The organism is Zoogloea dura (assembly GCF_012927165.1).
GTDB lineage: Bacteria > Pseudomonadota > Gammaproteobacteria > Burkholderiales > Rhodocyclaceae > Zoogloea > Zoogloea dura.
The window spans coordinates 1-103,437 of the sequence record NZ_JABBGA010000020.1 but is presented as its reverse complement, the minus strand read 5'-3'; the positions used below and the strand labels follow the sequence as shown (position 1 = coordinate 103,437).

86 protein-coding genes and 1 pseudogene are annotated in these 103,437 nt (G+C 67.5%); 35 read left to right on the top strand and 52 right to left on the bottom strand.

Annotated features, from left to right (window positions below; translation table 11 throughout):
* Nucleotides 1–293 precede the first annotated feature (293 nt).
* Nucleotides 294–656 (top strand): annotated as a pseudogene (locus tag HHL15_RS19790) (transposase); the annotation flags it as partial.
* A 388-nt stretch (nt 657–1,044) separates the two neighbouring features.
* Here the strand turns inward: HHL15_RS19790 and HHL15_RS19785 are convergent.
* From HHL15_RS19785 to HHL15_RS19775, 3 genes are all read right to left on the bottom strand, one after another.
* Nucleotides 1,045–1,458, bottom strand: a complete 414-nt coding sequence (locus HHL15_RS19785; RefSeq protein WP_169147535.1) for a hypothetical protein — start codon at nt 1,456–1,458, stop codon at nt 1,045–1,047.
* Between the two features lie 131 nt (nt 1,459–1,589).
* A complete protein-coding gene (locus HHL15_RS19780; RefSeq protein WP_169147534.1) occupies nt 1,590–2,039 on the bottom strand; it encodes a hypothetical protein in 450 nt (149 codons plus the stop codon).
* A 54-nt stretch (nt 2,040–2,093) separates the two neighbouring features.
* A complete protein-coding gene (locus HHL15_RS19775; RefSeq protein ID WP_169147533.1) occupies nt 2,094–2,405 on the bottom strand; it encodes a hypothetical protein in 312 nt (103 codons plus the stop codon).
* A 123-nt stretch (nt 2,406–2,528) separates the two neighbouring features.
* On the opposite strand from HHL15_RS19775, the gene HHL15_RS19770 reads away from it, so the two are divergent.
* Complete coding sequence (locus HHL15_RS19770) at nt 2,529–3,146, top strand: phage integrase N-terminal SAM-like domain-containing protein (RefSeq protein WP_169147532.1); 618 nt, start codon at nt 2,529–2,531, stop codon at nt 3,144–3,146.
* A 56-nt stretch (nt 3,147–3,202) separates the two neighbouring features.
* Here the strand turns inward: HHL15_RS19770 and HHL15_RS19765 are convergent, their stop codons facing one another.
* On the bottom strand, nt 3,203–4,123 hold the full coding sequence (locus HHL15_RS19765) for a sensor domain-containing diguanylate cyclase (protein WP_169147531.1): 921 nt from the start codon (nt 4,121–4,123) through the stop codon (nt 3,203–3,205).
* A gap of 331 nt (nt 4,124–4,454) precedes the next feature.
* Between HHL15_RS19765 and HHL15_RS19760 the strand changes: the two genes are divergently transcribed.
* Genes HHL15_RS19760 through HHL15_RS19745 form a run of 4 tightly spaced genes read left to right on the top strand, consistent with a single transcriptional unit; the run spans nt 4,455 to nt 7,664 of the window.
* Nucleotides 4,455–4,841, top strand: a complete 387-nt coding sequence (locus HHL15_RS19760) for a hypothetical protein (RefSeq protein ID WP_169147530.1) — start codon at nt 4,455–4,457, stop codon at nt 4,839–4,841.
* A gap of 4 nt (nt 4,842–4,845) precedes the next feature.
* Nucleotides 4,846–5,886, top strand: coding sequence for a hypothetical protein (locus HHL15_RS19755; protein ID WP_169147529.1), 1,041 nt, complete (start codon nt 4,846–4,848; stop codon nt 5,884–5,886).
* Nucleotides 5,887–5,913: 27 nt separating this feature from the next.
* On the top strand, nt 5,914–6,897 hold the full coding sequence (locus HHL15_RS19750) for an N-acetylmuramidase domain-containing protein (RefSeq protein ID WP_235943535.1): 984 nt from the start codon (nt 5,914–5,916) through the stop codon (nt 6,895–6,897).
* 26 nt (nt 6,898–6,923) lie between these two features.
* The gene (locus HHL15_RS19745) at nt 6,924–7,664 is read left to right on the top strand and encodes a hypothetical protein (protein ID WP_169147528.1); all 741 of its coding nucleotides are present in this window, start codon (nt 6,924–6,926) and stop codon (nt 7,662–7,664) included.
* A gap of 19 nt (nt 7,665–7,683) precedes the next feature.
* On the opposite strand, the gene HHL15_RS19740 is transcribed toward HHL15_RS19745, so the two are convergent.
* The 7 genes from HHL15_RS19740 to nifE all read right to left on the bottom strand — a co-directional run bounded on the left by HHL15_RS19740 (nt 7,684) and on the right by nifE (nt 12,647).
* Nucleotides 7,684–8,199, bottom strand: coding sequence for a nitrogen fixation protein NifQ (locus HHL15_RS19740; RefSeq protein ID WP_235943533.1), 516 nt, complete (start codon nt 8,197–8,199; stop codon nt 7,684–7,686).
* Between the two features lie 57 nt (nt 8,200–8,256).
* On the bottom strand, nt 8,257–8,562 hold the full coding sequence (gene fdxB / locus HHL15_RS19735; protein ID WP_169147527.1) for a ferredoxin III, nif-specific: 306 nt from the start codon (nt 8,560–8,562) through the stop codon (nt 8,257–8,259).
* 40 nt (nt 8,563–8,602) lie between these two features.
* Nucleotides 8,603–8,800 (bottom strand): CCE_0567 family metalloprotein, encoded by a 198-nt coding sequence (locus HHL15_RS19730; RefSeq protein WP_169147526.1) that lies wholly within the window; start codon nt 8,798–8,800, stop codon nt 8,603–8,605.
* Between the two features lie 13 nt (nt 8,801–8,813).
* Nucleotides 8,814–9,281: a NifX-associated nitrogen fixation protein gene (locus HHL15_RS19725; protein WP_169147525.1), complete on the bottom strand. Its 468-nt coding sequence runs from the start codon at nt 9,279–9,281 to the stop codon at nt 8,814–8,816.
* A gap of 3 nt (nt 9,282–9,284) precedes the next feature.
* Nucleotides 9,285–9,686, bottom strand: coding sequence for a nitrogen fixation protein NifX (nifX, locus tag HHL15_RS19720; protein WP_169147524.1), 402 nt, complete (start codon nt 9,684–9,686; stop codon nt 9,285–9,287).
* 10 nt (nt 9,687–9,696) lie between these two features.
* Nucleotides 9,697–11,136 (bottom strand): nitrogenase iron-molybdenum cofactor biosynthesis protein NifN, encoded by a 1,440-nt coding sequence (nifN, locus tag HHL15_RS19715; protein ID WP_169147523.1) that lies wholly within the window; start codon nt 11,134–11,136, stop codon nt 9,697–9,699.
* Nucleotides 11,137–11,219: 83 nt separating this feature from the next.
* On the bottom strand, nt 11,220–12,647 hold the full coding sequence (gene nifE / locus HHL15_RS19710) for a nitrogenase iron-molybdenum cofactor biosynthesis protein NifE (RefSeq protein ID WP_169147522.1): 1,428 nt from the start codon (nt 12,645–12,647) through the stop codon (nt 11,220–11,222).
* A gap of 299 nt (nt 12,648–12,946) precedes the next feature.
* Between nifE and HHL15_RS19705 the strand changes: the two genes are divergently transcribed.
* Nucleotides 12,947–15,700: a response regulator gene (locus tag HHL15_RS19705; protein WP_169147521.1), complete on the top strand. Its 2,754-nt coding sequence runs from the start codon at nt 12,947–12,949 to the stop codon at nt 15,698–15,700.
* Between the two features lie 24 nt (nt 15,701–15,724).
* Here HHL15_RS19705 and arsA read toward each other — a convergent pair whose 3' ends face one another.
* From arsA to HHL15_RS19665, 8 genes are all read right to left on the bottom strand, one after another.
* Nucleotides 15,725–17,473, bottom strand: a complete 1,749-nt coding sequence (gene arsA, locus HHL15_RS19700) for an arsenical pump-driving ATPase (RefSeq protein ID WP_169147520.1) — start codon at nt 17,471–17,473, stop codon at nt 15,725–15,727.
* A 16-nt stretch (nt 17,474–17,489) separates the two neighbouring features.
* Nucleotides 17,490–18,338: an arsenite efflux transporter metallochaperone ArsD gene (gene arsD / locus HHL15_RS19695; protein ID WP_206198872.1), complete on the bottom strand. Its 849-nt coding sequence runs from the start codon at nt 18,336–18,338 to the stop codon at nt 17,490–17,492.
* Nucleotides 18,331–19,401, bottom strand: coding sequence for an ACR3 family arsenite efflux transporter (gene arsB / locus HHL15_RS19690; RefSeq protein ID WP_169147518.1), 1,071 nt, complete (start codon nt 19,399–19,401; stop codon nt 18,331–18,333). The genes arsD and arsB overlap by 8 nt, the downstream gene beginning before the upstream one ends.
* Before the next feature lie 12 nt (nt 19,402–19,413).
* Nucleotides 19,414–19,827 carry an arsenate reductase ArsC gene (locus tag HHL15_RS19685; RefSeq protein WP_169147517.1) on the bottom strand — a complete coding sequence of 138 codons (414 nt, stop codon included), beginning with the start codon at nt 19,825–19,827 and terminating at the stop codon, nt 19,414–19,416.
* Between the two features lie 64 nt (nt 19,828–19,891).
* The gene (locus tag HHL15_RS19680; RefSeq protein WP_169147516.1) at nt 19,892–20,281 is read right to left on the bottom strand and encodes an ArsR/SmtB family transcription factor; all 390 of its coding nucleotides are present in this window, start codon (nt 20,279–20,281) and stop codon (nt 19,892–19,894) included.
* Nucleotides 20,282–20,434: 153 nt separating this feature from the next.
* A complete protein-coding gene (locus tag HHL15_RS19675) occupies nt 20,435–21,448 on the bottom strand; it encodes a dihydroorotate dehydrogenase-like protein (RefSeq protein WP_169147515.1) in 1,014 nt (337 codons plus the stop codon).
* Nucleotides 21,449–21,454: 6 nt separating this feature from the next.
* Nucleotides 21,455–25,024 carry a pyruvate:ferredoxin (flavodoxin) oxidoreductase gene (gene nifJ / locus HHL15_RS19670; protein ID WP_169147514.1) on the bottom strand — a complete coding sequence of 1,190 codons (3,570 nt, stop codon included), beginning with the start codon at nt 25,022–25,024 and terminating at the stop codon, nt 21,455–21,457.
* A gap of 158 nt (nt 25,025–25,182) precedes the next feature.
* On the bottom strand, nt 25,183–25,881 hold the full coding sequence (locus HHL15_RS19665; RefSeq protein WP_169147513.1) for a hypothetical protein: 699 nt from the start codon (nt 25,879–25,881) through the stop codon (nt 25,183–25,185).
* 128 nt (nt 25,882–26,009) lie between these two features.
* Here HHL15_RS19665 and HHL15_RS19660 point away from each other — a divergent pair, with 128 nt between their 5' ends.
* The 6 genes from HHL15_RS19660 to HHL15_RS19635 all read left to right on the top strand — a co-directional run bounded on the left by HHL15_RS19660 (nt 26,010) and on the right by HHL15_RS19635 (nt 33,730).
* Entirely contained in the window at nt 26,010–26,516 is a 507-nt protein-coding gene (locus HHL15_RS19660) for an NAD(P)H-dependent oxidoreductase (RefSeq protein ID WP_169147512.1), read from the top strand.
* A 133-nt stretch (nt 26,517–26,649) separates the two neighbouring features.
* A complete protein-coding gene (gene ybaL, locus HHL15_RS19655; protein WP_169147511.1) occupies nt 26,650–28,353 on the top strand; it encodes a YbaL family putative K(+) efflux transporter in 1,704 nt (567 codons plus the stop codon).
* Nucleotides 28,354–28,544: 191 nt separating this feature from the next.
* On the top strand, nt 28,545–30,179 hold the full coding sequence (locus tag HHL15_RS19650) for an MbnP family copper-binding protein (RefSeq protein ID WP_169147510.1): 1,635 nt from the start codon (nt 28,545–28,547) through the stop codon (nt 30,177–30,179).
* Between the two features lie 26 nt (nt 30,180–30,205).
* On the top strand, nt 30,206–31,381 hold the full coding sequence (locus tag HHL15_RS19645) for a methanobactin export MATE transporter MbnM (RefSeq protein WP_169147509.1): 1,176 nt from the start codon (nt 30,206–30,208) through the stop codon (nt 31,379–31,381).
* Nucleotides 31,382–31,395: 14 nt separating this feature from the next.
* Nucleotides 31,396–32,538: a methanobactin export MATE transporter MbnM gene (locus tag HHL15_RS19640; protein WP_169147508.1), complete on the top strand. Its 1,143-nt coding sequence runs from the start codon at nt 31,396–31,398 to the stop codon at nt 32,536–32,538.
* Nucleotides 32,519–33,730, top strand: a complete 1,212-nt coding sequence (locus HHL15_RS19635) for a hypothetical protein (protein ID WP_169147507.1) — start codon at nt 32,519–32,521, stop codon at nt 33,728–33,730. Before HHL15_RS19640 ends, HHL15_RS19635 begins: the two co-directional genes overlap by 20 nt.
* A gap of 12 nt (nt 33,731–33,742) precedes the next feature.
* Here HHL15_RS19635 and HHL15_RS19630 read toward each other — a convergent pair whose 3' ends face one another.
* The 10 genes from HHL15_RS19630 to HHL15_RS19585 all read right to left on the bottom strand — a co-directional run bounded on the left by HHL15_RS19630 (nt 33,743) and on the right by HHL15_RS19585 (nt 46,742).
* Nucleotides 33,743–34,186 (bottom strand): GlcG/HbpS family heme-binding protein, encoded by a 444-nt coding sequence (locus HHL15_RS19630; protein ID WP_328825069.1) that lies wholly within the window; start codon nt 34,184–34,186, stop codon nt 33,743–33,745.
* Nucleotides 34,183–35,700 carry a malonate--CoA ligase gene (locus tag HHL15_RS19625; RefSeq protein ID WP_169147506.1) on the bottom strand — a complete coding sequence of 506 codons (1,518 nt, stop codon included), beginning with the start codon at nt 35,698–35,700 and terminating at the stop codon, nt 34,183–34,185. The genes HHL15_RS19630 and HHL15_RS19625 overlap by 4 nt, the downstream gene beginning before the upstream one ends.
* 17 nt (nt 35,701–35,717) lie before the next feature.
* Nucleotides 35,718–36,695, bottom strand: a complete 978-nt coding sequence (locus HHL15_RS19620) for an NADP-dependent oxidoreductase (RefSeq protein ID WP_169147505.1) — start codon at nt 36,693–36,695, stop codon at nt 35,718–35,720.
* A 70-nt stretch (nt 36,696–36,765) separates the two neighbouring features.
* The gene (locus HHL15_RS19615; RefSeq protein WP_169147504.1) at nt 36,766–38,043 is read right to left on the bottom strand and encodes a DUF1329 domain-containing protein; all 1,278 of its coding nucleotides are present in this window, start codon (nt 38,041–38,043) and stop codon (nt 36,766–36,768) included.
* A gap of 25 nt (nt 38,044–38,068) precedes the next feature.
* A complete protein-coding gene (locus HHL15_RS19610) occupies nt 38,069–39,667 on the bottom strand; it encodes a DUF1302 family protein (RefSeq protein ID WP_169147503.1) in 1,599 nt (532 codons plus the stop codon).
* A gap of 122 nt (nt 39,668–39,789) precedes the next feature.
* Nucleotides 39,790–42,162: an efflux RND transporter permease subunit gene (locus tag HHL15_RS19605; RefSeq protein WP_169147502.1), complete on the bottom strand. Its 2,373-nt coding sequence runs from the start codon at nt 42,160–42,162 to the stop codon at nt 39,790–39,792.
* Between the two features lie 40 nt (nt 42,163–42,202).
* Nucleotides 42,203–43,270 carry a WD40/YVTN/BNR-like repeat-containing protein gene (locus tag HHL15_RS19600; protein WP_169147501.1) on the bottom strand — a complete coding sequence of 356 codons (1,068 nt, stop codon included), beginning with the start codon at nt 43,268–43,270 and terminating at the stop codon, nt 42,203–42,205.
* Between the two features lie 151 nt (nt 43,271–43,421).
* Nucleotides 43,422–44,288 carry a VOC family protein gene (locus HHL15_RS19595; RefSeq protein ID WP_169147500.1) on the bottom strand — a complete coding sequence of 289 codons (867 nt, stop codon included), beginning with the start codon at nt 44,286–44,288 and terminating at the stop codon, nt 43,422–43,424.
* A 45-nt stretch (nt 44,289–44,333) separates the two neighbouring features.
* A complete protein-coding gene (locus HHL15_RS19590) occupies nt 44,334–45,395 on the bottom strand; it encodes an FAD-binding oxidoreductase (protein ID WP_169147499.1) in 1,062 nt (353 codons plus the stop codon).
* 51 nt (nt 45,396–45,446) lie between these two features.
* Nucleotides 45,447–46,742 (bottom strand): Rieske 2Fe-2S domain-containing protein, encoded by a 1,296-nt coding sequence (locus HHL15_RS19585; protein ID WP_169147498.1) that lies wholly within the window; start codon nt 46,740–46,742, stop codon nt 45,447–45,449.
* A gap of 463 nt (nt 46,743–47,205) precedes the next feature.
* Here HHL15_RS19585 and HHL15_RS19580 point away from each other — a divergent pair, with 463 nt between their 5' ends.
* The 4 genes from HHL15_RS19580 (at nt 47,206) to HHL15_RS19565 (ending at nt 51,311) form a co-directional block, all read left to right on the top strand.
* Nucleotides 47,206–48,192, top strand: a complete 987-nt coding sequence (locus HHL15_RS19580) for an AraC family transcriptional regulator (RefSeq protein ID WP_328825068.1) — start codon at nt 47,206–47,208, stop codon at nt 48,190–48,192.
* 161 nt (nt 48,193–48,353) lie between these two features.
* On the top strand, nt 48,354–49,583 hold the full coding sequence (locus HHL15_RS19575; protein WP_169147497.1) for a styrene monooxygenase/indole monooxygenase family protein: 1,230 nt from the start codon (nt 48,354–48,356) through the stop codon (nt 49,581–49,583).
* An 11-nt stretch (nt 49,584–49,594) separates the two neighbouring features.
* On the top strand, nt 49,595–50,800 hold the full coding sequence (locus HHL15_RS19570; RefSeq protein ID WP_169147496.1) for an OmpP1/FadL family transporter: 1,206 nt from the start codon (nt 49,595–49,597) through the stop codon (nt 50,798–50,800).
* A gap of 16 nt (nt 50,801–50,816) precedes the next feature.
* A complete protein-coding gene (locus HHL15_RS19565; protein ID WP_169147495.1) occupies nt 50,817–51,311 on the top strand; it encodes a flavin reductase family protein in 495 nt (164 codons plus the stop codon).
* A gap of 66 nt (nt 51,312–51,377) precedes the next feature.
* Here the strand turns inward: HHL15_RS19565 and HHL15_RS19560 are convergent, their stop codons facing one another.
* The 3 genes from HHL15_RS19560 to aroC form a co-directional block, all read right to left on the bottom strand.
* Nucleotides 51,378–51,980 carry a winged helix DNA-binding protein gene (locus tag HHL15_RS19560; protein ID WP_169147494.1) on the bottom strand — a complete coding sequence of 201 codons (603 nt, stop codon included), beginning with the start codon at nt 51,978–51,980 and terminating at the stop codon, nt 51,378–51,380.
* A 50-nt stretch (nt 51,981–52,030) separates the two neighbouring features.
* Nucleotides 52,031–52,612: a winged helix DNA-binding protein gene (locus tag HHL15_RS19555; RefSeq protein WP_169147493.1), complete on the bottom strand. Its 582-nt coding sequence runs from the start codon at nt 52,610–52,612 to the stop codon at nt 52,031–52,033.
* A gap of 108 nt (nt 52,613–52,720) precedes the next feature.
* Nucleotides 52,721–53,674 carry a chorismate synthase gene (aroC, locus tag HHL15_RS19550; RefSeq protein ID WP_169147492.1) on the bottom strand — a complete coding sequence of 318 codons (954 nt, stop codon included), beginning with the start codon at nt 53,672–53,674 and terminating at the stop codon, nt 52,721–52,723.
* 179 nt (nt 53,675–53,853) lie between these two features.
* On the opposite strand from aroC, the gene HHL15_RS19545 reads away from it, so the two are divergent.
* The 3 genes from HHL15_RS19545 to HHL15_RS19535 are packed head-to-tail and all read left to right on the top strand — an operon-like array spanning nt 53,854 to nt 56,174.
* Nucleotides 53,854–54,684 (top strand): alpha/beta fold hydrolase, encoded by an 831-nt coding sequence (locus tag HHL15_RS19545; RefSeq protein ID WP_169147491.1) that lies wholly within the window; start codon nt 53,854–53,856, stop codon nt 54,682–54,684.
* A gap of 19 nt (nt 54,685–54,703) precedes the next feature.
* Nucleotides 54,704–55,285 (top strand): NifU family protein, encoded by a 582-nt coding sequence (locus HHL15_RS19540; RefSeq protein ID WP_235943530.1) that lies wholly within the window; start codon nt 54,704–54,706, stop codon nt 55,283–55,285.
* Entirely contained in the window at nt 55,278–56,174 is an 897-nt protein-coding gene (locus HHL15_RS19535; RefSeq protein ID WP_169147490.1) for an ATP-binding protein, read from the top strand. Before HHL15_RS19540 ends, HHL15_RS19535 begins: the two co-directional genes overlap by 8 nt.
* Here HHL15_RS19535 and HHL15_RS19530 read toward each other — a convergent pair.
* Nucleotides 56,159–57,169, bottom strand: a complete 1,011-nt coding sequence (locus HHL15_RS19530) for a bile acid:sodium symporter family protein (RefSeq protein WP_169147489.1) — start codon at nt 57,167–57,169, stop codon at nt 56,159–56,161. The two genes, HHL15_RS19535 and HHL15_RS19530, sit on opposite strands and share 16 nt — an antisense overlap.
* Nucleotides 57,170–57,268: 99 nt before the next feature.
* On the opposite strand from HHL15_RS19530, the gene HHL15_RS19525 reads away from it, so the two are divergent.
* Nucleotides 57,269–58,054: an AraC family transcriptional regulator gene (locus tag HHL15_RS19525; RefSeq protein WP_169147488.1), complete on the top strand. Its 786-nt coding sequence runs from the start codon at nt 57,269–57,271 to the stop codon at nt 58,052–58,054.
* Between the two features lie 75 nt (nt 58,055–58,129).
* On the opposite strand, the gene HHL15_RS19520 is transcribed toward HHL15_RS19525, so the two are convergent.
* The 8 genes from HHL15_RS19520 to HHL15_RS19485 all read right to left on the bottom strand — a co-directional run bounded on the left by HHL15_RS19520 (nt 58,130) and on the right by HHL15_RS19485 (nt 64,496).
* Nucleotides 58,130–60,103, bottom strand: coding sequence for a family 2A encapsulin nanocompartment cargo protein cysteine desulfurase (locus HHL15_RS19520; protein ID WP_206198871.1), 1,974 nt, complete (start codon nt 60,101–60,103; stop codon nt 58,130–58,132).
* Nucleotides 60,078–61,007 carry a family 2A encapsulin nanocompartment shell protein gene (locus HHL15_RS19515; RefSeq protein ID WP_169147486.1) on the bottom strand — a complete coding sequence of 310 codons (930 nt, stop codon included), beginning with the start codon at nt 61,005–61,007 and terminating at the stop codon, nt 60,078–60,080. The genes HHL15_RS19520 and HHL15_RS19515 overlap by 26 nt, the downstream gene beginning before the upstream one ends.
* Before the next feature lie 116 nt (nt 61,008–61,123).
* Nucleotides 61,124–61,375 carry a helix-turn-helix domain-containing protein gene (locus HHL15_RS19510; RefSeq protein WP_169147485.1) on the bottom strand — a complete coding sequence of 84 codons (252 nt, stop codon included), beginning with the start codon at nt 61,373–61,375 and terminating at the stop codon, nt 61,124–61,126.
* Between the two features lie 8 nt (nt 61,376–61,383).
* Nucleotides 61,384–61,896, bottom strand: coding sequence for a rhodanese-like domain-containing protein (locus tag HHL15_RS19505; protein ID WP_169147484.1), 513 nt, complete (start codon nt 61,894–61,896; stop codon nt 61,384–61,386).
* Nucleotides 61,897–62,093: 197 nt separating this feature from the next.
* A complete protein-coding gene (locus HHL15_RS19500; RefSeq protein ID WP_169147483.1) occupies nt 62,094–62,741 on the bottom strand; it encodes an energy transducer TonB in 648 nt (215 codons plus the stop codon).
* The gene (locus HHL15_RS19495; protein ID WP_169147482.1) at nt 62,738–63,169 is read right to left on the bottom strand and encodes an ExbD/TolR family protein; all 432 of its coding nucleotides are present in this window, start codon (nt 63,167–63,169) and stop codon (nt 62,738–62,740) included. Before HHL15_RS19495 ends, HHL15_RS19500 begins: the two co-directional genes overlap by 4 nt.
* Nucleotides 63,170–63,182: 13 nt before the next feature.
* Nucleotides 63,183–63,611 (bottom strand): ExbD/TolR family protein, encoded by a 429-nt coding sequence (locus HHL15_RS19490; RefSeq protein WP_169147481.1) that lies wholly within the window; start codon nt 63,609–63,611, stop codon nt 63,183–63,185.
* An 18-nt stretch (nt 63,612–63,629) separates the two neighbouring features.
* On the bottom strand, nt 63,630–64,496 hold the full coding sequence (locus tag HHL15_RS19485; protein WP_169147480.1) for a MotA/TolQ/ExbB proton channel family protein: 867 nt from the start codon (nt 64,494–64,496) through the stop codon (nt 63,630–63,632).
* Between the two features lie 291 nt (nt 64,497–64,787).
* Between HHL15_RS19485 and HHL15_RS19480 the strand changes: the two genes are divergently transcribed.
* The gene (locus tag HHL15_RS19480) at nt 64,788–65,843 is read left to right on the top strand and encodes a sigma-54 interaction domain-containing protein (protein ID WP_169147479.1); all 1,056 of its coding nucleotides are present in this window, start codon (nt 64,788–64,790) and stop codon (nt 65,841–65,843) included.
* A gap of 735 nt (nt 65,844–66,578) precedes the next feature.
* On the top strand, nt 66,579–67,133 hold the full coding sequence (locus HHL15_RS19475) for a hypothetical protein (protein ID WP_169147478.1): 555 nt from the start codon (nt 66,579–66,581) through the stop codon (nt 67,131–67,133).
* A gap of 19 nt (nt 67,134–67,152) precedes the next feature.
* Here HHL15_RS19475 and aqpZ read toward each other — a convergent pair whose 3' ends face one another.
* Nucleotides 67,153–67,839: an aquaporin Z gene (gene aqpZ, locus HHL15_RS19470; RefSeq protein ID WP_169147477.1), complete on the bottom strand. Its 687-nt coding sequence runs from the start codon at nt 67,837–67,839 to the stop codon at nt 67,153–67,155.
* 436 nt (nt 67,840–68,275) lie between these two features.
* Here aqpZ and HHL15_RS19465 point away from each other — a divergent pair, with 436 nt between their 5' ends.
* The 6 genes from HHL15_RS19465 to HHL15_RS19440 all read left to right on the top strand — a co-directional run bounded on the left by HHL15_RS19465 (nt 68,276) and on the right by HHL15_RS19440 (nt 80,108).
* Nucleotides 68,276–69,529, top strand: a complete 1,254-nt coding sequence (locus HHL15_RS19465) for an MdtA/MuxA family multidrug efflux RND transporter periplasmic adaptor subunit (RefSeq protein WP_169147476.1) — start codon at nt 68,276–68,278, stop codon at nt 69,527–69,529.
* Complete coding sequence (locus tag HHL15_RS19460; RefSeq protein ID WP_169147475.1) at nt 69,526–72,636, top strand: MdtB/MuxB family multidrug efflux RND transporter permease subunit; 3,111 nt, start codon at nt 69,526–69,528, stop codon at nt 72,634–72,636. The genes HHL15_RS19465 and HHL15_RS19460 overlap by 4 nt, the downstream gene beginning before the upstream one ends.
* Nucleotides 72,633–75,746 carry a multidrug efflux RND transporter permease subunit gene (locus HHL15_RS19455; RefSeq protein WP_169147474.1) on the top strand — a complete coding sequence of 1,038 codons (3,114 nt, stop codon included), beginning with the start codon at nt 72,633–72,635 and terminating at the stop codon, nt 75,744–75,746. Before HHL15_RS19460 ends, HHL15_RS19455 begins: the two co-directional genes overlap by 4 nt.
* Entirely contained in the window at nt 75,743–77,173 is a 1,431-nt protein-coding gene (locus HHL15_RS19450) for an efflux transporter outer membrane subunit (RefSeq protein ID WP_169147473.1), read from the top strand. Before HHL15_RS19455 ends, HHL15_RS19450 begins: the two co-directional genes overlap by 4 nt.
* Before the next feature lie 50 nt (nt 77,174–77,223).
* Nucleotides 77,224–77,931: a cytochrome b/b6 domain-containing protein gene (locus HHL15_RS19445; RefSeq protein ID WP_169147472.1), complete on the top strand. Its 708-nt coding sequence runs from the start codon at nt 77,224–77,226 to the stop codon at nt 77,929–77,931.
* An 80-nt stretch (nt 77,932–78,011) separates the two neighbouring features.
* Entirely contained in the window at nt 78,012–80,108 is a 2,097-nt protein-coding gene (locus tag HHL15_RS19440; RefSeq protein WP_169147471.1) for a carboxy terminal-processing peptidase, read from the top strand.
* A 155-nt stretch (nt 80,109–80,263) separates the two neighbouring features.
* Here the strand turns inward: HHL15_RS19440 and HHL15_RS19435 are convergent, their stop codons facing one another.
* Entirely contained in the window at nt 80,264–80,881 is a 618-nt protein-coding gene (locus tag HHL15_RS19435) for an IPTL-CTERM sorting domain-containing protein (RefSeq protein WP_169147470.1), read from the bottom strand.
* A 471-nt stretch (nt 80,882–81,352) separates the two neighbouring features.
* Here HHL15_RS19435 and HHL15_RS19430 point away from each other — a divergent pair, with 471 nt between their 5' ends.
* From HHL15_RS19430 to HHL15_RS19420, 3 genes are all read left to right on the top strand, one after another.
* Complete coding sequence (locus HHL15_RS19430; protein ID WP_169147469.1) at nt 81,353–81,823, top strand: rhodanese-like domain-containing protein; 471 nt, start codon at nt 81,353–81,355, stop codon at nt 81,821–81,823.
* 91 nt (nt 81,824–81,914) lie between these two features.
* Entirely contained in the window at nt 81,915–82,919 is a 1,005-nt protein-coding gene (locus tag HHL15_RS19425) for an AI-2E family transporter (RefSeq protein WP_169147468.1), read from the top strand.
* Nucleotides 82,920–83,047: 128 nt separating this feature from the next.
* Complete coding sequence (locus HHL15_RS19420; RefSeq protein ID WP_169147467.1) at nt 83,048–83,686, top strand: hypothetical protein; 639 nt, start codon at nt 83,048–83,050, stop codon at nt 83,684–83,686.
* A 69-nt stretch (nt 83,687–83,755) separates the two neighbouring features.
* On the opposite strand, the gene HHL15_RS19415 is transcribed toward HHL15_RS19420, so the two are convergent.
* The 4 genes from HHL15_RS19415 to HHL15_RS19400 form a co-directional block, all read right to left on the bottom strand.
* Complete coding sequence (locus tag HHL15_RS19415) at nt 83,756–84,226, bottom strand: c-type cytochrome (RefSeq protein WP_206198870.1); 471 nt, start codon at nt 84,224–84,226, stop codon at nt 83,756–83,758.
* A gap of 46 nt (nt 84,227–84,272) precedes the next feature.
* Complete coding sequence (locus tag HHL15_RS19410) at nt 84,273–85,163, bottom strand: dienelactone hydrolase family protein (protein WP_169147466.1); 891 nt, start codon at nt 85,161–85,163, stop codon at nt 84,273–84,275.
* 44 nt (nt 85,164–85,207) lie between these two features.
* The gene (locus tag HHL15_RS19405; protein WP_169147465.1) at nt 85,208–86,188 is read right to left on the bottom strand and encodes an SMP-30/gluconolactonase/LRE family protein; all 981 of its coding nucleotides are present in this window, start codon (nt 86,186–86,188) and stop codon (nt 85,208–85,210) included.
* A gap of 289 nt (nt 86,189–86,477) precedes the next feature.
* The gene (locus HHL15_RS19400; protein WP_169147464.1) at nt 86,478–88,829 is read right to left on the bottom strand and encodes an arylsulfatase; all 2,352 of its coding nucleotides are present in this window, start codon (nt 88,827–88,829) and stop codon (nt 86,478–86,480) included.
* Between the two features lie 975 nt (nt 88,830–89,804).
* Between HHL15_RS19400 and HHL15_RS19395 the strand changes: the two genes are divergently transcribed.
* The 3 genes from HHL15_RS19395 to HHL15_RS19385 are packed head-to-tail and all read left to right on the top strand — an operon-like array spanning nt 89,805 to nt 94,631.
* Nucleotides 89,805–92,978 (top strand): efflux RND transporter permease subunit, encoded by a 3,174-nt coding sequence (locus HHL15_RS19395; RefSeq protein WP_169147463.1) that lies wholly within the window; start codon nt 89,805–89,807, stop codon nt 92,976–92,978.
* A gap of 18 nt (nt 92,979–92,996) precedes the next feature.
* A complete protein-coding gene (locus HHL15_RS19390) occupies nt 92,997–94,259 on the top strand; it encodes an efflux RND transporter periplasmic adaptor subunit (protein WP_169147462.1) in 1,263 nt (420 codons plus the stop codon).
* A gap of 18 nt (nt 94,260–94,277) precedes the next feature.
* On the top strand, nt 94,278–94,631 hold the full coding sequence (locus tag HHL15_RS19385) for a hypothetical protein (protein ID WP_169147461.1): 354 nt from the start codon (nt 94,278–94,280) through the stop codon (nt 94,629–94,631).
* 12 nt (nt 94,632–94,643) lie between these two features.
* Here HHL15_RS19385 and HHL15_RS19380 read toward each other — a convergent pair whose 3' ends face one another.
* The 5 genes from HHL15_RS19380 to HHL15_RS19360 all read right to left on the bottom strand — a co-directional run.
* Nucleotides 94,644–95,465, bottom strand: coding sequence for a class II glutamine amidotransferase (locus HHL15_RS19380; protein ID WP_169147460.1), 822 nt, complete (start codon nt 95,463–95,465; stop codon nt 94,644–94,646).
* A 1,212-nt stretch (nt 95,466–96,677) separates the two neighbouring features.
* Entirely contained in the window at nt 96,678–97,007 is a 330-nt protein-coding gene (locus HHL15_RS19375; protein WP_169147459.1) for an SMR family transporter, read from the bottom strand.
* 83 nt (nt 97,008–97,090) lie between these two features.
* Nucleotides 97,091–99,196, bottom strand: a complete 2,106-nt coding sequence (locus HHL15_RS19370; protein WP_206198869.1) for an HlyD family efflux transporter periplasmic adaptor subunit — start codon at nt 99,194–99,196, stop codon at nt 97,091–97,093.
* The gene (locus HHL15_RS19365) at nt 99,196–100,584 is read right to left on the bottom strand and encodes an efflux RND transporter periplasmic adaptor subunit (protein WP_169147458.1); all 1,389 of its coding nucleotides are present in this window, start codon (nt 100,582–100,584) and stop codon (nt 99,196–99,198) included. The genes HHL15_RS19370 and HHL15_RS19365 overlap by 1 nt, the downstream gene beginning before the upstream one ends.
* A partial coding sequence (locus HHL15_RS19360) for a VCBS domain-containing protein (RefSeq protein WP_206198868.1) occupies nt 100,581–103,437 on the bottom strand: 2,857 nt, incomplete at its 5' end. The genes HHL15_RS19365 and HHL15_RS19360, both read right to left, overlap by 4 nt.

Genomic DNA, 103,437 nt, shown 5'->3' with positions numbered 1-103,437 from the left:
GCTCCGAGTCGCCCTGACGCAAACGCATCAGGGCCTGGCGGTACTCGTGCATCTCGATACTCCTGCGGGCCACCGGCTTTCTCCTGCCAAACCCGGCAGGGTAGCGATGGACCGCTCAAGGTCGAGACGTCCGTCAGAGTGAGACTGGCTCCATTACGCCGATCCGGCGCTGGCGCCTATGTGCCGATCCGTGGGTGGCTCCATTACGCCGATCACGGAGTGGCTCCAATGTGCCGGTCACAAGGTGGCTCCATTGTGCCGATCATCAACTGGCTCCAATGTGCCGGTCGGTGACAGTGGGTGACGCATCCATGTTCAGGAACGGACGCCAGTTTGCTGCGTGGCTCGGTCTCACGCCCAGTCAGTCGGGCAGCGGGGGAAAGATGAAGCTTGGTCGGATCACGCGGCGAGGGGACGACTACTCGCGCACTCTGCTTGTGCAAGGTGCGCGTAGCGTCTTGGCGGCGACGCTCCGAAAGCAGCGGCGGGAATCTCCTGAAAAGCTGACTCGTCTGCAGCAGTGGATCGTCGTGCTCAACGGGCGGATCGGCTACCACAAGACCTTGGTCGCCATCGCCAACAAGCACGCCCGGCAACTGTGGGCGGTGCTGGCCAAGGGCGAGCCCTACAATCCACAGGCCTGGCAACGGGGCTGAGCACAACCGAGCAATGGCAACTGCACATCAGCGATAGACGAACAGGTCAGACCGACCAGCAGAGAGCCTGGCTAACCTGATGGCGGATCAAAAAGAGAAACGACTGATCCCTGTTTCCCTGATCCCGCCGACGAATGATTGAGGCCTGCTAGTGCGGTTAGTCGCATGGCCCCGGGCGAGACCCGATCAAGGACGATTAGAGAGAGGCAGTCTGTCTGTCCGATCCGCCGCGTGTGTGCAGGCGTCAGGAAACAAAAGCAGGTAGGCAGGAAAGGAAAACCGGCCTGGCGGCCGGTCATTGGAAAATGGTGCTTGACGGGGAAGTCCTTAGAAAGTGTTAGGCGCAGTATGAATGGTTTAATGTATTACTGGCACGTGGCTCGAGAATCTAACCACATTGCAAATCGGCCCAAAGTTTATACCAACGACGGGGAAGAGTTCCGCCACATATTTGTTTGATGGACCTCATCAAAGCGCACTGCATTGACCTGTAAGTGTCTGTTGCTGCCGCATAGTCTGCGGAATCGCTATTAGGGTCAGAAATTCTTTTGACCCATTCCTTTCTTGCACATTCCACTTTATCTTGAAGCGCTTTTTCCATTTCTGGATCAAGCCCTTCTATTTCATTTCCCGCATCTGCGGCAGCCAACCCTTTAGACTTGGACTCTTGATCGGCTTGTGACGCAATTTCTAGCACCTCTTCTCGTGAGAGTTTTCTTATGTCTAGTGCCGATTTAACAGCATTGACAATTGCAGCCCCTGCTGAAATTCCTTGAAATATCACAGCCATTTCAGATGACATGCTTTACTCCCTTCTTGATGAGATTCAGACAAGGTGCTGGCGCCTAACGTGGAAGTGAGGGGCAGCTGGAGTGCGAAGCACGGAGGGAACCAACAAGCCCAGCTTGTTGGCTGTCCCTCTCGACTGCAGTGTTAGACCGAGTACTTCGCGAGAAACGCATCAAACTCACCTTTGATTTTTGCTTCAAGCTCGGGCGCAAATTCCTTGACATCAATGAGCGCCAAATTTTCAGCGAACCAAGACATTTGATGCTCTGCTTCTTCATTCGGAGTGAAGCCGAGGTTTGCCATACGGCTTAAGAGCCCTGCAGCGCCACGCAGCGAAACTGAACCTGCAAGCCATGCGCGCCGAAGATGGCGAAGCGCCAAAGTTGTGGAAGTCCTTATGTCGCGGTGTTCGGACAATTCGTGCAACAAGGAAAGGGCACTTGCTGCATTTGCCTCTGTGCAAAGTTGCAAGATTCTTCCATCCGGTTGTGGCTCTGAAATCACATATTGATCAGCCCACGATCGAACGTCAGCGACAGACACGGCGCCTGCTTCAAGAACGAGTGCGAGAGCTTCTGCTTCGACGGAACGCATAAGGCCTAACGTTTGCGTTCAGCGGCGCCGTCAGGCGTCCGCTGCAACAGCGGGTTAGACAGCGCCATGGGGACGAACGGGGCCAGTTCGGTCGGTTTGAACAATGCAGCCTCCATAGAGTGCAACCTCGTCTTGTTCAAGTTGTGCCGTCAAATGCCACGTCCACAAACCTTGCCTGCCACCTGCCACATGAACGATCTTGTGTCCTTCCGCTCCGACTGCTAAAGCCCGCAACTTCGGATCGAAAGCGCCGAGCGACTCGGCATTCAAGATGAATGCGTCAAGTGCCTCTGCTGGCGAAGCGACCTCGTACTGCTCGTAGGCTGTCGTGAAGTCAGAGAACGTGGCCGTGACAGTGAAGAGCATCGTGCTGTCTAACGTGATGTAGACGACATCTGACGCGCCTGGCGCCTTACACGACTGTCGCCTAAGCTGCTGGGACATGCTAAATTGATGTATATAAATACAGTTTTAGCGGAGTATCGCGTCATGATGTCGTCTACCCTTCTGGCAGTGCCGCCCTCGTCGCCCCGCTTGCTGGATCAGGTTCGGGAGCGTATCCGGGTCAAGCACTACAGCTTGAGAACCGAGCAGGCTTATGTGGGATGGATTAAACGCTACATCCTCTTCCATGACAAGCGGCACCCGCGGGACATGGGCAAGGTGGAGGTGGAAGCGTTTCTGAGCGCGTTGGCAGTGGAACGAAGCGTGAGTGCAGCCACGCAAACCCAGGCACTGTCGGCTTTACTCTTCCTGTACCGGGAGGTGCTCGGCGTCGAATTGCCGTGGCTGGATGACCTGGTGCGTGCAAAGAAGCCCAGGCGCTTGCCCTCGGTCTTGACCCGGGCCGAGGTCTCTACTTTGCTAGGGGCGATTGATGACCCGGATGTCACTCTTCCCTCACGCTTGCTGTATGGCGCTGGGCTCCGGCTTCTTGAGTGCTTGCGTCTGCGCGTGAAGGATGTGGATACATCACGAAGGGAGATCCTGGTCCGCGATGGCAAGGGGCAGAAGGACAGGGTCACGATGCTGCCGGAAACGCTGGTGCCGCTGATGCTGGCGCAGATGGAGTTACCCGATTCCAGGAAGACAACGCTCTCCCGGTGAGCAGGCGGCTGGACGACGCCAGCCTGCTGCCCCTGAGCCGCAGCCTGCAGAGCACCTCAGGTCAACATGACGCAGCGGTCGCGGCCCGATCCCTTGGCTTCGTAAAGGGCGTGGTCCACCCGGCGGATGTTGGTGAGGGCGTCTTCCCCGCCTTCCAGCATCCCTGCCCCAGCGGAGAAGCTGTAGTGGAAGCCCGGATAGTCGGGCAGGGGCGTGGAGCGGCGGACGGCTTCGTGGAGGCGGTTCACCACCGCGGCCAGTTCGGCCCGGTCCACACCGGGCAGCACGGCCAGGAACTCCTCCCCGCCGAGGCGCCCGAAGCCGTCGACCCGGCGCAGGGTGGAAGCCGCGACATGGGCGAAATCGCGCAGTACCAGGTCGCCCCCGTAGTGGCCGTAGCGGTCATTGACCGACTTGAAGTGGTCCAGATCGATCAGCGCAATGCCGCAGGGCTGGCCGCCGCTGCGCAGCTGCGCGATCTGTTCGTCGAGCAGCTGCAGGATGTGCATGCGGTTGCTCACCCCGGTCAGGGCGTCGGTGCGGGCGGCCTTCCAGGCGCCGTCACGGTCGGCCCGCAGGCTGCGCTCGTCGGCGCGCACATCGGTGATGTCCACCGCTACGCAGAGCATCCAGCCATCCGGCGCCAGGCTCTCGGTCATGAAATGCCAGCGCCCGTCGGTGCGGTCCACCTCGAAGCCCCGGTAAGGCAGCTTGCCGCGCCGGGAGCGGGCCGAGGCCAGCCAGGCCTCGAAGTCGGGGGAGTCGATGCGGGTGCCCACCTTCTGCTTATGATTGAGGCGCATCAGATCCTGCCAGGTCATGAAGGCGTCGGGCCGCAGGCCGAGCGCCCGACGAAAGGCGGGATTGGCGTAGCGCAGCATGTCGTGCTCGTCGAACACCCCGATCAACAGGGGCGAGGCGTCGTGGAGGCGCTGGATGCGCTCGGACAGGGGGATTTCTGTGAAGGTGTCGTACATGGTCCGGCTCCGTTTCGGGGTGGCCCCGCCGACGGCGACAACCACGGCGCCAGTTTAGAGAGCCCCAAAACGAGCGCTGCGACATAGTCCACGGACAGCGCCGGAAGCCTGCGCCGCGTCTAGGTACTTCCCCCCCAACGACCTCAACGACCGCCACGGATGCGAGGTGCAGGGCGGCAGCTCCCACTGCGGGGGCGGGCATCCCCCTGAGCCCTGCCCTTGCGCCTGCCCATCGGTGATCTATACCTGAGACATCACGCGACGGCATATGCCGGATAGAAGCTCCTCGACCACAAGTGGGGCGCGCAGCGCGCACAGGGAGACCGACTCGATGCACAACCGGCATGGCGTGCCATCTGCGCGCGCCCTCCTCCGTCACGTCGTCCGCGCCCTCCAGCCTATCCGGGCCGTGCTGCCCTGCCTCCTGCTGCTGCCATCCGCCTGCGCCCACACCTATGTGGATGCGGCCGGCACCCGTCATGTGATCGGCCTCGTCCACCTGTCGATTCCCCCCGCCTCGCCGCCCCCCTGGGGCGGTGAAGCTCTGCGGGTGCGCTCGGTGGGAATCACCCTCAACCACGGCGCGGAGAGCCACGCCCTGGTGATCGGCTACAGCGATGCGACCCACGCCCTGGTGCGCAACAACGCCCTGGTCGCGGTGGAGGCGCTGCTGCCAGATGGCCTGGGCACGGCCGCCGCGCCCCCCAACCAGGAGTGAAACCATGCTCCCCCGCCATGCCTCCACCGTCGCCACCATCACCCTGGCCGTCCTGGCCCTGGGCGGCTGCGCCTCTCCCCGCGACAACGCCATCTTCGCCACCCGCACGTCGCTGAGCGTCATCGACGCGGAGAGCACACCGGCCAGCGTCAGCATCGCCTATGACAGGGCGGAGGGCTATCTGGGGCCGCGCCTTCCCGATGGCAGCGTGTATCCGGTGTTCGGCCTCCTCGAGACCGACGGCGGCATCCTTTTCCGCTACGTGCGCCAGACCTACGCCGGCGGCTGCGCGGCGCAGCTGGTCACCCTGCCCAAGGGCAGCCCTGTATTGAGTTGCCCGCCGCCCCTCACGCCCGCGCCGGGAGCGAGTGACGACAGGCCGATACTGTTCTTCGCCACCAGCACCACCCTCGGCCTGAAGATGGCCTTCCAGGCCGCCGCCAGCGCGTCCGTGCCCATCCCCGAGTCCTTCACGTTCGGCTACAAGCGCAAGGAGGCTTCCATCATCCCGGTGGATGCACAGCGCCAGCCTTCCGTGCTGGCGAGCGTGGACACACGGGGCGGAGCAGCGGCCGACAGCGGCGGCACGGCTGGCGCCACCCCCTCACTGACCGGCCCCGGCCCCCTGCAATTGACCCAGTTCTTCGCCACCGGGCTTGCCGCAGAGAACCTCGCGCGGGACCCGGAGGTCGTCCGCATCCTGCGTGAGAGGGCCACCAGCGCCCTGACCGATGTCCAGACCTACCGCCTCAACGAAGCCGCCCAGGGGCGCATCGCCCTCGACACCGTGGCCTGCCTTGCCCAAGTCCCCGACCCCCAGCTCGGCCAGGTGTGGAACAACGCGGAGGCCTTGGGCATCTTCACCGACCGGGGGCCGGCGGTGTGGCCCCGGCTGCGCGCCACAGGCACCTCCCCGGCGGCACAGCGCAAGGCTTACACCGACCACATGGCGGTCCTGGTCGCCGACTCGAAGGACTACACCAAACTGCTCGACCTGCACCGCAACGCGGTGTGCAGGCTGGCTAACGCGGCCAGCGGCGGCTGAGTTCCGATCCACCCAAGGAGACACACCATGAAACTCGTCATTCCCTGCGAGGACTGCGACCGCGAGGGCGCACGCCTGACAGCCCTCGGCTTCCGCATCGACGGCTGTACTCCGCTCGCAGCCCGCCCCGGCATGTGCGAGCTGGTCTATGACTTCGCTCCGGCCGCTGCGGCACCCGCCCGCAGCCGGGCGCCGGCCCGTTCTGCAACCAAGGCTGCCGCCGCCCCCGCCCCGGCCACCCTGCCCTTCAGCGGCCGCGGCAACCCCCTCAGCCAGGAAGGCCTGGAGCAGGCGGCCAGCGGCCTGGGGGTGGCGCTGCCGGCCCTGTGGGCGGTGATGACGGTGGAGACCAAAGGCTGCGGCTTCCTGGCCGACCGGCGGCCGCTGATCCTGTTCGAGCGCCACATCTTTCACCGCAGGACCGGCGGGCGCTTCGACGCAAGCGAACCGGACATCAGCAGCAGGACGGCCGGCGGCTACGGCAAGGGCGGAGCCAACCAGTACGACCGGCTCATGCGTGCCATCGCCCTCGACCGCACTGCCGCGCTGGAGAGCACCTCCTGGGGCCTCGGCCAGGTGATGGGCTTCAATGCGGTAGCGGCGGGCTACCCGGATGCCGAATCCATGGTCACCGCCATGTGCCAGTCGGAAGACGCTCAGCTGCTCGGCATGGTCGGCTTCATCCGTGACGCCAGGCTCGCCCGGCATCTGAAGAGCGGGGACTGGGCAGCCTTCGCCCAGGGCTACAACGGCCCGGAATTCCAGAAGAACAAGTACGACGAAAAGCTCCGCACCGCCGCCACCCGCTTCGGCATGGGGCCCCTGCCCAGCCTGGAGGTGCGCACCGCCCAGCTTTTCCTGATGTACCGGGGCTACAACGCGGGCGGGGTGGACGGCTGGTTCGGCGAAAACACCCAGAAGGCCTTGATTCAGTTCCAGAAGGACAACGCCCTCCCGGTGAGCGGGCGGCTGGACGACGCCAGCCTGGTGGCCCTGAGCCGCAGCGTGTAAGCCCCTCAAAGCAACTGGAGAGCCCCATGCCTGCCAATGCCGAAAGCAGCCGGTTCGAGCGAGCGGTCGCCCTGCTGAAGGATCTCGTCTCCGCCCTGCGCGACGGAACCCTGTTTCTCCTCTTCCTGCTGCTCCTGTTCACCCCAGTCACCATGAAGGAGAAACTGGTCGCCGCCGGCTTCACCAAGGGAAACATCGCCGGCATGGAATGGGAAGGGCAACTCAAGAAGTCCGCCGAGCAGACCAAGGAGGTGGGCGAAGCCGTATCGAAGGCCGGCGATGACTACAAGCTGCTGATCGAACGCCTGACAGAACTGGAAAGCCGGGTTCGGGAACCTGAGATCAAGGCATCCCTGGCCAGTCTCGGTAGCGACGCTCGTTCGTCCCAGAACGAGCTGGCCGCGGCCGACAAGGTGGTCAAGCGCAGCCTGCTGACCCAGCAATCCATCGTCGAGGCGGTGGCCCCCTCCTCCGTGTCGGACCGGGGCTGGCTCTTTCTTGGCAAGGTCAGCGAGCAGAAGGACCAGTGGGCGCCCGGCTCACCCGCCACCATCGCTCCTGCGGAGCCTGCGCTGGGCAAGGGAAGTACGCTGACCATCCGCGACGACACCTACTGGCGGGCAGACAGCCAGCCCGGCCAGCACGCCAACGCCCCCATCCTCTCGGTGGCGCGGGTGGGAACCCGCGTCATCGTTGAAGAGGTGGATTACTCCCACGCCCGGGGCGGCGGCTGGTACGTCTGGGTGAAGGCGCGAAGCGGCGGCTGAGGGCGTCCGGGCCTTCCTCTCAGGCACTCCCTTCAAAGCAGCCGGCGTATTCCGAGCACACCGTGCAGCTGGGCGCCCGGCAGGCCTTGACCTCGGCGCGGTCGCAGAGCTGCTTGTAGAAGAACTTCTTCCAGCGCAGGTTGTGCACGTTCCTGGCGTGCAGGGCCGGGAAGCGGCGGGCCAGCAGGGCACCGAGGGCCGGGCGCTCGGGCAGGCCGAGGTCTTCCCACAGGTGGTCCTGGCCGCAGCACGACAGGGCGATCCAGCGGGCGATCGAGATGCTGTGGATGTCGCCGGCCGGCGCGTGCTCGAGGAGCAGCTCGAAGATGTCGGCGTATTCCTCGTGGCGGGCGTCGACGCCGGTGGAGCCATCCTCCCGCAGCACGTGGGGGTGGCGGGCGCTCCACAGGGCGGCGATGGTGCCGGACTGGGGCCCGAACTCCGTTTCCAGGGCGGTGGCCAGCCAGGCCGGCAGCAGGCGCGAGGGCGGCATGGCGGCGCGGGCCGCCAGCCAGGCATGGGACAGGTCGTTCATCGCACTCTCCGGATCATGCCGCCTGCCGGCCCGGGATCCGGGCCGGAGCGGGAACACTCAGACGTCAGCGGTCTCGTGGGTGTAGCACTTCTTGGGGCACACCTTGGAACAGGCCTCGCAGCCCACGCAGTTCTCCTTGTGGGCGATGGTCATGACCTTCTTTTCGTACTCTTCGTCTTCGTCCTCATCCGGATCGATGGCCAGCAGCTCGCCATCCTCGGTGACGCCGACCAGGGCCAGCACGTCACGGGCACACACCCGCACGCAGCGGGCGCAGCCGATGCACTTTTCCTGGTTGAGGTCGGCGACGAACTTGGGCGTCCAGATCTCGCCGCTCGGCAGGGTCACGGAAAAAGAAGCCATTTCAGCTCTCCAGGGGTAAAGGGGTAAGGGGCGGCGCCGTTCAAGCGCTCGCGGCGGCCAGTTCCTTGCGGGCGGCCATCAGGTTCTTGTGGGCATCGTAGGCACGCTGGGCGACTTCCAGGATCTGTTCCCAGTTGGTCGGCAGCTCTTCGGACAAGTCGTGCAGGTCCATCTTGGCCTGGGTGGCCTGGGCGTTGAGTTTCTTCGCACGGGCCTTGAGGGCGTCGAGGTCTTCCATGGTCGGGCTCCGGTCAGGAATAGTTGGCGACTTCAGGGAACTTGCGGATCATCTCGACGGCTTCGGTCACCGCCTTGGTGCCGGCGGCGGACAGCTTTTCGAGGCTGTTGAAGCCGAAGCGGTGGGCGTCGCGGACCTGCTTGTTGAAGACGATCAAGCGGCCGGCGATGAGCACCTGGCGGCCGAAGCCCTCGTGGTGCATCTTGAGCATGGGGCTGACCATCACCTTGGTCTCGCGCTCGATGGAGAGGGCGATGGCGTTGTAGAACAGCTCCATGCGCCACAGGGTCTCGGGGTCCGGGTCCGCCATCATGGGCAGCTCCTTGCGCTTCTCGGCGTCGAGCACGTAGGGGTCGAGGAGCATCGCGTCGGTCTTGCCTTCCCAGGCGCCGTGGGTGTCCTGGGCGCGCCATTGCTTGACCAGTTCGCGGATGAACGGGTCCTGCATCACGTCGTTGGGGGCTTCAGCTACATCAGTCATTTTTCAGGCCTCTTCTTCAAAGTCGTAAGTCCGTTCCTCGCCCTTGGCGAGGGCCTTGCGCAGCCACGGCGGCGGGGTGCCCTTGAGCACGTCCTGCAGCTTGTCGAGGATGTCGAGGATGGGTTCCGGCCCGGCCACCTTGACCGGATGGATCTTGCAGGCGACCACGCGGGCAGCCGCGGAACCGCCGATGGCCGCCACATAGACGATGGCGCAGTCCATGATGACCTCCAGCTTGGGCGCCAGCTTGTCCTCGTTGCCGTCCTCGGCCAGCTCGCCGCCGAAGTCGTGGGTCTCGAGATAGCGGTAGCCCTCGGCATTGATCTCGTAGATGGCGATGTACTTGGCCCAGCCGAAGTGCGCGTCCACGCGCTCCTTGTCCTGGGTGGCGAATGCGATTTTCATGGTGGGCTCCTCAGCGCGCGGGAATGATGGGAACGACGATGTCTTCGGTCACGCCGCTGCAACTGCAGCTGCCACCGGAATTGCAGGCCCCTGCCGTGCCACCGCGGGCGGCGGCAATGGCCTCGGCGGGCAGCGGCCAGTCTTCGGGGCCATGGGCATGCATGTTGGCGATGAAGGTGTTGGCCAGCTGGAAAATCAGGTCGCGGGTGCCGCGATAGCCGATGCTCAGCTGGTGGGCCGCGCCGATCCGGTCGAACTGCGGAATGCCGACCCGGAACAGGGGGATTCCGAGGCGTGTGGCGGACTGGCGGCCGTGGGCGTGGGTCAGCAGCAGGTCGCAGCCCACCGCCCCCAGCTCCAGGTCTTCCAGGTCGCCGATCAGCACCTCGACGGCGGGCACCTTCTCCAGCACCGGCGAGTGGGTGGTGGTCACCGCGGCGACCACATCGGCGCCCATCTCACTGGTCACCGAGGCCAGGGCGAACAGCAGGTCGGGCTCGGCGCCGATCGCCACGCGCTTGCCGCCCAGGTGGAAGTGGCCGTCCAGCATGGCGTCCTGCAGCTGGCCGCGCTGGCGCTTGAGGCGGGCCGGCGCGGGCTTGCCGGACAGGCGCATCAGCAGCGCCACCAGGGCATCCACGGCGGTGAGGCCGCTGAGCCGCTCGAACAGGGTCACCGGCACGCCGCTGCGGGCGGCCAGGCTGTCCAGCGCCGGGCGCATCTGCTCGCCCACCGCGATCACGTGCTGGCAGGCGGCCAGGCTGCGGATGTCGTCCAGCGTCGCCCCACCCAGGGTGGTGGGGGTGAAGTCCTCGGGGATGTGGCCGTCGAGGGAGCGGGAGATGTCCGGCACCATCACCGCCTGCAGCCCGAAGGCTTCGATCAGCTCGCGCAGCTCTTCCAGGTCGGCCGGGGTCAGGTGGGCGCCGGGCAGCACGCCGACGCGGCCGGCCACCCGTTGCGTCACCGGCTCGGAGAAGGCATCGACGACAGCCTTCACCGCCGCCGCCCAGCCATCCTGGAAGGCGCCGACGTAGTCCGGGGTGGACACGTACACCACCTCGGTGCCGGCCAGGGTTTCTCCATGCTTGGCGCGGATCAGGCGCAGGTAGCCATCCACGTCGTCACCCTTGGTCTCGGTGAGGCCGGTGGAGGCGATGGCGATGAGGGCCGGGTTGGCGCGCTTCTTGATGTTGAGCAGGGCCTGTTCGATGTTGTCCATGCCGCCGAGGATGGTGCTGACCTCGTTCATGGCGGTGGTCTGCATCGGGATGGCTTCCTTGAAGTGGCGCACCAGCAGCACCAGGCCGAAGGAGGTGCAGCCCTGGGAGCCATGCATCATCGGCATGGTGTTGTGCAGGCCGAGGAAGGCGTAGCAGGCCCCGAGGGGCTGGCTCATCTTGAGCGGATTGACCGCACAGGCCTTCTTGCTTTCGCGGACGCTTGCCATGTCAGTACGCTCCGAACCGCTTCGAGCGTACTGACGCCCCCCTGGGGGGCAGCGAACGCAGTGAGCGTGGGGGTTGTTTCATTTCAGGCCACCTCCGCCACGGCATCGCTCAGGTCGAGCACGGCCACGTCGTCCCACGGGGCCGGCGCACGCACCTGTTCCCATACGGGGTTGAAGAGGGTCTTGGAGATCTCGCGGACCAGGTCGACCATGCCTTCGTAGCCGGCATAGGCGTAGTGGCGCTCCTGGTTGATGTCGAGCCACGGCATCTTGGCCTTGAGGGCCACGAACTGGCTGCGGCCGCCCGACAGCATGATGTCGGCGCGGGCCTCGCGGAGCATCTTGAACATCTCGCGGGGCGTCATGTCGTCGATCATGTGGGCGTCCTCGCCCATGATCTCCTTGATCTTCTCCTTGTCTTCCTTGGTGGACTTCTTGACGCTGGTGCCCACCACTTCGAGGCCGGCCTCCTGCAGGGCCGCCACCACCGACCAGCTCTTCACGCCGCCGGTGATGAGCAGCACCTTCTTGCCCTCGAGGCGCGGCCGGTAGGCGGCGATGCGGTCCCAGGCGCGCTTCTCCTCCACGGCGATGAGGGCCTCGGTGCGGTCCATCAGCTCGGCCGGGGCACCGCGCTGGATCAGCAGGCCGGCCAGCTGGCGCAGGGTGTCGCTCATGTCCTCGATGCCGTAGAACGAGCCCTCGAAGAAGGGGATGCCATAGCGATCCTCCATCTTGCGGGCCACGTTGATCATCGACTTGGAGCACACCATCATGGCTGCGCGGGCCCGGTGGCTCTGGGCCACCTCGTTGTAGCGTCCATCGCCGGAGATGCACGACAGGATGCGGATGCCCAGGGCGTCGAGCAGCGGACGCACCTGCCACAGCTCGCCGGCCAGGTTGTACTCGCCGATGATGTTGATGTCGTAGGCGGTGGAGACTTCCGGCTCCTGGGTGCCGACCACGTAGTCGAGCAGCGCCTCGGCGCCCAGCTTGTTGCCCAGGTTCTTGGGGCCCACGAAGCCCGGCGCATTCACGGGCACCACCGGCTTGCCGAACTTCTCGGCGGCGCGCTTGCACACCGCCTCGATGTCGTCGCCGATCAGCGCGGTGACGCAGGTCTGGTACACAAAGACCGCCGGCGGGTCGTACTTCTCGATGATTTCCCGGATCGACTTGAAGAGGCGCTTCTCGCCCCCGTAGATCACATCCAGCTCGCCGATGTCGGTGGTGAAGCCGGTGCGGTAGAGCTGCGGGCCGCTGGTGGAAGAATTGCGGTTGTCCCAGGAATTGCCCTCGCAGGCGATCGGGCCGTGCACCAGGTGGGCCACATCGGCGATGGGCTGCAGGGCGATCTTGGCCCCGTCGAAGGCACAGCCCCCGGCGGCGGCACCGGGCGAGAGTTGTTTGGTACAGCCCTTCTTGCGGGCTTTCTCGTCCTTGTTCTGGTTGTGCTCACAGGCCGGCTCTTCAAAGACGGACTGGATCTTTGCCGATACGCGGGCATCCATCGGAATCTCCAGACAAAGGGTTGGGTAAGCTCCCCATGCAGATTCCGGACCAGCTTCTGCCACTAAGCAGAAACTTATTCAACAACAAGCACTTGAATCATTCTTCGGGCCTGCCGGCGGGGCCTCTGTCGGAAACCCTCCAGCGGCTTTGTCGGCTTTGTAGGCCAAGCCCCCCGCGCCGCGAACAGCCACCGCCAGGCGGCGCCACAAGGGGAAGGCTCAAGCCACCGCCGGCGCGGACGTAATAAGCCAATCCTGCGACCCGGGCACTCTTTGCCGCCATTCCGATCAGAACCAGCATGTCCTCCTCCAACCGCCCCCATGGCGTCAGCCACAAGGACGTCCTAGCCATCCTGGCGGTAGCCAGCCTGGCCCTCGTCATCGCAGGGCTGGCGGGCTATCACTACCTGGCCCGCAACGGCGCGGCCGCCATCGCCCCCCAGCTCATCGGCGGGCTGCTCGGCGGCCTGGTGGTGATCGGCGCGCTGGCCAGCCTGGCGATCTTCCGGCTCAGCGCACGCCACAGAAGCTCGATGGCCCACATGGAGACCCTCCGCGTCATCGTGGACAAGCTGCTGTGCGGCATCCTGCTGGTGGACAAGGACGGACGCATCCTGCAGGTCAATCAGGCGGCGGCGGAGCTGTTCGGCTACGAATCGGGCGGACTGGTCGGCGAACCCGTCGAGATCCTGATCCCCCAATCCATGGCTGCCGAGCATCGGATGTGGCGGATGAACTTCACCCAGGAATCCACCATCCTCGGCCAGGAGCGTCCCATCTGGGCCCGCCACCGGGACGGCGGCACGGTGCCCGTGCAGCTGGGCCTGGTCCGCATCGAGATTCCCGGCAATACCTTCTTCCTAGCCTCGGTGGTGGACCTCAAGACCCACCTCCACTTCGAGCAGTCGATCACCCGCAGCAATGCGGAACTCGAATCCAAGGTGGCCGAGCTGCAGCAGGCCACCCGCATCATCCAGGACCGCAGCAGCGACCTGCTGGCCATCCAGAAGAAGCTGGAGGCCATCCTCAACGGCAATCCGGCACCCATCATGGTGGTCGACACGGAGGGCATCTGCACCCACTGGAATGCAGCCTGCGAGAAATTCTTCGGCCTCTCCGCGGCCCGGATCGTTGGCACCCGCGATCAATGGCGGGCCTTTTATGACCAGCAGCGGCCGACCATGGCCGACCTCATCGTGCAGGGCGTACCGGACATCCAGGCCTGGTACCCCAATCCGGTGACCGCCTCGGAGATCGCCGAAGGCGGCTTCCAGTACGAGGGCTACTACGACTCCCTCGGCAAGTGGCTGCACATCACCGCCGCGCCGCTGCTCGACGAGCACGGCATGGTCATCGGTGCGGTGGAGACCCTGCTCGACGTGACCGCCCAGAAGGAAGCCCAGGCCCAGGCCGTGGCCGCCAAGGAGCAGGCCGAGGACGCGACCCGCGCCAAGAGCATCTTCCTGGCCAACATGAGCCACGAGATCCGCACCCCGATGAACGCCATCATGGGGCTGACCCACATCCTGCGCCGCGAAGCGAACACCCGCTCGCACACCGAGAAGCTGGGCCTCATCGCCCACGCGGCCGACCACCTGCTGGCGGTCATCAACGACATCCTGGACATCTCCAAGATCGAGGCGGGCAAGGTCGAACTGGAGCAGATCGACTTCGACCTGGACAACCTGCTCAACCGCATCTCGTCGATCATCGCCCCGCGCGCCCGGGAAAAGAACATCGAGTTCATCGTCGACGCGGCCGGCCTGCCCAGCCGCCTCAACGGCGACCCGACCCGCCTGGGCCAGGCCCTGATCAACTACCTGAGCAATGCCATCAAGTTCACCGAGCACGGCACCATCATCCTGCGCGGGCGGCTGATCGAGGACGACCAGCAGCAGATCATGCTGCGCTTCGAGGTGGAAGACAGCGGCATCGGCATTCCGCCGGAGCAGCTGGCCCTGCTGTTCCAGGCCTTCACCCAGGCGGATTCATCCACCACCCGCCAGTACGGCGGGACAGGGCTCGGCCTGGCGATCAACAAACACCTGGCCGAGCTGATGGGCGGCGCGGTCGGCGTCAGCAGTCAGCCCGGCCAGGGCAGCACCTTCTGGCTCACCGCCCGCCTGGGCCGGGTGGGCCGGGCCCATCCGGCCCGGAGCGACACCTTCAGCCATCTGCGCGCGCTGGTGGTGGATGACGTGCCGATGACCCAGATGGTCCACTCCCAGGTGCTGCGGCAGCTCGGCCTGCGCCCCTCCATCGCCAGCTCCGGCGAGGCCGCGCTTGCCGCCGTGGAGGCCGCCGAAGCCATCGGCGAACCCTTCGACATCATCTTCATCGACCTGAACATGCCGGACATGGACGGCACCGCCACCCTCAGGGCGATCCGGCAGCGGGCGCTGGCGCAACAGCCCGTCTGCATCCTGGTGACCGCCACCGACGACTCCGACATCTCGGCCAGCGCCCTCGACGCCGGTTACGCAGCCGTGCTGCTCAAGCCGGCCAGCCGGAAAATGTTCGAGAACGTCCTGCAGCGCCACTTCCAGACCACCCAGGGCGCGCTCGAGAGGGCTCAGGAAACGCCCCGGGCCAGCCTCACCCGCTGCTTCCCGGGCGCACGCATCCTGGTCATGGAAGACGAAGAGATCAACCAGATGGTGGCCCAGGAGTTCCTCGAGGAAGCAGGTTTTGCCGTGACCCTCGCCGACAACGGCCAGCAGGGGCTGGAGCGGGCCCGCGAGCAGACCTTCGACCTGATCCTCACCGACATGCAGATGCCGGTGATGGACGGGCTGAGCGCCACCCGGGCGATCCGCCAGCTGCCGGGCTACGCCACGCTGCCCATCATCGCCATGACCGCCAACGCCTTCGCCGAAGACCGTCACAACTGCCTGGAGGCGGGCATGAACGACTTCATCACCAAGCCGGTGGACCCGGAGGTGCTGTTCTCGGTGATGCTGCACTGGCTGTCCACCGGGCCGCACACGCCGGACGCACCGGAAACCGAGGCGATGCAGCCCATTACGGATACTCCTGAGCCCCCGGCCGGTTAGGGTGCGACAGGCGCGTTGAACGCTTCAACGCACCATCGGGACGAGCCCTGCCACGCCGACCGGTGCCTCGGCCAGCCAGGGAAGCAGGGCGCAGCGGCGCGCCAGGTCATCGGCCACCCGCCGGATGAAAGGCACTTCGTAGCTGCCGCGCTGGCATAGCAGCGGGTCGGTGGTGCCGCTGGCGAGCAGGGACTGGTTGATGACCCAGGCGTAGGGTGTGATGCCAGCCCGGGCCAGGTCGCCCTGCAGGCGTTCGGCCTCATGCACGGGGGTGGCTTCGGGCAGGGTCACGATCAGCACGTGGGTGAAGGCCGGATCACGCAGGCGCGGCAGCAGCTGGCGCACGGACTCCGGCATGTCGCCCTGGGTACGCATGACCTCCCGGTGGTAGGCCTCGGCGGCATCGAGCAGCAGGATGGTGTGGCCGGTCGGTGCGGTATCGAGTACGACGAAACCGTCCCTGCCCTCCTCCACGGTGCGGGCGAAGGCGCGGAACACGGCGATCTCCTCGGTGCAGGGCGAGCGCAGGTCTTCCTCCAGCATCGCCAGGCCACCCGCGTCGAGACTCTTGCCGGCCTTGGCGAGGACTTCCGCGGTGTAGTCGGCAACCTCCTTGCGCGGGTCGATGCGTGTCACGCTCAGGCCCGGGACGGCACCATCCAGCGTGGCCGCCACATGGGCGGCCGGGTCGGTGGTGGACAGCACGACCTTGCCGCCGCGCCGCGCGAGGGCCACGGCAATCGCCGCGGCCACCGAGGTCTTGCCCACACCGCCCTTGCCCATCGTCATCACGACACCATGGCCGGCACCGGCGATCTCATCCACCAGGCCGGCCAGACCGGGCGGCAGCGGGGTGGATGGCATGCTGTTCGACAGGGTAGGACTGGCCGTTTCCGGATGGATCATCAGGCGCAGCGCCTCCAATCCGACGGTCCCCCTGGGCAGGAAAGGGATGGTGCAGGCCGGCAGTTCGGCCAGCTTGGAGGGCATGCCGGCCAGGGCATCCCGCGCACGCTGCGACATGGCAGTGGCGATACGGTCCTTGCTCTGGGCCACGGCAAACAGGCCGTTGATGGCCAGCATCTGGTTGCAAATGCCCAGCTCCGCCAGTTCTCCCCGGGTACGTTCGGCTTCCCGCAGGGCCGAGGTTTCCGGCCGGCTGACCAGGATCACCGTGGTCTCGGCGGAATTGGACAGGCGCGCCACGCTCGCCGCGTACAAGGCCTTCTGCTTCTCGAGACCAGCCAGCGGGCCGAGGCAGGAGGCTCCGCCGGTCGAGGACGAAATGAATTCGTCCCAGGCCGAGGGCAGGGTCAGCAGGCGCAGGGTATGGCCGGTGGGGGCCGTGTCGAAGATGACATGGTCGAAGGCTGCGGTGGCGGCCGGGTCACCCAGCAGTTTGGAGAACTCGTCGAAGGCAGCGATCTCCACGGTGCAAGCGCCGGAGAACTGCTCTTCCATGCTCTGGATGGCCGCCGCCGGCAGGATGCCGCGGTAGGGAGCCACCATCCGCTCCCGGTAGGCGTGGGCCGCCGCTTCCGGGTCGATATTGAGGGCCGACAGCCCCGGCGCGCCCGGCACCGCGGTGGGCGCCTGGCCCAGCGTCACACCCAGCACCTCATCCAGGTTGGAGGCCGGATCGGTGCTCACGATCAGCACCTGCCTGCCGGCCTCGGCCAGCGCCAGACCGGTGGCGCAGGACAGGGAGGTCTTGCCGACCCCGCCCTTGCCGGTGAAGAACAGGTAACGCGTGTTGGTGTTCGGGAGGGCCATGGTCTGTCTCCCTGGGTCAGCAGCAACCCGACTTCGGGTCGCAGCAGCCACCGGCCGCACCGATCTTGATACGCGGCTTCTCCTCGGTCGTCAGCACGATGCCGAGCTTCTGCACCAACTGTTGGCGCGACGGGTACATGCCGGTGGATACGATGTGTCCGTCCACCGCCAGGATGGGCAGCCGGTCCATGCCGGCCTCCATCTCCTTCACCACCGCGGGATTGGCGGCGAAGGCCTGGGGCTCCTGCCCGAGGTTGTGGCGGCTCACCGTCACGCCGTGCGCCTCCACCCACTTCAGATCGGCCGCAAACTGGGCCAGCACCGGGTCCACGTCCACACCGCACACGCCGGTCGAGCAGCACATGGCCGGGTCGAACACTTCAAGCTTTTTCATGAGAGTCTCCTCGGAAAATCCAGGATCAAGCACCCGATGCATGCAGGGGTGCGTTTGTGGGCAGAGGTGGGTGAACTCCGCGAGTCCGCAGATCGCGGCAGGAACGGCCTCACGTCTGACCGGAGAGAAGCCGAGATTGGCAAAAAAAACGCCGGCTTCTTCATCGTTTGGAATCAGGTAGAGGGCCTTCAAATGCAGGTGATGGGCGTGAGAAAGACAGGTGCCCACCAACTCCTCGCCGAGACCCGTTCGGCGCAGCTTGGGCTGCACGGTGACCGAGCGCAGCAGTGCAAAGTCACCCGCCACCTCCAATCCCGCCACACCGACAATGCGCCCCTCGTCGGTTGTGACATAGAAGCTCTCGAGGCTTTGGGGCGTCAGGTCGCCGGCTGGCAGGGCACTATCGGTCAGCAGGCGACATACCGCCTCGAAGTCTTCCGAAGAGGCTCGCCTGATGCGGGATTCACGCATGTTCATACCAGTCCTTTGATGCATTGACGACCTTTACCACCAGCAACATCACCGGCACCTCGATCAGTACCCCCACCACCGTGGCGAGAGCGGCGCCCGACTCGAAGCCGAACAGGCTGATGGCGGCGGCCACGGCCAGTTCGAAGAAGTTGGACGCGCCGATCAGGGCCGACGGACAGGCCACGGCGTGCTTCTCGCCCACCCGGCGGTTGAGCCAGTAGGCCAGGGCCGAGTTGAAGAACACCTGGATCAGGATGGGCACCGCCAGCAGGGCGATGACCAGCGGCTGTTCCAGAATGGCCTTGCCCTGGAAGGCGAAGAGCAGCACCAGCGTGGCCAGCAGGGCCGAGATGGACCAGGGGCCAATGCGTTCCATTGCGGCGTCGAAGGCGGCCTGCCCACGGCCCATCAGGGCCCTGCGCCACAGCTGGGCCAGGGCTACCGGGATGACGATGTAGAGCAGCACCGAGGTGAACAGGGTGTCCCAGGGCACGACGATGGCCGACATACCCAGCAGCAGGCCCACCAGGGGGGCAAAGGCAAACACCATGATGGCGTCGTTGAGGGCGACCTGGGACAGGGTGAACAGCGGATCACCCCCGGTCAGCCGGCTCCACACGAACACCATGGCCGTACACGGTGCGGCGGCCAGCAGGATGAGCCCGGCCACATAGCTGTCGATCTGGTCCGCCGGCAGCAGGGGGGCAAACAGGGTACGCACGAACAGCCAGGCCAGAAAGGCCATCGAGAAGGGCTTGACCAGCCAGTTGACGAAGAGCGTCACGCCGATGCCGCGCACGTGCTGCCGCACTTCATGCAGGGCCGCAAAATCCACTTTCACCAGCATGGGGATGATCATCACCCAGATCAACAGGCCCACCGGCAGATTGACCTGGGCGACTTCCATCCGGCCGATGACCTGGAACGCCCCGGGTGCCAGCTGGCCCAGCGCGATACCCGCGATGATGCACAGGAGGACCCACAGGCTCAGGTAGCGCTCGAAGACGCTCATGGGGGCGCTGGCAGCCACCTTGGCGGTCACTTCACATTGAACAGCGGACATGATGACGCCTCCCTACAGCCCAAGGGCTTCGCGGACGGCCGGCACCAGGCGGGCGCGGATGTCGTCGCGCACGGCAAGGAAGCTGTCCAACGGCTCGCCGTGGGGGTCGTGAAAGCCCACGTGGATGCGCGTCACCGGGCGCGGGAAGATCGGGCAGCTTTCCCTCGCGTTATCGCAGACGCTGACCACCAGGTCGATGTCCTGGTCCATGACGTCGTCGACCGTTTTGGGGTACAGCCCGGCGGTGGGCAGGCCGGCGAGCTTGAGGGCCTCGATGGCGCCGTCGGCCACCTTGGGCTGGGGCGCGGTGCCGGCCGAGATGCCGCGCACGAGCCCGGCCAGCTCGTGGTTGAGGATGGCTTCGCCCATCTGGGAGCGGCAGGAGTTGCCGGTGCACAGCACCAGTACGGTCTTGAGTTGAGACATGCTCTGTTTCTCGCTAAAGCAGGGTCGTTCGCTCTTGTTGCGCAGTTCGCCGATGGCCGTCAGCTCACTCCGCAGGGTTCGTGATGAGCTTCTCGGTCGCTGCGGCACCCGTCGCGAGTTCGCGGCGCTTCGCCGTGGTGTCGCAGGTCGCCGTTTTGGGCAGGCAGGCTTTGCCGTGGCAGCAGTTGCGGGTCAGGAAGGCAATCAGCTCGTCCATGGTTGGATACTCGGCGGAGTAACGGATGAAGCGACCTTCCTTCTGGCCACGGATCAGCCCGACCCGGCTCAGGTGGGCAAGGTGGAAAGACAGGGTCGTCGAAGGCAGACCCAGTTGCTCTCCGATCACACTGGCAATGACTCCGTCCGGGCCGGCCTCCACCAGCAGGCGGAAGATGCTCAGTCGGGACTCATGGCCCAGGGCGGCGAGAAGCTCAGCGGCGTTTAGCGTTTCCATATTTCAATAATAATTGAAATATGGAAGCAAATCGATATAGATTTTCTGATCTGCAAGGGGTGATCCAGCCGGATCGCGGACACCTGCTCCCGGCACGTTGTGCATGCAGCAGGCCGATGCATTCAAGCGGGACAGAATCCCCGGACTGGCCTCCTAGCGCCACACCCCTGGCCGCGGCGTATAGCTGTCCAGCACCCGGATGTAGGACGGCCGGGCCAGGGCGGCGGGGTCGGGGAGCCGGGCCTGGCTCATGCTGCCCTTGAGCTGGGCGACGGAGCTGTACTCACGCTCGATCATCCATTCGCGCATGCCCTGCAGGATCGCCGTGAGGCGCGCCGGGCCGTGCTCCAACAGGCAGGAGGCGAGGTGCACCACGTCGGCCCCGGCGAGCAGCAGCTTGAGCGCCTCCGCATGGCTGTGCACGCCGCCGGTGGCGGCAAGGCTCATGCTGGTGTAGCCGCGCAGGATGGCGATCCAGCGGATGCGCAGCAGGGCCTCCTCGGGGGTGGACAGATGCAGGCGGTCGTCCAGGCCGAGGTTTTCCAGATCGATGTCGGGCTGGTAGAAGCGGTTGAACAAGGCCACCCCGGCGGCGCCGGCGGCCTCCAGGCGCTTGACGAAATGGGGCAGCGACGAGAAGAAGGGCGACAGCTTCATCACCACCGGGATGTCCACCACCCGGCGCAGCTCGGTGAGCAGGGCCAGGTAGCGGGCCTCCACCGCCTCGCCGCTCTCCAGCGGGTCGGCGGCCACGTGGTAGACGTTGAGTTCCAGCGCACAGGCGCCGGCCTGCTGCACTTCCCGCCCCAGGTCCACCCAGCCGGCGGGCGTCACCCCGTTGAGGCTGGCGATCACCGGGATGCCAAGCCGTGCGCGGGCGCGCTGCAGGTGCTCCAGGTAGCGCTCCAGGGCGCCACGGTAGGCCCCGTGGTCGGGCAGGAAGCCGGCGGCCTCGCCGTCGTGGACGTCCGAGTGGATCAGGAAACGCTCGGTCATCGCGTCTTCGGCGATCAGCTCTTCCTCGTAGAGGGAGTGCAGCACCACGGCCGAGGCACCGGCCTCTTCCAGGCGCAGCAGGGAATCCAGATCCTTCGACAGGGGTGTGGATGAGGGCACCAGCGGGTTCTTGAGGCGCAGGCCGAGGTAGTCGGTGGACAGGTCGATCATGGCGGGCTACTCCTGTTTCGGGCTGGCGGGCACCGCGGCGCGGGCCTGGTAGTCGCGGAAGCGCCGGTCGGCCCCTTCCTGGGCGGCGGTGGCAAGGCGGGCGGCGGCTTCCGGATGACTGCGGGCCAGCATGGCGAAGCGCGTCTCGCTGTCCATGAACTGGCGGATCGGCAGGCTCGGCGGAGCCGAATCCAGGCGGAAGGGGTTGGCCCCCCCCGCGGCCTGGCGCGGGTCGTGGCGCAGCAGCGGCCAGTGCCCGGTCTTCACCGCCAGCTCCTGCTGGCGCTGGTTGTAGAGCATGTCCACGCCGTGGGCGATGCACGGGCTGTAGGCGATGATCAGCGACGGGCCCGGATGCGCCTCGGCTTCGTGGAAGACCTTGAGGGTATGCACGTCCTTGGCACCGTAGGCCACGGTGGCCACATACACGTGGCCGTAGTCGGCCGCCAGGCGGGCCAGGTCCTTCTTGGCGGTGGCCTTGCCGCCGGCCGAGAACTTGGCCACCGCGCCCAGCGGCGTGGCCTTGGAAGTCTGGCCGCCCGTGTTGGAATACACCTCGGTGTCCAGCACCAGGATATTCACGTCGTGGTCCAGGGCCAGCACGTGGTCGAGGCCGCCGTAGCCGATGTCGTAGGCCCAGCCGTCACCGCCGATGATCCACACCGAGCGGCGGATCAGCCATTCGGCGAGGGCCTCCAGCTCGGCGGCGCGGGGGTGCTCGCTGATCGCCAGCATGTCGCGCAGCAGGGCCACCCGTTCGCGCTGGGCACGAATCCCCGTCTCCTGACGCTGGTCGGCCTCCACCAGGGCCTGGGCCAGGTCGCTACCGACCTCGCCGGCCAGCTCGCGCACCAAGCCTTGGGCCTGGCTCATCAGCTGGTCCGACGCCAGGCGCATGCCCAGGCCGAACTCGGCGTTGTCCTCGAACAGGGAATTCGACCAGGCCGGCCCGCGCCCTGCCCCATTCACGGTGTAAGGCGTGCTCGGCAGGTTGGCGCCGTAGATCGACGAGCAGCCGGTGGCATTGGCCACCAGCATGCGATCGCCGAAGAGCTGAGTGGCGAGGCGGATGTAGGGCGTTTCGCCGCAGCCGGCACAGGCGCCGGAGAACTCGAAGAGCGGGTCGAGCAGCATCGCGCCGGGCAGGGTGCCCTGCTTGAGCAGGCTGCGGTCGAACTCAGGCAGTTGCAGGAAGAAGGCGAAGTTGTCCCGCTCGGCGTCGCGCAGCGGGCCCACCGGCGCCATGTTCACCGCCCGCCGCGACAGGTTGGACTTGTCGTGGATCGGGCAGGCTTCGACGCAGTCGCCGCAGCCGGTGCAGTCCTCGGGCGCCACCTGGTAGCTGATGCGGGTGCCGGCCGGATAGTCCTTGCTCTTCGCCGCCACGTGCTTGAAGGTCGGCGGCGCAGCCCCGGCCACTGCGGCGTCGAAGGCCCGCGCGCGGATCGCCGCATGGGGGCAGACGAACACGCACTTGCCGCACTGGGTGCACAGGTCGGCCTCCCACACCGGGATCTCCAGGGCGATGTTGCGTTTCTCGAAGCGGGCGGTGCCGGTGACAAAACTACCGTCCGGCGGCATCGCCGACACCGGCAGGCGGTCGCCTTCGCCACGGAACACCGGCAGGGTGAAGTCGCGCACGAAGTCCGGCACGGCGGCCTCCACGGCAGCGGCCGCAGCCGGGCCGGCATCATCGAAGAGACCGGGGATTTCCAGCTCCTGCAGGCTGGCCAGGGTCAGGTCGATGGCCTTGTGGTTCAGGTCCGCGAGGCGCTTGCTCTTCTTGCCGTAGGTCTTGTCCACCGCCTGCTTGATCGCGGCCAGGGCCTCGTCCCGCGGCAGGATGCCGGAGATGGCGAAGAAGCAGGTCTGCATGATGGTGTTGATGCGCCGCCCCATGCCGGCGCTGGCCGCCACCGCGTAGGCATCGATGACCCACAGGCGCAGCCCCCGCGACAGGATGCCGGCACGCATCCCGAAGGGCAGGCTGGCCCACACCTCCCCGGCCGGCTGCGGCGTGTTGAGCAGGAAGACGCCGCCCGGCGCGGCATGGGCCAGCAGGTCGTAGCGCTCGGTGAACACCGTCTGGTGGCAGGCCACGAAGCCGGCCATCCCCTCCTCCACCAGGTAGGCGGAGCGGATGCTGTCCGGCCCGAAACGCAGGTGGGAGACCGTCACCGCACCAGACTTCTTCGAGTCGTAGACGAAATAGCCCTGGGCCTGCAGGGCGGTGGATTCGCCGACGATCTTGATCGAGTTCTTGTTCGCCGACACCGTGCCATCCGCCCCCAGCCCCCAGAACACCGCATGCTGCAGGCGGCGCGAGGCATCGGTGCGGAAATGGCTGTCCCATTCCAGCGACAGGTGGGTCACGTCGTCGTGGATGCCCACCGTGAAGCGGCGCCGCGGAGCAGCGGCGGCCAGCTCGTCGAACACCGCCTTGACCATGCCCGGGGTGAACTCCTTGCTGGCCAGGCCGAAGCGGCCGCCGATCACCCGCGGCAGCGGGCGCAGGCCATCGGCGGCGGCCTCGGCCAGGGTCGCCAGCACGTCCTTGTAGAGCGGCTCGCCGTCGGCGCCGGGCTCCTTGCAGCGGTCGAGCACCGCCACGCCGCGGACGCTGGCCGGCAGGGCCTGCAGCAGGGCCTCCCGCGGCCATGGGCGGAACAGGCGCAGCTTGAGCAGACCGACCTTCTCGCCGCGGCCCAGCAGGTGCTCGACGGTCTCCTCCACCGTGCCGGCGGCCGAGCCCATCACCACGATGACCCGCTCCGCGTCCGGCGCCCCCACGTAGTCGGCCAGCCGGTAATGGCGGCCGGTGAGCTCGCCGAAGCGGTCCATGGCCGCCTGCACATGGCCGGCAAAAGCATCGTGGAAGGGATTGGCCCGCTCGCGGCCCTGGAAGAACACGTCGGGGTTCTGGGCAGTACCGCGCAGCACCGGGTGCTCGGGCGACAGGGCGCGGCGGCGGTGGGCATCCACCAGGCGGTCGTCGATCATGGCCCGCACGGTGTCGGTCTCCACCGCCTCGATCTTGGCGACCTCGTGGGAAGTGCGGAAACCGTCGAAGAAATGGATCACCGGGATGCGTCCGGCCAGGGTCGCGGCCTGGGCGACCAGGGCCATGTCCTGGCTCTCCTGCACCGAATTGCTGGCCAGCAGCGCGCAGCCGGTGGCCCGGCAGGCCATCACGTCGGAATGGTCGCCGAAGATGGACAGGGCGTGGGTGGCCACCGCCCGCGCCGCCACGTGCAGCACGAAGGGCGTCAGCTCGCCGGCCATCTTGTAGAGGTTGGGGATGAACAGCAGCAGGCCCTGGCTGGCGGTGAAGCTGGTGCCCAGGGCGCCGGCGGTGAGGGCGCCGTGCAGGGCCCCGGCCGCGCCGGCCTCGGACTGCATCTCGATGATGTGCGGTACCGCACCCCACAGGTTGGGCTTGCCCTGGGCAGCCCATTCGTCAGCCCACTCGCCCATGCTGGACGAGGGGGTGATGGGGTAGATGGCGATCACCTCGGCACCGAGGTAGGCCATGCGGGCGGCGGCTTCGTTGCCGTCGAGGTTGAGGTAGCGAGGCATCGCGACTCCCTGCAGGAAGATTCTGTCTGCGTGGCCCGCCAGTCCCGCTTGTTGACACGGGTCGCTGCGGCGCAGCATCAGGCTGCATGGTAAGTCCGCCCTGCACATTCCTCCGTTGATCTGGCGCAAACCCACGCGCCATGGGCCTCCCGGGCCGGTCAGCGCCCGGGCAGCAGGGCCGGGTGGGCGGCGCCGCGGAAATCCTGTGGCGCCGGCTGCCCGCGGGCGGCGGCCTTGTCGCGGGCGGCCTGGTGCTGCATGTCGGCCTGAAAGAAGCTCACCGCCTTGCCGGCCGCACGGGCCGCCAGCAGTTCATCGCGGGCAATCTCTCCACCGCCGATGCCGACCAGGCTGTCGCTCACCCCCACCAGGGCCGCCGAAGTGGGCGCCAGCCCCCCCTCCGGGAGGCGCCCACCCCAGGTGGTGTCGGGAATGTAAAACACCCGGTCCACGCAGGGCGACAGGGGCACGGCTTCGTCCCGCGCCAGCGACGAGACAACGCCAAGGGTGACAAAACCGCGCCGGCGGGCCAGCGCATAGACCGCGCCGATCCCCTCGGCGGTGGCGCCGGCAGCGACCACCGTGCGGGCCGGGTCCACGCCGTCCAGCACCCGCCCGGCGATCGCCAGCATGGCTTCGGGATCCTCATAGCCGGCCCCCGAATAGCCGACAAAGCTCAGCACCTGGCGGCCCTGCTGCTGCACCCAGGCGCGCAATGCCGCCTCGCCCTCGTCGACTTGCGACGGGCTGGCCGCGCCGGCGGACAGGGGCATCACGCTGCACAGGGCCAGGCAAAAAGGGGGCAGGCAAAGGGGGCCGCAGCCGGGAAACAGGAAGAATGGGAAGGTCTTGCGCACGCTCGCTCTCCGGTACATTACGGCGGCATCTTAGCAAGGCCTGCCGTGGATTTCGGTATGCCCTGATTGACCCGCCGCCGACAGGCCCCTAGGCTCGAAGCCCGTTCCCGCAAAAAGCAGGCCCCGCCATGCCCGCCCCCAGCCGCAAGACCCTGCTGATCGTCCACCAATCCACCACCGGCGCCACCGAGCAGATGGCCAGCGCCGTGGCCGCGGCGGCCCGCGCCGGGGATGAGGTCGACGTGCGCCTGTTGCGCGCCACCGAAGCCAGCGCGGCAGACCTGCTGGCGGCCGACGGCTATGTGTTCGCCACCCCGGAAAACCTGGCCGCCATCGCCGGCCTGATGAAGGATTTCTTCGACCGCAGTTATTACGGCGCCCTCGACCAGATCAACGGCCGCCCCTATGCCGCGCTGGTCTGCGCCGGCAGCGACGGCAGCAACGCCGCCCGCCAGATCGCCCGCATCGCCACCGGCTGGCGCCTGCGCGAGATCGCACCGCCGCTCATTGTCTGTACCCACGCCCAGACCCCCGAAGCCATCCTGGCGCCCAAGGTGGTGACGCCGGATGAACTCGCCCGGGGCACGGAACTCGGCGCAGCCTTCGCCGCAGGGCTGGCGATGGGGGCTTTTTGAGCTCCGCCCCAGCCTTTTGAGGCCTTTTCAGCGCTCCTGGGCTGCTAGAACCCATAAAATTTCATACTCGGCCGAACCCACCCCGGCCAGCCGCGTCGAACCTGCTGAATAAACCTGACCGAATGCCTCCCTCATGCATCACAACGTTTCCCTGATCGCCCTCATCGCCGCCGGCTTCGGCCTTGCCATGGTCCTCGGCGTGATCGCCTCGCGCCTGCGCATGCCCCCGCTGGTGGGTTACCTGCTGGCCGGCGTGGCCATCGGCCCCGGCACTCCCGGCTTTGTCGCTGACGTGGCCCTGGCGGGCCAGCTGGCCGAGATAGGCGTCATGCTGCTGATGTTCGGGGTGGGGCTGCATTTCTCTCTGGGCGACCTGCTGGCCGTGCGCAAGATCGCGGTGCCCGGCGCCGTGGTGCAGATTACCGTGGCCACCCTGCTGGGTGCCGGCACCGCCGTGTGGTGGGGCTGGCCGCTGGGTGAGGCGGTGGTGTTCGGCCTGGCCCTGTCGGTGGCCAGCACGGTGGTGCTGCTGCGCGCCCTCGAGGCCAAGGGCCTGCTCGACTCCACCAACGGCCGCATCGCGGTGGGGTGGCTGGTGGTGGAAGACCTCGCCATGGTCCTCGTGCTGGTCCTGCTGCCCGCCCTTGCCCCCCTGATGGGCGGTGGCGATGCGCAGCCGGCGGCGGACTTCCAGGCGCTGGCCCTCACCATCGGCCTGACCCTGGCCAAGGTCTCGGCCTTCATCGCCCTGATGCTGGTGGTCGGGCGCCGGGCCTTTCCGCGCATCCTGTGGCTGGTGGCCCGCACCGGCTCGCGGGAGCTGTTCACCCTGTGCGTGATCTCCGCCGCGGTCGGCGTGGCCTATGCCTCGGCGGTGCTGTTCGACGTGTCCTTCGCGCTGGGGGCCTTCTTCGCCGGCATGATGATGCGCGAGTCGGAGTTCAGCCACCGCGCGGCGGAAGACTCCCTGCCCCTGCGTGACGCCTTTTCGGTGCTGTTCTTCGTCTCGGTGGGCATGCTCTTCGACCCCCGTGTGCTGATGGAGGAGCCCTTCAAGGTGGTGGCCGTGGTGGGCATCATCCTGGTCGGCAAGACGGTGGCGGCGATCGCCCTGGTGCTGGCCTTCCGCTACCCCCTCAACACCGCCCTGACGGTGGGCGCCAGCCTGGCCCAGATCGGCGAGTTCTCCTTCATCCTGGCCAGCCTGGGGATGGGGCTCGGCCTGATGAGCATGGAGGGGCAGAACCTGATCCTCGCCGGTGCGCTGATCTCCATCGCCCTCAATTCCGCCCTCTTCGCCACCATCGGCCCGGCCCAGGCCTGGGCCCGGGCCCGCTCCGCGTGGGCGCGCAAGCTGGACCTGCGGGACGACCCGCTGGCCGCCCTGCCGATGACCACCGACCGCAAGATCCTCTCCAACCAGGTCGTGCTGGTGGGCTATGGCCGGGTGGGCCGGCATGTGGCAGCGACCCTCGACCGGGAGCGCATCCACTACGTGGTGGCGGACAGCAACCGGGAAGTGGTGGAAGCCCTGCGCAAACGCGGCAAGGCCGCGGTGACCGGCGACGCCTCCGATCCGATCGTGCTGGTCCAGGCCCACATCACCAAGGCGGCCATGCTGGTGGTGACGATTCCCGATCCAGTGGCCTGCCGCAAGATGGTGGATATCGCGCGCAAGCTCAACCCCGACATCGCCACCGTGCTGCGCGCCGAATCCGAAGAAGGTGCGGTGCTGCTGCGCAAGGACAAACTCGGCGAGGTCTTCGTGGCCGAGCAGGAGCTCGCCTTCAGCATGGCCCGCTACGTGGAAAGCCAGATGCGGGTACCCGCCCACTAGCCGGCACACCTGCGGAGGTGCCCTCCCGGCACCGGCCAGCCCCTCAACCCGCCTTCACCTCGCTGCGGCATGACGCCGCAGCGCGTGCGGCTGCCTGCCGATTCCCCGGCAGCGCGGCACCATGCCACATTGTGGGCACCACCTATGCCCCTTGAGAATCCGCGGCGACCATTTCAGCCCGAGGATTTCTCATGCCCAAGCACTCCCAGCTCTTCCTTCTCACGACGCTCGCGTCGGCAATCCTGACTGCCTGCGGAGGCAGCGGCGGTGGCGGCAGCACCAAGACCAGCCTGTCCGGCACCGTGGCCGACGGCTACCTGAGGGGCGCCACGGTCTGCCTGGACATCAACGGCAACGCGGCCTGTGACACCGGCGAGCCCTCCGCCACCACCGGCGACGGCGGCAAGTACACCCTCTCCGACATCAACGCCGGCGACGACACGAAATACGCCGTGGTGGTCAACGTGCCGGCAGGCGCCGTCGACAGCGACAACCCGACCGGCAGCGTGGGCAAGGCCTACTTCCTGTCGAGCCCGGCCGGCAAGGGCGGCTTCATCAGCCCGGTGACGACCCTCATCCAGCAGAAGCTGGCCGCCGGCGCCAGCCTGGAGGCCGCCGAGAGCGCGGTCAAGGCGCTGCTTGGCATCACCGACACATCGGTCAGCCTGTTCTCCGACTACATCGCCGCCCAGGGCTCCGCCACTCAGACCGACGCCACCACGGCCGGCCGTTACGCCCGCGCCCACGAGGCCGGCAAGGTCGTCGCCGCGTCGCTGCAGGCCGGCTATGACAGCCTCAAGTCCGACAGCAACGCCAAAGCCGTGCAGAAGGTGCTGCTGGCCCAGGCTGAAGATGCCCTGACGGTGCAGAAGGCCACCTCCACCGACACGACCAGCCCGACCTTCTCCACCACTGGCGTGGTGGCCGCCGACAGCCCGAACACCCTGAAGAAGATCCTGGCCTACGAAAAGAATGGCTGGGCCAGCGCCACCCAATCGGTGAGCATCGACTTCGGCGTAGTCGCAGGCGGCCAGGCCGTCGGCTGCGGCCTGCCCCTCGCCGGCCTCGGCACCAAGGCCACCAGCGGCCAGGTCAAGGATCTGCGCTTCTACATCACCAACGTGCTGCTGATCGACGCCCAGGGCAACCAGGTGGCGCTGAAGCTGGACGACAACGCCAACCAGGCCCGCGACGTGGCCTTGATCGACTTCGAGGATGCCACCGGCAAGTGCCCGACCAGCACCGGCACGGCCACCACCTACACCACCCTCACCGGCAAGGTGGTGCCGGGCAACTACGTGGGCATTGCCATGACGCTCGGCGTGCCGGTCAAGTCGGCCGACGCCGACAAGGCCTCCCTCAACCACAGCGACACCACCGCCGCCACCACCCCGGCCCTGCTCACCAGCAGCGCCATGGCCTGGTCCTGGCAGTCCGGCCGCAAGTTCAGCAAGATCGAATTCGTACCGGACACCCCGATCACCCGCCCCACCGGGACCACCACCACCTGGAACGTGCACCTGGGCTCCACCGGCTGCAAGGGCGACCCCACCAAGGGCATAGTCACCGCGTGTACCAACCCGAACCGGATGGACTTCTCCTTTGCTGCCTTCAACGCCAGCACCCAGAAGATCGTCCTCGACCTCGCGGAGCTCTTCAAGAACTCCGACCTGTCCTACGACGGCGGCGGTGCAGCGGGCTGCATGTCCGGCACCACCGACCCGGAATGCCCGGGCATCTTCCAGGCCCTGCAGATCGACCTGGCCAGCGGCCTGCCGATCAACGGCGGCGCGGCACAGAAGGTCTTCGCCGTGAAGGCGAAGTAAGGACGACCGGAGAGAGCCCCACAACCATGAAGCGCAGCCCCTTCCCCGGGGCGTTCGCCGCCGCCACCCTGGTCAGCCTGGTGCTGGCCGGCTGTGGCGGCGGCGGCACGTCCACCACCGATACCAGCCAGTCCGTCAATACCGACAGCTCCTGGAGCTGGAACCTGCCGGTCAACTTCGCCACCCCGGCGATACCTGACGACAACCCGATGTCCGAGGAGAAGTTCCAGCTCGGCCGCCGGCTGTTCCACGACACCCGCCTGTCCGGCAATGGCACCCAGTCCTGTGCCTCCTGCCATTTCCAGAACCTGGCCTTCACCGACGGCAAGGCGGTGTCCACCGGCTCCACCGGCGAGCTCACGGCGCGCAGCGCGATGCCCATCGCCAATTCGGCTTACCACCCCACCCTGACCTGGGCGAACTCCACCCTGACCTCCCTCGAGAAGCAGATGGAGACCCCGCTCTACGGCACCAATCCAGTAGAACTGGGTATCAACGAGAGCAACAAGGCCGGCGTGCTCAAGCGCTTCCAGGATGACGCCGACTACGTGGCCCGCTTCGGCCGCGCCTTCCCCGGGGAATCCGCACCAGTCAGCTTCACCAACATCATCAAGGCCATCGCCACCTTCGAGCGGGGCATGCTCTCCGGCGACTCGAAGTACGACCGCTACCAGAAGGGTCAGGCCAGCCTCAGCGACACGGAAGAGCGGGGACGCAACCTCTTCTTCACCGAAAAGGCCGAGTGCTTCCACTGCCACGGCAGCTTCAACTTCAATGACCAGTTGAAGCATGCCGGATCGCGCCTGGTGGAAACCCCCTTCCACAACACCGGCCTCTACAACATCGACGGCAAGGGAGGCTTTCCTGCCCCCAACCGGGGCATCTTCGAGCTCAACGGCAAGGCCGGGGACATGGGTGCCTTCCGGGCCCAGAGCCTGCGCAATGTCGCCGTCACCGCCCCCTACATGCACGACGGCAGCATCGCCACCCTCGAAGAGGTGCTGGATTTCTACGCAGCCGGCGGCCGCAACATCACCAGCGGCGCCCATGCCGGCGACGGCAGGGCCAATCCCTACAAGAGCGACCTGATCTCGCGCATCGACCTCAGCGCTCAAGAAAAAGCCGACCTGGTGGCCTTCCTCAAGACCCTGACAGACGAGACCCTGCTGACCAGCAGCCGCTTCTCCAATCCGTTCAAGTAAAGGTCATCGCCACCATGCGTCATGCCAGCCTCGTCGCCAGCCTCGCCCTGGGCCTCTCGGCCCTGGCCGGGCTGGCCGCCGTGCATCAACTGAAGCCCGCCCCCGCATGGACCTGGAGTCTGCCAGCGTCCTTCAAACCGCCCCGCATCCCGGCGGACAACCCCATGACGGAGGAGAAGTTCCAGCTGGGCCGGCGCCTCTTCTACGACACCCGTCTGTCCGGCAATGGCACCCAGGCCTGTGCCAGCTGCCATTTCCAGCACCTCGCCTTCACCGACGGCAAGGCCATGTCCACCGGCTCCACCGGGGAGCTCACCGCCCGCAGTGCCCCCAGCATCGCCAATACCGCCTGGAATCCGACCCTCACCTGGGCCAACTACTCCATCCTCGATCTGGAGCGCCACATGCTGGTGCCCATGTTCGGCGAGAACCCCGTCGAACTGGGCATCGATGACAGCACCCGCAACACGGTACTCAAGCGCTTCCGCGACGATCCCGACTACCGCGCCCGCTTTGCCCGCGCCTTCGGCCCTGGCCAGGAGGCCATCAGCTTCTCGAACCTGATCAAGGCGATCGCGGTGTTCCAGCGTGGCGTGGTGTCCGCCGACGCCCGCTACGACCGCTATCTGGCCGGCCAGGAAAAGCTCACTGAAGCCGAGGAACGGGGCCGCAGCCTGTTCTTCTCGGAACAGGCCCAGTGCGGCAACTGCCACAGCGGCCCCACCTTCAGCGACCAATATGCCGACGTCTCCAGCCGCGAGGTACGCACGCCCTATCACAACACCGGCCTCTACAACCTGGACGGCAAGGGCGGCTATCCGGACGGCAACCGGGGCATCCTCGAACTCTCCGGCAAGGATGCCGACATGGGAGCCTTCCGCACCCAGAGCCTGCGCAACGTGGCGCTCACCGCCCCATACATGCATGACGGCAGCGTGCCCACCCTGGAAGCCGCGCTCGACCATTACGCCGCCCACGGCCGGACGCTTCGCGACGGCCCCCGTGCCGGAGACGGCAGCCGCAACCCCCACAAGGACCCGCGCCTCGACCGCATCCAGCTGAGCGCCGACAACAAGGCCGACCTGATCGCCTTCCTCAGGACGCTCACCGACGAAACCCTGCTTACCTCGCCCCGCTATGCCAATCCGTTCAAATAGATTCCGCCTCGGCATCCTGGCCGGCACCGTCCTGGCGGCCTCGGCGGCTACCCACGCCCACGAGATGCCCCAGCCGCCCATCGAGGACCGCCTGTCCATCAGTGCCGGCTTCGGCCTGATGTCCCTGCATGCCGATGATGCCTACCCCATTGCCCGCCTGCCCGGCGTCCTCGAGGCAGGCAGCCCCCGCGCCGACGAGCGCCGGGATGGCCTGGATTACGCCGAAATAGCCCTGCGGGCCCGCTTCAGCGAACAATGGCGGGGGATGTTCAAGATGGCCCACCATGGTGGCCGGGATGCCCGCAACGAGACCGAAGAGGCGTGGCTGGAAGGCCGTGCGGAACCCCTCCACGACCATCGCCTGGCGGTGAAGGGCGGGCGCCAGCTGCTGCCCCTGGGGCTGCTCAACCCGGTGCACATGCACGCCTGGGACTTCGGCATCGCACCGCTGGCCCTGCGCGGCATCATCAACGAGAGCTGGCGGGCCGACGGCCTGCGCGCCGACTGGACCCACCCGGCAGGCTGGTCCGCCGGCCTGGGTGCCTGGCGCAACCAGGGCTTCCCCGGCGCCGATGCGGGCGGCTTCAAGCTGATCACCGGCCGCGTCGGCTGGCAGAGTGACAGCCTCCGCATCGAAGCCGGCTATGCCAACGTCAATGCCGACGGCCGTGCCCTGCTCACCACCGGCCTGGCCGGGCATACCCACAGCGTGCCCAGTTGCACCCGCATCGCCACCGACCGGGTGTGCTTCTTCGGCACCGCCCGGATGGCCGTGCTGGCCGCGCGCTGGCAGAGGCCCGACAGCCCCTGGTGGGTCGGCGCGGAGTGGTGGGCGAAACGCGAGGAAGGCCGTCTGGACAGCATCAACGGCACACCGGACTACACGGGCAAGCTGAATGGCGGGTGGCTGGATGCCGGCTGGCGCTTTGCCCCGGGCTGGGAAGCCATCGGCAGGGTGGAGCGGGCCGTCGCCCGCCATGACCTGGCCGGCGCCAACGCGGCCCTGGTGGCCACCCAGTCGGGCATCGCCGACTCGCATCAGCCCCTGCGCAGCCTTGGCGCGGTGCTGCAATGGCGCCCGGCGGGCGGCCACCGCCTGGCTGCCGAATGGCACCGGGAGCGCACCGGCCCGACGAGCAACGAGGTGTGGCTGCTGCGCTACCAGTTCCTGTTCAGCCAGGGCCTGCTCTAGCCCTGGCGTGGGCTACATGCCGCCCACGGCCTCGCAGCCAGCAAGGGCGCAGCGCTCGTCCTCGGCCTCGCTGGCCCCCGAGACGCCGATGGCGCCGATGACCTGCCCTTGCCATTCGATGGGAATCCCGCCGCCGAAGACCACCAGCCGCGGGCGCAGCAGGATGCCCTTCTGCACCGGCTCGGAGAAGCCGGCCAGCAGTTCGCTCCACTGGGCGGTGGGAAAGCGGAAGCTGGCCGCGGTGTAGGCCTTGTCGATGGCGGTGTCCATGGAATGCAGGGACGACTCCGGCATGCGCAGGAAGGCCATCAGCACGCCGGAGCGGTCCACCACCGCCACGTTGACCGCGACACCGAGGCGTTCCGCCTCCTCCATGGCGGCCACCACGGCCTGCTGGGCGGCCTGCCGGGTGATGCTCAGGCAGGCCGCCGCGGGTGAGGCGGACGCCACCGTCACGGGGCCTCCGCCGCGAAGCGGTCGCGCAGCAGGTTCTTCTGCACCTTGCCCATGGTGTTGCGAGGCAGGTCATCCACAAAGAAGACCCGCTTGGGCACCTTGAAGTTGGCCACCGCGCCCTTCAGGCTGCCGATCACGTCGGCCTCGCTCAGGGCCGCGCCCGCCTCGGCCACCACCACGGCCGCAACGGCTTCGCCGAAGTCCTTGTGGGGCAGGCCGATCACCGCGGACTCCTTCACCCCGGCCATCTCGTCGATGTAGGACTCGATCTCCTTCGGGTAGACGTTGTAGCCGCCCGTGATGATCAGGTCCTTGGAGCGCCCCACCAGCACCACATAGCCCTGGGCGTCGATCATGCCCAGGTCGCCAGTGCGGAAAAAGCCGTCGGCGGTGAACTCCTCGCGGGTCTTCTCGGGCATGCGCCAGTAACCCGGGAAGACGTTGGGGCCGCGCACCTGCACGTGGCCGATCTCGCCCTGGGGCAGGGCCTGGCCTTCATTGCCGGCGATGCGCACCTCGACGCCCGGCAGCGGGTAGCCCACCGTGCCGGCGCGGCGGGCCCCTTCGAGGGGGTTGGAGGTGAGCATCACCGTCTCGGTCATGCCGTAGCGCTCGAGGATGGCCTGGCCGGTGCGGGCCTCGAACTCCTTGTGGGTCTCGGCCAGCAGCGGCGCCGAGCCGGAGATGTAGAGGCGCATGTTGGGCCCGCTGTCGCGGCCGAAGCCCGGCTGTTCGAGCAGCCGGGTGTAGAAGGTCGGTACCCCCATGAAAACGGTGGCGCGGGGCAGCAGGCGCAGGGCGGTGTCCACGTCGAAGCGCGGCAGCCACAGCATCAGGCTGCCGTTGAGCAGAGCGCAGTGGCAGGCCACGAAGAGGCCGTGGGCATGGAAGATGGGCAGGGTGTGGAGCAGCACGTCACCGGGCCGGAAGCCCCAGTAGGAATGCAGGGTGCGGGCGTTGGAGGCGAGGTTGGCGTGGGTCAGCATGGCTCCCTTGGAGCGCCCGGTGGTGCCCGAGGTATACAGAATGGCGGCCAGGTCGTCGCCGCTGCGGGCCACCGTCTCGAAGCTCGCCGCACAGGTAGCGGCCTGTTCCGGCAGGCTGCCCTCGCCGGCCTCGCCGAGGGTCAGCACATGGGCCACGCCCGCGTCGGCGGCCAGTTCCTTGAGCAGGGCTTCGCCCTGGGGCCGGCACACCACCAGGCTGGGCTGGGCGTCGCCCAGGAAGTAGGCCAGCTCGCTGCGCTGGTAGGCGGTGTTGAGGGGCACGAAGACCACCCCGGCGCGCAGGCAGGCCAGGTAGAGGAACAGCGCTTCGGGCGACTTTTCCACCTGCACCGCCACCCGGTCGCCGGGCTTGAGGCCGAGGCGGACGATCAGGCTGGCGATGCGGCCGCTGGCGGCATCCAGTTCGGCATAGGGGTAGCGACGACCTTCGGCGGTCTCCAGCGCCGGGGCATCGGGGGCGGCCGGAAAGCCGGCCTTGAGCATGAGGTAGAGGTTCTGATTGTTCATGGGGGTTCTCTTCTCGTTCAGACGATCACTTGGTCCTGCCAGCACAGCCGGGCCACTTCGAGCACCAGCTTGCCACGCACCGTGCCCTGGCGGCTCCTGCCCAGGGCCTCGGCGACAGACGCCAGCGGCATCACGTCGATCTCGGGCAGCTGCAGGCGGCCCTCGGCGCACAGCCTGGCCAGGTGCTCCAGCTGGGCCTGGTCGGCCTTGGCGACGATGCGCTGGGCCCGCACGCCCAAGGCCTCGGCCCGCCCCGCATCGGGCTGGCCGGCGATGCTGACCAGGCGGCCGCCGGTGCGCACCCGCTCCAGCCCGGCCGCCAGGGCCTCGCCGCCGCTGCAGTCGAGGAGCAGGTCGGGGCGCGTCTCGAGCACCGGCGAGGGGTCGAACAAGGCCTGGTAGTCGAGGGCGATCTCCGCGCCCAGGCCTTTGACATAAGAATGGTTGGCGGGCCGCGAATAGGCGATCACCCGCGCGCCCTGCAAGCGGGCCAGCTGCACCGCCATCGAGCCGACGCCACCGGCGGCACCGACGATGGCCACCGTCTCGCCGGCCTGCAGCCCGCCGGCCTGGACCAGGGCCTGCCAGGCGGTGAGGAAGGGCAATGGCAGCGCTGCGGCGCTCATCAGGGCCAGTGAATCGGGAATCGGCACGAGCAGGGACTCGGGCACGCAGATGTACTCGGCGTAGGTGCCGCGCTCCACCGGGGTGCCGTACTGGCGGCAGTAGCCCATCACCCGCTGGCCCGGGGCAAGGCGGCTGACGCCCTCCCCCACCTGGTCGATCTCGCCGGCGGCGTCCCAGCCGAGGGTCAGGGGAAACTGGTGCGGGAACACCGCAGCCATCGCGCCCTGGCAGATCTTCCAGTCCACGGGATTGACGCCGGCGTAGGCGATGCGCAGGCGCACCTCGCCGGGCGCCGGCTCGGGTTTGGGGGCGTCGCTCACGCGCACGGAGTCGGCAGCGCAGAAGGCATCGATGCGTACGGCTTTCATGGGGCTCACCAGGCTTGGATTGGGAAAATGGAGAAACCCGCCACCCGGCCGGGTGGCGGGTGGCGGTGGCTCAGCGGCCAGCCGACTGCAGGGTCTGCAGCGAGAAGTCCTTGGAGCTGACGCCCGGAGCGTTGGTCTTCCAGGTGGCCGTATCGATCAGCGACACGGTGGCGTGGTTACGCTGGAAGTCGATCACCGCGCCGCCGGTGGTGCGCACGTCGCGGAAGCCGTCCTCGGCCTTGCCGACATAGGAGTGGAATTCCATGAACTTCCAGAATTCACCCTTGCGGTTGTAGGTCTCACCGTAATAGATGCGCGGGTACTTGGTATCCACGTACAGGACCTTCTTGCTGTAGGGGTGCTCGGACGGGGTGATGGCCTCGATCACGTACACCTCGCGCGGCTCGAAGCGGTCGTTGTTCATGTTCCAGAACGGCGGCTTGTTCTCGAGGGCCGGGTACTTCTCCTCGAAGCTGCTGCCGTTGCGGTTCCACAGCTGGGTCTTGCCGTTGGCCACCGCCAGCACCCAGCGCTTGCCGACCATCTTGTAGCTGGGATACCAGCACGGGCGGGCGTTGAAGATCTCCAGGTCGTCCTGCAGCTGGTCGGAGGAACCCACCGGGTCCATCCAGGCACCACCGGACAGGCGACGCACCCGGCGCACGGCGGGGATGTAGGCCCACACGTCGTTGAACTTGGTGGAGTCGTACTGGACGGTGTAGGTGCCGAGGCCCTTCATGTCGGCCGGGGACTTGAAGTAGAGCAGCTGGCGGCCGCGCTCGCTGCCGTCGCCTTCGGTGGCTTCGCCGTTGAGGCGGCCCTTCATGGAGTAGCGGGTGAATTCGGCCACCGGCTCGGCGTGCACGCCCTTGGCGCCGTCGATCAGCACCTGGGTGTAGAAGGGCACTTGCGCCACGTCGCCGGTGAGCTGGCCGAGGTGCCAGTTCCAGATCACCTTCTCGGCGGCCTGGCTGTCCTTCATGTCGATGTTGGGAAAGGGCTCGCCGGCCTTCCAGCCGTCCACCTGACAGCTCTCGGCGTTGATCCTGGTCTTGCCGGCGTTGGCCTGGGAGGCCTTGACCCACTTCGGATCGAGGGGCACTTCCTTCGACTTGTAGAGGGGGATCTTCCAGCCGTTGGTCTTGATCCGCCATTCCATCTTCTCGGTGAGGAGGCTGGCGATGGTCTTGCCTTCGAAGGTGTCGTTCTTGATCTGGTTGATGTTCTCGGCAGAGATCACCGTGCCTTCCGGCAGTTCGGCGGCGTGCAGCTGGCACGCCATGCCGGACAGGACCAGGGACAGCGACAGGGACAGGGATGGGGCAAGGGCCTTGCGTTGGACTTTCATTGTGTGTTCTCCGGAGCCGGGGTTGTCAGAAGAGATAGGTCAGGCTGGTGTACAGCTGGTCGCGCTTGTGGAAGTAGCCAAACAGGCCGGAGTTGTCGCAGCTGGCGGCATTGGGATAGGTGCACTGGGTGCCGTCACGCCACTTGTCGGACCAGAACTTGTCGTACTCCACCTTCCAGCGCAGGCTCTTGCTCAGTTCCATGGTCACCGAGGGCACGGCGAAGCCGCCGCCGTAGGTGATGTCGCGGCCGATCACGAACTCGGGGCGGATCCGCCCGTTGGCATAGCTCGCACTGAAGATGCCGGTCAGCAGGAAGGAGTGCTCCTTGGTGCGGCCGCCCCAGCCCACCGAGTTGAGCAGGCCGTCCTCGCGCTTGTAGTCCTGGATCCATTTGTCGAAGAGCTGCATCGAGAAGAACAGCGGCTTCTCGGTGCCGAGCAAGGTCTGGGTGGCGGCGATGTTCTTGTCGATCCGCAGCATCCAGGCCAGCACGTCCTTGCGCTTGATGCCGTCGAAGCCCGGTGCCACGGCCTGGGAGATCGGCGTGGGGGTGGCGGCGAGGATCTGGTACGGCGCGTCCTTGATGACGGCGATCTCGGTGCTGAACACCGCGTCGGCCAGGTTGGAATAGCCGCTGGCAGTCAGGCCGAAGACATCGACGATCGGGTAGATGATGTCGCCGGCAACGCCATTGGTGTTGCTGCGCCCCACGGTGGTGGCGCCCGACGGCGTGGTGGGCATGCCGAACAGGCCGAGGGTGCTGGAGGCGTTGAGGATGGGGCTGGGGTAGAAGGTGTTGAGGTAGGACAGGGAGTAGTTGATGTCCTTGGCCACGCCGCTCCAGCGCACCCCGCCGGTGACCTTGCGGTAGTTGCCTTCCTTGTTCTTGTAGTCGTAGGGGTCGATGTTGCGGAAGTCGACGCCGGCATAGGGCTGGCTGGACCAGCGGCCGCCGTAGATGTCGATCTCGGTACCGATGTCCTTGGTGCGGTCCCAGCCCGGGCGGATCAGCACTTCGACACCGCCGTCCAGCTCGGGCACGTCCACGTTGATCTTGGCCATGATGTTGGGCTTGCGCAGCTCTTCGTTGGCCGGCTCGAGGAAGGAGCGCCAGGTCAGGTTGAAGCCGTGCACCAGGTCGTTGGCGGCGAAGAAGTCGGTCTCGCCCCAGGCCACCTGCTGCTTGCCGAAGCGCACCTTGGTGCGGTCACCGAGCGGGAAATCCACATACAGCTCGCGGATCTCGGCCTCGTTGTAGAGGTCCATGATGTCGCCGCGGCCGTTGGCAGAACCGTAGTTGTTGGCGCCCATCTTCTCCAGGTGACGCAGGAAGTCGGTCTTGGTCTCCCGCGTGGCCCTGAACTTGCCCACCACGGTGATATCGTCGGTGGCCTTCCACTCGCTGTTGACCCGGACGGTGGTACGGAACATGGACAGCTTGCGCCGGTCGTCATAGCCCGGGGTGTCGGCCCAGTTGAGGAGGTTCCACGACAGCTCCTGGCGCAGGTAGCCGTCCACCTTGAGGCTGCTTTCTTCGGCCTGTACCGCCGGGGTGATGGCGGCCAGTGCTGCCGCCATCGCAAGTACCCTGGAAGGTACGCTCGACCGCTTGCCTTTGTTCATACCGACTCCTTCTCTGTGGTTTGTGCCGTCCCCGAAGGTCCGACGATTGGGTGCTGGAAGCGGGCGGAGTCCTCCCTGTAAGGCCCTCCGCCCGGAGGTTTGCTCATGCATGCACGGCTTGATCAGTCGGCCTGAAGGCCAGGCGTGGCGCCGGCCAGAACCGGGCGCTCTTTTTTTCCGAAGATGAATTCGGGGCGGAACACGTAGATGACCGAGGGCATCACGAAGAGAGCCGACATGGCGGAGATGCCCAGCCAGATCGCCATCAACAAGCCCATCTCGGCCTGGAAGCGGAGGGACGAGGCCCACCACAGCAGGGTGCTGACGATCAGCACGCTGGCCGTCACCACCACGCCCATTCCGGCGGAGTGCAGGGCCATGTAGATGGCCTTCTCGGGGGAGCTGCCGGCGGCGATCTCTTCCTTCACCCGGTCGGCGATGTAGAAGGCGTAATCCACGCCGAGGCCGATGCCGAGGGCGGCCACCGGCACGGTGTTGATGTTCATGCCGATGCCCTTCCAGGCCATGAAGCTGAAGGTCAGGGTGTTGGAGATGATCACCGGCACCATGAAGAGCATGCCGGCCACGGTGGAGCGGTACACCACCGTGCAGATCACCACCAGCACCAGCAGGGCCAGGGCCACGGCTTCGATCTGGCCGGACAGGATCACCTCATTGACCGCCGCCATCACCCCGATGAGGCCGCCGGCAAGCTGCCAGGAGCCGGTCTCGAGGGGGTTGGCGGCGATGAACTCCTTGACCCGCGCCACCGCGGTGCGGATGGTCTCGCCCTTGCGGTCGCGGAACATCAGGGTGACGGCGCCGTTGGCATAGGTGCTGTCCACGAAGCGGTCCATGTCGCCGGGTTCGGATACCGAGTCGAGCACCGCCATCAGGCTGCCGTTGGTGGCCTGGCTGTCGCCGAGCTCCTGGTAGCGCGGGTTGCCCTCACGCAGGGTGCGGCTGACCACCGGCAGCACGTCGGCGATCGACACGGAACCGCCGATCTCCGGCTGGGCCTCCAGGAAGCGCTGGAAACGGTTCATGGCGGTGAGCACCTCGCTCTTCTTCACGAAGTCCTGCTGGCCGTCTGCACCCACCACCACGAACATCCGGTCGGCGCCCTGGAAGCGGGCATTGATGGCGGCCGAGTCCTCGTTGTAGGCCGCCTCGGGCCACAGGATGGGCGAGCCCGGATTGGCATCACCGATCTTGAGGTTGAAGGCGTACCAGCCGGACACCGCCATCACCACCACGCTGCAGCCGATCACCGCAAAGCGGAAGCGCGAGGTGGCCATCCACACGGCAAAGTCGAGCACCTTGCGCAGCAGCGGGGCCAGATCGACCCCATGCACGGTGCCGTGGGGCTTGCGGATGAAGGACAGCATCACCGGGGTGAGGATCACCGCGCTGATGGTCAGGGTGGACACCCACACCACCGACAGCACGGTGAGCTTCTGCAGCATCGGGATGGGGCTGAGGGCCACCACCGCCATGCAGGCCGCGTCGGCGATCACCCCGAGCATGCCCGGCCGGAACAGGTCGGCCAGGGCCACCTTGGCCGCATGCCGGGCGCTTTCGGCGCCCTTGGCGATGTTCTCCAGTTCGTCGTCGAAGCGGTTGACGATCTGCACCGAGTGGGACACCGCCCGCGAGGTGATGAGCATCGCCACCACGATCACAAGCGGCTCGAAGTGGATGCCCAGCAGGTGACAGATGCCGAGCGCCCAGATCGCGCTGACCACCCCGGCCAGCAGGGGCAGCAGCACGCCGCGCCAGGTGCGCAGCAGCACGAAGAGCATGCTCAGGGTCACCGCCAGCGCGGCGGCCACCAGGTTGATGGTCTCCGGCACGTAGTGATTGACCCAACCGTACAGGATCGGATCGCCGACGATGCGGATGCGCACCGAGTCGTCGTCCACCTTGGCCACCAGGGCCCGCACTTCTTCAAAGACCTTGGTGTAATCCACATCCCGGTCGATGAAGTCCACCGTGATCAGGGTGGCCTGCAGGTCGCGGGACACGTAGGGGCCATACACCAGCGGGTTGCGCAGCACGGCCTCCTTGAGGGCCGCCATCTGCTCGGCATTGGCCGGCAGGTCGGGCCACATCAGGGGCGTGGTGGCGATGCCGTCGGTGGAGGCCTGCACCTCCTTGAGCTTCTTGGAAGCCAGGGAGGTGATCTGGTAAGGATTGACCGCCGACACTTCACGCAGGCCGAGGGTGACGGTGCGCACCTTGTCGAGGAAGGCCTTCTGGAAGATGTCGCCCTCCTTCACCTCGAACATGATGGTGACCATGTTCGAGCCGCCGAAGGTGTCCTTGAAGCGTTCGTGGGTTTTGACGTACTCGTGCTGCGAGGGAAGCATGTCCTCGAACACGGTGCGCACTTCGATGCGCAGGGCAAACCAGCTCAGCACCAGGGTCAGTGCCGCCAGCACGGCCACCACCGCTTTGCGGCGATGGATGCATAACTCCGCGATGCGTTCGATCATTTTTGTCGTCTCTCTGTGTAAGGGGTGCGAAGCCGGGCGCTCAACTGCCCAGGGGCTGCCAGCGCTTGCCGTCCCAGCGGCCTACGCCGGCGCCGGCGAACCAGGCCTGGCCACCGGCCGGCAGCACGCGGGTGTGCCATGACAGGTCGCGTTCATCGACGCGGCCGACGCTCCACTTGGCGGCATCGGCAGGGGCGCTGACCCAGCGCCCGAGCACACCGGCGCCGAGCCAGCGCTGGCCGGCCTCGTCCCAGGCGATGTCGAGGAGGTGGTCGTGGATGCCGGTGTCGGCCTGGCGCCAGTTCTCGCCGCCGTCCTCGCTGACCAGCACCACACCGTCGAGGCCGACCGCCACGCCATGGCGGGCGTCGCGGAAGGCCACGGACATCAGGGAAGTGGGGACCGGGGCCTCGCGCTCATGCCAGGTGGCGCCGGCGTCACGGCTCAGCAGCACGCGGCCGAACTCGCCCACCACCCGGATCTCGTCCTTGCCGACGAGGGCCGCGTCGTTCCAGGCCACGTCCTCCTCGTCGCGCAGGCGGCGCCAGCTGTGGCCGAAGTCGTCGCTGGCGAGCAGCGCGCCCATCTCGCCCACCACCACGGCCCGCCCGCCCTCGGCGACGCGCACCCGGGTGAGCTTGTTGGCCACCGCCGAGCGGGGCACTTCGCGTGCCTGCTGCCAGGTTTTGCCGCCGTCGGCGGTGGTGATGATGACGCCGTCGTTGCCGACGGCGATGCCCCGCTGCGCATCCCAGGCGGCGATGTCCTGGAGGGTCCGCTCGGTGCCGCTGGCCAGCAGGCTCAGGCTGCCGTCCGCCGCCATCGAGACGATCTTGCCGTTGGAACCGGCAAACCACACCCGGCCGTCACCGGGCAGGGCGGCGCCGTAGTAGTGGTCGCGATGCTCGAGCACCGGCGGTTGCACGGTGCTGCCGACTGCCGCCGGCTTGATGAAGAGGCCGGCCCACAGCAGCCCGCCGATGATGGCCCAGGGCACCAGGGAGGTCGTCACCTTGAGCAGCCGTCCGCCGGCGGGCCTGGCCTCCGGCAAAGGGATGGCCCGGGCGGCGGCCGTGTTCAGATTCAGCAGTTCATTGTTCCTGTCCATCACAACTCCATCTCGACTGCAGCAGCATTCCGCAGGGCCGGCCGCCGTGACCGGCCCCCGGATGACGCGAATAAATTGCGCAGCCGCCAGGCGGCTGCGCCAACGACCCGCCGGGGAGGCCGGGCCGCGGAGGAGAGCTCGAAAAACGGGGTCAGGCCTGCAGGGCGTGGCCCCACAGGGCCGGCGCGTTGAACACCTTGACATCCCAGTCGTGGTCATCCACTTCCACCCCGCCGTAGCCGTATTCGATGGCGAAGCCGGACTCGGTCTTGACGTAGAAGGAGGTCATCTGGTCGTTGGTGTGGCGGCCCAGGTTCATCACCATCGGGATGCCCTCTTCAAGCACGATGTCGTAGGCGCGACCCACGTCGTCGATGGACTTGACCTGCAGCATCAGGTGGTTGAACTGGCCGGGCACCATGCCGAAACAGGGGTTCATCAGGGCCAGGGTGTGGTGGCGCGGGTTGCAGTGCAGGAAGGTCGCCTCGGCCTCGGACCAGAAGATGTAGTCGGTCAGGCGGAAGCTGAAGTGCTCGGTGTAGAAGCGGGTTGCCGCGTCCCGGTCGGCGCAGGCCAGCACCACGTGGCCGAGGCCCAGATCGCCGGTGACGAAGCCGGAGATGGCGCGGCCCGGCTTGAGGGGCAGCTTCTCCAGCACGGCGCCGAAGAAGAGTTCGATCCGCACCCCGTCGGGGCCACGCAGATGGATCATGTCCAGCACCGCCCGCTCCTCCCGTTCGGCGGCAGTGGCGCGGGTCACTTCCAGGCCCTTGCCGCGCAGCTCGTTCTCGGCGGCCCGCAGGGCATCGAGGGATTCCACCTCCAGCCCCATGTAGGCCAGCGACATGGCATCTGCCTTGTAGAAGGCCAGGCGGTGGTGGCGCTCGTCCACCCGTGCATACAGGCGCTCGCCGTCACGCCGCACCTCGGCGCCGCAGACCTTGTCCAGCACGTGTTGCAGGGAGTCCAGCTCCACCACATTGACACCCGCATAGCCCAGCTGAGTCACATTGATCATCGTCTTTACCGTCCTGGAAGTTGGATTGGGTGATTGGCGGGGCCGTCAGGCCGCGCTGGCCGAGAAGTGCTCGGCGTGGATGTTCTCGGGGTCGAGGCCGAGGGCCTCGAGATGCCGGCGGGCCGACTCGATCATCGGCGGCGGGCCACACAGGTAGGCCACGGCGCTGGGCGGGTCCACCAGGTCGGCAGCACCGATGACCTCCACCGGATTGCCCACCAGGCCGGTGTAGCCAGGGCCGGGGTTGGCCACCGCCACCTTGACCTTGAGGCCGGGCAGCCAGGCGGCACGGGTCTCCAGCTCGTCCTGGTAGAACAGGTTGTCCTCGCTGGCGCAGCCGAAGCTGAGCAGGACCTTCGGCTTGCGGCCGGACTTGAGGCGGATGTCCTCGAGCATGCCGAGCATCGGCGCCAGGCCGGTGCCGCCGGCGATCATGATCTGCTGGGCCTTGGAGTCGCGCAGGTAGAACAGGCCGAAGGGGCCTTCCAGCTCCATCTCGTCACCCACCTTGACCCGCGAGCGGAGGTAGTCGGACATCACCCCGGCGTCGAGCACCCGCAGCAGCAGGACCAGCTCGGGCAGATCGCCCATCGTCGAGGCCATGGAGTAGGAGCGCCACTCTTCAGTGCCGGGCACCCTCACCCGCACATACTGGCCGCTGCGGAACTCCAGGCCGGCGTCATCGGGCAGGCGCAGGCACAGCCGCACCACGTTGCTGGCCACCCAGCTCGCCTCGCCGACCACGGCCGTGCAACGCTCGGGGCCGGGCTCGTCGAGCAGGCTGCTCGGGTAGTCGAAGTGCATCACCGCGTCGCTGTCACAGAAGGAGGTGCAGGTCAGGCGGAAGCCTTCGGCCGCCTCGCTGGGCAGCAGGGAGGTACCCCGCGCGGTGTTCATGCGCACCTCGCCGGATTCGACCCGGGTCACGCAGGTGCCGCAGCTGCCGGTGAGGCACTGGTGGACCAGGCGGACATCGTTCTCCTTGGCCGCAGCCAGGATGGTCTGGCCGTTACGGACCGGGAAGGCCCGCTCCACGCCGTCGCTGAAACGGACGGTGGCGGAGCAGGTCTGGCTTGCCTCGGCGGGCATCTTTTCTAGGATCGTCATCGCATCGTTCTCCACGGGCCGGGGCACCGGCGGCGCCCCGGCATGGGCCTCTTACTCGCCCTTCTTGTCCCGGTAGTGGCCGCAGCCCGGACCGCGGATCTCGGCCAGCACGTTGCTGGCCCCCTTCACCACGCCGGATACGCCGCGCGGCTTCTTGGCGATGCCGCGGTTGTAGCGGGAGGCGACCTTGCGCCAGGTGATGATCGAGTAGTCCATGTCGCCGAGCTGCTCGTCGGCCCAGCCGGCGCCGTCTGCATAGAAGTTCTGCATGGCGTCGCGGGCGAACAGGTCACAGTCGTTGAAGCCGTGCAGGGCCATCGGCTCGTAGAAGTTCTTGAAGCGGTATTCGAAGCCCTTCACGTCTTCCTCGGTCGGGCAGCGCTTGACCAGCACTTCCCAGTACTCGTAGGTGTCGTCGGTGATGGGCACATACCACTCGTACTGCACGACGTTCTCTTCCGGCCAGTTCTCCACCATCAGCACGCCGGGCAGGAACATGGAGGTGCGGAAGTACTTGGGCACGCTGCCGGAGGCCTTCACGTTGAGCCGCTCGTTGACCAGCACCGGCTCGTAGTTGTCGGTGAAGTACATGTTGATGAAGCCCTTCGGGCCGTCTTCATCCTCGATCAGCTGGGTGGCCTGGTCGGTCAGCGGCTTGATGCCCAGGGGCACGGCCCAGTCCTTGGCCTGGACGATGGTGCAGTCCTTGTGGATCAGCAGGTGGCCGGCGTCGAAGCCGTTCTCGCAGGCCAGGCGCCAGTTGGCGTAGCCGGTGCGGTGCACGCCCAGGGCCACGGCATCCTTGTCGAGCATGCTCGGGGTGTCCGGCCAGAACGGGTGCGGGAAGCGCTCGTTGTTGTCGGGGAAGCGGATCGGCAGATCCTGGGCCAGCGGGGGGATCTCGTCTTCCCAGTCGTCGCTCTTGACGAAGACGAAGACGATGCCGTTCACCTCCTCCACCGGGTAGGTCGGGATGCCGGTGGTGCCGATGATCTCGTCATCAGGTGCGGCCACGATGGAGACCAGCTCGCCGGTCTCGATGCTGAAGGTGAAGCCGTGGTACCAGCAGGTGATGGTGTCTTCGGTCAGGCACATGGGCTTGGCCGACAGCTTGACGCCGCGGTGCAGGCACTGGTCCTTCAGCGCATAGACCTTGCCCTTGGAGCGGCGCAGCACGATGGGCACGCCACAGATCTGCACCCCGACCGCCGAGCCTTCCGGCACTTCGCCGGCAAAGCGGGCCGGATACCAATGGTTCAGAAAGCCCCACTCCGCTTCGGCGTAGGGAGCGTAGAGACGCCGGGCTGCATCGTTGTTGGCCTTCTTGACCGTCCGTTTCATGTCCATTCGATTGACTCCGTGAGTTCGGTTCAGTGATCCATCCCACCACCTGGGCTGCTTTCGTCCTGCGCTGTTGAGCGAGTTCGTGAGACAAAATATCGTCGACGTTAAATTGAAAGTCAATCAATTTTCTAAAGGTTTTTTGTCGTAATGCAGTGCAATATCAGTCAATAAATCGAGAAAAACCAGGCACCAATTGAGGGCCCGGGAATGTCCAGGGTGGTGCCGGAGGGCTCCATGCTGCGCTGCAAAAGGGGTTGGGAATCCCTGTTCCGGTGCGTGGAAGCGAGGGGGATGAAGGCTTGCAAAAAGCCTTCATCCAGATGGCATCAGAAAAAATTTTTTCTGCGAAAAGAAGGACTTGACGAGGATGTGAAATTAATACTTACTAGGTGATCGATAGAACTTCAATCAACCATTCAAGCAACAAGAGCGCCCCTGCGCCCTCCCTGATCCAAGGAGAAGCCTCGTGGAAACATCGCCATCCCGTCCTCCGGCCAGCTTCGACCTGCTGCGCTCGACCGACCTGGACCAAACCCGGGCGCTCGTCGCCGGGGTGTTCTGCGATCACCGCCTCGACCTCGTCCGCCGCGAGCCGCTCGACTACGTGCACCTGCACGGCCAGATCGGACGGATCGGCTTCAGCGTGATGAGCTATGGCGCGGAGGTGGACATCACGCCCGGCCCGCTGAAATCCTTCTTCCTGGTGCAGATGCCGCTGGAGGGGCATGACCTGATCCGCATCGGCAAGGACAGCCTGCACAGCGATGCCAACCACGCCTCCGTGCATTCGCCCGATGACAGCCTGGGCATGCACTGGAGCAAAGACTGCCGCAAGATGGTGGTTCGCTTCGACCGGGACACGCTCGAGCGCCATGCCCAGAGCATGACCGGCACCCCCGCCAGGCCGGGCGGCCTGAAGTTCCAGCCGGTGATGGACGCCCGCCAGGGCGCCGGGCAGGCCTGGATCCGCACCGCACGCCATGTGCTCGACGAGCTACGGGCATCGCCGGCCCTGCTCGCTTCGCCGCTGATCTGCGCCCAGTTCGAGCAGCTCCTGATGACCACCCTGCTGGAATGGCAGCCGGGCAGCGTCAGCGCCTCTCTGCAGCGCGATACCCGCGAGGTGCTGCCGCGTCATGTGCGCCTGGTCGAGGACTACATCCGGGCCCATCCGGAGCAGCCGATCTCGATCGAGCAGCTCACCGAACTGGCCGGCGTCAGCGGGCGCACCCTGTACAGCGGCTTCCAGAAGTTCCGGGGTGTCAGCCCCATGCGCTACCTGCGCGACGTGCGCATGGAACGGGTGCGCAGCGACCTGCTGGACCCATCCCAGCCGCGCAGCGTCACCGAACTGGCCACCCGCTGGGGCTTCTTCCAGCTCGGCCGCTTCGCCACCGAGTACCGCAAGCGCTACGGCGAGTGCCCCGGTGACACCCTGCGCCGCGCCGCGTAGGGGCGGCTTCAGCAAGAATTCACACCGGTTTCATTTTTCTGCAGTAACTGAACACCCCCTGCAGTGGCGGCATAGTCCGTACCCGCCGCTTCCCGCACATTGCGTCCATCCACTTCTCCGGAAGGGGATCCCCCCAACAACGCAAAGCGGAGCGACACAACATGCGCAAGATCACCATCATCGGCGCCGGCCAGGCCGGCCTGCATCTGGGCATCGGCCTGGTCTCCAAGGGCTTCGACGTCACCGTGGTATCCAACCGGACCGGAGAGCAGATCGCCAACGGCAAGGTCATGTCGAGCCAGTCCATGTACGACATGGCGATCGGCTACGAACGGGAACTCGGCCTGTCCATGTGGGACGACGTCTGTCCGCCGATCGAGGGCGTGCACATGCGCGCCGGCCTCAGCGACGGCACCAAGTTGATAGACTGGCGCTCCCGCATGGGCGCCAACGGCCAGTCGGTGGACCAGCGCATCAAGATGCCCCGCTGGATGGACGAATTCCAGCGCCGCGGCGGCAAGCTGGTGATCCAGGAGGCCGGCATCCTGGAGACCGAGGAGTACGCCAAGGACAGCGACCTGGTGCTGGTCGCCACCGGCAAGGGCGAGCTGGGCAAGCTCTTCGAGCGGGACGCGGAACGCTCCGTGTTCGACCGGCCGATGCGCACCATCGCCCTCACCTACGTGCACGGCATGAAGGCCCGCGACGACTTCTCGGCGCTCAACATCAGCATCAACCCGGGCATCGGCGAGTACGTGAACTTCCCGGCCATGACCCACACCGGCCCCTGCGACATCATCAACCTGGAATGCATCGAAGGCGGCCCGATGGACCGCTGGAGCGAGGCGAAGACGCCGGCCGATCACCTCGCCCTCACGGTGGAGCTGATCCGCGAGTTCTTCCCCTGGGAAGCCCCCCGCTGCGAGAACCTGCGCCTCACCGACGACAACGGCATCCTGGTCGGCCGCGTCACCCCCACCGTGCGCAAGCCGGTCGGCGTCCTCCCCTCGGGCCGCCAGGTGCTGGGCATGGCCGACGTGCTGGTGCTCAACGACCCGATCACCGGCCAGGGGTCCAACAACGCCGCCAAGTGTGTGAACGTCTACATGAAGTCCATCCTCGAGCACGGCGACGCCGCCTTCGACACGGCCTGGATGCAGGACACCTTCGAGCGCTACTGGGACTACGCCCAGTGGGTCGCGCGCTTCACCAACACCCACCTGCTGCCCCCGCCGCCGCAGGTGATGAAGGTCTTCGGCGCCTGTGGCCAGAATCCGGCGCTGGCCGCCCGGGTGGCCAACGCCTTCGACGACCCCAAGGGCCTCGCCCCCTGGTACTACGACCCGGTGGAAGCCGACCGCTTCATCGAATCCTTCGCCGTCCCCGCCTGAGGAGGCCTGCCATGAACACGCACTTCTCCTCCCGGCTGCGACGCCTGCCCCTCGCCGTCCTTGCCGCCACCTGCACCCTCGCCACCCTCCCCGCCCTGGCCACCCAGGGCACCTTCCCGCATGGCTACGGCGTGAAATCCGAAGGCATGGGCGGCGTCGGCATCGCCCTCGCCCAGGACGGCCTGGCCGGCGCCACCAACCCGGCCGGCATGGTCCGGGTGGGCAGCCGCTTCGATGTGGGCGCCGCCTTCCTGTCGGTGGACAACGGCTCGCGCTTCGCCGGCACCACCTACGACGCCACCGAGAACAAAGGGCTGTACATCATTCCCCAGCTGGGCGCGAACTACATGATCGACGCCGACAGCTCCATCGGCGTGTCGGTGGTCGGCAACGGCGTGGGCACAGCCTACAGCCGCAGTGCCAACGTGGGCGGCATGCAGGGGCCCCGCTCCCAACTGCAGCAGATGGTTGCCACCTTCTCCTATGCGCGCAAGCTGGGCGAAGTCCATTCCGTCGGCGCCGGGCTGGTCCTGGCGCGCCAGGCCCTGACCATCCGCGGGCCGTCCAGCATCGGACTGCCGGAAGGCCACGACTCGTCCTACGGCGCCGGCATCCGGGTGGGCTGGAGTGGCCAATTGACGCCCGAGCTGACGATCGGGGCGACCTACGCCAGCAAGGTGGACATGGGCAAGATGGATCGCTTCAAGGGCCTGCTGGCCGAGGGCGGTGACATGGATGTCCCCGCCAACTACGGCCTTGGCGCGGCCTACCGGCTGGGCGCCACCACCCTGGCAGCCGACGTCATGCGCATCGAATGGGGCGAAGTCCGCTCCCTGGCCAACCCGGGCGTCACCAACGCCGGCGGGCCGCCGGGCAGCGCCAACGGCCCCGGCTTCGGCTGGCGCAACCAATCGGTATGGCGGGTGGGTGTGGACCACGCCCTGAGCGAGGCCCTGACCCTGCGGGCCGGCTACAACCAGGGCACCCGCCTGCTCAACCCGCGGGACACCTACCTGGGCGTGCTCGCTCCGTCCGCCAACCGCCGCCACGTGACCGTCGGCGCAAGCTACCAGGTGAGCCGCGACGGCGAGCTGTCGCTGGCCTACGCCCGCTCGATCAAGGGCACCACCCAGGGCACCGGCACTCCGCCTGACGGCCTGACCGACCTGTACATGGGCCAGGACTGGCTGTCGGTCAGCTACGGCATGCGCTTCTGAGCGGGAGGGCAGACTCATGATCGATGCAGCGGAACTCCGCAGCGCCCTCGGGCGCTTCGCCACCGGGGTGACCATCATCACCACCCGCAGCACCTCCGGCGAAGCCGTCGGCGTCACCGCCAGCAGCTTCAACGCGGTGTCCCTGGACCCGCCGCTGATCCTGTGGAGCCTGGGCAGGAACGCCTTCAGCCACCCGATTTTCGAGGCGGCCAGCCACTTTGCCGTGCATGTGCTGGGAGATGACCAGCGGGATCTGTCGAACCGTTTCGCGCGGGCGTCCAGCGCCAAGTTCGAGGGACTGGCGACCCGTGAGGGCCTGGGGGGCGTGCCGCTGCTGGGCAACTGCGCAGCGGTGTTCGAGTGCTCCACCGAGCATCGCTACGCGGGCGGCGACCACCTGATCCTGGTGGGCCGCGTGCTGCGCCTGGATCAGGGGCCTGCGGAGCGCCCGCCCCTGCTCTTCCACCAGGGGCGCTATGCCGCCCTGGCCGGCGAGACCAGCACCGTATAAGGAGAGATCAAGCAGAGATACAGCATCACGCGCCGTCCGGCTCCACCTCGCGGTGGAGCCGGAAACTCACTTCTTCCTGGTCTTCGCTGCAGGGCTCGGCACATCCTGGCTGACGTAGGGATTGTAGGTGGCCGACACCCGCACCGCTTCGTCATACACGCCGCTCAGCATGCTGATCAGGCGGGCCGCCTCGGAGAGCTTGCGGTCGATGGACTCGATGGACTTGGTCTGCTCGGTCAGCACACGCTGGCGGAACTGGGCGTACTGGTTGATCAGCTCTCGGCCCTTGTCCGTCACATCGTAGGTGAACACCTTGCTCTTGCCTTCGCGGATCTTCACCACCAGCTCGTAGGCCACCAGCTTGCGCAGGCTGTACTGGACGTTGGTGACCGAGTCGGTATTGGTCTGGCGGGCCAGCAGGCCGACCGTCTTGGGGGTGTCCTGCAGCCCGATCACGTGCAGCAGGATCAGTTCGGAAAACGACAGGTCGGCCAGCCCCGAGATGTGCGCGATCTGCATGCAGTAGCGCTCGAAAGCCTGGAAGAAACGAAGGATGGACCACTCGAACTCGGTGGTGACCGCTTCGTGGTGCGGCGTGCCGAGGTGCCAGGCCCTTGCGGGGACTGCCTGCGCCTTCTCTTTGGCGGTACTGCGTTTTTCTTGCGTCATCTTGTAGGGGTCGATGCTCCGGAAGCCCGGAGCAATGTTCCAGTGAAAGCCTATTCGTCGGAGGACGTATCCAGCGCCATGTAACCCGTCGAGGCCCGGCCGGCCTCGTCGTAGAGACCGATCAGCATGCTCACCGTCCTGGCCGAAAAGAGCAGGCGCGCCTCGCCGTTCTCCAGCTCGCCGATCTGGCGGATCAACAGCTGGCGGCGGATGTTGGCCACCTCGTCACACACCTGGCGTCCCTTTTCGGTGACCTCGACATTGGTGTTCTTGCCGGCGCCATCCCGGGCCTTGCGCACCAGTTCCAGCCCCATCAGCTTGCGCAGGCTGTACTGGATGTTCTGCACGTCATCCCGGTTGAGCAGGTTGGCGATCATGCTGGCCGGTTTGGCCCGGTCATGCAACCCGACTATATGCAGGACGGTCATTTCCTGGATGCTTACCGTGGTCAGGCCCAGCATGTTGAGGGCCTGGCGATTGTAGCGGTCAAAGGCCTCGTGCCAGCGCAGCAGAGCCCATTCGAGTTCGGTGGCGGCGGCCTCCAGGGACGTATGGGCGAGATGCCATCCGGTTACTGCGGCACCTTCGCTGGCAATGGTGGGCTCCTGACCGGGGATCCATTTTGTATTCATTCTAGTGTAGTTCCCTAACTTGCAGACTTTGGTGAGTGCGCGATGCGCCGGCGAATGTTAGCGACTTGCCGGCGGGCTGTGGAAGCAAGTTGCGCGCGCTTCCCTTGGTCAACAGGCCCCGGACGCCCGTTCCCGCAGCACCCGGTCGGCCAGGGCCAGCCAGGCCATTGCCTCGAGTACAGGAACCGCGCGGATACCCACGCAGGGGTCCCGCTTGCCCCGGGTCATCAGCAGGGCCGGGCGGCCGGCCTTGTCGATCGTCCGGCGGGGCAGATGCACGCTCGGAGTGGGCTTGACTGCAATCCAGGCCCGCAGTTCCCCCGGCGCCTCATCAAACTCCACCGCCTTCACCGCATTGACCCCCATCAGGGCCCGTCCCAGGGTGTCCAGCCAGGCGTCTCCCGGCCTGTCGAAGGGCTCCGGCAGGCGGACGAGCAGTTCGATCCTCGCCCCCACCGAATCGCCGTCGGCACGGTGGCGGGCCAGCATCGCCTCGACCTCCTCCTCGCGGCTGGCGTCGGCCACGAAGCGCGGACTACGCGCCAGCTCGGCCGCGTCGCGGAATGGCAGCTGGAGCTCGCCGATGCAGGCCACCCAGGCGCTCAGGGCAATGCCATAACGCTGTTCCAGCCAGTGCCGGGCCACCGCCCCGGCAGCCACCCGGGCAGCCGTCTCGCGGGCGGAGGCGCGGCCACCACCCCGGTGATCGTTGATCCCGTACTTGTGCCAGTAGGTGTATTCCGCGTGCCCCGGGCGGAACAGCCGGTCGAGGCGGCTGTAATCGATCAGGCGCACGTCCTGGTTGCGGATCAGCAGGGCGATGGGCTGGCCCGTAGACCGGCCGTCGAACACGCCCGACAGGATCTCCACCTGGTCGGGCTCGCTGCGCTGACTGAGGGCACCCGCCAGCCGTGGCCGCCGCCGCTCGAGGGCCGCCTGGATCAGGGGCGTGTCGATGGCGAGACCGGGTGGGCACCCCTCCACCACGCAACCGATTGCGGGCCCGTGGCTTTCACCGAAGGAGGTGACACGGAAGAGCGTGCCGAAACTGTTTCCTGCCATGCGGCATCTTAGCGCACGACGAACAATCAATCAAAACAACAGCAATATTAAAAGCTTTTTTCAATTAACTTTTAGTTGATTTTATGTTGACATCAAACTTGATGGAGCCATAACCTTTGCCATCGCACGCGCCTTGCCTGTGCGCTATCGACGATCCCTTCCCCCAGGAGCCCCTCCCCATGAACCAGAACCCCGAAATCGCCCAGCAGCTCACCGTTGGCAACATCACCACCAACTACCACGACCAGGGCACGGGCTTCCCCGTCACCCTGCTGCACGGCTCCGGCGCCGGCGTGACCGCCTGGGCCAACTGGCGAGGCGCCATCCCGGTGCTCGCCGCCCAGCGCCGCGTGATCGCCCCCGACCTGGTCGGCTTCGGCTACACCGAAGCACCGGCCGACCTCGAATACACGCTCATGGATACCTGGGTGGACCAGATCATCGGCCTGCTCGACGCACTCAAGATCGAGCGCACCGACCTGGTCGGCAACTCCTTCGGCGGCACCCTCAGCCTGGCCCTGGCGATCCGCCACCCGGAGCGCATCCGCCGCATCGTGCTGATGGGCAGCGGCGGCCAGCCCTTCCCCTTCACGCCCGAGCTGGACGCCCTGTGGGGCTACACCCCGTCCATCGAGAACATGAAGAAGATCCTGGACATCATGGCCTTCGACCGCTCCATCGTGACCGACGAGCTGGCTGAGCTGCGCTACCGCGCCACCGCCCGCCCCGGCGTGCAGGAGCGCTTCGAGAAGGTCTTCCCGCCGCCGCGCCAGCGCTGGTGCGACGCCCAGATCATGTCCGACGCCGATCTGGCCAAGCTGCAGAATGAAGTGCTGATCATCCACGGCCGGGACGACCGGGTCGTCCCGCTGGACGTGTCCCTCAAGCTCGCCGCCAAGATCGACCGGTCCCAGCTCCACGTCTTCGGCCGTTGCGGCCACTGGACGCAGATCGAGCACGGCGCCCGCTTCATCAAGCTGGTCCAGGACTTCCTGGCCGAAGCCGACTGACCCGACCGGGAGCAAAGCCATGAGCCACCCGCTTCACGCCGCCATCACCCTCGAGCCGGCCGCCCTCGACTACCTCCGGCCGATCGTCGCGAAGCAGCCGGCCGGCTGCCTCGGTGTCCGCGTCTATGTGCTCCACCCCGGCACCTCCCTGGCCCATGCGGGCCTGGGCTACGCCCGGGAAGGCGAACATCCGGACGAGGTGCCGATGGATGTGGCCGGCCTGCAGGTCTTCTACAACCCGGCCCACGTGGACTTCCTGCGGGATCTCCGCGTGAGCTGTCAGAAGACCGAAACCGGCCAGCGCCTGAAGCTGGTGGCTCCGCATATCAAGGAGAGCATCGCGCCGCCGGCCGATGCGCCGCTGGAACGCCGGATCAGCCATTTCCTGGAGACCGACATCAACCCCCAGCTGGCCGAGCACCAGGGCTCCATCGTGCTGCATGCCGTCGAGAACGGCGACACCGCCCTGCTCAAGTTCGGTGGCAGCTGCCACGGCTGTGGCAGCGCCGACCTGACCCTGACCGAATTCATCAGCGTGCGCCTGCGCCAGCACTTCCCCGAGATCGCCGAAGTACGCGCCCTCGCCCACACCCATGCCTGAGACCATGCTGCCTGACCTGATCGCCCGCCTCGACCGCATCGCCGACCTGCTCGAACGCCACACCCCGCCTGCCGGCCCGCCCGCGGACCGGCTCGACGAAGCGGTGGCCTTCCTGTGGCGGCGCGACCGCGGCTGGGGCGGCGCCGCCCACCTGGTGCCGGTGCGCGACCCGCTGTTCGTACGCTTCGACCAGCTGCGCAACATCGACGGCCCGCGCAGCCTGGTGGAACGCAACACCCGCCAGTTCGTGCAGGGCCTGCCCGCCAACAACGTGCTGATGACCGGCGCCCGCGGCACTGGCAAGTCCTCCCTGGTACGGGCCTGCCTGGACGCCTTCCACAAAGACGGCCTGCGCCTGATCGAGGTGGAAAAGCAGCATCTGGACGACCTGCCGGAGATCGTCGACCGGGTCCGCCGCCGCCCCGAGCGCTTCATCATCTTCTGCGACGACCTGTCCTTCGAGGATGGCGAGACCGGCTACAAAGGGCTCAAGACGGTGCTCGACGGCTCCATCGCCGGCCCCTCGGCCAACGTGCTGATCTACGCCACCTCGAACCGCCGCCACCTGGTCACCGAACGCGCCGCCGACAACCTCAGCCACTACCGCGACGATTCCGGCGAACTGCACCCGGGCGACACGGTGGAGGAGAAGACCTCCCTGTCCGAGCGCTTCGGGCTATGGACCCACTTCTACTCCTTCTCCCAGGATGAGTACCTGGCGGTGGTGGCCCAGTGGCTGGGGCATTACCACTACGACGCGGCGACCATCGATGCGGCACGCCAGGAGGCCCTGCAGTGGGCCCTCTCCCGCGGCGCCCGCTCCGGCCGCATCGCCCGCCAGTTCGCCAGCGACTACGCCGGCCGCCACCCCCTTCAGGCCTGCGTCTGAAGACGCTTGGCGTAGCGGTTGGCCAGCATCGAGCAGATGATCAGCTGGATCTGGTGATAGAACATGATCGGCAACAGGACCAGCCCGATGGACGGGCTGGCGCCGAACAGCAGCTTGGCCATCGGCACGCCGGACGCCAGGGTCTTCTTGGAAGCACAGAACACCGTGGCGATCTCGTCCGCGGTGGCCATGCCGAGCCGCCGAGCCGTCCAGGTGGTCAGGGCCAGCACGACCACCAGCAGGCCTGCCGCGCCGAGGGCCGCGATCAGCAGCACATCCACCCCGTTGTCCCGCCACAGGCCTGCCGCAACGCCGTCACAGAAGGCGGTGAACACCAGCATCACGATCACCCAGCGGTCGAGCAGGTGGGTCATGTGGCGATGACGCACATGCCAGGCATGCAACAGCGGGCGCAGCAGCATGCCCGCCGCCAGCGGCAGCACGAGCAGCCGGAAGATGCCCAGCACCGTATCCATGAATGGCAGGCCACGCCCGTCCGCGTGGGCAAAGAAGCCGACAATCAGCGGGGTCAGCACGATGCCCAGCAGGCTCGACAGGGTCGCGTTGAAGATCGCCACCGGCACATTGCCCCGGGCCAGCCCGGTCAGCGCCACCGACGACGAGATGGTCGACGGCAGCGCACACAGGTAGCAGAAGCCCAGCGCCAGATCCCGCGGCAGATGCGGGCCGGCCAGCGCATCCACGCCCCACCAGATCAGCGGAAAGATCGCAAAAGTGGTGAGCTGCACCACCGCATGCACCTTCCAGCCGCGCATGCCCTGCACCAGGCTCGCCACCGACAGGCCGAGTCCGTGCAGGAAGAACACGATGGCGATCCCCACACTGGCCACCACTTCACCATGCAGCACGCCGCCGGTACGGCCCAGCCCGGGAAAGAAGCTGGCCACCACCACCGCGCCCACCAGCGCCAGCAGGAACCACTCGGACTTCAGACGCAGGCACAATCGCTGCAAGGGGGAAGAGGTGCTTTCCATGAACGCATCACCGCAAATGTAGGAAACCGGACTCTAGGCCAGGCCCCTTCGACGCTCTAACGGCATCGGGTCATGGAATAGCGAGAAACGGACAAGGCCATGCAGACCACCCACAAACGCAGCATCCCGCGCCTGCCAGGCCTGCCGCGGCCCCTCTACAACCGTCACGAAACCCTCGCGCCGGGCTCGTGGACCGAGGAACACAGCCATCCCTGGTGCCAGCTCTCGTATGCCGCGCGGGGCGTGCTGGGCGTGCGCACCCCCAGCTTCGACCACGCCGCACCACCCCATCATGCCGTGTGGATCCCGCCCGACGTGCCCCACCAGGTGGTCAATCGCCGCGAGGCGGAGATGCGCAGCCTGTACCTGTCGCGCGAAGCCGCGGCCGGGCTGCCTGCCGAAAGCTGCATCCTCGAGATCAGCCCGCTGATCCGCGAACTGATCCGGCGCATCGGCGAACTGCCGGTCGAATACGACGAGGACGGCCCCCCCGGCCGCCTGGTGGCGGTGCTGGTGGATGAACTGGCCGCCGCCCGGCGCGCGCCCTTCGGCTTGCCCCTGCCCTCCGACCGCCGCCTGGTGGCGATCTGCAGCGCCCTCGAACAGGCCCCCGACGACGACCGCACCCTCACCGAATGGGCCGCCAATGCCGGTGCCTCGGCCCGCACCCTGGCCCGCCTGTTCATTAAGGAAACCGGCCTGGGTTTCGGCGAATGGCGTCAGCGGCTGCGCCTGCTGCTGTCCCTCGACGCCCTCGAGGCCGGCGAAAGCGTGACCCGGGTGGCCCTGGCCCACGGCTACAACTCCACCTCCGCCTTCATCGCCGCCTTTCGCGGCGCCTTCGGCGCATCGCCGGGGGAGCTGCGCGACAGGTCAGGCACCTGAGTCCCGCCCAATGCAACAAGGCGGCCTCCCCCGAACGGGAGAGGCCGCCTTGCAGGCATCCGGCAGACTGACCGTTCAGCGGCCGATCCGCCCCTTGCCCCGTGCCAGCCGGTGCAGCACCGCGACGAGGGTATCGATCTCCTCGCAGGTGTTGTAGAAGGCCAGCGACGGCCTCACCGTGGCTTCCTGCCCGAAACGGCGCAGGATGGGCTGGGCGCAGTGGTGGCCGGAGCGCACCGCGATGCCCTCCTCGTTGAGGGCCTTGCCGACCTCGTCGGGACGATAGCCGTCGAGCACGAAGGAGCTGACACTCGCCTTCTCGCGGGCGGTGCCGATCAGCTTGAGACCCGGCACCGTGAGCAGGCCGCGGGTGGTGTACACCAGCAGGTCGTGCTCATAGCGGGCGATGTTCTCCATGCCGAGCCGCTCCACGTAGTCGATCGCCGCGCCCAGGCCCACCGCATCGGCGATGTTGCCGGTGCCGGCCTCGAAACGGGTCGGAGGACCGTGGTAAATGGTCTTCTCGAAGGTCACGTCGGCAATCATGTTGCCACCGCCCTGCCAGGGCGGCATGTCCTCGAGGATGGCCCGCTTGCCATACACCGCGCCGATGCCGGTCGGGGCGAACACCTTGTGGCCGGAGAAGACGAAGAAGTCCGCGTCGATCTCCTGCACGTTGACCCGCATGTGTGATACCGACTGGGCACCGTCCACCACTGCCAGCGCACCGGCCTGGTGGGCCATGGCAACGATCTCCTTGACCGGCACCACGGTGCCGAGGGCGTTGGAGACCTGGGTCACCGACACGATCTTCGTGCGGCTGGTGAGCAGCTTGCGGTACTCGTCGAGCAGCACCTGGCCGGTGTCATCCACCGGAATCACCTTGAGCTTCGCCCCCTTGGCCGCGGCAAGCTGCTGCCAGGGCACGATGTTGGCGTGGTGTTCGAGGTTGGAGACGATGATCTCGTCGCCCTCGCCCACGTTCTGCCAGCCCCAGGTCTTGGCGATCAGGTTGATGCCTTCGGTGGCGCCGCGCACGAAGATGATCTCCTCCGTGGACGAGGCCCCCAGGAAGCGCGCCACCTTGCTGCGCGCACCTTCGTAGGCATCCGTCGCCCGGGCGGCGAGTTCATGGGCGGCCCGGTGGATGTTGGAGTTCTCGTGCTGGTAGAAATACGCCAGCCGGTCGATCACCGCCTGCGGCTTATGGGTCGTAGCCGCGTTGTCCAGCCAGATCAGTTGCCGGCCGTTGACGCGCTCCTGCAGGATCGGGAAGTCGCGGCGTACCGCCTGCACGTCGAAGGCCGGATGGGCCGGTGACGCCGTGGCCGGCACGCTGGCCTCCCGGTTCTGCACCCCCGCCGTATCGAGGAAGTAGAAATGCCCCGGCGCGCCGGCAGGGTGGGCTGCTGCAGCACCACGACGGTCACTCCCCAGTTCGGCGAGGATCTGGTGCAGTTCCGCTTCACCCGGCAGCCCGAAGGCCTGGGGCACGACGCGGTTCTCCACCGCTGGTGCGGCGCCGGGAGCCTGCCCGGCGGACTGGAATGCACCCGCCTCGCCCAGGAAGTAATAGGGCATGGACGGCGCCAGCGGCGGCGGTGAGGCCGGCGGACTGAAGGTCGGCAGGGCGGCGGCGTAGGCCTCCGGCACACCGAACACCGGCGCACCGGGCCGGCCTGCGGCCGCGGCGTGGTCGATCGGAACCGACTCCGCCCGTACCGGCGCCACCGGCGCGGCGGCGGTCAGGGTCGGGCCGACGTTGCCGGTAGGGACGATCTCCGGCGCCGGGGCGCTGGCCGCAGCCCCCCCAGCGGACAGCTTCGACGCCAGCGGGCCGGCCAGGCCCGTCGGCAGCGCGGCGAAGAACTCGCCGGCCAGCCGCGCCAACGTCACCTCATCCGGCACGCCTGCAGGAACCGCGCCGGCCAGGCCGGCGAGGCCCTCACCAGGAAACACCGGGCCGCCCGCGGTTTCCTGCCCCCCCGTGGGGGGCGGGCTGGGCACAGCCCAGCCCTGGGGGTCACTTGTAAGTGTCGGGATAGTCATGGTACTTGCCGATCTCCACGTCTTCGAGGACAGCCAGGGCATCGTCGGTCAGCACGGCCAGCGAGCAATACAGGGAAATCAGGTAGGACGAGATGGCGTTGCGGTTGATGCCCATGAAGCGCACCGACAGGCCCGGGGTCTGTTCGCCGGCAAGACCCGGCTGGAACAGGCCGACCACGCCCTGGCGCTTCTCGCCGGTGCGCAGCAGGATGATCTTGGTCTTGCCGTCCTCGACCGGCACCTTGTCCGACGGGATCAGCGGAATGCCGCGCCAGGTCAGGAACTGGGCACCGAACAGGCTGACGGTCGGAGGCGGCACGCCACGACGGGTGCATTCACGGCCGAAGGCGGCGATGGCCAGCGGGTGGGTCAGGAAGAAACCGGGCTCCTTCCACACCTTGGTGAGCAGGTCGTCCAGGTCGTCCGGGGTCGGGGCGCCGGTCAGGGTGGAGATGCGCTGATCGTCATGGACGTTGGCCAGCAGGCCGTAGTCCGGGTTGTTGATCAGTTCGCTTTCCTGACGCTCCTTGATGGTCTCGACGGTCAGGCGCAGCTGTTCCTTGATCTGGTCATGCGGGCTGCTGTACAGGTCGGAGACACGGGTGTGCACGTCCAGGATGGTGGTCACCGCGTTGAGGAAATACTCGCGGGGCGCCTCGTCGTAGTCCACGAAGGTCTGCGGCAGCTCGGACTCGTCGCGCTGGGAGCAGGCGACGCGCACGTCGCGGGGGTTCTTGACCTTGTTCAGGCGGTAGATACCCGCCTCGACCGGCAGCCACTGGAGCAGATGCACCAGCCAGCGCGGCGAGATGGTCGACAGCTGGGGGACGGTCTTGGTGGCATTCGCCAGTTGCCGGGCGGCGTTATCGCCGAGGGCAGTCGGGGCGTCGTGATGCTCAGCCATGGAAGCTCCTTATCTGAAAAAGTGGAAACGTTATGAATAAAATTGATTAGGCGAGTGTCCTGCCTGGCCGGTCATGCTTCAACCGGCTATAGCAGGCTGTCGACATGCCGGCGGGTTCAGAAGGACGCGGAAGACTCGATGCGGGCGATCAGGACCGAGGGGCTGAGGCGGAAGGCGAGCGCCAGCTTGTCGATGGTGGTCAGCGACGGCATCGCCCCGCCGCGCTCGATCTCGCCCACGTAGCCGCGGTTCAGCTCGGCGTGCTCGGCGAGCTCCTCCTGCGACCAGCCGCGGGATTCCCGGAGCTGGCGCACGAGGGTCCCGAAGCGGTCTGCCAGGGTGTCGGCAGGATCTGACGGGGAAGCCATCGACCGACTCAATCCTGGACCCACGGCAGGCCGTGGAAGCGCCAGCCGCCAATGCCGCCGCGGCGCTGCTGGGAATCGAGTTCGCCCTCGAAGCCTTCAAGGATGTTGAACGCACTGGTGAAGCCCGCCTTGGCCGCCGCCTCGGCTGCGGCCGCCGAGCGCTTGCCGCTGCGACAGAGGAAGACCACCACGCTGTCCTTCCCGACCTTGGCTTCCAGCTCCTTGACGAAGCGCGGGTTGCGGTTCATGGAGGTACCGGTGGCCCAGGCCACATGCAGGCCCTCGGGCACATGGCCGACGAACTTGCGCTCCTCGGCGGTGCGCACGTCCACCAGCACGGCGCGGCCGGCGGTGACCAGCTTCCAGGCGTCGGCGGGGAACACTCCGCCGGCATAGGGCAGGCCATCACTGCGGGCGCGCTCGCGGGCCTGGGAAAGAAGGGTTTCGGCAATATCGGCGCTGCCGGCGCCCGGCGGCGTGGAGTCGGCACTGACCGACGAATCGAGGCTGGAATCGAGCATGAAGTTCTCCCGGACGATATGGGCCGCAACCCCCTGCGGGTGCGGTCGATGGGAGAACATTAACGAGGGGCCCTCAGGAGGCGAACCAAGAAGATTTCAGAAGCCTTGCAGGGCGGCGCTGATATGCATCGCAGGAATTCTGAAATAGAAGGAAGCAGGGGTATGCAAGGGCGCGCCCGTGCATACCCCTCCATCCATCAGCCCGACTCGAAGACGAACTGCTGGGTGGCGACGATCTCGGCGTCACCCGACACGCAGCGGTATTGCAGCATCGCGCTGCGCACCGCCTGGTGGAAGACCTTGGGACCGGACAGGATGGTCACCTCCTTCACCGCACCATCACGGATGATCGCCTGGGCCCGGATCACCCCGCTGACCCCCTCTGCGCCGCGGGGCACTTCGGGACGCACCTGGGTCGGGCAGCTGGCCGCCATGTCGGCCTTCACCGGCTTGGGCGCCGCGACCGGCGCCGGGGCAGGCGGAGCGGGCGGCGCGATCACCGGGGCCGGTGGCGGCGTCGGTGATGCCGCCGCGATGACCGGTGGTGGCGTCACTGCCGGTGTCACCTCGGGCGGCGGCACGTAGGCCGGCGGCGGCGGAGTCTTCAGCTTCGGCGCCTCCAGCTTCACCACCTTCGGCGGCGGGGGCGGCGGCGGAGGCAGCTTCACCTCCTGGATCACCGCCGCATCCAGCGGCTTCTTGATGACCTTGACGATATCCCGGGCCAGGCCTGACACCAGCGCATAGCCGAGAACGACGTGCAGCCCCACGACCACGACCAGCCCGGTGGCGCTGCGGGACGGGTCCTTGGGCTGAAAATGGTAGTTTGCGGTAATCGTGCTCATTCTATGAATTGCTCGCTGCCAATGACGCCAATCTTGGTGAGCCCCGAGCGCTTCGTCGCCGCCAGGATGCTCGCCACCACTTCATAACGGGCATGCCGGTCGGGGCGCAGGTGCACCTCGGGCTGGACCGGCAGCAGGGAGACATCCTTCATCTTCTGCTCCAGCTCGGCCCCGCTGCCCACTGCCACACCCTGCCAATGCACCACGCTCTTCGCATCCACGTCGATCTTCACCACCTCCGGCTTCACGTCGCTGGGGGGCGGCGTGCCGACGGGCAGGTTGAGGTTGACTGCGTGGAGCTGGATCGGGATGGTGATGATCAGCATCACCAGCAGGACCAGCATCACGTCGATCAAGGGCGTGGTGTTGATGTCCATCATCACCTCGGGATCGCCGCTGGCGCTGCTGCTTCCCACGTTCATTGCCATGTTCCGGTCCTCCTCAACCGCCCCGGGCGGGCGGTTCGGTAATGAAGGCCACCTTGCCGATACCGGCCAGCTGGCAGGCGTAGAGGATCTTGCCGACGCCCTCGTACTGCGCCGTCAGATCACCGCGGATCTGTACCTCGGGCTGGGGCTGCTGCACGGAGACCTTCTTCAGGTGTTCCACCAGCGCCCGGGTGCTCGCCACCTTCGAATCCTGGATGTAGATGGCGTTGCTGCTGTCCACCGAGATCACCAGGTTCTCCGGCTTGGATTCCCGCACCTCGACGGTTTCCTTGGGCAATTCCACCGGCACCGAGGTGGTGACGACCGGGATGGTGATCAGGAAGATGATCAGCAGCACCAGCATCACATCCACCAGCGGCGTGGTGTTGATCGCCGCGATGACTTCGTCGTCTCCCTCGGCGGGAGCTGCACTGATGGCCATGACTGCGTGCCCCGCCGATCAGGCCTTGCTGGCCGAGGCCAGGATGACCGAGTGCAGGTCGCTGCCGAAGGCGCGGACGTCGTCCAGCACGCTCTTGTTGCGGCGGACCAGCCAGTTGTAGCCCAGCACCGCCGGCACCGCGACGGCCAGGCCGATGGCGGTCATGATCAGCGCCTCGCCCACCGGGCCGGCCACCTTGTCGATGGACGCCTGGCCGGCCACGCCGATGGCGGTCAGAGCGTGGTAGATGCCCCACACGGTACCGAACAGGCCGACGAAGGGCGCGGTCGAGCCGACCGTCGCCAGGAAGGCCAGGCCACCCTGCAGGCGGCTCTGGATGCGCTCGATGGCGCGCTGGATCGACAGGGTCACCCACTCGTTGAAACCCACATGCTGGAGCAGGCCGTCATGCTTCTTGGTGGCTTCGATGCCGGCTTCGGCGATGAAGCGGAAGGGGCTGGAGCCTTCCAGGTTCTCGGCCCCCTGCTGCACGGAGCCGGCGTTCCAGAACTGGCTGGTGGTCTTCTTGGCCTGGCGGCCGATCTTGGTCTGCTCCAGCAGCTTCACGATGATCACGTACCAGCTGCCGACACTCATGACCAGCAGGAGCAGCAGCACGGTCTTGGCCACCGCATCACTGCCCTTCCACAAGGCCTCGATGCCATAGGGGTTGTCGACAATGGCGGTGCCCCCGGCCTTGGCGCCGGCACCCTCTGCAGCAGCCACCGGCGCCGGAGCAGCCTCGGCCGCGGCGCTCACCGCGGGCGCCGGCTGCGACTGGGCCAGTGCAGCGCCGGCGAATGTCGCCCCGGAAAGGGCGATCAGCCCCGAGGCCAGCAAGGCCGAAATACGGGAACGACCGCGGTTTATATCAAAATTGAACATGCTAATTCTCCGGACAGATAAGCAGAAAGGCGAAAAGGCGAAACATTCACACCAAGCCCATTGCACAGCCCGTGCCAGAACAAAAAGCAATGACTATTCAGACTCTTGCCATTCCTCCCCGAGAAACCAACACCCATTCTGCTGACGCTCATGCACAATTGCTGCTGATATCCCAGCAGAGCTGCTGACGAATAAGCAGAAGCACCCGAGATATAGATAGCAGAAATTCTTTGTTTCAGATGGGGAACCGGATTCTTACAATTGGCTCACCCCATCAGGTCTCGCGAAAAAATGAACTATTCACCGCACATCATTACATTCCCGGACCCGCGTTCCGTATCCCTGTCCATCCGGGCCAGCGCGGTGGTTTTCGCGGACCCGAAATCCCTGCAGCTGCTGTCACTGATCGACCGGGTGGCGCCCAGCAACGCCAATATCCTGATCATTGGAGAAACCGGCACCGGCAAGGAACTGGTCGCCCGCCAGGTCCATCTCTCAAGCCTGCGGGCAGCCCAACCATTTCTCGCGATCAATTGCGGCGCCTTTTCCGAAACCCTGTTCGAGAGCGAGCTGTTCGGTTTCGAAAAGGGCGCCTTCACCGGCGCGATGAATTCCAAGGCGGGCTGGTTCGAAGCCGCCAATGGCGGCACCCTCTTTCTGGATGAAATCGGCGACCTGCCCCTGCCGATGCAGGTCAAGCTCCTGCGCGTGCTGCAGGAAGGCGAAGTGGTGCGCATCGGCGCCCGCAAGCCGGTCAAGGTGGACGTGCGTCTGATTGCCGCCACCAACGTCGACCTGGAAAAAGCCGTCGCCGAAGGGCGTTTCCGCGAGGATCTGTATTACCGCCTCAAGGTGGTGGCGCTGGAATTGCCGATCCTGCGCGAGCGCCCCCGCGACATCGTCCCGCTGGCCCGCCATTTCATCAGCAAATACGCCCATCGCCTGGACATCATCGAGCCGGGCCTCTCACCGCAGGCCGAAAAGGCCCTGCTCGACTACCCCTGGCCGGGCAATATCCGCGAACTCGAAAACGTATTGCACCGCGCCCTGCTGGTCTTCCATGGCAAGCAGATCGACGTGGAGGACCTGCACCTGCTGCCCACCCAGATCGACAAGCCGGCCCGCGAACAGCCGGCATCACCGGCCGACCTGCAGGACTGCTTCACGCGCCACCTGAAAAGCCTGTTCGAGGAAGGCCGCGAAGGCATCTTCGACCACATCGTGGACCAGACCATCCACGCCGCCTACCAGTGGGAGCACCTCAACCAGGTCCGCACTGCGCGCCTGCTCGGCATTTCGCGCAATGTGCTGCGCACCCATCTCAAGCGCATGAAGCTGATCGACTGAATGCGGAGGCGGGTTTAGGCGCCGGCGGGCTTCAATCAACGGGGATTGTGGGTGTTCAGCGGATTGCGGGCGGCGGAAGAGGGTGTCGCAAAATCCGCGGGTCCAAGCCTGTGGGAGGTGGCTGTCAGCACTTTGTGTTCGAAGCTGGTGTGCCTTTGCTGGGCGGCTTTCCGTTGTTTTACATTGGATTGGCCGGGAGTTCGCCCCGGCGGGTCGGAACGGGCTTTTACCGGGCACCGAGCCTCTGCGGAAAATCCGGTGAATGCGAAGCGCTGGGGTTTTGCTTTTCTCGTTGGAAGCCAGCCTCGGCTTCAGCAAACGCGCGGTGTTTGCGAAAAGCCCGTTCTGACCCGCCGAGCAGCGGAGTATCGGGCGGGGCCTTCCGGCGCGGCTGTCTGAGGAGGCGCAGCCGACGAGTTCCGCGCCGGCCGCCCGATGCGAGCAGCGCAGGGGAGTCGTTCGCGCAGCGAACGACCGGGGAAGCCGGGTCGCCTTTCTTTTCCCCTTTCTTTGGCGACGCAAAGAAAGGGGTCGCCCGCCGGGGCGAAATCCCGGCCAATTCAACGCCAAACAACGGAAAGCCGCCCACTAACGAGCAGCCCCCCAGACAAAAGCCCCAGACTCAGAATAACCAACACAACCTGAACAACATCAGCCCCGGCAAGACCGCAGAGTTTTACAACACCCTCTGAAGCCCCCCCTACACTGCCCCACCCTCAAACAGATATTCAAACCATGGCCGGAAAACCCTGGGTCGACGCCAACTACCGTTTCATCGCGGCCTATCAGGAAGTCAACGCCCGCATCGCCCAGCGCCAGCAGGCGCTGGCCCTCTACGTGACCCTGGTGGTCAGCATCCTGGCCGCCCTGGTGGCACTCAAGCCCGGCGCAGGCGCCGGGCATGTGCCGGTGGAATGGCTGCTGCTGGGCTTTCCGGTGGCCTCCACCTGCCTGGCCTTCCTCAACTACAAGGCCGAGCGGGCGATCACCAACCTGCGCCAGTTCCTCACCACCCTGGAACGTCTCGAACGCGATGTACACGGCCTGCCCAGCTACAACACGGACCCCCGCTGGTCGGCCCGCGCCAACCAGGCCCGACGCTTCCACGACCTGGCGGCGGCGGTGCTGGTCGCCGGCGGCAATGGCATCGGGCTGGCCGCCGCAAGCAGCATCTACCCGGAAAGGATCGCCGAGAACCGCGCCATCCTGTGGGTCGCCATCGCGGCCAGCCTGGCCTCCCTGGCCGTCCTGCTGCTCAGCCCGCGCTGGAGCTTCCGGCCGGAAGAGTGACAGACCGGCCGGAGAGCCATCAGCGCTCGTCGCTGATGAAGCGATAGGCCAGCGCGCCGAGGGCCGCACCGACAATCGGCGCCAGCCAGAACAGCCACAGCTGCTCAAGCGCCCAGCCGCCCGCAAAGATCGCCACGCCCGTGCTGCGCGCCGGATTGACCGAGGTATTGGTCACCGGAATGCTCACCAGGTGGATCAGCGTCAGGGCCAGGCCGATGGCGATCGGCGCAAAGCCGGCCGGCGCCCGCTTGTCGGTGGCCCCCAGGATGACGATCAGGAAGAACATGGTCATCACCACTTCGGTGACGAGGGCCGCCACCATGGAATAGCCGCCGGGGGAATGCAGGCCGAAGCCATTGGAAGCAAAGCCCTTGGTCACGTCAAAGCCCGGTGCGCCGCTGGCGATCACGTAGAGCACCGCCCCCGCTGCGATGGCGCCAAACACCTGGGCCACGATGTAGGGCAGCAGGCTCGATGCCGGAAAACGCCCACCCAGCCACAGACCGATGGACACCGCCGGATTGAGGTGGCAACCCGAGATGTGACCGATGGCGAAGGCCATGGTCAGCACCGTCAGGCCGAAGGCCAGGGACACGCCGTGCAGGCCGATACCCACCTGCGGAAATGCCGCGGCAAGCACTGCGCTGCCGCAGCCCCCCAGGACGAGCCAGAAAGTGCCGAGGAATTCGGCGCTGAATTTCTTCATGATGTTCTCCACGAAAGATGCTGGAACACTCTCCAGACAGGGCGCCGAGCCTACGCCAACACGCTGCCGGTCAGTTCATGCATTTTGCAAAACATCGTCACCCCGGCCGCAGCCTCCCTCCCTCACGCGCTGCTGATACGCCAACAGGGCGACAACAACGGTGCTGGGAAATCAACCCTCTGCCGCTGGCTGCACGCACATCGCGCCGGCTCCCTTACCCGGTCGATCCCCCACGTCATTCGTCCCGCCGGCCGGGCGCAGCGTAAATCCTTTTTCAATTCAATTCCTTGATTCCTTATTCGAAAAACAGCGCCGCTTATTCGGATCAATGAATTAAAAGAGGCACGAAACCTGCGATATCCGGGGCAAAGAGGGCGACTCTTCCGTCTCGCCCCGCATGGCCCTGCGCCGCGCCTTTTCGAGTCATTCAAATCCCATGAAGAAGAGCCATATCTGGACCTCCATTGCCCTGCTCGCGGCCGCCACCGCCGGCGGTGCGATTTATTACCGGGGCAGCCCCGCTCCCGAAGCCAAGGCCGCCGACAGCGCCCCCCGTGGCGACGCCTCCCAGCGCGGCAAGGGGGGCCGCCGCGACTTTGCCAACCGGCCGGTACCGGTACTCACCGCCGCCAGCCGCAGCGGCAACATCGATATCACGCTCAACGCCATCGGTACCGTCACGGCCCTCAACACCGTCACCATCCGGCCGCGGGTGGACGGCCAGCTCCAGCGTGTCATATTCCGTGACGGCCAGACCGTCAAGGCCGGCGACCTGCTCGCCGAGATCGACCCCCGCCCCTTCGCCGCCGCCCTCGAACAGGCCAGCGGCCAGCTCAAGCGCGACGAAGCCCTGCTGGCCAACGCCCGCCTCGACCTGGAGCGCTACAAGGGCCTGCTCGCCAAGGACTCCATCGCCCGCCAGCAGGTGGACGCCCAAGAGGCCCAGGTGCGCCAGCTGGAAGGTACGGTGCAGACCGACAAGGCCCTGGTGGACACCGCCCGCCTCAACCTCGGCTTCACCCGGGTCACCGCGCCGGTGCCCGGCACCCTCGGCCTGCGTCAGGTGGACGCCGGCAACATGGTGCGGGCGAGCGATGCCAGCGGCCTGGTGATCCTCACCCAGACGCGGCCGATCACCGTGCTGTTCTCAATCCCCGCCACCCACCTGCCGGCCATCCAGGCCCAGGCCGGCAAGGGCCTCGGCGTGGAGGCCTGGGACCGGGACGGGCGGCGGCGCCTGGCCGGCGGCCGCCTGATCAGCACCGACAACCTGATCGACACCAGCACCGGCACGGTGAAGCTCAAGGCCCAGTTCGACAACGCCGACGGCGCCCTCTTCCCCAACCAGTTCGTCAGCGCCCGCCTGCGCGTGGACTCGCGCCAGGACGCGGTCCTGGTGCCCTCCGCGGCGATCCTCAAGGGTGCCCAGGGCAGCTTCGTGTACGTCATCAACGAAAAGGACAAGACCGCCAGCATGCGCCCGGTGGTCCTCGGCCCGGCCACCAGCGACACGGTGGCGATCGAGTCCGGCCTGTCCTCCGGCGAGAAGATCGTCATCGAAGGGGTGGACCGCCTGCGCGACGGCGCCCAGGTCGAACTCGCCTCGCCCGAATCCCGCCAACGCGGCGAGGGACATGGCGGGCCGGGCGGGCCCAACGGTGAACGCCGCGAGCGCAAGAAGCCGGCATGAACCTCTCCCGCCCCTTCATCCTCCGGCCGGTCGCCACCTCCCTGCTGATGCTGGCCCTCCTGCTGGTGGGCCTGATCGCCATGCGCCTGCTGCCGGTCTCGGCCCTGCCCGAGGTCGAGTACCCCACCATCCAGATCGCCACCCGCTACCCCGGGGCCAGCCCCGAGGTCACCACCTCGGCCATCACTGCCCCGCTGGAGCGCCAGTTCGGCCAGATGCCCGGCCTCAAGCGCATGTCGTCCACCAGCGGCGAGGGCATCTCGGTGATCACCCTGCAGTTCGACCTGTCGCTGGCCATGGACGTGGCCGAGCAGCAGGTCCAGGCGGCCATCTCCACCGCCGGCAGCTTCCTGCCCCAGGATCTGCCGATGCCGCCGGTGTACAGCAAGATCAACCCGGCCGACGCGCCCATCCTGACCCTCGCGGTCAGCTCCTCCAGTCTGCCCCTGGCCCGCCTGGCCGACCTGGTGGATACCCGCGTCGCCATGAAGATCTCCCAGCTGCCGGGGGTCGGCCTGGTGACCATCGGCGGCGGCCTGCGCCCCGCCGTGCGCGTGCAGGTCAATCCCCAGGCCCTGGCCTCGGCCGGCCTCAGCCTGGAAGACGTGCGCACGGCCATCGCCAATGCCAACGTCAACATGGCCAAGGGCAGCTTCGATGGCCCGGTCAAGGCCACCACCCTGGACGCCAACGACCAGCTCAAGTCCGCCGAGGACTACCGCAAGCTCACCCTCGCCTGGCGCAACGGCGCGCCGATCCGCCTCGGCGACGTGGCCGCCACGGTCGAGGGGGTGGAGAACACCCGCCTCGCCGCCTGGGCCGACAAGAGCCCGGCGGTGATCATCAACATCCACCGCCAGCCTGGCGCCAATGTCATCGACACCGCCGACCGGGTGCGCGCCCTGCTGCCGCAGCTGGCCGACGACCTGCCCACCTCGGTGGACCTGCGCCTGCTCACCGACCGCACCACCTCCATCCGCGCCTCGGTGGCCGATGTGCAGTTCGAGCTGGTCCTGGCGGTGGCCCTGGTGGTGGGCGTGATCTTCCTGTTCCTGCGCAGCTTCACCGCCACCCTGATCCCGGCGGTGGCGGTGCCCCTGTCCCTGGTGGGCACCTTCGCGGTGATGTACGCCGCCGGCTTCAGCATCAACAACCTCACCCTGATGGCCCTCACCATCGCCACCGGCTTCGTGGTGGACGACGCCATCGTGATGATCGAGAACATCAGCCGCCACGTGGAAGACGGCGAGTCGCCCCTCAAGGCCGCCCTCAAGGGCGCCAAGCAGATCGGCTTCACCATCCTGTCCCTCACCGTGTCGCTGATCGCCGTGCTGATCCCGCTGATCTTCATGGGCGACGTGGTCGGCCGCCTGTTCCGCGAGTTCGCGATCACCCTGGCGGTGTCCATCCTGATCTCGGCGGTGGTGTCCCTGACCCTCACCCCGATGATGTCGGCGCGCCTGCTGCGCCCCACCGGCCAGCACCACGACCGCAACGGCGCCTTCTTCCAGGCCATCGTGGACCGCTACGCGGTGATGCTCGAGTGGGTGCTCGACCGCCAGGGCCTGACCCTGCTGGCCGCCTTCGGCACCCTGGCCCTCACCGTGCTGCTCTACCTGTTCATCCCCAAGGGCTTCTTCCCCGTGCAGGACACCGGGCTGATCCAGGCCATCTCGGACGCCCCCCAGGACATCTCCTTCCCGGCCATGGCCGAACGCCAGCAGACCCTCGCCGGCATCGTTCTGGAAGACCCGGCGGTGGACAGCCTGTCCTCCTTCATCGGGGTGGACGGCACCAACACCACCCTCAACAGCGGGCGCATGCTGATCAAGCTCAAGCCCAAGGAAGAACGCACCCTCAGCGCCGAAGAGGTGATCCGCCGCCTGCAGGAGCGCCTCGAACTGCGCCGGGTGGACACCCGCCTGTACATGCAGCCGGTGCAGGACCTCACCATCGAGGACCGGGCCAGCCGCACCCAGTACCAGTTCAGCGTGGAAGGGTCGAACGAGGTGCAACTGGCCCAGTGGGCCAGCCGCCTGACCGAAAAGCTGCGCAGCCTGCCCCAGCTGGCCGACGTGGCCAGCGACCTGCAGGATCAGGGGGCCATGGCCTACGTGGATATCGACCGGGACAGCGCCGGCCGGCTGGGGGTGACTCCGGCGGCCATCGACAACGCCCTCTACAGCGCCTTCGGCCAACGCCAGGTGTCCAACATCTTCACCCAGTCGGCCCTCTACCGGGTGGTGCTGGAGGTGGCCCCGGACTTCCAGCAGAGCCCCGCCGCGCTGGAGCACATCCACGTGCCCGCCGCCGGCGGACGCAGCGTGCCCCTGTCGTCGGTGGCGCGCATCAGCGAGCGCCGCACCATGCTGGCGATCAACCACATCGGCCAGTTCCCGGCGGTGACCCTGTCCTTCAACCTGGCCCCGGGCGTGGCCCTCGGCGATGCCGTGGCGGCGATCCGCAGCGCCGAGGCCGAGCTGGAAGTCCCCCGCGGCATCCGCAGCAGTTTCCAGGGGGCCGCGCTGGCCTTCCAGGCCTCCCTGGACAACACCCTGCTGCTGATCCTGGCCGCCGTGGTGACCATGTACATCGTGCTCGGGGTGCTCTACGAGAGCACCATCCACCCGGTCACCATCTTGTCCACCCTGCCCTCGGCCGGCGTCGGCGCCCTGCTGGCCCTGCTGGTGTCGGGCCATGAGCTGGGCATGATCGGCATCATCGGGATCATCCTGCTGATCGGCATCGTCAAGAAGAACGCCATCATGATGATCGACTTCGCCCTCGAGGCGGAGCGCGAGCAGGGCCGGACGCCCCGCGAGGCCATCTACGAAGCCTGCCTGCTGCGCTTCCGGCCGATCCTGATGACCACCCTGGCGGCCCTCCTCGGCGCCCTGCCGCTGATGCTCGGCGACGGCGTCGGCTCCGAGCTGCGCCAGCCCCTGGGCATCACCATGGTCGGCGGCCTGCTGGTCAGCCAGATCCTGACCATCTTCACCACCCCGGTGATCTACCTGGCCTTCGACCGCCTCGCCCGCCGCCTCAAAGGCGAAAAGGGGCAAAAAGGGCAAAACGCCCCGGCCGAAGCACTGGACACCGCACCGTGAACCTCTCCGCCATGTTCATCCGCCGGCCGGTGGCGACCTCGCTGCTGGCCCTCGCCATCGCCCTGGTCGGCCTGGTTGCCTACCGGCTGCAGCCGGTGGCGGCCCTGCCCCAGGTGGACTTCCCCACCCTCACCGTGTCGGCCAACCTGCCCGGTGCCAGCCCCGAAACCATGGCGGCCACCGTGGCCACGCCCCTGGAGCGGGCCCTCGGCACCATCGCCGGGGTCACCGAGCTGACCTCGTCGAGTTCCCTCGGCAACACCCGCATCACCCTGCAGCTGGACCTCGACCAGAACATCGAGACCGCCGCCAAGAGTGTGCAGGCCGCCATCAACGCGACCCGTGCCCAGCTGCCCAGCGGCATGTCCGGCAACCCCAGCTACCGCAAGATCAACCCCTCCGACGCGCCGGTGCTGATCCTGTCGATGACCTCCGACTCGGTCTCGCGGGCCGCCATGTACGACTTTGCGTCCACCGTGCTGGCCCAGCGCCTGGCCCAGGTGAAGGGCGTCGGTCAGGTGAACATGGGCGGCGGCTCCCTGCCCGCAGTGCGGGTCGAGGTGGATCCGAGCGGGCTGGCCGCGGCGGGCGTCGGCGTCGAGAGCCTGCGCCAGACCATCGATGCCGCCAACGTGACCCGCCCCAAGGGCAGCCTGGAGAACGGCGAGCGTCACTGGCAGCTGGGTGCCAGCGACCAGGCGACCAAGGCCGCCGACTACCTGCCCACCATCGTTTCCTGGAAGAGCGGCGCGGCCCTGCGCCTGGGCGATGTGGCGCGGGTCTTCGACGGCGAGCAGGACACCCGCAACATGGGCCTCGCCAACGGCAAGCCGGCGGTCATCCTGCTGATCAACCGCCAGCCCGACGCCAACGTGATCGAGACCGTCGAGCGGGCCCTGGCCATCCTGCCGCAACTGCGCGCCGAGCTGCCCCCTGGGGTCAGGCTCGAGGTGGTGGCCGACCGCACCGTGACCATCCGCGCCTCCCTGCGCGAGGTCCAGCACACCCTGCTGCTGTCCATCGGGCTGGTGATCATGGTGGTCTTCCTGTTCCTGCGCAACGCCCGGGCGGCGCTGATCCCCAGCGTGGCGGTGCCGGTGTCCCTGCTCGGCACCTTCGCGGTGATGTACCTGTGCGGCTACTCCCTCAACAACATCTCGCTGATGGCCCTGGTCATCGTCACCGGCTTCGTGGTGGATGACGCGGTGGTGGTGCTGGAGAACATTTCGCGCCACATCGAGGCCGGCATGACGCCCTTCGATGCGGCCCTGCGGGGTGCGCGCGAGGTGGGCTTCACGGTGCTCTCCATGAGCCTCTCGCTGATCGCCGTGTTCATCCCCATCCTGCTGATGGGCGGCGTGGTCGGGCGGCTGTTCCGCGAATTCGCGGTAACCCTCTCTGCGGCCATCCTGGTGTCCCTGGTGGTGTCCCTGACCCTCACCCCGATGATGTGCGCGCGCCTCCTCAAGCCCCACGCGCCGAAGCCCGCCGGCACCCGCCCGGCCCTGGCCGCGCGCCTTCAGGATGCCCTGCTGGGCGGCTACGGGCGCTCCCTGGCGGTGGTGCTGCGCCATCCGTGGATCACCCTGGCGCTGCTCTTCGCCACCATCGGCTTCAATGTGTATCTCTACGGCATCGTGCCGAAGGGCTTCTTCCCGCAGCAGGACACCGGCCGCATCATGGGTTTCATCGATGCCGACCAGCGCACGTCCTTCCAGTCGATGCAGGGCAAGCTGAGCCGCTTCGTGTCCATCGTGGAGCAGGACCCGGCGGTGGACAACGTGGTCGGCTACGCCGGCGGTGCCGGTGGCGGCGGCCCGCGGGGCGGCAGCGGCGGGATGATGTTCGTGACCCTCAAGCCCCTGGCCGAACGTGACGTGACCGCCGACCAGGTGATCGGCCGCCTGCGCGGCAAGCTGTCCCGCGAGCCGGGGGCCAGCCTGTTCCTGGTGGCGGCCCAGGACATCCGCATCGGCGGGCGGATGTCCGGCGCCCAATACGAATTCACCCTCCAGTCCGACTCCCTGCAGGCGTTGCGCCAGTGGGAACCACGCATCCGCGAGGCCATGCGCAAGCTGCCCCAGCTGGAGGACGTCAGCTCCGACCGCCAGGACAAGGGCGAGCAGACCTACCTGGAGGTGGACCGGGATGCCCTGGCCCGCCTGGGCCTCAACCAGCGCCTGGTGAATGCCACCCTCAACGACCTCTTCGGGCAGCGCCTGGTGTCCACCATCTACGGCCCCCTCAACCAGTACCGGGTGGTGCTCGAGGCGGAGCAGCGCTACCTGCAGAGCCCCGAGATCCTCAACGACCTGTTCGTGGTCGGGCCCGATGGCAACCGGGTGCCGCTGGCCGCCTTCTCGCACTGGCAGGCCGGCACCATGCCGCTGGCGGTGAATCACCAGGGCGGCAGCGTGGCGAGCACCATCTCCTTCAACCTGCCGGTCGGCGTATCCCTCTCCGAAGCCACCGAGGTCGTCCGCCAGGAGATGGCCCGCATCGGCGTGCCCAACTCGGTGCATGGCAGCTTCGAAGGCAACGCCAAGGCCTTCCAGGCCTCCCTGAAGAGCCAGCCGCTGCTGATCCTGGCCGCCATCGTGGCGGTGTACCTGATCCTCGGCATGCTCTACGAGAACCTCACCCACCCGATCACCATCCTGTCCACCCTGCCCTCGGCGGGCGTCGGGGCCATCCTGGCCCTGCTCGCCTTCAAGACCGAGTTCGGGGTGATCTCGCTGATCGGCGTGATCCTGCTCATCGGCATCGTCAAGAAGAACGCCATCATGATGATCGACTTCGCCATCACCGCCGAGCGGGACCGGGGGCTGTCGCCCCGGGATGCCATCTTCGAGGCCTGCCTGCTGCGCTTCCGCCCGATCATGATGACCACCCTGGCGGCCCTCTTCGGCGCCCTGCCCCTGGCCTTCGGGGTGGGTGACGGCGCCGAGCTGCGCCAGCCGCTGGGCATCACCATCGTCGGCGGCCTGATCCTCAGCCAGATCCTCACCCTCTACACCACCCCGGTGGTCTACCTCCAGCTCGACCGCCTGCGCCTGGCCCTGCGCCGCCTCCTTGGCCGCCAGGCTCCGGCCCCAGCAACGCATCCATGAACCGTACCGCCCTTCCCGCAATGACACTCCGCCTGCCCCTGCTGGCCGCCGCCCTGCTCCTCGCCGGCTGCGCCGTCGGCCCCGACTACCGCCGCCCCGATGCCCCTGTCCCCGCCCAGTTCCGTGCGGCGGACGGCTGGAAGCTCGCCGGGCCCGCCGATGCTCCCATCGCCAAGGCCTGGTGGAAGCACTTCAACGACCCGCAACTGGATCAGCTGGTGGAGCAGGTGGACCTCTCCAATCAGAGCATCCGCATCGCCGAGGCCCGCTATCGCCAGGCCACCGCCCTGCTCGATGCCGCCCAGGCCCAGGCCCTGCCGACCCTCAATGCCGCCGCTGGGGTGACGCGCAGCCAGGGCGTCAGCACCACCACCACCGGCGGCACCACGGCTGCTGTAGGCGCGCCGATCCGCAACACCAGCCGGCTGAGCCTCACCGCCAGCTGGGAGCCCGACCTGTGGGGACGCATCGCCCGCGGCAGCGAAGCCGCCGGCGCCAGCGCCGCGGCGGTGGCCGCCGACCTGCGGGCGGCCCGCCTGTCGGCCCGCGCGGCGGTCAGCCAGGCCTACCTGCAGCTGCGCGTCAACGATGCCCAGCACGCCCTGCTCGAACGCACCGTGGCGGCCTACACCCGCTCCGCCGAGATCACCCGCCATCGCTTCGATGCCGGCGTGGCCGCGCGGGCCGACGTGACCCAGGCCCAGGCCCAGCTGAAGACCGCCCAGGCCCAGCTGATCGACCTGGGGATCCAGCGTCGTCAGCTTGAGCACGCCATCGCCGTGCTCACCGGCAAGGCCCCGGCAGAGCTCAGCCTGGCCCCGTCGAGCAGCCTGCCGGAGCTGCCCCGGGTACCCGGGCTGCTGCCCTCCACCCTGCTCGAGCGCCGCCCCGACGTCGGCGCCGCCGAACGCCGGGTGGCCGCCGCCAACGCCCAGATCGGCGTGGCCCAGGCCGCCTTCTTCCCGACCCTCACCCTCGGCGCCACCGGCGGCACCCAGAGCAGCGCCCTGGCCCGCGTGCTGTCACTGCCCAACAGCTTCTGGTCCCTCGGCCCCAACCTGGCCCTCGCCCTGTTCGACGGCGGCGCGCGCAGCGCCCGCAAGGACCAGGCCGTGGCCGCCTGGGACGAGAGCGTGGCCAGCTACCGGCAGACGGTACTCACCGCCTTCCAGGAAGTGGAGGACAATCTCGCCGCCCTGCAGATCCTCGATGCCGAGGCCCGGGCCCAGGCCGAGGCCCTCGCCGCCGCCACCGAATCCCTCGAACTGGTCAACAATCAGTACCTCGCGGGAACCGTCAGCTACCTCAACGTGACCAACGCGCAAACCGTGGCCCTCAATGCCGAACGCGCCCGCCTCGACATCATGGTCCGCCGCCTGACCGGCAGCGTGGCGCTGTTCAAGGCCATCGGCGGAGATCAGCCATGACGGCGCGCCATCCCCTGTCCATGAATCCCCTTTCAGCTCCAGGAGCCACCATGCAACGCCAACGGGTCTGGGATCTTCCCATCCGCCTCTTCCACTGGCTGCTCGTCGCCAGCATCGTCTTCGCCTACGTGTCCGGCCAGCTCGGCGGCAACCTCATCGACTGGCACGCCCGCGCCGGCTTCCTGATCCTCGGCCTGGTGGTGTTCCGCATCGTGTGGGGCCTGGTCGGCACGCCCACCGCCCGCTTCACCACCTTCGTGCGCGGCCCGGCCGCCATCGCCGCCTACCTGCGCGGCGAATGGCGCGGCATCGGCCACAACCCGCTGGGCGCCCTGTCGGTGCTGGGCCTGCTCGCCCTGGTCGGCGCCCAGGCCGCCACCGGGCTGTTCACCAACGACGACATCGCCTTCCAGGGCCCCTTTGCCGACTGGATCGGCAAAGACCTCTCCGACCGCTTCCACAGCTGGCATGCCTGGCTGCAGAACGGCCTGCTGGCGCTGGTGGCGGTGCACGTGGCGGCGATCGTCTTCTACGCCCGCGTCAAGAAGGAGAACCTGGTCAAGCCGATGATCACCGGCTGGACCGAGGCCACCCCGTCCAGCCCCGCCGCCTCCGGCCAGCGGCGTGGCGGCGGCCTGGTGGCCTTCATCGTCTCGGTGCTGATCGCCGGCGCCGCCACCTGGGCCGCGGCCGGCGGACTGCTGCCGCCCCCGCCGCCCGCTGCCGCCCAGCCGGCGGCCGCCTCACCGGGCTGGTAAGAGAACTTAGTGCCACGCCGGGAAGTCCCAGACAACATCCTCCCGGCCACCCGCCCCCATACCCCACAGGAACATCGCCCATGAAGAAGCGCCTGCTCGGAGCCCTGCTGGCCATCGCCCTCGGCACCACCGCCCACGCCGATGCCCCGCGCCTCGCCCCGACCGTCGAACAAGCCCAGGCCGCCTACCTCGGCTCGATGTTCCTGAGCCGCTACCACTACGCCGTACGGCCCCTCGACGACGCCCTCTCCAGCGAGATCTTCGACCGCTACCTGAAGAGCCTCGACCCGGAACGGTTGTACTTCACCCAGGCCGACATCGACGGCTTTGCCGACCTGCGCACGCGCCTCGACGACGCCATCCTGCAGAGCGACCTGCAGGCTCCCTTCGCCCTCTTCCAGCGCTTCGACGAGCGGGTGGCCGAGCGCTTCGCCGACGCCCGCAAGCTGTTGCAGCAGGATTTCGACTTCAGCGTGGCCGAGAGCTACCCCCTCGACCGCAGCAAGGCCCCCTGGCCCAAGGACGACGACGAGGCCCGCGACCTGTGGCGCAAGCGGGTCAAGAACGACTGGCTGCGCCTCAAGCTGGCCGGCAAGGACAGCCAGGCGATCCGCGACACCCTCTCGAAGCGCTACGACAACGCCCTCGCGCGCAGCCGGCGGACCCGCAGCGACGATGTTTTCCAGACCTTCATGAACGCCTACGCGGGCTCCATCGAACCCCACACCAGCTACCTGGGACGCGGCGCCGCCGACTCCTTCGACATCTCCATGCGCCTCTCGCTGGTCGGCATCGGTGCCGTCCTGCAGGAGCGTGACGAATACATCACCATCCGCGAGCTGAGCCCCGGCGGCCCCGCCGCGCGCTCCGGCAAGCTGGCCGCGGGCGACCGCATCGTCGGTGTCGGTCAGGGCGACGGCAGCCCGGTGGTCGACGTGGTCGGCGCCCGGGTGGACGAAGTGGTCAAGATGATCCGCGGCACCAAGGACACCCGCGTCGTGCTCGACATCCTGCCCGCCGGCAGCGGCCCCGACGCCCAGCACAAGAACGTCACCCTGGTGCGCGACAAAATCAAGCTCGAGGAGCAGGCCGCCCGCAAGTCGGTGATCCCCGGCAGCGCCGGCAAGCGCATCGGCGTGATCACCCTGCCCGCCTTCTACGAAGACTTCGAGGGCCGTCGCCGCGGCGACAAGGACTTCCGCAGCGCCAGCCGCGACGTGGCCCGGCTGGCCGAGGAACTGAAGAAGGAAGGCGTCAGCGGGCTGATCCTCGACCTGCGCAACAACGGCGGCGGTTCCCTGCGCGAGGCGGTGGAGCTGACCGGCCTGTTCATCGACACCGGCCCGGTCGTGCAGCAGCGCGGCGCCGACGGCAAGATCGCCGTCGAAAGCGACCTCAAGGCCGGCGTGGTATGGAACGGCCCCCTCGCCGTGATGATCAACCGCGGTTCGGCCTCGGCCTCCGAGATCCTCGCCGCCGCCCTGCAGGACTACGGCCGCGCCCTGATCATCGGCGAGCCCAGTTTCGGCAAGGGCACCGTGCAGACCCTGGTGGACCTGGACCGGGTGGCCAACAACGAAAAGCCCGTGCTTGGCGAGATCAAGATGACCATCGCCCAGTTCTTCCGGGTCAATGGCGGCACCACCCAGCTCAAGGGCGTCACCCCCGACATCCGCTTCCCCTCCGCCTTCGAGGCCGACGAGTTCGGCGAGACCGGCTTCGACAACGCCCTGCCCTGGCGCGAGATCACCCCGGCGTCGTATCAACCCGCCGGCACCCTGCAGGACATCCTGCCCGAACTGCAGCGCCGCCACGAAGCCCGCAGCAAGGATGACAAGTCCTTCCGCGAACTCCAGGAGGACGTCGCCGAGGTCATCCGCATCAAGGAGATGCGCAGCCTGTCCCTGGTCGAGGCCGAGCGCAAGCAGGAGAAGGAAGCCCGCGAAGCCCGCCTCAAGGCCCGCAACGGCAAGGACGCCGAAGCCCTGCGCGACGACGGCCTGCAATCCGGCGAGCGCAGCCTCAAGGCCGAACTCGCCTCCGAAAAGGCCTTCAAGGACCGCAAGGACTTCCTCCTCGAAGAAACCGCGCGCATCGTCGCCGATGCTGCGGTGCTGGCCCCCACACCGGCAGCGACGCCGACCCCGGCTTCACAGTCGGTGGCCAAGGCGAGGTAGGCAGGCCGCCGCCCTGGGCGGCAGAAGACTCAGCGGCCCCCCAATGGGCTCCCGTGGCTAAGCAAAAAAAAGCCTCACGATCACCGTGAGGCTTTCCTCCAGGCTTGCTTCAACTACGGGCCCTGGATAGGCCCGCAAAGCTCAGGCCTCGACCCTTATTGACGGCGGCGCATCGCGCCGAAACCAGCCAATCCGAGCATCATGGCCATGATGATCGTGCCCCACTGGTTCAGGGTCGGAACAGGCGTAGCCGGCGCGTCGAAACACACGACACCGATCACACCACCCGACCCGGTCTTTACGACGTCCAGCGAGGACACGGTTGCAGGTGCAGAGTTGGTGAACGAGATCGAGCCTTCACCTGCAGCCTGAGCTGCCAAGCCAGTGACCTGATTGGAGACCAGGCTCAGGCGGCCAGGACTGCTCGGCGGCGTGAGGGTGGTGTCGATATCGCCGGCCACCAGGGTGTAACTCGCGCCATTGAGGTTGAATCCGACTTGGTCAAAGTCATTTACATCAACAACCTTGACACTCAACTGCGACGCGGGGACAGCCGGACTGAAGGCGAACGAACAAGTGCTGACCGCGCTCACAATAAAACCGTTCGAGACACCGCTGATGGTGCCCCCAAAATCGCTACAAGTGCCCGAGCGCGTTACCGTCACCGAGCCGAAGCTTCCGGAACCACCCACACACATCTGCGCTGCATGCGCCGACGAAGTCGCCACGACGATGAAACCCAGGGCTGCGCCCCACTTCTTCAGACTTTGCATTTCTCCCCCAAACAAGTTCAACAATAAATCGTTACCAATCGTAATATCTAGCGGTGCACTTTGGATAGTTTTTTTTGAAAACCAGCCACTTCACGCACGTCATCGCGTCAAACCGCGTGATCGCTCCACCGAAATGACATTTTGTCGAAGCACGGACGCTCTGCGCTTTCTTCCACATTCACCACCTCTCCTTTGCCTGCAGCCAGGAATCCTTCCTCTGGCAAGCTCTTTCTCGTGTTGACCTCTCCCCGCGTTGCTGCACGCCCCGCAACAGCGCCGCCAGCACGCCTGGTGATTCCCCAGCAGCGCGCCTTCCGGCCACCCTCACGCGAAGCGGAAAAGCGTTTTTATATCAACCCTTTGGCAGAAGCGTCCAGCCACCGGAAAGACGGCGCGATTGTTGCTATTCCGAGCGGGCGGGCGCCTTGACGGGCGCCCCCGGTCAACCCCTCTTCAGCCAAGAAAGACATCATGAAAACCGCCATCTTCCTCGCCGCCCTGCTTGCCGCCGGCACCACCAGCGCCTTCGCCCAGACCGCCGCCCCGGCGCAGCAGGCAGCTCCGGCCAAGCCCTACGTGGCGCCGCCGTGGACCTACAAGACCAAGCAGCTCAACCGCGCCGAGGTCGACGCCCTGCTGGCCAAGCCCGGTGAAGTGCTGGTGCTCGACGTGCGCCGCCCCGACGAACTCATCACCCGCGGCAGCTTTCCGGTCTTCCTGAGCATCCAGTTCGGCGAGGTGGAGAAGTACCTGGCCTACATCCCCAAGGACCGCAGCATCATCACCGTGTCCAACCGCGCCCACCGGGCCGGCGACATCGGCGACAAGCTGACCGCCAAGGGCTACAAGATCGCCGGTGCGGCCGGCTCCCTGGACTACGAGGACCAGGGCGGCAAGGTCGCCCGCATCACCGCGCCGGCGCCGCGCGCCGCGGCCAACTAAGGCCACCCCGGCGCTGGCGTGCTCAGCCCTGACGGCGCACTGGCCGGGCGTAGAATGGCGCCCGGACCGGACAACAGGGAATCCACCGCGCATGGAAGCACGTCGATACGGAGTTCAACAGGTGTCCTACGCCCTGGCCGGCGCAGGCATTCTGGCCATCCTCAACCTGCACCTGCTGCAGGCCCTCTTTGCCGGCATGCTGGTCTTCATGCTGATCCACCTGGCCCAGCCCCTGCTCGGCCGCCACGTCACCGGCCTGCGCGGCCGCCAGCTGGCCACTGCAGTGCTGGCCATGCTGGTGATCGCCGCGGTGGTCGGCCTGGGCCTGTGGATTGGCGACATCCTGCACGGACATGGAGACCTCGACGCGATCTGGGCCAGGATGGCTGAAACCCTCGACGGCGCCAATGACGTGATCCCCCCCTGGCTGCTCGGCCGTCTGCCCAGCAGCGGCCCCGAACTCAAGGCCGAGGCCTCGCACTGGCTGCGCGAACACGCGCCGGAGCTGCGCCTGCTTGGCAAGGAGGCCGGCCTGGCCGCCGCCCACATCCTGCTTGGCATGGTCATCGGCGCCATGGTGGCGGTGCAGGAGCTGGCCGCCAGCGAGCAGCACCGCCCGCTGGCCCGCGCCCTGCTGGAACGCATCGGCGCCTTTTACAACGCCTTCCGGCGGGTCTTCGTGGCCCAGGGCAAGATCGCCGCGATCAATGCCTTCTTCACCGGCATCTACCTGCTGGGCATCCTGCCCGCCGTCGGCTACCACCTGCCCTTCAGCAAGACCATGGTGCTCATCACCGCCCTGGTGGGCCTGTTACCGGTGGTCGGCAACCTGATCTCCAACTCCATCATCGTCATGATCAGCTTCTCGGTGTCACCCCAGGCCGCGTTGCTGTCGCTGCTCTTCCTGGTGCTGCTGCACAAGGCCGAATACTTCCTCAACGCCCGCATCGTCGGCGGCGAGATCAACGCCAAGGCCTGGGAGATCCTCATCGCCATGGTGCTGATGGAAGCCCTCTTCGGCTTCGGCGGCGTGGCCATCGCCCCGGTGGTGTATGCCTGGATCAAGAACGAGCTGCGCAGGGAGGCGCTGATCTGAGCGCACCACCGGCAGGGCATTGATTCACCCGGCCACAGTGGCAGAGTCCATTCCGGTTACGGACGGATTGGAACGATGATGGGAGCATCTGCCCTCCCATACCTCCAGCCAATCAGCAAGGACACCCGATGCACCGCCGCCGCTTCCTGCTCGCCCTCCCCTTCGCCTGGGCCGCCCACGCCCAGAACCGGCCCCTGCCGCTGGCCAGCCCGGTGGATGCCGTGCATGTCTATATCGTCCCCACCGACGACATCTCGGAAGAGACCGCCGGCAGCATCGCCCGCGCGCTGAGCAGCGAGAGCGGCCTGTGGATCAAGTCCACCCTGTGGACGCCGGTCGACGGCCTGGAGCCCTTCGCCGGCACCAACCAGTACGCCGCAGAGGATTTCTTCCCCATCCCGCAGCGGCTGTCCCGGGTGCTGCGCGACGTGTCGCCGCGCACCTATTTCATCGTGCTGACCACCCGCGACATCAACGCGCGCAGCCGCAATTTCCGCTTCCAGTACTCGTACCACAGCCCCATGACCAACACCTCGGTGCTGTCGGTGGCGCGCCTGCGCTACCAGATCGACGGCACGCCGGCGCCGGTGGACCTGGTGGTCAGCCGGGTCACCAAGATGCTCATGCGCATCGTCGGCGAGATGCGGATGGGCTGGAAGCGCAATGGGGATCCTGCGGACCTGATGTACGCCCCCATCATGTCGGTCGAGGACATCGACCGCATGAACCTGAGTCACACCATCAGGAGCCGCAAGGAGGCGCTCTGAGATCAAGCCTCCGCCGGAGCGCACGCGCTCCGGCAAGCAGCCCGGATCGGGGCCTCAGCCCCTGCCCCGTCAATCCTTCTTGCGGAAGTCGTCGTGGCAGCCCTTGCAGGTGGCGCCGAGCTTGCCGAACTGGACTTTCACCGCGGCGGCGTCGCCCGTGTTGGCCACCTTGGCCAGTTCATTGGCTTCGCTGATGAACTTGCGGGCGGCTTCGCCGGCCTTGGCGCCATCGGTGAACAGTTCCGGCTTCACCGAGGTCTCGCGCCAGCCCTTGCCGGTTTCGGTGCCGGCCGGGTACAGGGCGCCCAGGCCGGAGTTGGCGATGGCGGCGATGCCATTGGCGGCGCGGATCACATCATCCTTGTTGTAGGTGCCATCCACGCTGGCCTTGATGCGGCCGTTGTACCAGGCGAGGGTCTGGTACACCGACTGGCGCCACTTGATCACCTGCTCGGGCTTGGGTGCCTGCTGGGCGATGGCCGCCGACGAGGCGGCGGAGACGAGCAGGATGGCGAGCAGGGGTTTGACGAGCTTCTTCATTGTTTCTCCGGATGGTTCAGGTTGGTATTGCGTTGGACGGTCGCCCTCAGGTCTTGAGGTGCGTCCTGAAGAACGCCACGCTGCGCTGCCAGGCCAGCTGGGCGGCCTTGGCATCGAAACGCGGTGTGGTGTTGTTGTTGAAACCGTGCTGGGTGCCCGGGTAGAAATACGCCTCGTACTTCACCCCGGCGGCCTTCAGCGCCTCTTCGTACTTGGGCCAGCCGGCGTTGATGCGCTCGTCGTTCTCGGCGTAATGGATCAGCAGCGGGGCCTTGATCCTGGCGGCCTCCTCGGCGGGCGGCTGACCGCCATAGAAGGGCACCGAGGCGGCCAGGTCGGGGATGCGGGTGGCCAGGAAGTTGGCCACCCCGCCGCCATAGCAGAAGCCGGTGACACCAACCTTGCCGTTGCCCTGGGGCAGCTTCTTCAGGTAGGCCGCGGCGGCAACGAAGTCCTCGCGGGTCTTGTTCTGGTCCAGCTTCGGGAAGAGCTCGCGGGCCTTGTCCTCGTCACCCGGATAGCCTCCCAGGGGGAACAGCGCATCCGGCGCAAAGGCGATGAAGCCGTCCAGCGCAAGGCGCCGGGCGATGTCCTCGATATGCGGGTTGAGGCCCCGGTTCTCATGCACCACCAGCACGGTGGGCAGCTTGCCGCTGGCATTGGCCGGCACCACCAGGTAGCCGCGCAGGGTGCCGTAGCCGGCGGGCGACGGAATCTCCACGAAGCTGCCCTTGATGCGGGCATCCGTCGGCTGGACCTCCTGGGCCTGGGCGAAGTTGGGGCTCAGGGCGGCCAGCAGGCCCTCGGCGCTCACCCCGGCCACGGCGTACTTGCCAGCGCTCTTCAGGAACTCGCGGCGCGGGATGAGGCCATGGACGTACTTGTCGAAGAGCTTGAGGACTTCCGGATCAAAATCGGCAACGGTCTTGCGGGTCATGATGTGAGTCTCCTGGGGTGTCGTGTCGGGATGGCGCGAGGGCCTTACTTGGCGCGGCCAGTGTAGCCGGCGGTAAGAACCGGCACACGCCACACGGAACCGCTGCCAACCACGTAGAGCTGCTTCTTGTCCGGCCCAGCGAAGGCCAGGTTCTGGGGACGCTTGGGCAGGGCGATGGTTCCCAGCGCCTCGCCCTTGCTGTTGAAAACCTGCACCCCGGCATTGGAGGCCACGTAGAGGCGCCCCTCCGCATCCACCGCCAGACCGTCGGCGCCGCTGGTCGGGCCGTTCTCGGTCTGACGGAAGCCTTCCAGCTTGGCGAACTCTCGCTTCGGGCCGACCTTGCCGTTGGCGGCGATGTCGAAGGCAAGCACATGCTCGCCAGCGGTGTTGGCCACGTAGAGGGTCTTCTCGTCCGGGCTCAGCTGGATGCCATTGGGCCGCGTGATGTCGTTGGCGATGCGCTCAAGCAGGTATTCCGGCGAGATGCGATACACCGCCGGCTTGGCCGTCTTGCTCAGATCAGGCTTGGGGTTGGCGTTGGCATTCACGCCGGAATCGGTGAAATACACAAAGCCCTTGCGGTCCACCACCAGGTCATTCGGGCGGCCCAGGTTGAGGCCGCCGTCCACCTTGCCGACCAGGCTGCGGGCATTACCCTGGGGCTGGATCACCCCGACCTTCGGGTCGAGGGTCTGCACGGTCACCAGGTCACCGTTGGGCGCAAAGGCCAGGGCATTGGAGCCGTTGGCGCCGGACAGATAGACCGAGGTCGAACCATCCGGCGCGACGCGGATGATCTTGTCGTTCTGGTTCTCGGTGAACAGCAGACCACCGTCGGGCGCGGCGATCGGGCCTTCGGTGCCCTTGAAGCCGTCCTTGATCAGCTCGATCTTCGTACCAGCATTGACCACGCCGGCAATCGCCGGGGTGATCTCCTGGGCCAGGGCGGAACCCGCTGCGGCCAGCACGGCGAGCGAGGCGATCGAAGTACGCAGGGCTTGGGTGGGAGCTTTGAGTTTCATGGCTATGGTCGATGGCACGGGTCAGTGGCAAGGGGTGGAAGGCGGGCGGCAGCAGCGGCCCATGGCCAGACCCAGTGCACTCAACGTGCCAGTTGCCGCGCGGAGGCTGGTCTCATTCCGTCCCCCTGCTTCATTCATTTGATTTATCGGGAGAAATGCCGCCGGGCGGGACGCTGAATACCCCTTGCGATGGCGGGGTCGAACGGCGCTGCGGGCTGTTGCCCAGCCCGCAAGCTGTTGCGATCGCAACGCTGCTGCTGCCTGAGGAGCAGCAGCGTCGCGCAGCGCCCTAGAGCAGCTCCACCTGCACCGTATCCAGGCTGCCGCTGAAGCTGAAAGGCACCTTGTATTCGCCGCTGACCGGGGTGCCCAGGTCGGCGCCGATGTCCAGGGTGTCGTAGCTGCCATAGGCGATCTTGCTGATGCGGCCTTCGCCCACCTGCTTGCCATTCACGTACAGGCGGCCGGTGCCCGGCACCGCGGGCTGCGGCTGACCGGGGCCGGCCGCGGCGGGCGCGGCGGATGCGGAGGATACAGGGCCATCCGGCTCGAAGCGGAACTCCACCTGCACCTTGCCCCGCGGCAGGCGTTCCGAAGCGACGATGTAGCCACTGCGATGCCCGTGGGCGTTGGCCTCGTAGCTCAGGCGGCCGTCCTTCACGAACAGGCTGAAGCCGCCCCAGCGGCCCCCATCGGCGATGATCACACCGTCCCCGCCCTGGCCCGACAGGTCCAGCCCGGCGCGGATGCTGTGGGCCCGGCGGGTCACGTCAGGGCCGTTGCGGCTGGGGATGCGCCCCACCCCGGCGCGGTAAGTGAACAGCTTGCGGCCGGCCGTAAGGCTGGGGCGGCCGACGCCCGCGTCCGGCGCCAGCGGATAAACGTCATTGGCCCACGCCTCCTTGTCGAAGGCGGCCACCAGCTCGGCCAGCTTTCCGGGGTTCTGCTCGGCCAGGTTGCGGGACTGGGTGAAGTCCTCGTCCAGGTTGTACAGCTCCCATTTGCGGGTGCCGAAGGGAGCCTGGTTGAGGGCCGAGTTGGCGCCCTGGGTCACCAGCCGCGAGCCGGCCCACCAACCATCCTTGTAGATGCCGCGGGTGCCGCGGATCTCGAAGTACTGCAGGCTGCGGCGGGAAGTGGCGCGCGGCTCATCGAAGCTGTAGCCCAGGCTCTTGCCCGACAGGGGCACCTGATCGACGCCCTCCACCTTCTGCGGGAAGCGGATGCCCGCCAGCTCGTAGATGGTCGGCGCGATGTCGGTGGCGTGGCTGAACTGGCTGCGCACCGTACCCCTGTCCTTGATGCCCTTGGGCCACGACACCACCAGCGGGTTGCGGGTGCCGCCCAGGTAGGCGGGGATGCCCTTGCCGTACTGGAAGGGCGTGTTGTCGGCCCATGCCCAGGCGGAGCCCACCTGGTTGTCGAAGGCCGGGCCGCCCAGCTCCTCGATGCGCCTGACCCGCTCCGCGACGGTAGCCGGGGTGCCATCCGGGCTCACCAGGTCGCGGCCCAGCAGGGCGGTGTTGGCCTCGGCACCGTTGTCGCCGACGATGTAGAAGACGATCGTGTTGTCGCCCTTGCCCTGGGCCCGGATCTCGGCCAGCAGGCGGCCCACCTGATAGTCGGTGTAGGCCAGGTAGGCGGCCGTCACCTCGGCCTCGCGGGCCAGCAGGCGGCGCTGTTCGGCGGGCAGCGAGTCCCAGGCCGGCAGCTCGGGCGGGCGCGGCGTCAGCACCGCATTGGCGGGGACCACGCCCTTGGCCTTCTGGCGCGCGAAGATCTCCTCCCGCAGGGCATCCCAGCCCTTGTCGAAGCGCCCCTTGTAGCGGTCGATCCAGTCCTTCGGCACATGGTGCGGCCAGTGGGTGCCGCCGGGGGCGAACCACACGAAGAAGGGCTTGTCCGGGTACACCGCATCCACGTTGCGCAACCAGCGGGTGGCCTCGTCGGTCATGTCGGCGGTCAGGTGGTAGCCCTGCTGCGGCGTCGCCTTCGGTTCGATGGCCGTGGTGTTGCGGAACAGGCGCGGCTCCCACTGGTTGTCGGCGCCGCCGTGGAAGCCGTAGAAGAACTCGAAGCCCAGGCTGGTGGGCCAGTGGTCGAAGGGCCCCACCGGGGTGATCTCCCACTCCGGCGTGTTGTGCCACTTGCCGAAGGCTGCGGTGCTGTAGCCGTTCTGGCGCAGCACCTCGGCCAGCGACACGGTGTCCTTGGCCCACACCGAGTTGTAGCCGGGAAAGCCCGCCGAGGCGCCGGCCACGTTGCCGAAGCCGGCCTCGTGGTGGTTGCGGCCGGTGAGGATGGCGGCGCGGGTCGGCGAGCACAGGGCCGCCACGTGGAACTGGTTGTAGGACAGGCCGTTCTGCGCCAGCGCCTCCAGCGCCGGCGTCTCGGCCACCCCGCCGAAGGTGGACGACTGGGCGAAGCCCACGTCGTCGAGGAGCACCACCACCACGTTGGGCGCGCCCTCGGCGGCCTTCACCTGCTTCGGCCAGGCGGGGGTGGATTGAGCCTTGTCCGGCGCGATCCGGCCGGCAAAGGGCTCGGGCGGACGCGGCAGGACCTGGGCCGCCTGCTGGGCCTGGGCGGCGATGGAGGCCAGGGCCAGGGCGATGGCCAGGGGGAGGGTCTTGGATCTCATGCGGAAGGGTCTCTCGGGCAAAGGTAAGGAGGAGTGGAAGCCTTGCTGGGCCCGCGCAGGCACGACTTCAGCTGCTCGAGCGGGGGCCTTTACTGGGCGGTTTTCCTTTGTTTAGCGTTGAATTGGCCGGGAATTCGCCCCGGCGGGCGACCCCTTTCTTTGCGTCGCCAAAGAAAGGGGGAAAGAAAGGCGACCCGGCTTCCCCGGTCGTTCGCGTAGCGAACGACTCCCCTGCGCTGCTCGCATCGGGCGGCCGGCGCGGAACTCGTCGGCTACGCCTCCTCAGACAGCCGCGCCGGAAAGCCCCGCCCGATACTCCGCTGCTCGGCGGGTCAGAACGGGCTTTTCGCAAACACCGCGCGTTTGCTGAAGCAGGGGACGATGTTCGACGCAAAGGCAAAACCCCAGCGCCTCGCATCCGCCGGATTTTCCGTAGAGGCTCGGTGCTTGGCGAAAGCCCGTTCCGACCCGCCGAGCAGCGGAACGGCAGGCGGGGAAGTCCGGCGCGGCTGTTTGAGCCCGAAGGGCGAGTTCCGCGCCGGCCGCCTGGCGTGAGCAGCGCAGGGCAGTCATTCGCGCAGCGAATGACCGGGGAGGCGGGTCGCCTTCTTTGCCTCCTTTCTTGGCGAAGCAAGAAAGGAGGTCGCCCGCCGGGGCGAAATCCCGGCCAATCCAACTCAAAACAACGGAAAGCCGACCAACAAAGGCACCCCCTCTCAAAAAGACGAGTAGACGCACAGACCGTACCACCCCAAATCCCCCCTCCGACCGGGGTTTGACGGCCCGGACACCACCGCCACTGCTGCGCACTCAACCGCAGCGCAGCAAAGCTGCTGCCCAGCCAACACCCGCCCCGCCGCCCGCCAGACGCCAAGCCGCATCCGGCAAGGCCTGGCCCGCGTGGAACGGAATTTGCCCGGGGAAAGGGTTTGCTTGCTCCCGGCGGGCCGCCCTGGTGCGCCTGCCCCCGCCTCCATGTGGATCGTCAATATCGCCCTGCGCCGCCCCTACACCTTCGTGGTGATGGCGCTGCTCATCCTGCTGTCCATGCCCTATGTGCTGCGGAAGATGTCCGTGGACATCTTCCCGTCCATCGACATCCCGGTGGTGGCCATGCTCTACAACTACAGCGGCCTGCCGGCCCCGGAGGTGTATAGCCGCATCACCCGCAGCGCCGAGCGCTCGATGACCCAGTCGGTGGACAACATCGAGCACACCGAATCCATCTCGGTGGCGGGCGGCGCGGTGGTGAAGGTCTTCTTCCAGCCCGGCACCGACGTCGGCACCGCCCTGGCCCAGGTGCAGTCCGGCGCCAACGCTGCCTATCGCTCGATGCCGGCCGGCATTGCCCCGCCGCAGGTGGTGCAGTACTCGGCCACCGACCTGCCGCTGCTGCAGGTCGGCGTGTCCAGCGCCACCGTGCCGGAGACCGAGGTGGGCGAGCTGACCAACGACGTGGTGCGCAACACCCTGCGCATGAAGAAGGGCGTGGAGCTCACCGCGCCCTTCGGCGCCCGCAACCGGCAGATCTCGGTGGACATCGACACCGCCGCCCTGCTCGCCCGCGGCATCACCCCCGCCGACGTGACCAACGCCATCGGCAACCAGACCCTGACCCTACCCACCGGCATCATCAAGATCGGCAGCCAGGAATACGACGTGGCCCTCAACGGCTCGGTGGCCACGATTGCCAAGATCGGCGACATCCCGATCAGGACCGTCAATGGCAAGACCGTCCACGTGCGCGACGTGGCCAGCGTGCGCGACGGCGCCGGGCCGCTCACGACCATCGTGCGGCAGAACGGCGAGCGCGGCATCCTGACCTCGGTGTTCAAGGTGGGCGGCGTGTCCACCCTGGAGGTGGTGGACCAGGTGCGCAGCGAGCTGCCACGCATCATGGACAGGCTGCCCGAGGACATGACCGTCAAGCTGATGTTCGACCAGTCGCTATTCGTCCGCGCGGCCATCGGCAACGTGCTCCACGAGGCCCTCATCGCCGCCTCGCTGACCGCCGCGATGATCCTGCTGTTCCTGGGCAACTGGCGGTCCACCTGCATCATCGCGGTGTCCATCCCGCTGTCGATCTGCTGCTCGCTGATCGCCCTCTACCTGCTCGGCGAGACCCTCAACCTGATGACCCTCGGCGGCCTGGCCCTGGCGGTGGGCATCCTGGTGGACGACGCCACCGTCGAGATCGAGAACATCGAACGCCAGATGGCCCTCGGCAAGAATCCCCACCAGGCCATCCTCGACGGGGCGCAGGAGATCGCCGTGCCGGCCTTCGTGTCCACCCTGTGCATCTGCATCGTCTTCGTGCCGATGTTCTTCCTCAGCGGGGTGGCGCGCTCGCTGTTCGTGCCGCTGGCCGAGGCGGTGGTGTTCGCCATGCTGGCCTCCTACCTGCTGTCGCGCACCCTGGTGCCGACCCTGGTGATGTACATGCTGGCCTCGCAGCACGGCGCTCACCGGCCGGCGCCGGCAGCAGGCCTGGCCGCCGCCTTCCACCGGCTGCATCTCGGCTTCGAGGCCGGCTTCCAGCGGCTGCGGGAACACTACACCGTGCTGCTGGCCGCCCTGCTGCGCCAACGCCGGCGCTTCGGCGCGGCCTTCCTGGGCCTCGGCCTGCTGTCCCTGGGCCTGGTGCCGCTGCTTGGGCAGGACCTCTTTCCGGCGGTGGACGCCGGGCAGATCCGCCTGCACCTGCGCGCCCCCTCCGGCACCCGCCTGGAGGAGATGCCCAAGCTCGCCGACCGGGTCGAAGCGGCCATCCGCGAAACCATCCCGGCGGCCGAGCTGGGCGACATCCTGGACATCGTCGGCGGCCCCTACTCCACCCGCAACACCTTGTTCGGCAACTCCGGCACCACCGAGACCGCCGACACCGAGATCATGGTCTCCCTGAAGCCCGGCCACGCCTCCAGCAGCACCTACATCACCCGGCTGCGGGCGCTGCTGCCGGAGCGCTTCCCGGGCGTGGAGTTTTTCTTCCAGCCCGCCGACCAGGTCAGCCAGACCCTCAACTTCGGCACCCCGGCGCCCATCGACATCCAGTTCATCGGCGGCAAGGCCAGCGAGGTGATCCCGCTGGCGGTGGAGCTCAACAACAAATTGCGGGCCATCCCCGGCGTGGTCGATGCCCATGTGTATCAACGCTGGAGCAAGCCGGCCCTGGCCCTCGACATGGACCGGGTGCGCCTGCAGCAGCTCGGCCTGGCCGCCAGGGACGTGGCCCAGAACGTGATGATCTCCCTGTCCGGCAGCATGCAGGCCTCGCCGGCCTACTGGCTCAACCCCGCCAATGGCAACACCTACACCATCGGCGTGCGCAGCCCGGAGACAGCCCTTGAAGACCTGGACGCCCTGCTGCGCACTCCGGTGGGCGCCAACGAGGACGGCCCGCAGCTCCTCGGCAACGTGGTGTCCCTGTCGCGCCAGGCCATGGCGCCCATGGTCACCAGCTACAACACCAACCTCATCTTCAACGTCTATGCCAACGTGGAAGGCCGCGATCTCGGCAGCGTCAGCCGCGACATCGACGCGCTGCTCGACGGGATCCGCCCGAAGCTGCCCCGTGGCGTGGACCTGGTGCTGCGCGGCCAGGTGGAGACCCTGCACAGCGCCTTCGCCGGCCTGGCCCTCGGCCTGGCGGTGGCCATCCTGCTGGTGTACCTGCTGCTGGTGATCAACTTCCAGTCCTGGCTCGACCCGCTGATCATCATCAGCGCCCTGCCCGCCGCCCTGGCCGGCATCGCCTGGCTGCTCTTCCTCAGCGGCACCCCCCTCAGCGTGCCGGCCCTCACCGGCACCATCATGACCATGGGGGTGGCCACCGCCAACTCGATCTTGCTGGTGTCCTTCGCCCGTGGCCGGCTGGCCGACGGTGTGCCCCCCGTCAGCGCCGCGCTGGAAGCCGCCTCCACCCGCCTGCGGCCGGTACTGATGACTGCCTTCGCGATGATCGCCGGCATGCTGCCGATGGCCCTGGGCGTGGGCGAGGGCGCCGAGCAGAACGCCCCCCTGGGCCGCGCCGTGATCGGCGGCCTGGCCTTCGCCACCGCCTCCACCCTGCTCTTCGTCCCCCTCGTCTTCGCCGCGGTACACCTGCGGCTGGCGCACCGCGGGCTCCGCCACCAAGCGGCCCTCGCCTGACCCACACGGAACACCATCATGTCCGACCACTGCTCCCCACCGCTCACCGCCCACACCGGCGGCCGGACCCTGCGCTATGCCCGCGTCGCCGGCTTCAGCCTGATCGGCCTGCTGCTTGCCGGCGGCGGCCTGCGCCTCGCCCTGCAGCACCAGGAGGCCCGCGCCCTCGAGCAGCGCACCGCCGCCAGCCTGACCCGCAATGTATCCACCGTGGTGGCCCGCCCCGGCGACGGCCAGCGCAGCGTCACCCTGCCCGCCACCCTGCAGGGCCGCAGCGAGATCACCCTGCTGGCGCGCAGCGGCGGCTACCTGGCGGCCTGGCACAAGACCATCGGCCAGCGCGTGAAGAAGGGCGAGCTGCTCGCCACCATCGAAGCCCCCGAGCAGGACCAGGAGCTGGAACAGGCCCGCGCCGCCCGCGAGCAGGTGCGGGCCCGCCTCGAGCTGAGCCGCGCCACCCTCAAGCGCTGGGAACACCTGGCCAGCCTCGACAGCGTGGCCCGCCAGGATCTGGATGAGAAGCGCAGCGCCGCCGTTCAGGCCCGCGCCGACCTGGCCGCCGTGGAGGCCAACGTGCGCCGCCTCGAGCAGCTCAAGCAGTTCCGACGCATCCACGCGCCCTTCGACGGGGTCATCACCCGGCGCAGCGTGGAGGTGGGCGACCTGATCGCCGCCAACGGCAAGGAGCTCTTCGCCCTCGCCCAGACCGACCCCCTGCGCCTGACCCTGTGGATTCCCCAGGTGTATGCCAGCGAGATCAGCCAGGGCCAGGAGGTGAGCCTGCGCATCCCCGAAAACCCGGGCAAGAAGCTCAGCGCCCGGGTGGCCCACGCCGCCGGCGCCCTCGACCCCGTCACCCGCACCCGCCAGGTCGAGCTGGAGCTGCCCAACCCGGACGGCAAGCTGCTGCCCGGCACCTATGGCGAGGTCAGCTTCAAGCTGTCGAGCAGCGCCAAGGCCTTGCTGGTGCCCACCAATGTGCTGGTCACCGGCCAGAACGGCAACCAGGTGGTGGTGGTGGGCAAGGACAACACGCTCAGCTTCCGCAAGATCACCCTGGGCCGCGACCTCGGCCGCGACATCGAGGTGCTGGCCGGCCTGGAAGCCGGCGAGGTGCTGGTCAGCAGCCCCTCCGATCTGCTCGCCGACGGCGAGACCGTCAACCCCAAGGCCCTGCCCGACAAGAAAGGCAAGGACGCGCCCGGCGGCAAACCCTCCGGCCCGGCCAGGGCCGCCAGCAACGACACCGCCCCCGACACCCCGCCCGCCCGCAAGGGCTGACCCCAGGAGCCCACCCCCATGAAATCCCTGCTGCCCATCCTCCTCACCCTGAGCGCCACCCTGCCCGCCCACGCCGGCAAGGTGGACAACGGCGTCTGGAGCCACGCCTGCGGCCCGCGGCCCGCCACGGTGAACCTCGAGCTGAAGAACGCCGACGCCTTCAACAAGAGCGTCGGCGCCGTCAACGGCTACCGCCAGGCCCAGCGCGCCTGGCTCGACTGCCTGCAGAAGGAGGGCAACGCCGACATCCAGGCCACCAGCCAGCTGATCAGCCAGTACATCAACGGCGAAGCCCAGGCGGCCCGGGAGATCAACGACAGGATCGCCGCCGATGCCAAGGCGGCGGATGCCAGGTTTGGTGAAGGAAAGTAGAGCCGGCCCGGCTCAGGCGCAGGCTTCGGCCGGCTGCCTCACCTGCCCGGCCACCGTGGGCACGGTGGCCAGCACGCGGCCGTCGCGGAAGCCCCACAGGCTGCCTGCCGGCATGCCGACCCAGGCTTCGTCGTGGGTCAGGGGAACGGTGGTGAGCACCACGCTGCGGGTGGCCGGGTCCACGCCCTGGCCGAGGTCGCAGTCCTCGTCGGTATCCACCAGCCGCACGCGCCGGCTGAACGGCGCCTGGCGCAGCACGTGGCTGAGCCGCGTCGAGCAGTGGGCCAGCATCAGCTCGCCGTCCGACAGCAGGAAGTTGATCACCCCATAGTGGCTGAGGGTCACCGCCGCCTCGCGCAGCCACGCGAAGAGGGTGTCGAAGTCCGGGCGCACATCGCCAAAGCGGCTCTGCAGGCCGTCCATCAGCCAGCAGAAGGCCCGCTCGCTGTCGGTGCAGCCCCGGGGCCGGAAATCCCCCTCCAGGCGCGGGACGAAGTCCACCAGGGTGCCGTTGTGGGCAAACACCCAGGGGCGGCCCCACAGCGTGCGCGAGAAGGGATGGGTGTTCTCCAGGCGCACCGTGCCCACCGTGGCCTTGCGGATGTGCGCCACGATGTTGGTGGCCTGGAAGGGATGCTCCGCCACCATTCCGGCCAGCTGCGACTGGCACGACGGATGGGGTTCATTGAGGATGCGCAGCCCGCCGTCCTCGAAGAAGGCGATGCCCCAGCCATCGGCGTGCTCGTCGGTACGCCCGCCGCGTGCCCGGAAGCCGGAAAACGACGCGCAGATGTCAGTGGGCAGATTGCTGTTGAGACCGAGGAGCTGGCACATGGTCGGGTTGCTTACGCACTCTCTGTCGATTCAGGGGTTTCCCGTTGGGGCTTCGCATGCTGTGCATGGCGCGGCGGGTTTTCACTCTCAACGGCCGGGATGCACCGAAAGTGGACACCAATTTCCGCAATTCGCATGAATGGCGTGAGCAAGCGCACGGATACGTGTGTCAATGCAAGACCCGCGCCAGGCTCAGGAAGCCGTGTTCATGGCTTTGGCGGGGTGGCTGATGGCATGCGCTGCGGGGAAATCAACACGATTCCGGCCAGCTGTGTTGAAGCGGCAGCAGCGGATGGCATCGGCGCGGCTGCCTGTGGCATCGGCGCGGCGGCTGATGGTATGGGAGGGGCTCGGTCAGTGTTCTTGTGCTTGAGCTTTTTACTGGGCGGCTTTCCGTTGTTCCGCGTTGAGTTGGCCGGGAGTTCGCCCCGGCGGGCGACCCCTTTCTTTGCGTCGCCAAAGAAAGGGGGAAAGAAAGGCGACCCGGCTTCCCCGGTCGTCCGCGTAGCGGACGACTCCCCTGCGCTGCTCGCATCGGGCGGCCGGCGCGGAACTCGTCGGCTGCGCCTCCTCAGACAGCCGCGCCGGACTTCCCCGCCCGCTGCTGCGCTGCTCGGCGGGTCAGAACGGGCTTTCAACAAGCACCGAGCCTCTGGGAAAATCCGGTGGATGCTAGACGCTGGGGCTTTGCTTGTGCGTTGATCATCACGCCCTGCTTCAGCAAACGCGCGGTGTTTGCGAAAAGCCCGTTCCGACCCGCCGAGCAGCGGAACGGCAGGCGGGGTAGTCCGGCGCGGCTGTCTGAGCCCGCAGGGCGAGTTCCGCGCCGGCCGCCTGCCGTGAGCAGCGCAGGGCAGTCATTCGCGCAAGCGAATGACCGGGGAGGCGGGTCGCCTTCTTTGCCTTCTTTCTTGGCGAAGCAAGAAAGAAGGTCGCCCGCCGGGGGCGGAGGCGGGGTTTCGCGGAGCACTGCTCCGCGCCGCCGTAGCCGGCCGGGTGTGCAAACCCGGCCGTGGGAAATTCCCGGCCAATTCAAGGCGGAAAAAAGGAAAGCCCCCCAGTAAAGCCCAGCAAGACCATTACAAGAGCAACAGCGGACTCTGCCCGTAACGCAGCACAGTGTTCGGCGCGGTGGCCGTACGGAGTCGGCGCCAAGGGTGGGCTTGCCGGACGATCATCACCCGCATCCGTGATGAGCCATCCACGCTCCGCTCAGGCCTGCGTGGCGCGGGAGAACAGCTGGATCACCGCCACCCCGGCGACGATCATGCCCATGCCGAGCATGGCCGGCACATCCAGGCGCTGGCCGTAGACCAGCCACGCCGCCAGGCTGATCAGCACGATGCCCGCGCCGGACCAGATGGCGTAGGCCACGCCGATGGAGACATGGCGCAGCGCCAGGGACAGGAAGAAGAAGGCCGCGGCGTAGCCGCACACCACCATGATGCTCGGCGCGAGGCGGGTGAAGCCGTCACACGCCTTCAGGGCTGAGGTGGCGAAGACTTCGCAGACGATGGCAAGGGCAAGGAACAGGTAGGGCATGGCGGAGGCGCTCCGTTGGGTGTTGGCGGAGCTTAGCCCGGGCCTCCCGCCCTGTCCCTCCTCCTTCGGAAGTAGTTCGGGAGCTAGAAGCCCATCTCCCGCCAGAAGACGCTCAGCGCCGTGCGCAGGAAGCGCAGGCCGGGGGCCTCCCAGCGGGCGGCGATGCTGAGATGGCCACGCCAGGCGTGCTGGTCGCTGCCCTTGTCATCGCTCACGTCCAGCACCACGCGATACACCGCCCGCTCGGGATAGAGCACGCCGGCCTTCTCACGGACCAGCAGGTGCCCGCCGAACTGGCTCGCCAGCTCGGGCTCCTGCAGCGTGCGCGAGGCATCCTGGTCGATGCTCGCCACCTTGAGGCTCAGCATCCCCCCGTCGCCGCCATCGAGGCTGAGCACGGCCCGGTTGCCCACGGCGATGCGCTGCACATCCTCGTCGTCCACATAGGTCACCACCTGCTGGGGGCCGACGCGCACCAGGCGGCCGAGCAGCTCCCGATGGGCCACCCAGTCGCCCACCCGGAGGTCGGGGTCCACGTCCCGCAACACGCCGTCGTAGGGCGCCACGGGGGCATAGCGGGCGGCATCGGCGGCGATGGTGTCGCGCTCGGCGCGGGCCGTGCCGAGCTGCTGGTCGAGCACCTGCCAGTCCTTGCGCGTCTCCGGATCGAACCCCGCCGCCGCCGACTGCCAGGACAGGCGCTCGCGACGGGCCCCGCTCTCCTCCTGGCGGGCCGCCAGCTGGGGCGACTCGAGGGCCATCAGCACGGCGCCGGCCGGCACCCGGGCACCGTTGGCGAAGTGGAGGGCCGCCACGCGCGCATGCTCCGGCGCATAGATGGGCAGTTGCTCGCGGGGCTGGAGCAGGCCGCTGCTGCTCACCCGCCCCGGCCAGGGCAGCACGAAGAGCATCAGCAGGAGCACCAGGATGCCCAGGCTGCGGCGCGCCCGCCGACTGCTGCGGATGGCCGCGGCACGCTCCCGCCAGGCCCGGAATTCACTCAATACAGGCAAGGTCACGAACCAGACGATCTCCACCATGAACAGGAATATCCCCACCGCCTTGATGAAGAAGTGATACACCAGCACCGCAATGCCGAGAAACACCGACAGGCGGTACAACCAGGTGAGCCAGGCGAACACGATCAGGCCGAGCGCCCGCGGCCGGGCCAGGTGCTCCGGCGGCGCCTCGCCCAGGGCGAACAGGCGCTCGCGCAGGTCCCAGCGCGCCATGGCAAAGGCGCGGGCATGCAGGTTGGGCATCTGCAGCGCATCGGCCAGCAGGAAGTAGCCGTCGAAGCGCATGAAGGGGCTGGCGTTGATGAGCACCGTGGACACCCAGGTGGTGGTGGACAGCATGAAGGCCACCGACTTGGGGATGCCCTCCGGCAGCCAGGCCCAGGCCAGGGTGGCCCAGGCGGCGATGATCAGCTCGGTGGCGATGCCCGCGCCGGCGACCTTCAGGCGCTGATCACGCCGGGTCAGCTTCCAGACCTCGTTGGTATCCGTGTAGGCCACCGGCCACAGCACCAGGAAGGCCATGCCCATGGTCGGCACCCGGCAGCCGAAGCGCTTGGCGGTGAAGCCATGCCCCAGCTCGTGGAGGGTCTTCACCACCAACAGGGTGGCACCGTAGGCCAGCATGCCGTCCCAGCTCAGCATGTCCACCAGCGTCGCCGAGAATTGATCCCAGGCCCGATAGACATTGACCAGCCCGAACACCCCGGCGAGCACGCTCAGCTGCAGGAAGGCCCTGCCGAACAGGAAGTCCAGGCGCCCGGCCCAGCGCCCGAGCCAGCGATCCGGACGGACCAGCGGAATGCGGAAGAACAGGTAGTTGTGGAGCAGCCAGCGCCCCAGCCCGCCGCGCCGCCGGCGCAGCGCCTCGGCCAGCTGCGGGGCCGTGCCCGGCTGCACCTGAAGCAACTGGTTGTGCTGCAGGAACTGCAGCATGGCCTCCACATCCTGCGGCCCGACCTGCAGGGTGGTCTCCGCCTCGATGTCGCCGACGATCGCCGCCGGCTCGCCCCACAGCCAGCGGCGCAGGATCTCGAAGCTCGGCCAGTCGATCTGGAAGAACAGGTTGCGCACCGGATCGTGCAGCGTCCACGTCGGCTGCCCGTCGGGCAGGCGCGGACCGGGCAGCAGGGCGAGCTCCTCGCGCAACGCGGGCAGGCGGATGGCGCTCATCAGATCGCCAGGTATTGCCGGATGCTGGCCAGCGGACGACGCAGGATCCAGTAGCCGAGCGGCACCCAGTCGCCATGCAGCTTGGCCGTGCCCTTGAGGCCCACACGCTGCCCGGCCGGTGCCTGGAGGGCGGCGCGGGCCCGGTAGGCATAGCTGCCGTCGGGCCGGAGGGTCGCGTCATGGTTGAGGTAGCGCAGCGTGCCGGGCACCGCCGAGAAGGGATTGGCCGCCAGGTAGAGGCTCACCGCGGCGCCCTCGGCCAGGGGAATGGCGTCGCCGATGGGGATCCAGGCCTCGATCTCCACGTCCTGAGGATCGGCCACCCGCATCACCCGCTCGCCGGTCTGCACCGGGCGGCCGATCCACTCGGAGGGGTCGTCGAAGAGCACCACGCCGTCGCGGGGCGCCAGCACCCTGGAACGCTCGAACTGGCTCGCCAGGAACTCGGCCTCGGCACGCTTCTCGCCGATCTTGCCCAGGAGCACGGCCAGCTGCCCCTTGGAGCGGACATCGGAGAGCGCCATCTGCGCAAACTGACGGTACTCGACCTCCGCCGTCGCGAGGGCCTGGCGCGCCACCTCGAGGCGGCTGGAAATGGGCGCATCGTCAAAGCTGAACAAGACCTGGCCGGCCTTCACCAGCTCGTTCGGACGCACCTGGAACTGGCCGATCACCCCGTCGAGCGGCGCCCGGATGACGGCCGGACGGGCCGGCACGAGTTCGCCCTGGGCCAGCACCGTCAGGCGCACCGGCACGAGCAGGAGCAGGGCCAGGGCGAGGGCCAGCTGGTTCGGCCGGCGTTTCCACCAGGGCAGCCGGGCATTGCGCTGGCGCCAGGACTGCAGCGCCTGGCGCCACTGCCCCGGCGACCACAGGGAAGGACGGAAACAGGCCAGCCAGGCGTGACGCCAGATCTGGCCCCACTCGGCGAACAAGGCGATGGCATCGTCGGAGAAAGGCGCCTCGCCCGCCACCAGGAAGCCGCCGACGCTGCTCCCAGGATGGGAAGGACTTGCGGCAAACGGCACCCACAAGGCTTCGGCAGGCAGCCACTCCTGCCATTCGAGCGCCAACCCGGCGGGCAGGTCGTCCGCCGTCAGCCGGCGCGGCAGCGCACTGTCGGGTGCCTTGGCCAGCGCCCGGCACACCTGCTCGAGCCACAGGGCGTAAGGGGCATTGGCTTCCGGCTGCATCACCCCCGACAAGGCCCGGATGCCGCTCGCCTCGAACCACAGGGCGGCCTGCCGGTAGGGCGCCAGCACGCGGCTGTCGTTCATCAGCATGAAGGCCAGCTCATCGGGACCCGAGGCATCCCGGGCCCGATGGGCGAGGTCGAGCAACAGCAGCAGCGGGCTGGCCGCCTGGGCCGGCGTCGCCAGATCCGTCATGAGCGGGACCGCTGGGCGGCCTGGACATCACGGGCCAGCGTCACCAGCCGCTCCGCCAGCCCCAGCGGGCGCCCTGCCATGCGCAACTGCTCCGACAGGCCGGGGCGCCCTTCCAGCATTGCACGTGGCGCCGCCTTGCCGACCCGGATGGTGAACACGGAGGTGACTTCCCGCCCCTGGTTGTCGCGGGCCACGACGCGGATCACCAGATCCCTATCCTGCCCCGGCGGCGGCGCCACCGTGAAAGTCCCGGCGCGCGCGTCGAAACGCACCCATCCCGGGAGCGCCTGGCCATTGACAAGCGTCGCACTCAAGCTCACCTGGGCGGTCGGATCGGTATGCACGAATGCATCCACCGGAATGCCAAGGCTGGTGCTCGTGCCAACCCGGACATCCGCGTTGCCGATCCCGCGGCCCAGTGCCAGGCCATCACTGCTGGAACTGCCCCCTGCCATCACGGCAATGTGGAAGCCGCTGCCACCGGTGGTTTCCGGCGGCAAGCCGCCCGTGCCGAGGCCACGCTCGGCACCGCTGGATCCGCTTCCCGTACCGCCAAGGCCGCCACTGCCGCCACTGCCGCCGGCACCGCCAAGACCGCCACCGAAGCCGCCGCCAAGACCGCCGCCGAAGCCGCCACCCGCGCTGCCACCCGCGCTGCCACCCAGGCCACCGCCGGCTGAGCTTCCGGCGCCGCCGAAGCCACCGACGCCCCCTCCCAGGGAGGATTCGCCCGAGGCGGACAGGAAGGTGGATTGGCCACCCGTCACCGGCGTCGGCGTATCCCCGGCGCCCGGCAAGGCTTGGCTCGGCGGTGCGAGCGGAGGTGCTGGAGGCAGCGGCGGAAGCACCGGCGGGAGCACCGGCGGCAGGGGCACGATCGTGCCGCTCGCCGCACTGGCAACCGCTGTGGCCGTGCCACGCCCGTCTGTGTAGCTGGCCACCACGCGCACCTGCTGACCGATCAGGTCTCCACCCACGGACAGCGTGACGCCGCTGGCGCCCGGAATATTGGTCCAGCCGCCCTGGCCGTCACTCACCTGCCATTGATAGCCCACCTCGCCCAGGCCATCGGGGTCGGCCAGGGTGTTGGAGGCGGTAAGGATCGCTCCAGGCTGCAGGCCGCCGGCAACACTCACCTCGCCGGTCGGCGCGTCGTCCACGTTGGCGACGCTCAGGCCGAAGCGGGTGGCCGCCTCTGCGCCACCTCCGTCGGTGGCGGTCAGGCGGATCTGCAGGACTCCCACGTCACCGTTGCCCGGCGTACCGCTGAAGGTCCGGGTGAGGGGATCGAAGAGCAACCATGCCGGCAGGGGACTGCCGTCGTCCAGGGTGGCCCGGTAGATCAGCGTGTCGCCACCATCCGGATCGATGAAGGTCGCTTCCGGAACGGTAAAGCTGAACGGCACATCCTGGCTGGCAGCCTGGGGTGCCACTTCGCCCCCCACCGTCGGTGCATCATCGTCGCCATGGATGGTGACGGTGAGGACGGCCTCCGCCGTCGCGCCCTGCCCGTCGCTGACCGTGTAGGTAAACACGTCGCTCAGGGTGGCGCCGCCGGCCGTCAGCGCCTTCACCGCCGCGTTGTTGCCATCCAGCACGTAGCGGTAGCTGCCGTCCGCACCGATCAGCAACTGACCATACAGGCCCGTCACAGTGGTCGCGGCGCTCTCGCTGGTGCTACCGCCAGCCACAGGGGCCGGGGTACCCGCAGCGCCGGCCAGAATCGCCGACACCGCCCGGGTATCGCCGGAGTCATGATCGGCATCGTTGCCGAGCACATTGCCCGTCGCATCAGCAGCACCTGCGGTCACTGAGGCGGAGTCGTCCGCAGGCAGCGGCGCATCATTGCGGCCGCTGATCTGGAACACTGCCGCCACGGAGGCCGTGGCGCTGCCGTCGCTCACCTGCACGCTGAAGCTGTCCGTCACGCTGGCCCCGGCCGCCAGGGCCTGGGTGTCGCTGTCGGCGTCGCCCAGGGCGTAAACGACTTGCCCGCTCGCCACTGTGAAGGTGGCCGTGCCGTAGGTGCCGGCCTTGGTGTAGGTGAGGCCGGCGTCCGCCGTGCTCCAGCCGTTGGCCAGCAGCCAGGCGCTGTCCCACTCGGCCGTGCCGTCCAGGTCGCCCTTGCTCAGGCTGATCGTGCTCGATGCGGTGCCCGCCGTGCCGTTGGACACGCCGCCGGCTTCCACCAGGGTGGCGGTCGGCGTGCCGGCCGTCACCGTCGGGGTGTCGTTGCTGCCGCTGATCTGGAACACCGCTGCCACGGAGGCCGTGGCGCTGCCGTCGCTCACCTGCACGCTGAAGCTGTCCGTCACGCTGGCCCCGGCCGCCAGGGCCTGGGTGTCGCTGTCGGCGTCGTCCAGGGCGTAAGCGACTTGCCCACTCGCCACTGTGAAGGTGGCCGTGCCGTAGGTGCCGGCCTTGGTGTAGCTCACACCGCTATCCGCCGTGCTCCAGCCGTTGGCCAGCAGCCAGGCGCTGTCCCACTCGGCCGTGCCGTCCAGGTCGCCCTTGCTCAGGCTGATCGTGCTCGATGCGGTGCCCGCCGTGCCGTTGGACACGCCACCGGCTTCCACCAGGGTGGCAGTCGGCGTGCCGGCCGTCACCGTCGGGGTGTCGTTGCTGCCGCTGATCTGGAACACCGCTGCCACGGAGGCCGTGGCGCTGCCGTCGCTCACCTGCACGCTGAAGCTGTCCGTCACGCTGGCCCCGGCCGCCAGGGCCTGGGTGTCGCTGTCGGCGTCGTCCAGGGCGTAAGCCACCTCGCCGCTCGCCACCGTGAAGGTGGCCGTACCGTAGGTGCCGGCCTTGGTGTAGCTCACACCGCTATCCGCCGTGCTCCAGCCGTTGGCC

Coding starts and splice junctions, on each gene's coding strand:
- arsA (WP_169147520.1), bottom strand. CDS start 17,473: ATGGCCCTCCCGAACACCAACACGCGTTACCTGTTCTTCACCGGCAAG.
- HHL15_RS19675 (WP_169147515.1), bottom strand. CDS start 21,448: ATGATCGACCTGTCCACCGACTACCTCGGCCTGCGCCTCAAGAACCCG.
- HHL15_RS19730 (WP_169147526.1), bottom strand. CDS start 8,800: ATGGAAGACCTCGACGCCCTCAAGGCCCGTGCGAAGAAACTCAACGCC.
- HHL15_RS19585 (WP_169147498.1), bottom strand. CDS start 46,742: ATGGACATGAAACGGACGGTCAAGAAGGCCAACAACGATGCAGCCCGG.
- HHL15_RS19635 (WP_169147507.1), top strand. CDS start 32,519: ATGCCAATCCGTTCAAATAGATTCCGCCTCGGCATCCTGGCCGGCACC.
- HHL15_RS19525 (WP_169147488.1), top strand. CDS start 57,269: ATGCAGACCACCCACAAACGCAGCATCCCGCGCCTGCCAGGCCTGCCG.
- HHL15_RS19370 (WP_206198869.1), bottom strand. CDS start 99,196: ATGAGCGCCATCCGCCTGCCCGCGTTGCGCGAGGAGCTCGCCCTGCTG.
- HHL15_RS19405 (WP_169147465.1), bottom strand. CDS start 86,188: ATGAAACTCAAAGCTCCCACCCAAGCCCTGCGTACTTCGATCGCCTCG.
- nifJ (WP_169147514.1), bottom strand. CDS start 25,024: ATGCCTCGCTACCTCAACCTCGACGGCAACGAAGCCGCCGCCCGCATG.
- HHL15_RS19380 (WP_169147460.1), bottom strand. CDS start 95,465: ATGTGCCAGCTCCTCGGTCTCAACAGCAATCTGCCCACTGACATCTGC.
- HHL15_RS19445 (WP_169147472.1), top strand. CDS start 77,224: ATGCAACGCCAACGGGTCTGGGATCTTCCCATCCGCCTCTTCCACTGG.
- HHL15_RS19575 (WP_169147497.1), top strand. CDS start 48,354: ATGCGCAAGATCACCATCATCGGCGCCGGCCAGGCCGGCCTGCATCTG.
- HHL15_RS19660 (WP_169147512.1), top strand. CDS start 26,010: ATGCCCGCCCCCAGCCGCAAGACCCTGCTGATCGTCCACCAATCCACC.
- HHL15_RS19650 (WP_169147510.1), top strand. CDS start 28,545: ATGCCCAAGCACTCCCAGCTCTTCCTTCTCACGACGCTCGCGTCGGCA.
- HHL15_RS19705 (WP_169147521.1), top strand. CDS start 12,947: ATGTCCTCCTCCAACCGCCCCCATGGCGTCAGCCACAAGGACGTCCTA.
- HHL15_RS19615 (WP_169147504.1), bottom strand. CDS start 38,043: ATGAAAGTCCAACGCAAGGCCCTTGCCCCATCCCTGTCCCTGTCGCTG.
- HHL15_RS19415 (WP_206198870.1), bottom strand. CDS start 84,226: ATGAAGAAGCTCGTCAAACCCCTGCTCGCCATCCTGCTCGTCTCCGCC.
- HHL15_RS19465 (WP_169147476.1), top strand. CDS start 68,276: ATGAAGAAGAGCCATATCTGGACCTCCATTGCCCTGCTCGCGGCCGCC.
- HHL15_RS19745 (WP_169147528.1), top strand. CDS start 6,924: ATGCCTGCCAATGCCGAAAGCAGCCGGTTCGAGCGAGCGGTCGCCCTG.
- HHL15_RS19495 (WP_169147482.1), bottom strand. CDS start 63,169: ATGGCAATGAACGTGGGAAGCAGCAGCGCCAGCGGCGATCCCGAGGTG.
- HHL15_RS19425 (WP_169147468.1), top strand. CDS start 81,915: ATGGAAGCACGTCGATACGGAGTTCAACAGGTGTCCTACGCCCTGGCC.
- HHL15_RS19430 (WP_169147469.1), top strand. CDS start 81,353: ATGAAAACCGCCATCTTCCTCGCCGCCCTGCTTGCCGCCGGCACCACC.
- HHL15_RS19450 (WP_169147473.1), top strand. CDS start 75,743: ATGAACCGTACCGCCCTTCCCGCAATGACACTCCGCCTGCCCCTGCTG.
- HHL15_RS19440 (WP_169147471.1), top strand. CDS start 78,012: ATGAAGAAGCGCCTGCTCGGAGCCCTGCTGGCCATCGCCCTCGGCACC.
- HHL15_RS19395 (WP_169147463.1), top strand. CDS start 89,805: ATGTGGATCGTCAATATCGCCCTGCGCCGCCCCTACACCTTCGTGGTG.
- HHL15_RS19535 (WP_169147490.1), top strand. CDS start 55,278: ATGCCTGAGACCATGCTGCCTGACCTGATCGCCCGCCTCGACCGCATC.
- HHL15_RS19545 (WP_169147491.1), top strand. CDS start 53,854: ATGAACCAGAACCCCGAAATCGCCCAGCAGCTCACCGTTGGCAACATC.
- HHL15_RS19375 (WP_169147459.1), bottom strand. CDS start 97,007: ATGCCCTACCTGTTCCTTGCCCTTGCCATCGTCTGCGAAGTCTTCGCC.
- HHL15_RS19770 (WP_169147532.1), top strand. CDS start 2,529: ATGATGTCGTCTACCCTTCTGGCAGTGCCGCCCTCGTCGCCCCGCTTG.
- HHL15_RS19570 (WP_169147496.1), top strand. CDS start 49,595: ATGAACACGCACTTCTCCTCCCGGCTGCGACGCCTGCCCCTCGCCGTC.
- HHL15_RS19510 (WP_169147485.1), bottom strand. CDS start 61,375: ATGGCTTCCCCGTCAGATCCTGCCGACACCCTGGCAGACCGCTTCGGG.
- HHL15_RS19480 (WP_169147479.1), top strand. CDS start 64,788: ATGAACTATTCACCGCACATCATTACATTCCCGGACCCGCGTTCCGTA.
- HHL15_RS19685 (WP_169147517.1), bottom strand. CDS start 19,827: ATGTCTCAACTCAAGACCGTACTGGTGCTGTGCACCGGCAACTCCTGC.
- nifN (WP_169147523.1), bottom strand. CDS start 11,136: ATGGCAAGCGTCCGCGAAAGCAAGAAGGCCTGTGCGGTCAATCCGCTC.
- HHL15_RS19750 (WP_235943535.1), top strand. CDS start 5,914: ATGAAACTCGTCATTCCCTGCGAGGACTGCGACCGCGAGGGCGCACGC.
- HHL15_RS19460 (WP_169147475.1), top strand. CDS start 69,526: ATGAACCTCTCCCGCCCCTTCATCCTCCGGCCGGTCGCCACCTCCCTG.
- HHL15_RS19640 (WP_169147508.1), top strand. CDS start 31,396: ATGCGTCATGCCAGCCTCGTCGCCAGCCTCGCCCTGGGCCTCTCGGCC.
- HHL15_RS19385 (WP_169147461.1), top strand. CDS start 94,278: ATGAAATCCCTGCTGCCCATCCTCCTCACCCTGAGCGCCACCCTGCCC.
- HHL15_RS19520 (WP_206198871.1), bottom strand. CDS start 60,103: ATGACTATCCCGACACTTACAAGTGACCCCCAGGGCTGGGCTGTGCCC.
- arsB (WP_169147518.1), bottom strand. CDS start 19,401: ATGTCCGCTGTTCAATGTGAAGTGACCGCCAAGGTGGCTGCCAGCGCC.
- HHL15_RS19625 (WP_169147506.1), bottom strand. CDS start 35,700: ATGAACAATCAGAACCTCTACCTCATGCTCAAGGCCGGCTTTCCGGCC.
- HHL15_RS19600 (WP_169147501.1), bottom strand. CDS start 43,270: ATGGACAGGAACAATGAACTGCTGAATCTGAACACGGCCGCCGCCCGG.
- ybaL (WP_169147511.1), top strand. CDS start 26,650: ATGCATCACAACGTTTCCCTGATCGCCCTCATCGCCGCCGGCTTCGGC.
- HHL15_RS19765 (WP_169147531.1), bottom strand. CDS start 4,123: ATGTACGACACCTTCACAGAAATCCCCCTGTCCGAGCGCATCCAGCGC.
- HHL15_RS19560 (WP_169147494.1), bottom strand. CDS start 51,980: ATGACGCAAGAAAAACGCAGTACCGCCAAAGAGAAGGCGCAGGCAGTC.
- HHL15_RS19505 (WP_169147484.1), bottom strand. CDS start 61,896: ATGCTCGATTCCAGCCTCGATTCGTCGGTCAGTGCCGACTCCACGCCG.
- HHL15_RS19515 (WP_169147486.1), bottom strand. CDS start 61,007: ATGGCTGAGCATCACGACGCCCCGACTGCCCTCGGCGATAACGCCGCC.
- HHL15_RS19490 (WP_169147481.1), bottom strand. CDS start 63,611: ATGGCCATCAGTGCAGCTCCCGCCGAGGGAGACGACGAAGTCATCGCG.
- HHL15_RS19775 (WP_169147533.1), bottom strand. CDS start 2,405: ATGCTCTTCACTGTCACGGCCACGTTCTCTGACTTCACGACAGCCTAC.
- HHL15_RS19605 (WP_169147502.1), bottom strand. CDS start 42,162: ATGATCGAACGCATCGCGGAGTTATGCATCCATCGCCGCAAAGCGGTG.
- fdxB (WP_169147527.1), bottom strand. CDS start 8,562: ATGGCTTCTTTTTCCGTGACCCTGCCGAGCGGCGAGATCTGGACGCCC.
- HHL15_RS19760 (WP_169147530.1), top strand. CDS start 4,455: ATGCACAACCGGCATGGCGTGCCATCTGCGCGCGCCCTCCTCCGTCAC.
- HHL15_RS19475 (WP_169147478.1), top strand. CDS start 66,579: ATGGCCGGAAAACCCTGGGTCGACGCCAACTACCGTTTCATCGCGGCC.
- HHL15_RS19725 (WP_169147525.1), bottom strand. CDS start 9,281: ATGACTGATGTAGCTGAAGCCCCCAACGACGTGATGCAGGACCCGTTC.
- HHL15_RS19610 (WP_169147503.1), bottom strand. CDS start 39,667: ATGAACAAAGGCAAGCGGTCGAGCGTACCTTCCAGGGTACTTGCGATG.
- HHL15_RS19785 (WP_169147535.1), bottom strand. CDS start 1,458: ATGTCATCTGAAATGGCTGTGATATTTCAAGGAATTTCAGCAGGGGCT.
- HHL15_RS19400 (WP_169147464.1), bottom strand. CDS start 88,829: ATGAGATCCAAGACCCTCCCCCTGGCCATCGCCCTGGCCCTGGCCTCC.
- HHL15_RS19590 (WP_169147499.1), bottom strand. CDS start 45,395: ATGACGATCCTAGAAAAGATGCCCGCCGAGGCAAGCCAGACCTGCTCC.
- HHL15_RS19435 (WP_169147470.1), bottom strand. CDS start 80,881: ATGCAAAGTCTGAAGAAGTGGGGCGCAGCCCTGGGTTTCATCGTCGTG.
- HHL15_RS19365 (WP_169147458.1), bottom strand. CDS start 100,584: ATGACGGATCTGGCGACGCCGGCCCAGGCGGCCAGCCCGCTGCTGCTG.
- HHL15_RS19740 (WP_235943533.1), bottom strand. CDS start 8,199: ATGAACGACCTGTCCCATGCCTGGCTGGCGGCCCGCGCCGCCATGCCG.
- HHL15_RS19755 (WP_169147529.1), top strand. CDS start 4,846: ATGCTCCCCCGCCATGCCTCCACCGTCGCCACCATCACCCTGGCCGTC.
- HHL15_RS19620 (WP_169147505.1), bottom strand. CDS start 36,695: ATGAAAGCCGTACGCATCGATGCCTTCTGCGCTGCCGACTCCGTGCGC.
- HHL15_RS19500 (WP_169147483.1), bottom strand. CDS start 62,741: ATGAGCACGATTACCGCAAACTACCATTTTCAGCCCAAGGACCCGTCC.
- HHL15_RS19555 (WP_169147493.1), bottom strand. CDS start 52,612: ATGAATACAAAATGGATCCCCGGTCAGGAGCCCACCATTGCCAGCGAA.
- nifX (WP_169147524.1), bottom strand. CDS start 9,686: ATGAAAATCGCATTCGCCACCCAGGACAAGGAGCGCGTGGACGCGCAC.
- arsD (WP_206198872.1), bottom strand. CDS start 18,338: ATGCGTGAATCCCGCATCAGGCGAGCCTCTTCGGAAGACTTCGAGGCG.
- HHL15_RS19595 (WP_169147500.1), bottom strand. CDS start 44,288: ATGATCAATGTGACTCAGCTGGGCTATGCGGGTGTCAATGTGGTGGAG.
- HHL15_RS19420 (WP_169147467.1), top strand. CDS start 83,048: ATGCACCGCCGCCGCTTCCTGCTCGCCCTCCCCTTCGCCTGGGCCGCC.
- HHL15_RS19390 (WP_169147462.1), top strand. CDS start 92,997: ATGTCCGACCACTGCTCCCCACCGCTCACCGCCCACACCGGCGGCCGG.
- HHL15_RS19645 (WP_169147509.1), top strand. CDS start 30,206: ATGAAGCGCAGCCCCTTCCCCGGGGCGTTCGCCGCCGCCACCCTGGTC.
- HHL15_RS19540 (WP_235943530.1), top strand. CDS start 54,704: ATGAGCCACCCGCTTCACGCCGCCATCACCCTCGAGCCGGCCGCCCTC.
- nifE (WP_169147522.1), bottom strand. CDS start 12,647: ATGGATGCCCGCGTATCGGCAAAGATCCAGTCCGTCTTTGAAGAGCCG.
- aroC (WP_169147492.1), bottom strand. CDS start 53,674: ATGGCAGGAAACAGTTTCGGCACGCTCTTCCGTGTCACCTCCTTCGGT.
- HHL15_RS19780 (WP_169147534.1), bottom strand. CDS start 2,039: ATGCGTTCCGTCGAAGCAGAAGCTCTCGCACTCGTTCTTGAAGCAGGC.
- aqpZ (WP_169147477.1), bottom strand. CDS start 67,839: ATGAAGAAATTCAGCGCCGAATTCCTCGGCACTTTCTGGCTCGTCCTG.
- HHL15_RS19565 (WP_169147495.1), top strand. CDS start 50,817: ATGATCGATGCAGCGGAACTCCGCAGCGCCCTCGGGCGCTTCGCCACC.
- HHL15_RS19530 (WP_169147489.1), bottom strand. CDS start 57,169: ATGGAAAGCACCTCTTCCCCCTTGCAGCGATTGTGCCTGCGTCTGAAG.
- HHL15_RS19485 (WP_169147480.1), bottom strand. CDS start 64,496: ATGTTCAATTTTGATATAAACCGCGGTCGTTCCCGTATTTCGGCCTTG.
- HHL15_RS19410 (WP_169147466.1), bottom strand. CDS start 85,163: ATGACCCGCAAGACCGTTGCCGATTTTGATCCGGAAGTCCTCAAGCTC.
- HHL15_RS19680 (WP_169147516.1), bottom strand. CDS start 20,281: ATGGAAACGCTAAACGCCGCTGAGCTTCTCGCCGCCCTGGGCCATGAG.